We start from the raw sequence: 113,000 nt of genomic DNA, 5'->3' as shown, positions 1-113,000 counted from the left end.
TGGATTAACGGATTTATCGGCGTACTCATTTTCAGTGGGTCGTTGCCCGCCACTCGGGCGGCCGTTGCTGGATTTGATCCCATCTTCGTGACCGGTGCGCGTGCCACGATTGCAGCTGCGCTGGCGCTTGCCCTGCTAGTAGCCTTCCGCGAAAAGCGCCCGATGAGGACGGATCTCGGCCCGCTATTCGTAACTGCCATGGGTGTCGTCGTTGGCTTTCCGCTTCTGACTGCACTGGCGCTACGCCATATCACATCGGCTCATTCCATTGTGTTTATCGGGCTTTTGCCGCTTGCAACCGCCATTTTTGGTGTATTGCGCGGCGGTGAGCGCATGCGTCCCATGTTCTGGCTGTTTTCCTGTGCGGGCAGCCTACTCGTTGCTGGATTTGCATTGACGCAGAATTTCGCGGCCTCGCTAACCGGCGATCTTTTGATGTTCGCGGCCATTGTCGTTTGCGGGCTTGGCTATGCAGAAGGTGCCCAGTTGTCGCGCAAATTAGGGGGCTGGCAGGTGATATGCTGGGCGCTGGTCCTTTCTCTACCAGTCATGTTGCCTCTGACCCTCTATGTTTTCCCGTCGGATTTGAGCGTCATCAAGCAGCCCGCCTGGATTGGCCTCTTCTACGTCTCGCTTTTTTCAATGCTGATAGGTTTCATTTTCTGGTATCGCGGGCTGGCTCAAGGCGGAATTGGGGCTGTCGGTCAACTGCAGTTGCTGCAACCCTTCTTCGGTCTCGTTCTCGCTGCGGCACTGCTGCACGAATCCGTCAGCTGGCCGATGATTGCCGTCACCATTGCAGTGATACTATGCGTGGCGGGCGCTAAACGGTTCGCCAGATAGCTGGTCCTTTTGCGCCGCACAATAAAATCGTTTGCTTTTTGGCGTAAGAAGGCCCATATGCCGGTCAGGCGCTTGGACCGGGCAATCCGGTCTTCCGATTGAGGACTTCGTGGCGTCTGAGACCCATCCGCATGATGCGGTGGGCACGGCTGCGCAAGTCGCATGAACCCAAGCCATTGGCGTAGGGTTCCTCGCGTCTCGTCGTTTATCCCAAAATTATTGCACGCAGGTTGCGCCCTGTGATGCGTTGTGTGGCCCGCGGTTTTCCGCGCCGGCCAATGAAAGAAGATTGAATTGGAAACTATTGAAACAAACGGCTTTGCCGCCATGGGTCTGAATGCCGTCCTGCTCAAGGCAGTCGAGGCAGCTGGAATGGCTACCCCCAAGCCCATCCAGGCACAGGCTATCCCGGCGCAGCTCGCCGGTCAGGATATTCTTGGCATCGCCCAAACAGGCTCCGGCAAGACAGCGGCTTTTGCACTGCCGATCCTGCAGAAAATTATAACCATTGGTGATAAGCGCAAGGGCAAGACCGCCCGTGCGCTCATCCTCGCTCCAACCCGCGAACTTGCCGTACAGATCGAAGAAACGTTCCGTACACTGGCAAAAGGCGCGCACATTTCGACTGCGCTTGTTCTTGGTGGTGTCTCACGCATTGCCCAGATCAACAAGATGCAGGGCGGCGTCGATGTCTTGATCGCAACACCAGGACGTTTGACCGATCTTGTGCGTGACAACCGCGTCGATCTCTCGGAGACGCGCTGGCTCGTGCTCGATGAAGCTGACCGCATGCTCGACATGGGCTTCATCAACGATGTGAAGCGCATTGCCAAGGGCACTCATCGTGATCGCCAGACGGCTCTGTTCTCGGCGACAATGCCGCAGGAAGTTGCCACATTGGCTGCAAGCCTTTTGCGCAATCCCGTTCGTGTGGAAGTTGCGCCGCAGGGTACAACGGCTGCCGAGATCAAGCAGGTTGTTCACATGATACCGACCAAGCAGAAGAAGCAGGTTCTATCTGCCATGCTTAAGGATGCGGACTTGTCGTCGGTTATCGTCTTTACCCGAACCAAGCATGGAGCTGACGCGGTTACGCGCGTTCTGGAGAAAGACGGCTATAATGTTGCGGCCATTCACGGCAACAAGTCGCAAAATGCGCGCCAGCGCGCGTTGAATGGCTTCAAGGATGGTTCCGTACGTATTCTGGTCGCAACCGATATCGCTGCGCGCGGCATCGATGTCGTTGGCATCAGCCACGTGATCAATTTCGATCTGCCGGACGAGCCAGAGAGCTATGTCCATCGGATCGGCCGTACGGGCCGTAATGGCGCATCCGGTAAGGCGATCACGCTTTATGATCCGGCGGAAGAGGCTTCCAAGTTCAAGGCTGTCGAACGCGTTACGCGCATGCGTCTGCCAATGGCGGATTCGCCGATCGACCTTTCGAGCCTTCCTGCTCGTGCTGCCAATAGCGACCAGCGCCCGCCGCGTCGCGAAGGCGGTAACGGTGCGCCTGGCAAGAAGCCGCATCGCGGCCAGTCTGCTGGCAAGCCGCGTGAACCACGCGGTGAAAAGGTATGGAGCAATGATGCAGGTGCCCCCGCACAGAAGCGTCCATTCCGCCGCAACAAAAAAGGCTTCGGCGCAAGGGCTGCTTAACAGCTTCTGTTGACGTATTATCGGGCCGCTGGCACATCGTGTTGGCGGCCTTTTCATATGTGTCTTTGAAAAAAATATCCGCATATCGTCTGGTTTGAAAAATTCTATGCTTGAACGGTTTGATCGGGACAAATAGGTTCAAGCCACGCAGAATGAAGGACTTGGCCTATGTATGATTCAGTGATCGACACCATCGGAAACACACCGCTCATTCGTCTCAAGAAGGCTTCCGATCTCACTGGCTGCGAAATTTACGGCAAGGCTGAATTCCTCAATCCGGGCCAATCCGTCAAGGATCGCGCAGCGCTCTACATAATCCGCGACGCCGAGGAACGCGGGCTCCTGAGGCGAGGTGGTGTGATCGTCGAAGGTACCGCAGGTAACACGGGTATCGGGCTTACAATGGTTGCCAAGACACTTGGCTACCGCACCGTCATCGTTATTCCCGAAACGCAGAGCCAGGAAAAGAAAGATGCCCTCCGTCTCCTCGGTGCCGAGTTGGTCGAAGTGCCCGCTGTTCCCTACAGGAACCCGAACAATTATGTAAAAGTCTCCGGCCGTCTTGCGGAGCAGATGGCAAAAACCGAGCCGAACGGTGCCATCTGGGCCAACCAGTTTGACAATGTCGCCAATCGTCAGGCGCATGTGGAAACGACGGCACAGGAGATATGGCGCGATACGAATGGCAAAGTGGATGGGTTTATCTGCGCGGTGGGTTCAGGCGGCACGCTCGCCGGGGTAGCGCAGGGACTGAAAGCAAGGGACGCGAGTATCAAGATCGGACTTGCCGATCCACTGGGCGCGGCGCTGTTTTCCTATTACACGACCGCCGAGTTCAAATCCGAGGGAAATTCCATTACCGAGGGCATTGGGCAGGGCCGTGTTACGGCCAATCTTGAAGGGTTTACGCCAGATTTTTCCTATCAGATCCCCGACTCTGAGGCTCTCGAAATTATCTTCGACCTCGTCGAGGAAGAAGGGCTGTGTTTGGGAGGATCGTCGGGGATCAATATTGCCGGCGCGATCCGCATGGCGCGGGATATGGGACCGGACAAGATTATCGTGACGGTGCTCTGCGACTATGGCAGTCGCTATCAGTCCAAAATGTTCAATCCGGAGTTCTTGCGTTCTAAGGACTTGCCAGTTCCGGCATGGATGGAAGCAAAGGTAGATATATCCGTTCCCTTCGAGAATGAATCCTGATGGCTTACGATACGGCTATTCTTTTTCGCGAAGATTCTTATCTTGAAGCAATCGAAGCGACAGTATTGGCAATAAACGAGCGGGGCGGCATCCTGACCGACCAGACCGTGTTTTATGCCACATCGGGCGGCCAACCCGGCGATACCGGTGTTTTCGTTCGCTCCGATGGCTCAACCATCGCCATCGCTGCAACTGTGACCGGTGAGAGCAAGGAAGAAATCATCCACGTACCGGCACCCGACCAGCCCATCCCGGCCATCGGTGAAAGGCTGACCCTGCGCCTCGATTGGGACAGGCGCTACAAGCTGATGCGAATGCATACGGCCTGCCATCTACTCAGCGTCGTTTGCCCGTTTCCGATCACAGGCGCGGCGGTCAGCGAAGACGATAGCCGCGTTGACTTCGATCTGCCGGACGCGGGTGTGACCAAGGAAAGCGTTACCGAGAAGATGATGGAACTGGTGAACGCCAATCATCCGATTTTCACCCGGTGGATTACGGACGATGAACTCGCTGCGAATCCCGGCCTGATCAAGTCCAAGAACGTAAGGCCGCCGACAGGGACGGGGCGTATCAGACTGGTTTGCATTGGCGAAAACGCTTCGGTCGATTCGCAGCCGTGCGGCGGCACGCATGTCGCGACGACCGGTGAAGTTGGCGCGATCCACATTGGAAAAATCGAAAAGAAAGGCAAGGAAAACAGGCGGTTCCGCATCCGCTTCGGTCCATTGCCAGAGGGAGTATGAACGTGGCAGACAAGAGCCCTTTTGTGGTTTCAGCCGATTGGCTGCAGGAAAGACTTGGCCAGCCCGGTCTCAGTATCCTCGATGCATCCTGGTATCTTCCCGCTCAAAACCGGGATGCCAAAGCTGAATATGACGCAGCCCATATTCCCGGTGCGATTTTCTTCGACCATGAAGAGATGTCGAATCCGGATTCATCGCTGCCGCACACCCTTCTCAATCCGGAAGCCTTCGCAGCCGCCATCAGCAGCATGGGAATCACCAACGATGATACGATCGTCGTTTATGATGGACCTGGAATGACTACATCGCCGCGCGTCTGGTGGATGTTGCGAACGTTTGGCGCAAAGAACGTCTCAATCCTGGACGGGGGATTCGATAGTTGGAAAAACGCCGGCAGGCCTGTCACTAACGAAGTGACCAAGATTGCCCCCTCGGCCTTTGTCCCGAACTTTGACGCAGGCAAAGTGGCAAGTTTCACGGATATGCGCGAGATCGTTGAAAGCAAGTCACGGCAGATCGCGGATGCGCGCTCGGCCGGGCGCTTCAAGGGTGTCGATCCGGAGCCACGTGCTGGACTGCGGTCCGGCCACATGCCCGGCGCACGAAGCGTTCCGGCATCTAGTCTTGCTGATAATGGTTATCTGAAGGATATCAATAGTTTGCGCCAGGTTTTCGATGATGCCGGTGTGGACTTGTCGCAGCCGGTCGTGACAAGTTGCGGGTCCGGAATAACAGCCGCCGTGATTACGCTCGCACTCGAATCGGTGGGTCACAAGGATAACGTTCTCTACGATGGTTCGTGGACCGAATGGGGTGGAGACAAAAACACTCCCGTCGCTACCGGCGAAGCATAAGCCCATGACGAAACCGCGAATTTTGAAGACACGTGTTACACATCTGGAGATGACGGAGCGGCCGACGCAGTCCGTACCGACGCCCGTCAGTTTTAAACTGGCGCTGATGCGCGCGACGAAGATTTCACTACCCTTCTATCGTTTTCTCTATGAACAGGTTGGTAAGCCTCATCATTGGTCTGTGCATCGTCGTCTCAATGACGAAGAGTTGGCGGCAATAATCCATCGCAGCAATGTCGATATACATGTCCTCTACGCCGATGGCTCACCGGCAGGCTTTTTTGAACTTGTTATCGATGAGGTGCAGGCGGTCACCGAAATCCTTTATTTCGGTCTGGTACCCGAGTTTCAGGGCAGGGGACTTGCCAAATTCTTCCTGAATGAAGCCATTTTGACCGCATGGATGAACAGCCCACAACGCGTAATCATTGAAACTAATACGCTGGATAGTCCACGCGCACTGCAAATGTATCAAAGAATGGGTTTTAAGCCCGTCAGTTTTGCAGAAGCAGAAATTGACGCTTGGGATTAGATTTGCTGTATAAGTATACTATTCAACCATAGTTCCCTAGCTTGGCACGAAATACCTCTCTATGAATCGCTTCACGAATCGGTCTGTAGAGGGTTGAAATGAAGCTGAAGAACATATCGTTGAGCATGATGGCGATTTCGTCGGGATTATAGTAGCTGGTTGCCAGACGGCGGACCCGAAAGCTACGAAAACTGGGTCTGGTGTAGAAACAATATCGATCAAATCGGGCCAGAAGTTCGGATATACTTTTTACAAAGTGAATCCTGATTGTTCCAGTGCCAAAGTTCCAACCTTGAAATTGATATCGAAGCCCTCACACGGAACTATTGCGATTTCCCAAGGATACGGCCGCTCGGCTTACGCAGCTGGCCATCCATTAAACAAGTGTAATTCACACAAGGATATTGATGGCATCTGTTATCTATACGGCTGCATCTGGTTTTGTTGGCACCGATACCGTCACAATTTCCGGTCAAGTCGCTGGTAATGACTCTTATAACTATGTGACCCTTCGCTTCAACGTTTCCAAATAATCGCTTGGATCCGAGTTTGAGTTACTTAACTAGAGATCTGGCCGTAATCGTTTTGCTTCATCTATCAGAGCAAGAATCGGGTGGTTTGCAGTCAAAATTCGGTGTCTCCTTGTTTTAACAAAGGAGGCACCCGAATGAGACCGATCCGATTTATTGCCATGACGACAACACTTGCCCGTCACTATCAAGCGGGTGGGGCTGACGCGAATGGTCAGATACCTGAAACCTATACGCCCGACGGCGATGGCGTTCCTTGCCGACACTGTTTGCAGAACGTAAAGGCGGGCGAGAAATACTTGGTGTTATCGCACCGTCCATTCCCGGCACCGCAACCATACGCTGAAACAGGCCCGATCTTCCTGCACGCGGAGGCGTGTGAGCGTCATGCGGAAACTGCAGAACTACCGGAGATGTTCAACGAGAACAGCGATTATATACTTCGCGGCTATTCCTGCCAGGACCGTATCGTTTACGGCACCGGAGGTGTGGTCAAGACGGAGGGCATTGCGGTCCGGGCCGAGGAATTGCTGACACGGGACGATATCGCCTATGTCCATATGCGGTCAGCAAGAAACAATTGCTTCCAGTGCCGTATTGAACTTGCATGAAAAGCTCGGATAGCGCTCGTGGGATTCAAGTTTTGACTGCATATGCCTTCAACCGATACCACTGCGTCATCCATCCCCCACCTCGCCGTCATCCTCGGGCTTGACCCGAGGACCCGCATTTCTTGAAGAAACAAGAATGTAGCGCTGTAATTTGAGCATTTCCAATGGGTCCTCGGGTCAAGCCCGAGGATGACGGCAAGGCAGGAGCGCTTCGGTCGGAAGCGCTCCTGCCAAGATTTTGATTTTATGCAGCAATATCAGGCAGCTATTGCCGATTTTGCCTCGACCATCTCGAGGCCCAGTGCCTCTGCAACAGCCTGGTTGGTGATGCGTCCCTTGTGGACGTTGAGCCCGTTGCGCAGATGCGGATTGTCAACGAGAGCCTTGACGCCGCGATCGGCCAGCTGCAGGCCGTACTGCAAAGTCGCATTGTTCAACGCATGAGCGGACGTTACCGGCACAGCGCCCGGCATGTTGGCGACGCAGTAATGGATGATACCGTCTACTTCATAAGTCGGTTCGGAATGCGTGGTCGCATGTGATGTCTCGAAGCAGCCGCCCTGGTCGATCGCAACGTCAACGATAACCGCACCCTTCTTCATGCCCGAGAGCATCTCGCGCGTGACTAGCTTTGGCGCGGCGGCACCCGGAATCAACACTGCGCCGACGACGATGTCAGCAGAAAACACCTCATCATCAAGGGCTTCGATGGTTGAGTAGCGTGTATGAATACGCCCGCGGAAGATGTCATCCAACTGGCGCAGGCGCGGAATGGAGCGATCAAGAATAGTAACGTCGGCGCCAAGGCCGGTCGCCATCATGGCAGCATTGATGCCAACGACGCCGCCACCGATAATGGTGACCTTACCGGGTAGGACGCCGGGGACGCCGCCAAGCAGAACGCCTCGGCCGCCATTGGCCTTCTGAAGTGCCGTCGCCCCAGCCTGTATGGCCAGGCGCCCGGCAACTTCGGACATCGGCGCAAGCAATGGCAGGCCGCCGCGGTCGTCGGTGACAGTTTCATAGGCAATCGCGGTGACACCGGATGCCAGCAAACCTTTGGTCTGCTCTGGATCCGGAGCGAGATGGAGATATGTATACAGTAGCTGGCCTTCACGAAGCTGCGCCCATTCGGAAGGCTGCGGCTCTTTCACTTTGACGATCATGTCCGCCTGCTGGAAGATTTCTTCGGCAGTCTTGACGACTTTTGCGCCTGCCGCCTGGTAGGCTCCATCGTCGGCGCCTATCCCTAAACCAGCTCCGGACTGGACGATGACCTCATGGCCGTGGGCAATGTATTCGCGTACGGCGCCCGGAGTGAGGCCGACGCGATATTCATGGTTTTTAATTTCCTTTGGGCAGCCGATGCGCATGACGTCTCCTGTTAGCTTTTTAGATGTTCCCTTTTGAGGCAAATATAACAGCACAAATCGCGTTGCATGTCCTTGCCAAGACAGCTCGACGCCACGCGATTTTTCGGATATCCTTGCGCAAAACGTCTGGATATAAGGGGAAAGTTCGAACAATGTCATTAGACAGGATTGATATCGCTATTCTCGACAGCTTGCAGAAAGATGGCCGCATGTCGAATGCGACGCTTGCCGAAAAGGTCGGACTATCGCAGTCCGCGTGCTCGCGGCGGCTGGATATATTGGAGAAATCGGGCGTCATCCGCGGTTATCACGCACGGCTCTCCAACAAGATGCTGGGTCACCCGGTTATCGTCATCGTCAACATTTCGCTGTCGGGACAGGCGGACAAACAGCTGCGCGAGTTCGAGACCGCAGTAAAACTGTGCCCCAATGTATTGGTGTGTTATTTGATGTCGGGCGAATATGACTATCTCTTGCGCATTGCTGCAAAAGATCTTGAGGACTACGAGCGGATACATAAATTCTGGTTGTCCGCCATGCCGCACGTTACGAAGATAAACTCATCCTTTGCTTTGCGCGAAGTGGCGGATCGCACCGGTCTGGGCGTTGAAACGGCGCTCGTAGAGACCGCGAGCTAGCGTTATTTCGCGTCGTCACAACCAAATTTCATCCCAGCGTTGAAAATTCTGCATCAGAATCGCAGTTTCTTGCATAGGAATCGCAACTTCCTGCATGAGTTCGGGACTTTTCCGCGTAAAGAATGTTCTGGATTTGGTTCTGGTCGTTCAAAACCATGCTCAAACCGGTTTCCCGCGACCTTCAGCCCGCTGCGAGCGCTTTTTTCACTTTCGGCGGCGCCTTGGCATGCCAGGCAAGTTTGATCCGATGGCCAAGTTCCGCATCGGAAACAGCCTCCAGGTGCATGAGGATATAGGGCCAGCCTTTGTAGTGGTCGGTCTCGAAATAGATATTCGGAACGCTCTCCATCAGCAGCGGTTTCTCCTCCAGCGGGCAATGGATTGCAAAGGTTTCCCAATCTTTCATACGCCCGATGAACGAGGTCTTCACCTTCAACGAGGGTGTGCCATGGGTTGTGCTGCGCACAAGCTCGGGCAGGTGCAGCGACTCGGCGATTGTCCAGATACGCTCAAATGATTCATCGAACGAATTGGTCATGATTTGTAAAACACCTGCCGCACGTCGATATATTCGGAACGAAACCCCGCTTCGCAGTAAAACAGGTAGAACTCCCAGAGCTTTTTGAAGCGGCCATCGAAGCCAAGATTGCGCAGCTGGTCCCACGAACCCCAGAAGCGCTCGCGCCATTCGGCCAGCGTGCGGGCATAATCCTGGGGGAAGATATTTTCGCAGTAGAGGTCGAGGCCGAACTCCTTGCCCAGGCTTTTCAGCCTCTCCGGTGTTGGCAGCATTCCGCCCGGGAAGACATAGCGCTGGATGAAATCCGGCCGTTTACGATAGCGATCGAAGCTCTTGTCATTAATGGTGATGATCTGCATGCCAGCACTGCCGCCCGGATTGAGGCAATCCTTGACCTTGCCGAAGAACACCGGCCAGTATTTCTCGCCAACCGCTTCGAACATCTCGATCGAGGCGACATGGTCATATTTGCCGGTCTCGTCGCGATAATCCTGAAATTTGATCTCGGCCATTCCGGAAAGCCCGGCCTTTTCGATGCGCTGCGTTGCATAGTCGAATTGCTCGCGGCTGATGGTCAGCCCGGTAACATGTGCGCCGATCTCACGTGCTGCATATTCGGCAAAGCCGCCCCAGCCGCAACCAATCTCCAGTACCCGCGACCCGGCGGTGATGCCGATATTGTTGGCGAGCGCCCGGTATTTGGCGGTCTGGGCGGCTTCGAGATCATTGACGCCTTCATCAAAGAGCGCCGAGGAATAAGTCATCGTCGGGTCTAGCCATTCCCGGTAGAAGGCATTGCCGAGATCGTAATGTGCCGAGATATTCTTGCGTGATCTACCCCTCGTATTGTCGTTCAGCCAATGGCGCAGGCGCTGTACGGCGTTGATAAACCAGTTGGAGCCGCCGGCAAGGTCCTCGCCCACCTCTTCGTTGACAACGAAGAGCTCGAGAAAAGTGGTCACATCGGGGCTGTCCCAATCACCGTCCATATAGGATTCAGCAACGCCGATGGTGCCGCCGGCAAAGGCTCTGCCCGGCAAGTTCCAGTTGTGAAGCACAACCGAAGCATCCGGACCTTGCTGACGCCCACCCACCTTGAAGACGTTTCTGTCGGGTGTGGTGATGGTCAAGGTGCCGCGCGGCAGGTGCGCTGCAGCGCGCAACGCCGCCTGTGCCTTGAGCGGCAGGCCCTTCAGCACCGCGCTGACATTGTCCGGTGTCAGAAATCTCGTCTGAGTCACCGCATCCCCGGGTATCGTCTCATTCAGCATCTGTTCAATCGTCCCGCACCCCTCGGGCCATTATTCACGGGAATGTCACAAATGTTCAAGTTGATTTTTGCAAGGCAGCGTTTTCGAACAACTGGAATAAATCACCTTGCGTTTGCAATTGATGATTGAACATGAGGCCACGCGATATGGTGAAACTGCACCCGATTTTTGATCTCCGTCATGCGTCGATACGGCACCGGTCATGAGCGTGGTACTGGAGAATCACATAAAACGTCTTAGACAATAGACTAAAGTATAATATCCAGAAACACGCAGAAGTTGTTATGTGTTTATTTGGTAACAGGAGCAAGATGATTTTCAGCAAAATTGGATTTACTTCGCATTTTGACCGGAACGCTTCTTGACCTGAAACATGCTTCAACTCATGTTAACCAAACGCCCCTCCCAATTAGTAGGGGTCATTTTTATGTGATCAATTAATCAAGGAATTTTTTAATGACACCTCGTTTCCCCATACGCATCGCATGCGCCGCTGTCCTTGCGGCCTCATTCGGTCTCACCGGTTCTGCATTTGCGGCGTCCAAGACCGGCACCCTCAACGTGAAGCTTACGATTGAAGATGGTTGCAGCGTTTTCACAAGCAGTGCCGCCGGCACTCTGGATTTCGGCACATGGACCACACTGAGCGACAATATTGACCAGTCGACGACCTTCAATGTGTCCTGCAGTGCGGCAAGCAAGACGTTCAACGTTGGTCTCGATGGCGGCCTTAACGGTACGATCACAGATCGCAATCTGGCATTGGCTTCCGACAAGACCAAGAAGATCAAGTACAACCTCTATACGGATAGCGTCTACTCCAACGTCTGGGGTAATGTTGTCGGGACCAATACCGTCGAGAAAACATCAACAACTGCCGGAACGAACGTACCTTTCACGGTCTATGGCCGTGTGCCAGTTCAGGCCAATCCGGCTGTGGGCGTCTACACGGACACCGTCAAGGTATCGATTACCGTAAACTAAACCACCCCGCACATCACAGGAGGACGCCATGCGATCCTTGTTATACGGCATGGGTCTTCTTGGCCTGTGCGCGTTGCAAACCAGTGTTGCCGGTGCGTCCTCCCTGCAGGTTTCACCCACCCGTCTGGAAAAGGTGCTGCCGGAAGCAGCCGGCGTCATCACGCTCAGGAATGGCGGCAACAAGCCTGTGAAGGTTCAGGTGCGGGTGTTCCGCTGGAGCCAGGTCATGGGCATCGAAAGGCTCGATCCGACAACCGACGTGGTTGCCAGCCCGCCGGTGGCGCAGGTTGGCGCCAACAATCAATACCTCCTGCGTGTCGTGCGTGTGAGCAAGAAGCCGGTCGCCATCGAGGAAAGCTACCGCGTTCTGGTCGACGAATTGCCGGACCCCCCGCAGATGAAGAATGGCAACGTCAATTTCACGGTGCGGTTTTCCTTACCCGTGTTCTTCAGAGCTGCCGAGACGCCGGCGGGCCAGGTGACCTGGAATATCCGGCGCGGCAATGGCGGCTATCTCTTGTCGGGAACCAATACCGGCGCGACGAAGCTGCGCGTGAAAGATGTTCAGCTCCTGCAGAACAGCAGGATCATTGCCATCAAGAAAGACGTTGCGGGCTATGTAACCGCCGGCGGCTCGGCACAGTTCGAGCTCGGCAATGCAAAGGGCCTGGCTGCCGGTCCCGCCATCCTGAAGCTCGAGACTGACAAAGGGCCGGTAGAAGCCAATGTCGATGTCAGCAATTAGCCGCGGCTCGTTAGCCCTGTGCCTTTCTGTCAGTCTCGTCGGGGCAGGGCAGGCGCAAGAGGTGCCCACCGATCCGCTTGTCACCGCAGCAACCGAAGCCCGCGGCGCGCAAGGGCTGCAGCTTGCCGTTTTCATCAATGACGCGAACACGGATTTTGTCGGGACGTTCGAACAATTGCCGGATGGCAGTCTGACGGCGAAGCCCGATGAGCTGGAAGAGGTCGGCATCAAGCCGCTCAAGGCAGCGATCAGGCGGGACGGGTCAATCCACCTCAACGATCTGCCTGGCATCGAATATCATGTCGTGCCGGAAACGCAGAGCATCTATGTTGTCGCCACAGATGCGGCGCGCGTGCCACGCAAGATCGATCTCGATGCGGAACGCAGCGAACGCGACCGGCCGAAGCCGACATCGAGCACGGGCGCGGTGCTCAATTATACGCTCTATTCAAGCTCAAACGATCTGACCGATGCGGATATCAAGCCGTTTCAGGGTATTTCCGGCGGCTTCGATGCCCGGTTTTTCAGCCCGCTGGGGACGGTCAATCAATCGTTTACGGCCAGTCTTTCCGACGGCGAACTGCAGGGCTTCAAGCGCCTCAACACGACGTGGAACTATTCCGACCCGGAACGGATGATCACCTATAATGCCGGCGATTTCGTTACCCGCAGCCTGCCATGGACCCGCTCGGTCTATCTCGGCGGTCTGCAGGTGGAACGTAACTTTGCCTTGCGCTCCGATCTGGTGACGCTGCCCATGCCGGTCGTCTCGGGCTCGGCGGCCGTGCCTTCAACCCTTGAAGTCTACTCGCAAAATGTAAAGACCTATACGTCCGACATTCCGGCGGGCCCGTTCGAACTCGCGAACCTTCCAGTCATCACTGGTTCCGGCGAGGCACAGGTCGTCATCCGCGATACGCTCGGCCGCGAGACGAGAACCACCTTGCCCTTCTATACAGCGAGCGAACAGCTCGCGAAGGGATTGATCGATTTCTCGGCGGAGGTCGGTTTTCCGCGCCGTAATTACGGCAGCGAATCCAATGACTATGCCAGCGATGTCTTCGGCACGGCGACCATGCGCTATGGCCTGGCCAACTGGCTGACGCTGGAGGGACACGCGGAAGGCGGCGCCGATCTCCTCAATGGCGGCATAGGCGCCACTTTTCCCCTCGGGCGCTGTGGCGCGACATCACTTGCCGCCGCCGGTAGCCAGCACGACGGGCAAACCGGCACGCTGCTCAATGGCTCGCTCGAATTGCGCTACGATGATTTTTCGCTTTATGGCCGCATGCAGCGCAGCTACGGCAACTATGACGACATCGCTTCGGTGAGTGCCGACAATGAGCGCATTCGCGAACAATATAGTTACTACTATCCAGGTTCGCGTACTTTCTCGGCTCGCATGCCGCGCGCGGTGGACCAGGTGAGCCTGAGCCTGCCGACGCTGTTCAGCCGCTCCAACATCAACCTGTCCTTTACCCAGATCGAAACGGAGGGCGGCGACAAAACCCGCACCGCCAGCACGTCCTATAGCACTTCGCTGTGGAAGAACGCTTCGTTCTACGCCTCTGCCTTCAAGGATCTCGACGACAGCGACAGTTTCGGCGTCTATGCCGGCCTTTCTGTATCCTTCGACAATGATATTTATGGTTCGACTGGTGTGGATCAGAACGGCAAGGACATTGCCGGCTTTGCCGAAGTTTCAAAGTCCGCGACCCGCGAGGAAGGAAGCTACGGCTGGAACGTGCGCACCAGCGAAGGCAAAACAGCAAACCGCTCGGCTGGCGGCAATTATCGCAGCAAGTATGCGCGCGTCGATGGCTGGGTCCAGCAATATGGCGATGCGGTGCGCGCCAGCGGCTCGTTCGACGGCGCCATCGCCGTTGCCGGCGGCGGTGTCTTCGCCACCAACCGCATCGATGATGCCTTCGCCGTCGTCGATGTCGGCGCGGCCAATGTCGAGGTCAGATCGCGCAACAATGTGGTTGGACATACCAACAGCAGCGGGCGGCTGATCGTGCCGGATCTCAATTCCTGGGACCCGAACCAGATCGATATCGACCCGCAAAACCTGCCAGTCGATGCCGTGGTGCGCGATACGCGCACAGTGGTGGTGCCAGCCAATAGTGGCGGTGTGGTCGTGGACTTCCACGTCAAGGAAGCCGCGGCCGCGGCGCTGGTCGGGCTGACCGATGCTGGCGGCAAGCCGCTTGACGCCGGGCTCCTCGGCCGGATCGATGGGTCGGATGCGACATTCGTCGTCGGTTACGATGGCGAAGCCTTCATCGAGGGACTGTCGCGCAACAACAACGTGACCGTCGAATTCGTCAATGGTCAGACCTGCCATACGGCGTTCGCCTATAGCGCGCAGCCCGGAACCCAGGTCGCAATCAGGAATGTGGTGTGTCAATGAAACGTTTTCTGCTGCCGTTGATGTGTTTGTTCGTTCTGTTTCTGGCGTCGGGAACGGCCTCGGCGGCCGATCAATTGAAATGCACGTTCGACAAGTCCGGCGTTCTAGAGTTCAGCATGGATCCTCTTCTCAGCAGGACCAGCGAGCAGAAAATGCAGATAGATGCCGATTGCAGCAGCTACGTATTTATAAGTGTCCTGGGCTTCTTTCAACAACCGGTTCGTGTTTGCATGTCGCTGGACGCCGGCACGACGGGCAGTTCAACGACTCGTTCCATGATCGGGCCCAATGGCAAGAAAATCGGTTATCAGCTGGCTGGAGGCCCCAACAAAGCCTCTCCCTACACGGTTGGCACCGAGGTTCCCAATGAGATGGTGTTGCCGTTCAATTTCGTCAGAATAAATGAATGGGTACCCTCCAGTTCATCCTTCCCCATATATGGTTCGATCCTGGACACGAAGGGCATCGAGGAGGGGGTCTATACGGATACCGTGCAGGCTAAATTCCGTTACATACCAGTCGGGGGATTCCTATTTCCCGGATGGTTTTTTCCTCCCGGCTGCAGTTTTACCGGGGGCGACACTGTAACCGCCACCATGCAGGTCCGCGTTCAAGTCAAGCCATTCTGTGCATTGGATGTCAGTCAGCATATCGACTTTGGAAATTGGCAAGACCTGGACCAGCCCCGCGATCAGCAGGGTGCCGTGACGGTGAATTGCGACGCAAGCACGAAATATGCTGTCAAACTCGGATGGGGCGGTCAGGGCGACGTTAACAAGACCCGGAACATGGCGAATGGCAATGAGAAGATCAGCCACAATCTCTACAGCGACGACAAACGACTCCAGCCTTGGGGCGACAACGCAACGACAGGTTTTTTGAAAGATCAGCAAGGCGAAGGCAAAAGAAAGGTAATTCCGATCTATGCGCGCGTCCCTAGGCAGGCGACCCCTTCGCCGGGAACCTACACGGATAATGTGGTCGTTACGCTCGAATACAATTGACAGAAAGGACGATGGGGGGCGACCCGCGCGTTCGAATCATCAACTGCAGCGATCAAAAAGCAAAAGGCCGGGAGCTACCCGACCTTCCTAAGCTTACCTCGACACCAGTGCCAGTACATCCGTGGTCAAAAATGGAAATAAGCTATTCGCTATGTGTAATCATTAGCCTGCCATTGCGACGAATTGATGACGCGTGGCAAGAAACCTTGGAAGCGCGTACGCCGTACAAATCGCGCTTGAGAACAAGGTGAATGATCAAGGTAAAGACAGGGTTAATGAATCAGGACAAATCTGATCCAACAGACCCTAGCCGGGCCGGGCCGGGCCAAGCAGCACATCGGAAGGTCCGCGCGTGCGGTCGCAGCGATAGCGCACCTCGTAGCGCGGATCTAGGATAAGGGTGACATCCTGCGCGGTGCAGTTGCGCTCGGTAGACCGCAAATACTGTTCGGCAGCATCGCGGTAGACCACAGGAGGTGTGGAACTCAGACCAAGACCTTTGACGAATCCTTCAGTTGCAGAAGCGCTGCCTGCCGGTCCGATCATCAATCGGCTTTGCGCGATATTGTCATAGATTGTGTATCTGTCGCCGTTGGCTGCTTTGTACTGCTGGGGTGAAATTCCCGCATAATTGTCCTTGGCGTATGAAATCGCGGCGCATCCTGCCAATCCGGCCAGTAACATCAAGGCAATCAGTCGACAAAAAATTCTCATGTCCATCTCCTCAATATTTCGGTCGATCCAGCGCTTGCCGGTTTCCCTGAAATCACTCCTGAACCAAATTCCCCAACAAATCCGAAAGAACGAAGGCTGCTGCTGCTGGAAGATCTTCGGCAATCAGCCCGAAACGCAGCCTGCGTGCCGCCGCGCCGTGAATGAAGACCGCCGCACAGGCCGCCTCGAATGCAGGCATGCCCTGCGCCATCAGGCCCGCGGCAAGACCTGCGAGAACATCGCCCGAACCTGCGGTGGCCAAAAGCGGAGTTCCATTGGTATTGATCGCGGCGCAACCATCGGGCGATGCGATAACAGTGTCGGCGCCCTTGTAGATGATGATCGCATGGGAACGGGAAGCGGCGGCGCGGGCCCGTTCGACCTTTGAAGGCACGTCTTTCTCGTCAATATCGGGAAACAGGCGCCTGAACTCACCGTCGTGCGGTGTCAGCACCAGACGGATTTCCGGTGCGCTGCGTGAGGCGTTGAAAAGGATGTCCGGATGATCCCGAAACGATGTGATCGCGTCGGCATCGAAAACCAGTTTCGCATCCTGGTTCCGCAACAGGGCGAGGGCAAAGTCGCGGGCTTTTTCGCCAATACCGAAACCCGGTCCGAGCACGAAGCTTGAGGCCTTCCGTGTTTCGATAAAAGACCGCAGATCTTCCGGGTGGTCACAGCGGCTGAGCATGATCGAGGTGAGATGGGTGGCGTTGACGCCTAGCGCTTCCGCCGGCGACAGAAGTGTCACGGCGCCCGCACCGCTTCTTGCTGCCGCCAACGCCGATAGCCGCGCGGCGCCTGTTGCGGTTGCCCCGCCGGAAAACACTGCGACGTGACCGCGCTTGTACTTGTGGGTGTCGGCTTCCGGCGCCGGAAGCAGGGCGCGCCAAAGATCCGGCGTGTTCTCAAAACAGCGTGGTTGGATATCGCGAAGAACGTCCTTGCTTATGCCGATATCCGAGACGATCAACGCGCCGCACAGATGACGCCCCGGATATAGCAGGTGGCCAGGTTTCTTGCGAAAAAACGTGATTGTGCTTGTCGCCTTGAAGACCGTACCGAGCGGCTGGCCTGTTGAGCCGTCAAGCCCCGAAGGCACATCGACAGCAACCCGCTTTACCGAGGCTTCGTTGGCACGCCCGATCGCGCCCGCCGCTTCGCCTGTGATCTCTTTGTTCAATCCTGCGCCAAACAGCGCATCGACAACGAGGCTGCCGTAGTTCGGCCGGAATCCTCCGATCGGCCGCGGCTGGAGCGGACAGTCCTGAAGCGCTCGCGCCGCGTCGGTCTGCGGCTTGGGTGCGCCGGATGACCAGACATCTACCGTCGCACCGCTCTCAGCGAGCAGCCGTGCAACGACATAGCCGTCACCGCCATTGTTTCCGGGTCCGCACAGGACATGAAATCCGGTCGCGTCGCCATATTTCGCGAGAAGGTGGCGGGCAATGGCAGCCCCGGCATTCAGCATCAGGCCGTAGCCATCATAAGGACCGGCCGCGATCGTCCGCCTGTCCGCCTCACCCATCTCTTCGGGCGTCAAAATTTCGTGGGTCATTCAGGATCAGGACCTATTGATATGATCGAAAAGGAATTTCTGCGATCAAAGTAGAGGTTTCGCAACTCCCACGTAAGCCTTCAACGCAGCAATGCATCCAAAGTTCATTTCGTGCGTTCCTGTCGCGTCACTTTTTGGAGGTAAAGTCATGGCTGTAACAGGCATCAAGGAACATATGGAAGTCATCGGAGCGGATGGTGTCCATGTTGGGACAGTGGATCACGTCGATGGGGCGCGCATCAAACTGACGAAAAAAGATAGCGGGGAGGGCTCGCACAAGGGCCATCATCATTACATTTCAACATCTCTGGTGGCGGAAGTGGAAGGCAACAAGGTTCGGCTGTCGGCCAATTCTGATGTGGCAGTGATGTTTGAAGAAGAGAAATCTGAAAAATAATCTGTATCGCCCGAATAGATCCCTTCAGGCCTGTCAGACAGCACCCAACCGCACCAGCACCGCACGCGGAATGCCGTAGTGACGGATAGCGTCGTCGTGATTGCGCAGGCCGCATAGTTCGCGCTGGATGAAATAGGCGTGGACGGCGCGTGCCGCGGCATTGAGCTCGGGAAGTCGCCCGGACTCCGGTGCTGCGTGAAGCTTTTCCAATGTCTGTTCGACCTTTTCTCCAGCACGGCCAAGCGCGGCGGCCATTTCCGCCATGATTTCCATATCAAGGGCGTTTGGCGGGCTGTCCCGGTCGAACCTGGCGGCGATGCTTTGCGGCGGTCTGAATGACATGGCGAACTATCAATTTTTGGCTACGGGATGGTGCCGATTCGAGCATAAAGCCCTTGTGCGCGCAAGAAGCAGCGGAACATTAGCGGACGCGCGGGATTAACCTTCGATATAGGAGGTACAATATGGGCGATCCAGCACCAATTCCGAAGCCAGGACCAGACACGAACCGGCCAACCGATCCTGGCCCCGCGCCACGGCCCGAAGAACTGCCGCCAGAACCTGGTCCGCCAAGCGAAATTCCGGTGGAGGAACCGCCACCTGACCGCTTGCCCGACGAAATGCCCGTCCCGAACCCCGACGAGGTGAGGGAGCCGCCAAAGCATGTTTGATAGAAACAGTTTGGGCGCCGTGGATTTTCGCGGCGCCCACCTGTCTTCTCAACTAGCGTTGCTGATTACCCATGTATCCGCCAGGTCTGCTGACTGGAGGGACGTATATATCGGGCTGGCTTGGGGGCCGACTGTCATTTCGCGACGGCCTTGCAGGACGCGGTGTATCGGGACGGTCCGCGCGGGCTTGCTGCCTGCGGCGCCAATCGTCACGGCTACCTGAATTGTCCCGCCAATCATTGCGGCGGCGGTAGTCATCGCGGTTTCCATCATAACGGCGGTTACTGTAGTAACGGGACCTGTTGTTGTAATAGCGAGGTCCGTTATAATATCCGTCGTCATAAATGGTGGTTCCGTAATAGCCGCCATATCCGCTGTACCCGCCATAGTAAGGTCCGGTGGTTTCGACGCATCCGGAGGCCGACAGGCCCGACAGGCCGACTACGGCGGCGATTATGAGTGATTTCATTGACATCATGAGTCCTCCCGACTGGTGCTCAGTCGCTGTGATTGTTCAACAAATGCACGACGAAAAGGTTCCAGCGTGTTCATTGGTGAAAATGCGATCGGTGTGGGGCGCCTGTCCTGTGGTCTTACCCGCAAATCCATTGTTTTGCCAAGCTCCATCCAAAGCCGTGATAAAGATATGCGTCGGTGCGATACGTCCCGAATGTTGTTGGACTTGACAGGCTTTGCGTTTTCAGAAGTGATTCGCTACCATGCCTTTTCCGTAGGAGTGAGTGCCATGCGTATTGCATCCCCGCGATCTGCCGAAGACGATGAACAGCGCGAAGCAGAATGGCGCGAGGCGATGCGCGATCAGTTCCTTGACAAGGTTTCATCGAACGAGATGTATGCCATCGCACAGGAGGCGCTTGCTGCCGGATGGGGATTGCAGGAGGTTCAGCGCGCGATTGATGCTTTGGTCGAGGACAAGGCTCGCGAGGCCGGTGCGGGCTCCTGTTGAGGAGCTCGCCTGTTCATTATCATCGCCCTTGAGGCGTATCGTCCCGATCAGATTACAAGTCCGGAGTTTTTACGACCCTTACCTTGCCGAAGGCGGTGTGCTTTTTAATGGAATAAGCACCCTTCGAGCGTTTCAGCACGTCGGATAACCTTTCCGGTTCATGCTTGGTCTTGGGCATGTGTTGTTTACTCGCATCCATAAGATGGCCGGGCGCAGTTGGCATTCTCCGGACAAAGTGTTGCGATGATGCTCCCATGGTGGTCACTCCTTCCCAAACTTGCAATACTATACAACGCTGGTGGCCAAAGGAAAGTTGCCCGTTTTCTTTATGAAAGGCGCCGCCTGGCCCTATGCGACTTCTTCACTCTTCCTGCCGGCGGCAATCGCGTTGGTTCATCGACATAGTTGCCAGCTTCTTTTGCCGCTTCGATGAAAGCGATGCGTGCGGCTCCGGGGGAGAGCTTGCGTTCAAGACAGGCCAGAAGAGCTTCCCTCGCGACGGAAAGCTTCGCTCCCTGCTCGATTGGCCAGTCATTCAGGATGCACTCGGCAGCGCGCAGTGCGGAGGTGATCACGCGCATCCTGCCAGGCTGGCTTGTCATGATCCTCACGGCGTTGAACAGTCGATCATCCATCGGACCCGAACGGAGAACCAAGGGACTCGGTTCCGTAGGCCTTGGTAGTCACTTGGTACTAATCAGGACGATTCCGCCCTCGCTTGTGCAATAATTTTTTCATCGCCCGACTGATCCGTCTCAGGGAATTTCGCAAGCGCCTTCGGTGCTTCATTCTCAAATAGCTCTGAAGGTTTTTGCCATTCGCCATATCGCGCCCTGTGTCAGCCGGCATACCGCCCTGTGCTCACGCAACCAAGGGCAGAGTACCAGCCAAACAATGCCGAACGCAAATCCGCAACCAGAGGCGCATTGGGGAAAACATTGGGAAAGCAGGCTTGGAATGTAAAAAACCTAGCGCTTTTCAAGGCACTAGGTTTGATACATAGCCCACGTGCGCCGTATGGTGCCGGGCTTTCACCGGCCGTTCCTATCCGTGGTTGGTAGTTGAGCGGCCTGCATCAACTGACACGTTAATGCATATGACCGGAACTAACGCCATTGGAACCCGTCCAATCCGGATGATAGGGCTGATATTGAGTGCCGCCGCCGCTGTCGATGCATCCAGAAAGCATAGGGCTTGATAGTGCTATCGCGGCCACCAAAAACAGAGATTTTATAGACATAGCATTTCCTCACGATTTTACGGCGCCCGCGCTGGCGTAGGTTCAATTTGACGGCCGTACACAGATCGTCGTGAACCGAATGTGATGACTACGGGTCTCTGCTCTCGACAAAAAAAAGCCGGACTAAAAAGCCCGGCCCAATTGTGAAGGTTAAAAACCTCCAGAGGGGAACAGCCAACGCGGATAAATGGGAGGAGAACCGCGTCGACTGGATCGGATGTAGGATTAGACGTAGCGCCTTACAATGTACGCATTGACGCAGGCCAAATCGTAGGCGCGAATGACTAGCTATCTGCGTTGTTGGGTCCGAGGGGCTCCACTCGCACTTGTCGTTGAGCGGCCTGCCGTGAGCATATTGCGGCTACCCTTCGGTATAACACCGTACCGCTGGGCCATCTGCTTCATGTCACCGTCGATTGCTACAAATCTGGGGCCGCAATTAGGGAAACGTCTGGCGAGCGCTGAGTTGAAGCGTTCGTGTTGGCAACACCTTGATTGTAGTTGGCCCATGCCGCCGCATGTCGAACATCCCTGTTTTGCGTGGCTTGCATCGTAAGCGGCAAGCTTAGGCCGTTCAGGCTGCGTGGTTCAACGGCTTATTGCGTCGATCTCGCAAGGACGGTTATGCCACTGGTATTATGTGGGCCCCACAATGCTTCGGATATACCCTTCAACGCCGCATCGGCGGCGCGCCCCTCCGCGGTGGTCGGATAGAACAGACCACCACCGTATTTGCTCGGATTTGTTGTTTGCCTGCGACCAGAAACGTTATCGGTTTCAATATATGAGTTCACGGCAAGCGCCTGACTCTTTCCGGCTTCAGCGAAACTATTTAGCCCCATGTACGAGGCGGTCATCTTATGCAAACCGTTTTCCGTCCTCACGGGCGAGTTGCTGACAAGCGCAAGAACCGGGTAGCCCCGCCTTTGCCCTTCGTTAACAGCCCTGTATGTCATTTCCTTCTTGAATTGTTCAGAGGATACCGCCGAACTGCCCATAACCGTAAAGGCGGGGCCGTTTGTGTTCGACAGCGCAAACCTTGAATTGGTTCCCTGTGTCGTCTGGCAAGCTGTCAACACGATAAGGAAAAGCAAAGCGATTGCGGACTTCATGATTGTCTCCCGGTTAGGAAGCATTGAGACCAGCAACTGTAAATGTCTGATTAATTTGTGAGTCTAACTGAGGCCCTTCAGGCAATACCATTCCACCCCATAGCGCCTTTCAAAACCGAATGATCCCAGACGAATAACTAGCTGCCGATCGACAACGATTTAACCTGCCATGTTCCATCGACAGGTTGATATTCGACCATTCCGCTCCATGGCGTTCGTATCATAGCACCGAAGCCGTTCTGACTGTCCACCACGGCTTTGATCCGATAGAGACAATCACCCAACGGCTGTGTCTTGGATTCAAGCACTGGATAGGAGGCACTCGATGGTGAGGCCAAGCGCTTGGTTACTTCGCCCTGTGCCATTGCGAACGCCATAGCGGAGTAGTCTTTGGCGCAAGCTACCTTTCTAGCCTCGGCGGCCTGTGTTACCGCTTTGGCTGCATTTGATCGCGCAGTCTCGACGAGCTGGCTAGGCGTTTTGTCCGCTCGCTCAAACAAGGCTACTACGATTACTGTCACGGCGAGAATGTAAAACACGCCACAAATCTTTCTCAAGACCGTCCAATTGGTCTTCTTATCATCCGGCGCTGACCGCTTGTGATGGCGTGCCTCATCGCTGATCCGAACTTCACTTGGAATGGCTGGCAACGGACTCGACAATGCATCCGTCCGGACTCGTTTGCCGAATGATGTTCCTGGTCCAGCCATTACATTGCTCCGCTTTTTAAGAAGTATAATTGTCGTCCCTGAATCTTCAGCTACGCGAGCCATTACAAATTTAATGATTCTGGTTGACTGTGCCGAGGAGGTTAATTCCGTTCCAGGTCATAGCGCTTGTCAAATCCGAACGGTGCCCACGACTTGCAGCCTTCATGCATGCAGTGTGTTCAAAAAGGCCAGCCGGGGCTTCTCCATGTGGGAAGGGTAGGCGGGTTTCCTCGGGTGTTTCAGACATCGTTTCTTCTATTTTGATGAAGATTTTACCGTAGTTGCCCAGGGAATGTCCTCACTCGCGGGAAAAACGAAATCGTCAGTTTTTCGGATTCGAAGGTTTGACTCGGTGTGTTTAACATTGGCTTCAATACTGAGATGGTCGCTGTCTTCCTCGAAAAAGCAACAGCGTTCCCTTTTGACCTTGAAAAAACGATTGTCGACGCCAGTATTGCCGCACCTCTGTGATCAGTGGGGATGGATTTGGGTTTGTACAATGTTGCCCCAAACGTTGCCCAGAAGGGCCTTGAAAAGCAAAAGGCTCAGCGATTTCTCGCTAAGCCTTTGATTTAACTGGCTCCCCGGGCCGGATTCGAACCAGCGACCGATCGGTTAACAGCCGATTGCTCTACCACTGAGCTACCGGGGAATAGCTGCTTATTTCATCAGCGAAGTGGCCTATAGCAAAAGGGTTTCGCTTTTGCAAAGGACCATTTCGCTTTTTTTCGACTTATGTGCATAACAGAATGATGACATGGGGCGAAGGCGTTCCTACATCCGGCTCTGGATATGGTTCAATCGAAAGAGAAGATTTTTGTCTGAAGACCCGAAAGATAAGGAAAACCAAGCGAATTCCGCGCATCACGGCCACAGGAAGCGCCGGCATATGCGCATTTTTGGCCGCCATATACCCGTTCCACAATCGGTGGCGATGCGTCGCACGCTTGGCGGAGCTCTGGTTGCCGGCGGTGCGCTCGGTTTCCTGCCTGTTCTCGGTTTCTGGATGGTCCCGCTCGGTCTGGTCGTCCTTTCACAGGATTCGGCGCTGGTACGGCGTAAACGCCGTCAGATCGAAGTGAAGCTCGGCCGTCGTTGGAAAAGCGGCTGGTTCGCATCGGACAAGGACAAAGGCTGAACGCTTCTGTCCTTACCAGCGACATCGAGACAGTTACTATTGTTTGTGGCTTCTCATTTTACGTATTGCGGCACAAAACAAAAACGGCTATTCGGAATGCCGCAAGTGACGCTGTTCGGAATGAAATTTCGTCACTTCCATAAGTAGTTAATTTCATTAGCTATTTTGATGTTGAGGCCTCGTGGCGGAGTGGTTACGCAGAGGACTGCAAATCCTTGCACCCCGGTTCGATTCCGGGCGAGGCCTCCATTCACAGATCTTACCATACAAGTAGCTGATTTTATTGCTAAATTTTAGGTGCGGCAGCGTCCGCTTCGCGTCAACAGCCATCATTGAATCATCTACGATTTGGGGCGGCTTTGACTTTGGCCTACATCGACAGGCCGGATGTTGTCCGGCCCGCGCTTTTCGGATGATTGTCAGAACTTCACCTTGAAACCCGTCGTTCCATTGACGCTGTAACTGTCGGCAAAGTTGCTCAGGCTGGTATTCAACGACACCTCGCCATAGAGCGCGTATTTATCATCGGCCCAGCTGTATGACCCGCCAGCGCCGACGCCGCCCCAGGTACGATCGCTCTCATTGGCGAAATTGACGCCGGCAAGGTCAACCTCGGAACCATCGAGGAATTCGTGATAGAGATTGGCAAGCCCGTAGACATTGCTGCGTGCCATCCTGCCCGAACTGTCCTGCCATGCATTCTGGTAGTCGGCGGAGACGCCGAGGCGTCCCTTCAGGCTGTCGCTCTTGTCGAGCGAAACGTCCGCGCCGAATGGATCGGTGAAGTCATCAAAATCGACATTGGAATAGGCCAGCTGTGCTTGCGGCGTGATCGACCAGTTCTCGTCGACGACGATCCGCTTGCCGGTTTCGAGGCTCAACGCATAGCCGAAACCGTCATTGCCGTCGGTCAGGCTACGGCCGAGCGTGTCCGAGGTAATATCGCTGTCATACCAGTTGAGTTGTGTCTGCCCGTCGACATAGAACCCGTTCTGACCAAGCCAGGTCAGCGTGCCGCCAAAACCGTAGCCGTCGGTGTCAATGGAACCCTTGCCGAACAGGGAGGAAACGTCGGTTGAAATCTCGCCATATTGGAACGTCACGCCGCCCATTAGGGTGCCAGACTGGTTTTCGTAGAGCTTGCCGTCAAAGCCAGACTGCAACCTCCACGTGTTGTAATCATATTCTGCCTGCGTGGTAGAGCGGTCAGGATCGACGCGCGAATGCGCGCCATCGATGCGCGCCCATATGGCCCCGGCATCAATGGTGGCCGTGCCGCCTTCGGAAGGCAAAGGTGCAGCCTCGGGCGTTCCCGGTCCATCGCCTTGGGCGATCACCGCGCACCCGCCACCACAGCCTGCTGCCCAGCGATCACATAGTCACCCAGCAGCGAAAAGACGCCGTTGGAAGCGCCACCGACGTCGACGATCTTGATGCCCTCGACCGTCTGTGCGCCGGTCCCACCAAGATTGGTCACCCGCACACTCGTCGCCCCCGCGGTGTCGCCGGTGACGACAAGCCGGTCAGTGGGCGAGGCATCGCCGCCGAGCTCGGACTCGATGACCAGCGTGCCACCATTGCCGGTGTAGTTGCCGTCGATCGTCAGTGTGCCGATCGAGTTGCCGGGCGCAATCGTACCGTCGCTCGTCGTTGTGCCGACCTGGCCAGTGCCTTGCAGGCGCCCGCCTGTCTGAACATTCACCGTCCCGCCAAGGATGCCGTTCACCGACAACGTGCCCGCCTTGATCGTGGTGCTGCCTGCGAAGGCGGAATTGTCGGCGGTCATGATCGTCGTGCCGGTGCCGATCTGGCTGATCGTGCCAGTGCCGAGAACGAGATTGTTGAAGCTGAATGTGTCGGAGCGGTTGAAGGCGAGGGTCCCGGCACTCGCGGTGGTGAGATTACCGATGACGCTGCCGCTGGTGCCGCCATTGCCGACCTGCAGGGTGCCGTCCTGAATATTCCAGTTAGTGACGGCCGTGCCCGTGCCGGTCAGCGCCCAGGTGCTGGCGCCGGTCTTCTCGTAGGTATCGAAGTTCTGGTACTGCGGGCCGATGGCAGAAACGTCGAAGATGTCGTTTGCCGCGCCACCGAGGCGGAAGATGTCTGCGGCCGATGTGGCATTGGCGAGCACATTGCCTTCGATCACTGAACCTGCCTGCAGCTCCAGGGTCAAGTCTACTGTAGCTGCGCCGGTAACCTGGATCGCGGTCGTTCCGCCGGCGCCAGCGCGTATTGTTCCGCTGTTCGTCAGTTGCAGGCCGCCGCTTGTTGAAAAAATGCCGATGGTGCGATCCCCGCCCTCTATGATGCCGGAATTGATGATCGTATGGCGTTTCCCTTGTGCACGGACACCCACGTTGCCGGCGTTGACGCCGGTAGCATCGTTGCCGCCCCGGATAGTACCCGTGTTGACCAAGGTACTCGCGGCTTGCAGAGGACTGGCGATCATGAAGACACCAACGCCGCCAACAACGCCTTGGCCGTCACCGCCCTGCATGAGACCGTTGTTGATCACGGTGGAGCCATCGGCGACCTGCGCGCCGCCGCCACCAGCAGCTCCGGCCCCAGAGCTGCCGCCGCGAATCGTACCGTTATTGACCAATGTTGCTTGCGCAGTAAGGTTGGCGCCGACGCCCGATTGACTTGACCCGCCGCCATCACCTCCTGTGATGGATGCGTTGTTAATGACAGATGCTTGGCTCTGAATATTGATACCACGCTCCCCAACGGTACCGGCGGCTCCCACGAACGTTCCAACAAGCGTCACGTCCGCGCCCAGCCCGTCGAAGCGCAATGGCCTACTGGTGAAACCCTGTGTGTCAATGGTCATGGGCTTGGTTGGGGTTGGTAGCGCTGACACCCCGATAGTGAACGCAGCAGTCATCCGGATCACAGCATTCGGATCGCCATCGCCATTTGCGGCAGTGATTGCTGCCCGCAGCTGCGCATCGTTGCTAACGAGATAGGTCGCAGCCGATGCCGGTGACGGCAGCAGGCACCCCATCGCCAGTGCGACCGAGCAGGCGCCCGCCAGCAGTTTTTTCTTGCTGGTAAATAGAATTCCAACGGCTTTGCCGCCCATGATCGCCCCCGAATGGTCTGCCCCAAAATAGCTCGAAAGTACTACGCGCGATTCGACCGCACCTGCAACCGACAGTTGTGATCACATCGTTGTGTGATTAGCTATTTCTTCTCTGGGTTGCTTCGCGGCAACACGAAATTGAATGCGCGCTCCCGTCAGAACTACTCGCAAAACATGACAAGCCAGCGACGGTGGTTATGAAGATTGGTAGATCTTACCAAATGCCGATGTCGGTTCATCGTTCGCTCGGTTGCCATGACATTCAGCCCATAGGTTTCTTGACGTGAGTTCAGAAGGTGTCATACTTTCGTCTATAGGCATCTTTCCTGGGGGTAATGCCATGCAATATGTAGGGGACAAGCTTACGAGCGCCGTTGCGCAGACTAGAGAACGTGAGAGGGGGCTGTCCTCATATCTCGCTTGCCGATGGTCTGCGTTCAAGACTGCTTCTGTATCGGTCTATTGCAGGCTGGTTGACGCTTTATACTGAGTTCGGCCTTCCTGGCGGACGACTGCACCTACAAAATTGCATCATCGTGTGGACCGCGATCCTTGAGAAGGTGGTGGATGTTCGTTTCTGTCGAGAAAAATTTTATCTTTGTCCATGTTGCAAAGACCGGTGGTCAAGCGTTGAAGCGGGCGCTGCGCCCCTATGCCGTGAAGAAGGCGTCCGGCCAATGGCGGCGACTTCTGTCGCACCTGCCTGTCGCGGAAGATGTCGACATTCAGTTCGGCCCGCATGCCTCGGTGCGCTGGGCAAAGCTGAAACTGCCACGCCCTTTCTTCGAAGGGGCCTTCAAATTCGGACTTGTGCGCAACCCTTATGATCTCGCTGTCTCGCGCTACGCTTTCGTGCGAGGGCAGGGCAATCACCATCGCCACAAAGACGCCCAGAAGCAGAGTTTTGCGGATTTCCTGCGCCAGGAGCGCCGCCGCGCGTTGTGGCGGCCCCGCGATCAAAGCTCGATGCTGTGCGATTTCGACGGCAAGCTGCTGGTGGACCAGGTCTACCGCTTCGAACAGATGGAGGAGGCATTCGCCGATATCATCACGCGGCTGGACCTGGACGAGTCGCCGGAACTCACCCGCAAGAATGCCAGCAAGCGCGGTGCCTATCAGGAGTATTACACGCCGGTCGAGCGAAAGCTCGTCGAGCAGATATGGAAGAGAGATCTCGAGAAATTCGAATATGAATTTTAGGGCCGTTGATATTCAGGCCAGGACGGCGGCCTGACCCGAGCAACGAGGAGAGGCTAGCTGGAACGCCGCTCGGAATATCGGCGATAGACGCCTTTGCCGGCCTTCTTGGCGATATAGAGCGCAGCATCGCCGCACCAGAGCAGGCTTTCCGGCGTATCGCCGTCACGCGGTGCGAGGGCAGCACCAATCGTGACGCTGATGGCCACGGGCTCGGGACCGCCGAGATCATAGGGTTGCGACACCGATCCGATAATACGGTCGGCAACGCTGGCTACCTCGTTGGACGTCGCCTGCAACAGGACAATGGCAAATTCATCACCCCCCATGCGATAGACAACATCATTCTTGCGCAGGCATGATTGCAGGCGATCTGCTACAAGCTTTAAAAGACTATCGCCTTCGGCGCGTCCGTATTGATCGTTGAATTTCTTGAAACCGTCGAGATCAATACAAAGAATAGCAAATTGCAGGCGGTCATCGAAGTCACTCTGGGCATAGGAACCACAAAGACTATCGAGATGGTCTTCAAGTGCAGCTCTGTCCGCCAGCCCGGTCAGCTCATCCTGGCTTATAGGGAAGTCATTGAATCCCTTGATCTCAATCATCTGCTTTGCATTCCTACCGTTCGCAGAACGACTCCCATCTGCAAGTATAGAATGACAGGTGCAGCCAATCTATTCAATCCCGGATTAACCCTAGGGTTAAAAGAACTATCACAGGGTGGTGCGCGGATGCCGCATCGGAAAATTATCGGAAGCGGCAGCCGCGTGCGGCGTTAGTCATTCATTGACGCTGATGGAAATTTTTGCCACATCCTCTGATAATTATCGCTTCTGGTCACGGATGGGTAACCATAAAGGCCGTAAGGTCCGTACCGATCGTCAGGAGCATGTCACGCGCTTGCAAGCGCTTTGCGTTGCGGGTGCCTTGAAGAGAGCTTGTAGACCATGACGCTGAATTTTGAAGACCTGCGGATCAAGATGGTCGACAATCAGTTGCGCACGACTGATGTGACCGACAAACCCTTGCTCCAGGCTTTTCTTGACGTGCCGCGCGAGAAGTTCGTGCCAAGTTTCCGCATGCCTCTCGCGTATATCGATGATGACGTCCTTGTTGCGGATGGCCGTTATCTGATGGAACCTTCGCCTTTCGCCAAGATGGCGCAGCTCGCCAACATTCAGCCGGAAGACGCCGTGCTCGATATCGGATGTGCCACCGGCTATTCCTCGGCGGTCCTGTCGCGGGTCGCGCGTTCGGTCGTGGCGGTCGAATGTGACGCCGAACTTGCGGGGCAGGCGGTCTCGAATCTCGCGAGCCTCGGGTTCGATAATGTCGTCGTGGTTAATGCGCCGCTCCAAGGCGGCCACGCTTCCGAAGCGCCCTATGATGTAGTTCTAATTGAGGGTAGCGTTGATCACGTTCCTGCGTCATTATTTGATCAGTTGAAGAACGGCGGAAGACTCGTAGTTGTTGAGGGGGCGGGAAACTCTGGAAAATCAATGATTTACGTGAAAAACGACGGAATCGTTTCGGGACGCCGTGCATTCAATTCTGCGGTCAAAGCGCTCCCCGGCTTCGAAAAAATAGCCGAGTTCGAGTTCTGAAACCCGCTGCATATGAGACAAAAGTGCAACGGTCGGCCACTTTGTTTGCATTTTAGGAAATGCCGCTGTGGCCAACCCGGGAATTGATAGTTATCTAAGGCATACTGTCGAACCGAATGGTTCGGTCGGAATATTGAGAGAATGAAGGGGTTTATAGTGTTCATAGCGGGCAAGCGATTATTAACCGCAGCGCTGTTGTCAGCCACGGTACTAACCTCTACGCCTTCAATGGCTGAGACAATATTCGGGGCAATGGAAAAGGCCTACGAGAGAAACTCCACCGTCAATGCGGACAGGGCCGGCGTACGCGTCACCGACGAAGGTGTTGCGGTTGCAAAATCGGCGTATCGTCCGACCATAAACGGGAACGCGTCTTTGACGTCGACCTGGCGCCGGCTTGATGGCGGTGTTCATGGACGCACTGACGAAGGGACGTTCGGCATCACCGTGAACCAGCTGCTGTTCGACGGGTTCACCACAAAGAACAATGTGGCTTCTGCAAAGACACAGGTGTTGGCCGCGCGTGAAAACCTGCGCAACAGCGAACAGAACACTCTGTTTCAAGCCGCACAGGCGTTCATGGACGTCTACCTCACCCGTCAGATCGTCATCCTGCGGCAGAAAAACCTTGAGTTCCTCGACGAACAGTTGCGCGCCGCACGGGCACGTTTCGATGTGGGCGAGGGAACGCGTACGGACGTTGCGCAAGCCGAGGCTTCCAAAGCCTCTGCCATCGCAACGCTAGCCGCTGCGAAATCCGACGAAAAGAATGCCGAAGCTGTCTATATTCAGATTGTCGGCGCGGAGCCTGGCCGCCTTAAGGCCGCGGCGATGGCCTCGAAATCACTGCCGCGATCAATGGATCAGGCATTCAGCATCGCCGCCAACAATCATCCGGCGATCCTGGCTACACAATATGCCGTCGATGCAGCTGGATATAACGTGAAGGCGCAGGAAGGTCAGCTCCTGCCTCAGGTCGGCCTCCAGGGATCGATTACGCGCGATGAAATCTTCGAGGGCGGACTGAGCACCAACACCACGGACTCGACATCGGCCTCAGCCGGGATCCAGATGACGATCCCGATCTATAGCGGCGGCAGGACATCGGCTCTGGTTCGCCAGTCCAAGGAAACGTTGGGACAGCGGCGCATCGAAGTTGATGTACAGCGCGACGCTGTCCGTCAGGCGATCGCCAACGGCTATTCGACAATGGAATCGGCGAAAGCGCAGATCGTTGCTCAGAGATCAGTGGTTGCGGCCGCGGAACTCGCCTTGAACGGCGTCATCGAAGAACGCAAGGTGGGCCAGCGCACGACACTCGACGTGTTGAATGCCCAAGCCGATGTGTTGACCGGACAGGTTAGCCTCGCGCAAGCTGAACGTGACAGTGTCGTGGCGAGCTACGCCGTTCTCCTGGCCGTTGGGCGCCTAAACCCGGGCCAAATCGGCTTGCAGGTCGCGGAATACCATCCTGAGGAGCATTACGACGCTGTGAAGGACAAGTGGATCGGCCTGCGCACGCCCGACGGCCGCTGATCTTCATTATCATTCGACCAGAAATACTATTTGCCGTCAGGAAGAGCATCGGGCGGTAAATAAGACGCAGTTCTGTTTCGCGGATGGCGAGACAATCCACGCGGAAGGTGGCGAGGCCGATGTCTATCCATCGGACGCCGTCGCCTGACAAAGTGGGTGTCCGCCAGCCGGAAACCCGAAGGGCCGGGTGAATTCGGGCCAAATCCATCGGGCTTCGGCTTCGTCCGATGGAAAAACATCGGCCTCACCAAACCCCTTGACCTTGAACCAAATTCCCTCCGGCAGAACGCGCCCTATTTATCGCCCGATGCTCTAGCGCCTGGCGGCAAATTGCTTTTCAGGACCCGTTTTCAGAAAAGTCTGTGGGTTAGCCCCAAACGAACCTCGCGGGGATTCTCAAACGCAATGCAAGCCTCTACACTGGATACAGATTCGTTGCAGCGCAATGAAACAAGATGTAGTGGGCAAAAGTATCATGGCACAATCATCCAGCGTCGCCCGGGAACCCTCCATGGAGGAGATTCTCGCATCGATCCGCCGCATCATCGAGGAGAGCGATACGGGGCGGCCAGATGAAGTCGTGCCTCAGCCGGTCAACTCCGATCAGCCGCCGCATGCTACTGCTGCCGAGCCCCAGCCTGCGGTGCACTTGAGCGAAGAAGCCGAGCTTCCACCGCGCGAAGGTATCGCCGTTCCGCCACCAGCAGCCCGGTCCTATGAGACGGCATTGGGACGCCCGGCATCGTCGCCGCAATCGAAGGTTGCCGAGCGGGAATCTGCACGGACAGCACCTGTGGCTCCGGCTGAACCGCGGACAAAACCAGTCGAAGATACCGTCACGCCCGCCGCGGCCATTCCGGAGGGTTTTCTAACGCCAGAAGCCACCCCGGAACCGACGCCAGAACAGGACTTCCTTGCTGAACCTGTCGAGGTTGCGAGCGAAATCGATTTCGCGGAACCAGACGAGGCGTCGCCGACGGCGCCTGCAATCGAATCATCAGCCGATAGCGGAGATGACGGATTTGCTCTGGATCTGCAGCGCACTCTTGAACCGATCCTGTCCGAGACCGCCGAGCGCCAGGTCAGCGCTGCATTTGATGATCTCTCATTCGCGGTCAGGAGCGAACAGCGGCGCTCATTCGACGAAATCGCGCAGGAACTCATGCGGCCTCTGCTGCAGGACTGGCTCGACAACAATTTACCGACGCTGGTCGAACGCCTCGTGCGCGAAGAGATCGAGCGCGTGGCGCGTGGCGGCAGGCGGTAGCTCGCTAGCGAAAATGTATGTTGTCGCTATTGACCCAGGATCACTTTAAGCACTTTAGGCGATACACGCTGGCTGTTGGTGGTCTCAACTTCAGAAGTCGTTATCCGGCCGCTGGCGATGCCATCAATGAGACGTTTGCAAAACACGGATGGGGCATCTTTTTCCGATATGCGCATCACAACTGCCATGTTTGCGCGCTTGTTCTGCGATTGGCGATTGAAGTCGCTGATGCATTGCGCCAGCAGCGTCCTTTTAGCGACAGGATCCGAGAGGTTCTTCTTGTAGTCCATGCTCCGCATACCGGACGAGGTACAAGCTGTGATGGCCAGCGATGCCGCGAACAGTAGAATTGAATTTAGCACTCTCATGAAAAACCTCTTGGGTGAATTTCGCCCAAGTAATCGTTGTGGTTGTGACAAAGCAATTGTCCCAAAGCTGAATCTCTCGCTTTCTGTGTGATTGGGTTAACGACACGTCAGCATTGACTTATCTCCGGCCATTGGGTTTACACCGTAGCCAATCCCCTTTCCGCAAATGACGGACACTTTCGCATGCTTGAGAAGACGTATGATGCCGCGGCCGTAGAGCCTGAAATCGCAAAACGCTGGGACGAGGCCGGCGCCTTCAAGGCCGGGGCCGGTTCCAAGCCAGGCGCCGAGGCATTTTCTATCGTCATACCGCCGCCGAATGTGACAGGTTCGCTGCATATGGGGCACGCGCTCAACAACACGATCCAGGATATAATGGTGCGTTTCGAGCGCATGCGCGGCAAGAACGTACTTTGGCAGCCGGGCATGGATCATGCCGGCATTGCCACGCAGATGGTCGTCGAGCGGCAGTTGATGGAGCGGCAACAGCCGGGCCGCCGGGAAATGGGCCGGGAAAAGTTCGTCGAACGGGTCTGGGAATGGAAGTCGGAGTCCGGCGGCATCATTGCCGGTCAGCTCAGGCGCCTTGGCGCATCGTGCGATTGGTCGCGTGAACGCTTTACCATGGATGAAGGCTTGTCGAAAGCCGTGCTCGAAGTTTTCGTCACGCTCTACAAGCAGGGCCTGATCTATAAGGACAAGCGACTGGTCAATTGGGATCCGAAGCTTCTCACTGCGATTTCCGACATAGAAGTCGAGTCGCGCGAAATCAAAGGCCATCTATGGCATTTCCGCTACCCACTCGAGAACGTGGCGTTCGACCCGGAAAACCCTCATACTTTTATCGTGGTCGCGACGACGCGTCCTGAAACCATGCTGGGCGATACAGGTGTCGCGGTTAATCCTGACGACGTTCGCTATCATGCTTTGGTCGGTAATAATGTGGTCCTGCCGCTGGTTGGGCGTCATATTCCGATCGTTGCAGACGACTATGCCGATCCGGAAGCGGGTTCCGGTGCGGTCAAGATAACGCCGGCGCATGATTTCAATGACTTCGAAGTCGGCAAGCGCAACGATTTGCGCCAGATCAATATCCTGCACACGGATGCCTCCATTTTCCTCAAGGAAAACAATGAGTTTTTCGAAGATCTTGAGAAATCGAGTCTTCTTGACCAGCTGGTTCATGCTCTTGATGGCAAAGACAGGTTCGCAGCGCGCAAGCTGATCGTCGCCATGATGGACGAGCGCGGCTACCTGGAAAAAGTCGAGGATCATACGCACGCTGTTCCTCACGGCGATCGCGGTGATGTGCCGATCGAACCCTATCTTACCGATCAGTGGTATGTGAATGCAGGCGAACTTGCCAAGCCGGCGATTGCCAGCGTGCGCGAAGGCCGTACCAACTTTGTGCCCAAAAACTGGGAAAAAACCTATTTCGAATGGATGGAAAACATCCAGCCCTGGGCCATTTCGCGCCAGCTCTGGTGGGGTCATCAAATTCCGGCCTGGTACGGACCCGATGGACAGGTGTTCGTGGAACGAACGGAAGAAGAAGCGCTGAGCGCTGCGGTCCAGCATTATCTGGCGCATGAAGGGCCGATGAAGGCCCATGTCCAGAACCTTCTGGAAAACCTCAAGCCCGGTGAAATTCTGACCCGTGACGAGGATGTGCTCGACACCTGGTTTTCTTCGGCACTCTGGCCTTTCTCGACGCTGGGCTGGCCGGACAAAACGCCCGAGCTTGCTACCTACTATCCGACAAGTGTTCTCGTCAGCGGCTTTGACATCATCTTCTTCTGGGTAGCCCGGATGATGATGATGGGCCTGCACTTCATGGGGGAGGAGCCGTTCCACACAGTCTATATGCACGCGCTGGTTCGCGACAAGAACGGCGCCAAGATGTCGAAGTCGAAAGGCAACGTCATCGACCCGCTGGAACTGATCGACGAGTATGGTGCGGATGCGCTGCGCTTCACGCTTGCCATTATGGCGGCGCAGGGGCGTGATGTTAAGCTCGACCCGAGCCGCATTGCCGGTTACCGCAACTTCGGCACCAAGCTGTGGAATTCGACACGCTTTGCTGAAATGAACGGCGTTGCCCGTGATCCTTCGTTCCGTCCGGAAAATGCCAAGCTCAACGTTAACCGCTGGATCCTGACCGAACTCACCAATGCGGTGCGCGATGTCACGGATGGTATTGCCAGCTACCGCTTCAACGAGGCGGCAAGTGCGGCGTATCGCTTTGTCTGGAACCAGTTCTGCGACTGGTACATCGAATTGTTGAAGCCGGTGTTCAACGGAGAGGATGCGGCAGCCAAGGCGGAGGCGCAGGCCTGCGCGGCCCATGTGCTCGACGAGATTTACAAGCTGCTGCATCCGTTCATGCCGTTTATGACCGAGGAGCTCTGGGCGCTTACAGCGGGCGAGGGCAAGAGCCGTGAGACGTTGCTGTGCCATGCAGGCTGGCCGGATCCGGATTTCGTCGACGCCGAGGCGGCAGCGGACATCAACTGGCTGATCGATCTGGTCACCGGAATACGTTCGGTGCGTGCGGAGATGAACGTCCCGGCATCGGCGGTTGCGCCGCTCGTCATCATCGGCGCCAATGACGTTACGAAGGAACGCTTGCAGCGCCACGATGCCTCGATCAAATGGCGCGCACGTGTCGAGACGATTACCCTGGCGGATGACGCGCCAAAGGGCTCTGCGCAATTCGTTATCGGCGAAGCGACGGCTTCGTTGCCGCTCGGTAGTTTGATCGACGTCAACGCGGAAATCGCGCGTCTGACCAAGGAATCCGGCAAGATCGCCGATGAAAGCGACAAGATCAGCAAAAAGCTCGGCAACGAGAAATTCGTCGCCAATGCCAAACCGGAAATCGTGGAAGCGGAACGCGAACGGTTGTTAGAACTTCAGGCTGCTGCCGAGAAGATCGAAACGGCCATCCGCAGGGTTCGCGAAGCAGGCTAGGTGCCTGGCGCGCCGTAGCGAATCCGGCGCGCGTCCAACGGGTTTTTACTGCGCCAGTGAAGGGTAACTTCCCCATTTCGGTCGGGTAAAAGCCCCAATTCCGTCATTTTTGGCCGCCGTTGCATTTGAGCAACAAGGGCGTTTTTCGGCCCAAAATCCATCGATTTGGCCGCTAATCATTTCGGATTAGCGTGAAATTCGCGAAATTTTCGTCTCGTGCTCGCGATTTTGCGGCAATTTCCGATTTTGGAGCGTCCGATACACAAAACCGGTGATTTTCTGGTGATTGCGTGCACGCCGCGATTTGTTAGGTATTACGTATTGGTAACAATTTTCCTGAACTGTGTGGGGATCAGGAAGTTTTTAAGGCTTCGGGGAGGGACTTAATGTCTAGGGCTATTTCAACGATTTTGGGTGGAGCGTTGCTTCTGACAAGCGTGGCTTCTGCAGCACAGGCCGGGGGGCTGGAGCGCAGCGGCTACAATTGGGATCTGCTTTTCGATCAGGAGCACTTTGCTACAGAAGCCGGCATTATCTATGTCATGCCGGATCGCAAGATCAAGAACGCCGTTGACACAAACCCGGCCGACGGATTGGGAGCGAACGGTATCGGTGGCGGCGCCACGTCGACACACGAGACCCCGAGCTATACGGTTCCGCGCTTCGGCGCAAAGGTTGGCCTCACGCCCGACGCGGATTGCCTTGCGTCCTACAGTCAGCCATGGGGCGTCCATACCAATCCCGGTGCGGACTGGGTCGGTGCCAACCAGAACATCGAGACCGACATCAGGAGCGACGATTACGGACTGACGTGTTCGTACAAGTTTGATGTTGGCAAGGGTCAGCTCCGTGCAATCGGTGGCGTATCCTACCAGGAAGTTTCAGGCTACAAGAACCGTCTGGTCGTGGGCCCGGCAGCCTTCGGACCGGCTGCTGCATTGTTCGATGGTCAGGGCAAGCTTGACCTTGATGCGGATGGCTGGGGCTGGCGCATTGGTGCTGCGTACGAAATTCCGGAAATCGCCTTCCGTGCAAGCCTTATCTACAATGCCGAGATCGACCTTGGCCAGATCAATGGTACCGTCGACCTGACGGGCCTTCCGCCACTGCCGACAAATCCTTTTGCCAACAAGATTACGGACGTTTACGGCACGGCTACGATGCCGCAATCGCTCGAATTCAAACTCCAGACGGGTATCGCACCTGACTGGCTGGCATTCGGCTCGGTCAAATGGGTAGACTGGAGCGTTCTGAACGTCGTCTCGTTCTGCCCGACTTCGACCAAGGGCATTGTGAGTTGCGGCCCGACATCGCCAGTTCTGCTGACGACGCTCGATCTTATGTTCCAGGATGGCTGGACGGTCGCTGCCGGTATCGGCCACAAATTCAACGACAAGTGGAGTGGATCGGCGCAGCTTAGCTGGGATCGCGGCACGTCGACCGGTCTGACCACCCAGACCGATACGTATCTGCTTTCCGGTGGCGTGTCTTACGCACCCAACAAGAATGTTGAGCTTCGTTTAGGCGGCGCGGTTGGCATGCTGGCAGCTGGTTCCTATGGCCCGACGGCTTGCCCAAAGACCGGCGGCTGCGGCAACGACGTGACCTATGATTTCGGTGATGATTTCGTCGGCGCATTGTCTCTCGCAGGCAAAATCAAGTTCTAGGCCAAATTGCGAAAATCGAAAAAGCCCGGCCAAGCGCCGGGCTTTTTCATACCCGCCTGCCTCGGGTGATCAAATTTTGTGACGATTCAGCAACACTGTGGCGCGATGATCGTCCAGTCTCTGGAGAGGACAGAATTTGCCCATTTTGCGCCACAAACCCGGAGCAACTCGAAAGGGCGGCAACCTTTGGTGGTTGATTACATCGAGTAACTGTACAGATGTTCCGCTTGGGGAAATGATGGACACGATACTTGTTTCAAGGGCAAAAACTTTGAGCCGTAAGTTGATACACGGCCCTTCCACGATTGTTGCGTCATCGCGCCAATCGTATGCTTTCGACACAAGTGTTTTCTTTTGTTCTGGCCCTACTATTGCCGGAAAGCGGTCAAATGTTCGCTGGAATGGTATGCGAGATTTGTCCCTCCCGTTGCTGGCTGACGCGATGACGCGCGCTGGCGGGATTTGGGCTCGAACCGTTCGTATGACGCGCGGTAACGCTGCGACACGCACGGTGAGGGCAAAGGAAGACTATAGTCATGCTCATCGCTGATCGTTTTTTTGGTCCAATTGTCGGGTTTGGCCTTTTGATGAGCGCTATGACCATGCCTTGTTTCGCCTTCGATACGCAAAATGAGGTGAAGGAAGACTCCAGCCCATTCGCACTCTTCAAGTTTGGTTTCTCTGCCTATAAGAACGGCCATAAGGACGAGGCAGTCAAAGCACTACGTTTTGCCGCTGAAAAGGGACATCAGGGCGCCAACTGGAAACTTGCGCGCATGTATGCGGAAGGCGACGGCGTCAAGGAAGATGACTACGAAGCCTACAAGATGTTCGAGCAGGTCGTCCATGAAGGCGCCGATCAGGGCACGGAGAACGAAAGCTACGTCGCCGATGCGCTGGTCGCGCTGGCAGGTTATGTCAAACGTGGCATCCCGAATTCGCCGATCAATTCCAACCCAAGTGCGGCGCGCGATCTTTATCTGCAGGCAGCATCGAATTTTGGCGATTCCGACGCGCAATTCGAACTCGGCAAGATGCTGATGAAAGGCGAAGGCGGACAAGCCAGCCCCAACCAGGCTGCACGCTGGTTCCGTCTTTCGGCGCAAAAAGGCAATGCGGGTGCACAGGCCATGCTTGGCAACCTGCTGTTTCAAGCAGGCAAGACCGTGCGCGGCCTCGCAATGATGACTGCGGCTCTTGAACACGCCAACAAGCAGGACAAAGCCTGGATCCGCGATGTACAGGAGCAGGCGTTTTCCATATCAGACGAGGCCGACCGGCGCACCGCAATGGTGCTGGCCGAGGACATCGTCAAGACCGGCGATTTCTGAGGCAATGCTGGATCGGGTCGATGGCGATATGCCGGCAAGACTTGTCAATTCACCGAAGGTCTAAGCCAAATCGTCATAAATTCGTTGCGTATCAGGTGATAAAAATCGCGACCGGCACATGATCCGACGGTTTTTCCCAGGCACGGACATGTTTTTCAATGCTGGCGGATTCGAGCATGTTCGCGGCTTCCGGCGATAGCATCAGGTGATCGATGCGAATGCCGTTGTTCTTCTGCCAGGCACCCGCCTGATAGTCCCAGAATGTATAGACGTCGCCCTTATCGGTAACGCTGCGAACCGCATCGGTGAAGCCCAGGTTTTCAAGCCGTCGGAAAGATTGGCGTGTCGCCGGCTGGAACAATGCATCATTGACCCAGGCTTCCGGGACCTTTGCGTCGATAGGCTCGGGGATGACATTGTAGTCGCCAGCCAGAATAAGTGGCTCTTCAAGGGCCAGCCGCTCTTCGGCCCAACGCTCCAGCCGCGCCATCCAGCCTATCTTGTATGGAAATTTCTCGGTGTTGATGGGATTGCCGTTCGGCAGATAGAGCGAAACGACACGCAGCGGGCCCTTTTCGGTGGAAAATACGGCTTCTACAAAGCGCGCATGATCATCGGCATCATCGCCAGGAAGACCGCGATTGACCTCGTCGGGGGACTGCTTCGATAAAATGGCGACGCCGTTGAAGCCTTTCTGGCCATTCGTTTCGACATGATAGCCCCGCGCTTCCAACTCGAAGCGCGGGAAACCTTCATCGACGGATTTGATTTCCTGCAGGCAGACAATGTCCGGATTGGACTCCTGCAGCCATGTCGTCAGCACCTCGATGCGGGCTTTGACGCCGTTTATGTTCCAGGTAACGATTTTCATGGATTTGCGCTCTGGTTGCAACGGCGGCAAGGTGATGTCAGACGGAGAAGCTTGTCCCGCAACCACAGGAAGAGGTCGCGTTTGGATTGCGGATCTGGAACGACTGGCCCATCAGATCGTCGACGAAATCAATCTCCGAACCGCCGATATAGGGCAGGGAAATCTGATCGATCAACACCTTGGCGCCGAGTTTCTCGATGACGATGTCATCGACGTCCTGTGCGTCAACCAGATCGTACTTGTAGGAAAAGCCCGAGCAACCGCCGCCCTCGACGGAAATGCGCAAGGCGGTCTTTTCCGGATCTGACTGCAGAATCGCCGAGATGCGCTTTGCAGCGGCATCGGAGACAGAAACACTTAGCACTTCGGTCATTCTTTACGGTTCCTTCGCGGATTGCTCCGCCGCGCTCAACAAAGCATTGACATTGTAATGTCACGCCTTGCCGTTCATCATACACCATAGCTAAGAATTGGCGACTGTGAAGTCAACGTTGTCAGCAGTCGGAAGATGGGAAGGCACATATTTCAATCATGTCCATGCAGGGTATCGGTTTCGGTTACAGGGAGAGGGCGCCATACGCCTGTGATCCCGAGAAAAGCCGTGGACGGCTTGTGCCCGAAAGCGAAAGCCCGACGCGCACGGTATTCCAGCGTGATCGCGATCGTATCATCCACTCAACAGCGTTTCGGCGGCTGAAGCACAAGACGCAGGTTTTCATCGCACACGAGGGCGATCATTATCGCACGCGGCTGACGCATACGATCGAAGTGGCGCAGATCGCCCGGGCGCTGGCACGATCTATGCGACTCGACGAGGATCTGGCTGAAGCAATCGCCCTGGTCCATGATTTCGGCCACACGCCGTTCGGCCATACCGGTGAAGACGCGCTCAACGATAAGATGCGCGACTTCGGCGGTTTCGATCACAACGCGCAGTCGCTACGTATCGTGACAAATCTCGAAAAGCGTTACGCCGAGTTTGACGGGCTGAACCTGACGTGGGAAACGCTGGAGGGACTGGTCAAACACAATGGTCCGTTGACGGATGCTCATGGCGCCGGGCTAAAGCACCCGGTGCCGACAGCAATCATTGAATACAACGCGCAGCACGATCTCGAACTTGCACGCTTTGCCTCGCTGGAGGCGCAATGTGCGGCAATTGCCGATGATATCGCCTATAACGCCCATGACATCGATGATGGGTTGCGCTCAGGTCTGCTTACGCTCGACGCGCTCGAAGCCGTGCCGATAATCGGCGATATTCTGCGCGCCGTCCGGCAGAAATATCCAACTCTCGATGATGTACGTACGTCGCATGAGATTGTCCGGAGGCAAATCACGATCATGGTCGAAGACGTGATACGTGCGGCGCAGGCCAATCTTGAAACGGTTAACCCGCAGACAGTCGACGACATTCACGGTGCCGGGCGAACGATCGTTGGATTTTCAGCGCCGCTGCGCGAGCAGGAAAAGATGCTCAAGGCGTTTCTCTACAAGAACCTCTATTTCCACGACAGCGTGGTGCGCGTGCGCAAATCCGCTGACCGGATTGTGAGAGACCTGTTTGACACTTACCTTGCCGATGAGCAATGCATGCCGGAAGGCTGGCGCGATGGCCGGACGAAGGGAGATTTGACCTCACGCGCTAGACTTGTGGCTGACTTTCTAGCGGGTATGACCGACACTTATGCTGTGCGCGAACACCGACGGTTGTTTGACCACACGCCCGATTTGGCTTAAGGGCAGGGCCAATTGCGGTAGAACGACCGCTCAATTTTACAAACCCCGAATGAGTATGACGTCATGAACATCTTCGCCGATTTCGACGCGCGGATTAAGAACGCCCTGCAAGCGCTTGATTTAAAAACCACAGATGGTGCTGCGGTGGATCTGTCGCGCGTGGGTGTCGAACCGCCGCGCGATCCCAGCCATGGCGATATCGCGACGAATGCGGCGATGGTGCTCTCCAAGGCGGTTGGCCAAAACCCGCGCGAACTTGCTGTCAGAATCGGAGATGCGCTGAAGAATGATCCCGACGTCGGCTCCGTCGATGTGGCGGGTCCTGGTTTCATCAATCTGCGGCTCAAGGACACCTATTGGCACCGGCAACTTGCCGTAATGTTGGGCGCTGGGCTCGATTATGGCCGGTCAAAGCTCGGTTACGGCCACCGGGTCAATGTCGAATACGTATCGGCCAATCCGACGGGCCCCATGCATGTCGGTCATTGCCGGGGTGCGGTGGTCGGCGACGCGCTGGCCAACCTGCTCAAGTTTGCGGGTTATAACGTTGCCAAGGAATATTACATCAATGATGCTGGCGCGCAGATCGATGTGCTGGCAAGCTCTGTGATGTTGCGGTATCGCGAGGCGCTCGGGGAGCAGATCGGCGATATTCCTGCAGGGCTCTATCCTGGCGACTATCTCGTGCCGGTGGGGCAGGCGCTGGCCGCAGACTACGGTACCAAGCTTTTGGAAATGCCGGAAGATGAGGCGATGGTCATCGTCAAGGACCGGACGATCGATGCGATGATGGCGATGATCCGCGACGATCTCGCCTCGCTCAACGTCCATCACGACGTGTTCTTCTCCGAGCGGACGCTGCACGCGAACAATGCCAAGCTGATCCGGTCTGCCATCAACGACCTGACGCTGAAGGGGCATGTGTACAAGGGCAAACTGCCGCCACCCAAGGGCCAATTGCCGGAAGACTGGGAAGACCGGGAGCAAACGCTGTTCCGGTCGACTGATGTTGGCGATGATATCGACCGGCCGCTGGTCAAGTCGGACGGCCAGTTCACCTATTTCGCGGCCGACGTTGCCTATTTCAAGGACAAGTACGACCGGCACTTCGACGAGATGATCTATGTGCTCGGCGCGGATCACGGTGGTTATGTCAAGCGGCTGGAATCTTTGGCGCGGGCTGTTTCCGGCGGAACGGCGAAGCTGACTGTGTTGATCTGCCAGCTCGTCAAGCTCTATCGCAACGGCGAGCCCGTGCGGATGTCGAAACGGTCAGGCGAGTTCGTCACCTTGCGCGATGTGGTGGAAGAAGTAGGCCGAGATCCGGTGCGGTTCATGATGCTGTACCGGAAGAACGACGCCCCGCTCGATTTCGACTTCGCCAAAGTCACCGAACATTCCAAGGACAATCCCGTCTTCTACGTTCAATATGCTTCGGCCAGATGCCATTCGGTTTTCCGGCAAGCAATAGAACAGCTTGGGATCGGTGAAGTCCAGTTGGCGGCGAGCGCGCAACACTTCGGTTTGCTGACGGATGAGAGCGAAATAGCGCTCATTCGCAAGCTTGCGGAATACCCGCGGCTGATCGAAACAGCGGCTTTGCATCAGGAGCCGCACAGGGTCGCTTTCTACCTCTACGACCTCGCGAGTTCGCTGCATACACAGTGGAATAAGGGAACCGAAAACCCGGACTTACGTTTTATTAAGGTTAACGATCCAGACTTGTCCCAAGCCAGGCTAGGGCTGGTGCAGGTTGTTTCGAAGGTCTTGACGTCCGGATTGTCAATAATAGGTGCGGACGCCCCGACCGAAATGCGTTAATATACGCTGAAAAGCGTAGCAATCCTGTCAACTTTTGCCCACATTGCGCTGGTAAGGCCAATGCGTGACGTTTTCGGACGTCCCACAGTTGAGAGTACAGGATTAACGCCATGGCGGACAACAATATTCAGCGTTCTCACCGGCAGGATGATTCGCGATCAGGTAATAACGACCCTCTGATGGAACTTTCCCGTATCATGGGAACGGTTGAAGAGGAAGGGTCGACTAACGGATCCAACGATGATTTTGCTATGGACCTCGAACGCGAGCTGATGGGGGGCTTTGATGAACCAGCCGCGCCTCAGTCCGCTGACAATGATGCCCACGACGATCACCTTGCCGCTCAGGATTTTCAGGAATCCATCGAGCGCGAGTTGGCTGCGGAACCACCTCACGCTCATGAAGCCGCTACCGAATCCATAGCCGCCTATGAAGAACCGGATTACGCCGATTACGAGCCGGACCCGGTTTACGTGGACAGCGAAGCGGGCGAGGGTGTTGGTGTTGCCATCTCCCATTACGAAGAGCGCCCCGTGCTCGCAGCGCCGTCACTCAGTCTCGAAGATGAGCTTGAAACCTTGCTTGCAGGATCGGCGCAGCCAACCGTGCAGCGTTCGGCAAATGCTTCCTGGGGTTATGGATCGCAGACGCAGGTTCCGGGGCGAACAGAAATTGCCCCGTCGATCAGCCGGACAACATCATACCAGCAGCCGTCCCATGTGTCGGAAACAGTCGTCCATGAGATTCCCGAGCCGGAGCCTGTAGCTTACGAAGCTGCCGAAGAAGAGCAGGTTCAGGATTCGGAGATTGAGGATTTCGATACCGACGAATTGATGGCGGCGCTCGATGATTTCGACGTAACGGCGGATCAAGATGAGGATAGCGAATCGGTTGCAGAAGCAGCCCCAGTTTTCCCGCTTTATCAAAACCTGGAACAATCCTCGACGCCGGTTCGTGAACAGATCGAAGTGCCTGTTGCCATGCCTGTTGCCAGCGCACCGCAATTGCCCGAGGTTCATGAGCTCAGCGATTATGCCGACGAGCTCGATCGCGCTGCGTCGGCAATTACTGCAGCACCCGATGTCGATACGGTGGCGGTTACAGAAAATCGCGTTGATTATACCGAGTCGCTCGATCTTCCGGCCGTGAACTATGAGGACGACGTTCCGCAGCACAATGGACTGAACGAGCTTGATAATGAATTTGCCGAGGTATTCGGTTCGATCGAAGCGGACGATTCGCGCGGCGCCTATGTCGCGGCAGAGGATCCTGCCCCACAGGAGCCCGAGAAAGACCGATATGCCGATATTTTCGCAGACGTATTCGGGAACGAGGCAGATCAGAACAAATACAATCCGGCAGGCTATGCAGTAGCAGCCGGCGCTGCCGCCATGGGCGCTGCGAGCTCACAACAAAGCCGGGCAACGCCTGCCTATGGTCCAGAAGAGGATCTGGATTTTGGCTATGATCCTCGCCAGGACAATGTCGATATAGCCGCAGCGCCCTATGGGCAAAAGGAAACACCTGCGCGTCGTCGCAGTAACCTGTTTGTTCCCGGCGTGGCAGCGGCTGTTGTTTTGCTCGCGGTCGCCGGCGCCGTTGCCTATAAATGGACCGGCGGTTCGAATGGCGAACCTGTCGTCATCATGGCAGACAAGACGCCGATCAAGGTCCAGCCAGAAACCGCCAGCACAGCCGTAGTGCCAAATCAGGACAAAGCGGTTTACGACAAGAGCGCGACGGCTGCTCCGGAAGCACCGAAGCAGGATCAGCTCGTAACAACGCGGGAGGATCCTATCGATCTTCCAGCCGATGAGGATGGAGGCGCATCCGTCACGGATATGCTCGCCGCCGATGCGCCCCCCACCGATGGTCCTGCCGCGGGCGACAAGGTGGAGGCGCGTGTTGATCCTGCCACCGCAGACGATACAGCCGATGCTGCACCGGCGGAACGCAACAGTGCGATTGCACCGCGCAAGGTGCAGACTATGATCGTCAAACCGGATGGCACGATGGTCGCCTCCATTCCAGAACCGGCTGATCCGGTGAGTGCCGGCCCTGCCGCTGCCCCGGCTGACCGCCCCGCTGCTCCGCTCGACGCAAATGCATCCGCAGCGCCGGCAACAACTGGCGACGACGAAATTGGCGCATTGATGCAGGACGCCCCGGCAGCTGTGCCAGCACAGACTGCTGTACCGGCACCCGAAGTACCAGCTGCAGCGGCAGCCGCGAAACCGGCGCCGGCTGCTGGTAAGTTGCCTCCGAAGCCGGTCGCGACCAAGAAGATCACTCCCGAAACGGTTGCTTCCGTTACGCCGAAGAATATTCCGGTGGTCGAATCGCGTCCTGCAGATCAACCGATCGATATTGTCGATCGCGTTCCGCCAAAGAATGCAGCGGGCCAGCAGGTCGCTTCCGCTGCTACGGCAGCGGGAAGCTATCTGATCCAGATTGCCTCGCAACCGAATGTCGAGGGCGCGCAGAAGACATATGCTTCGCTCTCCCAGAAATATGCGGGTGTGATCGGCGGCCGCGGTGTCGATATCAAGCAGGCCGAGATTGCCGGCAAGGGCACATTCTTCCGTGTGCGCATCCCGGCTGGCTCCAAGAGCGATGCAAACGCCCTGTGTGCGAAGTACAAGACTGCAGGCGGCAGCTGCTTCGTTACGCAGTAGTCCGTCCGGTATATTGGAAAAGGCGGCCACGGCCGCCTTTTCTTTTTTTGTGCTGAAGCAGTAGACTCCCACCATGAGCGAATCAAAAGCATGGATTGCCGGGACGACCGGTTTGAAACTGACCCCAGACGAAATCGCATTCTTTCGCGATGAGCGGCCGTGGGGTTTTATTCTATTTGCCCGCAACGTCAGCGAGCCGGCACAGATCGAAGACCTGTGTGCGCATTTGCGTGATCTGGTTGACCGTGACGACGCACTGGTGCTGATTGACCAGGAAGGCGGGCGCGTGCAACGGCTGCGACCGCCGCTCGTGCCGGATTATCCCTCAGGGTCGCAGCTCGGCGCGCTTTTCCGGGAAAATGAGGAACTTGGATTGCGCTCCGCCTGGCTCCTGTCACGCCTGCATGCGTTTGATCTCCTCAAGCTAGGCATCAATGTCGATTGCCTGCCAGTGCTCGATGTTCCCGTCGAAGGCGCCAATGACGTTATCGGCACCCGCGCCTATGGCAAGCATCCTGAGATCGTGACGGCCATGGGCCGAGCCGCTGCGGACGGCCTGCTTGCAGGCGGCATGCTGCCAGTGATCAAGCACATACCGGGGCACGGCCGCGCCTTCGCCGACACACATCACGAGTTGCCGACGGTCGCGACGCCGCTTGAGGAGCTTGCCGAACATGATTTCGCGCCGTTCCGGGCTTTGGCTGACCTGCCAATGGCGATGAGCGCGCATGTGATCTTTTCTGCCGTTGATCCAAAGAACCCGGCGACGACATCGGGCAAGGTGGTAGAGGAGATCATCCGGGACTATATAGGTTTCGACGGGCTGCTGATGAGCGACGATGTCTCCATGAATGCACTTTCTGGGGATTATTTCGACCGGACCAAAGCAATCTTTGCGGCGGGGCTTGATATCGTGCTTCATTGCCATGGCATCATGGATCAAATGAAAGCCGTTGCGGCTTGCACGCCGGAGCTCGAGGGCAAGGCGTTCGAGCGGGCGCAGCGCGCAATCGAATATCGAAAAGAACCGGACACCTCCAACGAGGAAGAACTCCGGGAAGAATTCCAGCGTACTTTCGAGGCGGTGGCATAGAAGCGAGAGAAATTTGGCGAGCGAGCAAAAGATAAATGGCAACGACACGGCACCCATGGAAGCGCTGTGGGAAAGTCAGGTCGATCGCGCTGCCAGCGAACCATCGCTTGTTATTGATATCAAGGGGTTCGAAGGTCCACTTGATCTCTTGCTGCATCTCGCGCGTAACCAGCGGGTCGATCTTGCTCGCATCTCTGTACTCGCCTTGGTTGAGCAATACCTGATCTTCATCCGGCAGGCGCAGGCATTAAGGCTTGAGCTTGCCGCCGATTATCTGGTCATGGCGGCGTGGCTTACCTACCTTAAATCCAAGCTTCTGATCCCCAAGGCGCCTGGCGACGAAGGCGAAAGCGGTGAGGAATTGGCGGCGACGCTGCAGTTTCGGCTGAAACGGCTGGAAGCAATGCGCGACGCGGCAACGAAGCTCATCAACCGTAACCGGCTCGGCCGCGATGTCTTTGCCCGCGGCATGCCCGAGGCTGTGATTGTCGATCAAACCAACGCCTATGCGGCGACGCTCTACGAGCTTTTGACCGCCTACGCTTCACAGCGGCAAAAGCGGGCCACTTCGCATGTACAGATCGCGCGGCGTACGGTCTGGTCGCTGAAGGATGCGCGCGAAATCCTGATGCGGCTTGTAGGTGAGATGAAGGACTGGACAGCGCTCGATCATTATCTGATGGAATTTATCTTTTCGCCGACGGAGCGGGCGACCGCCATGGCCAGCTCTTTTGCCGCCAGCCTGGAAATGGTTCGGGAAGGGCATCTGGAAATCCGCCAGACCGGCGCGTTCAACCCGATCTATCTGCGCAACAGGCTTGATAAGCAGACCGAGCCGCTGAAGGATGTGGCAAATGGCTGATAGCATTCATAACATCGACGATGACGAGGTCGAACTGCCGGCGAACAACTGGAATTCGTCGATTTCGGTTTCGGAAGCGCTGCGTATGGCCGAGGCCATATTGTTCGCATCGGCGGAGCCGGTAACGGAAAAGGCCCTGCGTGAGCGTCTGCCATCCGGTGTCGACGTGGCTGCGCTGCTTGGCGAACTACAGGAGATCTATTCAAAGCGCGGCATCAATCTGCGGCAGACCGGCGGCGCATGGGCATTCCGTACGGCTGCTGATCTCGCTTTCCTGATGAACCGTGAGGCCGTGCAGCAAAAGAAGCTGTCGCGTGCAGCACTCGAGGTCCTTGCGATCATCGCCTATCATCAACCAGTGACACGCGCCGAGCTTGAAGACATTCGTGGTGTCGAGACTTCGAAGGGCACACTCGATGTGCTGATGGAAACCGGGTGGATCAAGTTCCGCGGGCGCCGGCGCACCCCTGGCCGTCCCATTACCTACGGGACCACTGCTTCATTCCTAGACCATTTCGGCCTGCAGGAAGTACGCGATCTGCCGGGGATTGACGAATTGCGTGGTGCAGGTCTGCTTTCGACGCGCATGCCGACGAATTTTGCCGTCCCGATCCCGGTCAATGATCCGGATGAACTGACCGAGGATGAAGATCCACTGACGGACATTGATCTCGAGGAACTCGGTCTTTTGACACCCCGTATCGAACATGATTGAGACAAGCTTTCTGTTATAATCGGTTGCGAACATCAAAATTCGTGACGCAGAGTCCACTTCGGACTTGCGCTGCGTTTACATGAATGTGAAAGAGCAGAAGAGACTTGTGTTTGAAAAGCACGGGGAAAAGACATAGATCAGCCCAAACTGTTGGGCGAATGTGAGGATCAAATGGGTAGTTTTTCAATCTGGCACTGGCTTATCGTGCTTGCGGTCGTGCTTCTTCTTTTCGGTCGCGGCAAAATCCCGGAACTCATGGGTGACGTTGCCAAGGGTATCAAGAATTTCAAGAGCGGCATGAGTGACGACACTGCTGACACCGCCGACAATTCGAAAACGATTGATAATCAGACAAGCCAGCCGGTGAATTCAGTCAAGGAAAAGACTACAAAGTCTTGAATCCAAGGATAATCTTGTCCTGCGCGCGGCTACGTTTGCCGCGTCGTGGCTGGAGCATGATGAATGTTTGAAGTTGGTTGGTCGGAAATCCTGGTGATCGTGATCGTCATGATCGTGGTGGTCGGACCGAAGGATTTGCCGAAGATGCTGCGTGCCTTCGGCAAGGCAACCGCAAAGTTTCGGGCAACTGCCGGCGAGTTCCGCAAGCAGTTTGACGAGGCCTTGAAAGAGGCCGAGCTCGATGACGTGCGTGAAATCATCAATGATGCCAAGAGTCTCGATCCTCGAAACGACATTCGCAAGGTATTCGATCCTGTCCGGACCATCGGTGAGGAAATTCGCTCCAGCTTGAAAGATGCCACGGCAACGGCCAAGGACAATGTCGCTGTACCGGATCCAGCCGCGCCGGGGGCAACGCAGTTGCAACCGCAGGTGATGGAACCCTTGGCCGCTCCGGCCACGCCTGCCGCTGAAACAGCGATAAAGAAGCCCGCAAGGTCAAGACAGAAGCCGGTTGCGGCTGCCGCTGAAACCAAAGCCAAGCCGACAGCGCCAGCCAAGAAAGCCGCAGACGCTTCGCAGGCTGTGTCCAAGAAGAGCGTAGCGCCGGCCGTAGAAGTCGCAACGGCTGCACCGACCAAAACACCTGCCAAAAGAACAGCGAAGCCGAAGGCCAAGGCTGTCGATACGGGGACAAAGAGTTGAGCAGCGCTGACGACGAAATCGATAAAAGCTCGGCCCCCTTGATGGAGCACCTGATCGAGCTGCGCCGGCGCCTGATCTGGGCACTTCTGGCGTTCTTCCTGGCGTTCCTCGTATGCTTTCATTTCGGCAAGCAGTTGTTCAACCTTTTGGTCATCCCGTATCAGTGGGCGATCTTGTGGGCGGGGTTCGATCCCGCCAAGGCGCAACTCATCTATACGGCCCCGCAGGAATTCTTTTTCACGCAGGTGAAGGTCGCCATGTTTGGCGGTATCGTCATCGCATTCCCGGTCATCGCATCGCAAATCTACAAATTCGTAGCGCCCGGCCTATACCGCAATGAGCGCATGGCGTTCCTGCCATTCCTGATTGCATCGCCAATCCTTTTTCTCATGGGCGGCGCGCTGGTTTATTTCTTCTTCACGCCGATGGTCATGTGGTTCTTCCTGGCCATGCAGCAGACTGGCGGAGCGGGCGAAGTCCAAATCTCGCTTTTGCCGAAGGTTTCCGAATATCTCAGCCTCATCATGACGCTGATTTTCGCATTCGGGCTGGTGTTTCAGCTCCCGGTCGTGACGACCCTCCTGGCGCGCGTCGGCCTCGTTGGCTCCGAGGGACTGAGGTCGAAGCGCAAATACGCTATCATCATTGCGTTTATCGTGGCCGCCGTTATCACGCCGCCCGATCCGATCAGCCAGATCGGTCTTGCGCTCCCGACGATCCTTCTCTACGAGGTTTCGATCTGGATGGCGCGTCTGGTCGAGAAGAAGCGTGCGGCAGATGAGGCTGAAGCAAAATCAGAGTCCAGCGAAGTCTCGTCCTGACGGTGTCCAGTGAAAAAAGAGATTGCGTAGCCATTGTGCGTGGTTCGACAAGCTCACCATGAGGGATGTGGTTGATGGCAGGGAGACAAGAGCTGCAACGTTGGCGATTAGCCTTGCAATCATCTCTCTCCCTCATGGTGAGCTTGTCGAACCACGTACCATAGAAATGCAAATTCATTGTTCAACAGAACCCGGCACTTAACTCCAACACGGCTTTACTCCCATGCTCGATATCAAATGGATCCGAGAGAATCCGCAAGCGCTTGATGCAGCTCTGGCCAAACGAGGCAACGAGCCGGCATCGTCCCGTTTGATCGAGCTCGACGAAAAGCGCCGTCAGCACATCGCCAAATTGCAGGAAGCGCAGGAACGCCGCAACGCCGCCTCGAAAGAGATCGGCAAGGCAATGGGTGCCAAGGATCAGGCAACCGCCGACCGTCTGAAGGCCGAAGTTGCAGAGATCAAGCTGTTCCTGACGTCAGCCGAAGAGGAAGAGCGCCAGCTCGATCGAGCGCTGAGCGATGCATTGTCGGTGCTTCCGAACATACCGCTTGCTGACGTTCCGGTCGGCAAGGACGAGGCCAGCAATGTTGAAACGCGCCGCGTCGGAACCCTCAAGAATTTTTCCTTCGAGCCGAAAGAGCATTTCGAGATCGGCGAAAAGCTCGGCTACATGGACTTCGAGCGGGCGGCAAAGCTTTCCGGCAGCCGCTTCACGGTCCTGAAAAGTCAGCTGGCGCGGCTGGAGCGTGCGCTTGGCCAATTCATGCTCGATCTGCACACGACCGAACACGGCTATACCGAGGTCAGCCCGCCGCTGCTGGTCAATGACGAAGTGCTCTACGGCACGGGCCAACTACCGAAGTTCGCCGAAGATCTGTTCCGGACCACGGACGGCCGCTATCTGATCCCAACCGCGGAGGTGCCGCTGACCAATCTTGTGCGCGAGGAAATTCTCGATATTCGCGATCTGCCGATACGCATGACAGCGCTGACGGCGTGCTTCCGTTCGGAAGCAGGTTCGGCCGGTCGGGACACGCGTGGCATGTTGCGCCAGCACCAGTTCATGAAGGTTGAACTGGTATCGATCACCGACGCGGAGCATTCCATCGAGGAACATGAGCGGATGACGTCATGTGCCGAGGAAGTTTTGAAGCGGCTCGACCTGTCGTTCCGCACCATGACGCTGTGCACCGGCGACATGGGCTTTGGCGCGCAGAAAACCTATGACCTGGAAGTCTGGTTGCCGGGGCAGAAGGCGTATCGCGAGATCTCCAGCTGCTCGGTATGCGGTGATTTCCAGGCACGCCGCATGAATGCCCGCTACCGGCCGGAGGGCGAGAAGTCGACGCGTTTCGTGCATACGCTGAACGGTTCGGGTACTGCCGTCGGGCGCGCGCTGATTGCCGTTGTCGAAAATTATCAGAACGAGGATGGCAGCGTAACAATTCCTGAAGCCCTTGTGCCCTATATGGGTGAACTGAAGCGGATCGAAAAAGCAGCATAAGAGGGACTGGGGCAAATGCGCATTCTTCTGACCAACGATGATGGTATTCATGCGGAAGGTCTGAGCGTGCTTGAACGCATTGCGCGCCAGCTTTCGGACGATATCTGGGTGGTTGCACCGGAAACGGACCAGAGTGGTCTGGCGCATTCGCTGACGCTGTCCAACCCGTTGCGCCTGCGCAAAATCGATGACCGGCATTTTGCCGTGCGCGGCACACCGACCGATTGCGTCATCATGGGCGTCAAGCATCTGATGCCGGATGCACCGGATCTGATCCTTTCCGGTGTTAATTCTGGCTCGAACATGGCCGATGACGTCACCTATTCGGGGACTGTCGCCGGCGCCATCGAGGGCACTTTGCTCGGCATCAAGTCCATTGCCTTGTCGCAGGAATACAATCTCGATGGCGGCGCGCGCGTGCTGCCATGGGAGGTCGTGGAGGAGAGGGCGCCCGCGATCTTAAAAAAGGTGCTTGATGTCGAACTGCCAAAGACCGTTCTCATCAATATCAACTTCCCGAGCTGCAGCGCTGCGGAGATCGCCGGAACGCGGGTTACGGCGCAAGGCAAGCTTTCGCATGGCCTGACCATAGAAGAGCGCCATGATGGCCGCGGCTTGCCCTATTACTGGCTGCGCTATGGCCGCGGCAAGGATGTGCCGGCCGAAAACAGCGATGTGGCCGCACTCGCCAAGAACTTCATTTCAGTCACACCGCTACAGCTCGACCTGACGGCGCATGACACGCTCGCAACCCTTGCGAGTGCCATTGCATGAAGGTTGCGATGTCTGAACGTGAAGGATTTGCGGCTTTTGTGCTGCGCATGCGTGCCTTAGGCCTGTCGGATCAACGTCTGATCAGCGCCTTGGAGGCCACGCCGCGTACAGCTTTTGTCAACGGCAATCTCGGTAACCTTGCCTACGGTGCGGGAACGCTGCCGATCGAATGCGGTGAGTTCATCGAAGCGCTGGATTTGCAGGCACAGCTGATTAATTCCCTCGATCTTGAGCCTACGCACCGTGTGCTGGAAATCGGTACCGGTTCTGGCTTTACGGCGGCCGTGATGGCGCGGCTCGCCGGCCGTGTTTTGTCGCTGGAGCGCTATCGCACGCTGGTTGAACTGGCGCATCAGCGGCTCCAGGCGCTGAAAATCGAGAATACCTTCGTCAAGCATGCGGATGGCAGGCATGGCCTCGTGCATGACGGCCCGTTCGACCGCATCATCGTCTGGGGCGCTTTCGAAAGCATGCCGCGCCAGTTCGTCGATCTCCTGTCGTCAAACGGCGTGATGATCGCACCGATCGGACCGCTCGACGGCAGACAAGTGATGGCGCGGCTATCGAAAATTGGCAGCCGTTTTGAACGCCATGATTTGATGCCCGTGCGCCTATTGCCCCTGATGGAGGGTGTCGCCTCGGCACTCTGACCCTTTACGAGTTTGGTGAATTTTTTACAAATTTTATTCGCTCTTTAACGGTCGAGTAACATTAACGCGATCTAATGAGTCCAATATTCTTGTATTGAGTACGGGCGGGATATGCGATGCGTTTGAGTACACTAGACAAAGCGTCACGGCGGCTGGCTCTGAATGCCGCCATTCTCTCGATTGCCGGTATCGCGGCAGGCTGCAGCTCTGGCGTGCAGCGTTTCACCAGTGCCGATTTCAGTTCCGGCTATAGCGACAATCAACGATCAGTCATGCAAGCGTCCAACAACACGCCACAACCTTATACACCTCCCGTCGATTCAACGCAGACAGCTTCTGTCAGCCGCAGCGGCGGTGTTCAGCGCAGCAGCCTGCCGCCCGTCGGGGCTGCAAGCACTTCGGCGCTGCCGCCAGTTTCGTCGCAGCCGACGCGCCCTGCACTTGCACCTGTTGCCAGCGCGGCGCCACTGCGCCAGCAGCAGGTCGCTTCAGCGCAGCCAATGCAAGCCGCACCGTTGGAGTCGGCTTCGGGTACGCTGAAAACGCCGGATGGCCGTGAAGCAAAGATGCCTGTAAAGGCGGCTCCGGTGCATTCGAACAACGTCGCCGTCATACAGACACCGCAGGCGACCAAGCAGGTAGCCGCCGCGACCACCGTTGCAAAGCCAACCAGCCAGGGCTCCTATACAGTCCAGAGCGGTGACACGCTGCATGCGATCTCGCGCAAAACCGGGAGCAATGTCGAGGCGATCAAGCAGGCGAACAACATGAAGGATGGCACCGTCCGTGTTGGTCAGGCGCTCATCATTCCGCCGTCCAACTCCGCGCTTGCTCAGAATGTCGCCAACACCATGAAGCCGAAGGGTGGAACGGTCGATCAGGTCAAGACCGCTTCGACACCGCCTGCAGAACAGCCGAAGGCGGTCGCAAGTGCCGCGACGCAGGCTGCTGCAGCTCCGCAAGCCGACACTTCGGCCAAGCCTTACACACCGCCACAGGCCAGCGAGAAGGTCATCGAGAACGCGGATAAGGACAAGGATGTTGCCGCAGCGCCGTCGGCTACCGGCGTCTCGGGGATGCGCTGGCCGGTTCGCGGCCGGGTTGTCGCCAATTATGGCAAGGGCAGCGACGGCATCAACATCTCCGTGCCTGAGGGTACGCCGATCAAGGCGGCTGAAAACGGTGTGGTCATCTACTCCGGCGATGGCCTGAAGGAGTTTGGCAACACGGTGCTGGTGCGCCATGACAACGGCCTAGTGACGGTTTACGGCAATGCCAGCAAGCTGGATGTCCAGCGCGGCCAGAAGGTCAAGCGCGGCGATCAGCTTGGAGTATCAGGCATGACCGGCAACGCAACGACACCAATGCTTCACTTCGAGGTTCGCAAGAACTCGACGCCGGTTGACCCGACGAAATATCTCGAATCCTGATCGGACCAGACGAGCAGTTTGATAGCCCGCGCCGAAAGGTGCGGGCTTTTTAGTGTCTAGAGCTTCTTGCCGAGACGTCCGGCAAGATCCTGGATAAATTGCCAGGCGACACGGCCGGACCGTGCCCCGCGTGTCGTGGACCACTCCAGCGCCTGCGCATGCAATTCCGGTTGCTTCATCGGCAGGTGGAAATGCGCCGCATAGCCATCGATCATCGACAGATAGTCGTCCTGGCTGCATTTATGGAACCCAAGCCAAAGTCCGAAGCGGTCCGAAAGCGAGACTTTTTCTTCAACCGCCTCGGAGGGGTTGATAGCGGTGGAACGTTCGTTCTCGATCATGTCGCGCGGCAGAAGATGACGCCGGTTCGATGTGGCGTAAAAGATGACATTGTCCGGCCGGCCTTCGACCCCGCCTTCCAGTGCTGCCTTCAATGATTTGTATGATGTGTCGTCGTGATCGAAGGACAGGTCGTCGCAAAACAGGATGAACCGGTAATCCGTGTCCTTGATGGCCGCCATCAGGGCGGGAAGGCTGTCGATATCTTCGCGGTGGATTTCCACAAGTTTGAGGGGGTGGCCGCCGGTCGGTGCAGCAGCGTTGACAGAGGCATGCACCGCCTTGACCAGCGATGACTTGCCCATGCCGCGCGCGCCCCACAGCAGCACATTGTTCGCCTGCAAACCATCGGCAAAGCGTTTCGTATTGTCGAAGAGGATATCGCGAACGTTGTCGACGCCGCGGATCAAGGAAATGTCCACGCGGTTGACCTTGCTGACCGGGTCAAAGGTGAGCTTGTCCGGATTCCAAACGAAGCAATCCGCCACATCGAGGTCGACCGGTTGAGCTTTTGGCGGTGCCATGCGCTCCAGCACCGCAATCAGCCGGTCAAGTTTATCTGTCAACAATTCATCGGACATACTCATCGAGCCTTCATTTTCATGCATATATGCGACTATCATGTTGAAGATAATTCGAAAAGCAGGACACACAGTTTTGTACGGTTGCTTTTGACGCCCCAAACATTGTATTGCGCTGGCTCAAGTTCTTTCAAATCTGGTTTTCTCTGGAGGTTGTCTCAATGTTCGTAACTCCCGCATATGCACAGGCAACGGGTGTCGGCGGCGCGCCGGAAATGCTGATGAGCATCCTGCCGTTCATTCTGATCTTCGTGATCATGTACTTTTTGATCATTCGCCCACAGCGTACCGCTGCCAAGAAGCGCGAGGAGCAGCTGAAGAATATCCGCCGTGGCGATACAATTATTACGGGTGGCGGTTTCATCGCCAAGGTTACCAAAGTCTATGAAGATACCGGCGAGCTGGATGTCGAAATCGGCGAAGGCGTCAAGGCTCGTGTCCTGCGGGGCATGGTGGCCGACGTCCGGGTCAAGGGCGAGCCGGTTGCCGACAACAAGAAATAAGGCATAGTGACGGGGCGGCCGTTGAGCCGCCCTTCTGATTCTAGGCTCTAAGGTTTGCGACCGTATGCTTTATTTTAGCCGCTGGAAGACTGCACTCATCTGGGCCGTTGTGCTTGCGGGTGTTATCCTCGCGCTGCCAAATCTCTTCACACAGGATCAATTGGTGACCTTGCCGGACTGGCTGCCGAAGAAGCAGCTGGCGTTGGGTCTCGACCTCGAAGGTGGTTCGCGGCTACGCCTGCAGGTCGACAAGGACCATCTGCCGGACACCGACGCAACGATTGCAATCCTTACGCGCCGTCTCAGCGAGCTCGGCTACACCAATCCCAATGTCGAAGGCCAGCGGAATGGCCGTGTGCTCGTCGAAGTCCCCGGGCTTTACGACTCGCAATTGCTCAAGGACATCCTGAGCCTCACCGGCGAACTGCATTTCCAGATGGTCGACGATTCTGTACCCGTTCAGCAGGCGATCGACGGCACGCCGCCGGAAGGTGACGAGGTTGTGTATTCGTTCGACGATCCGCCCGTTGCCTATCTGGTCAAGAAAGAGCCGCTCGTCTCGAACAAGAATTTCGTCGATGCGCAGGCCGGGATCGATACGACCACCCAAGAGCCTGTGATCACCTTCAGACTGGACAGCATTGGCGCTGACCGGTTCTCGAAGGCTACCAAGGCGAATGTCGGCAAATCCTTCGCTATCGTTCTCGACAACCAGGTGCTTTCAGCTCCGGTCATCAGTGAGGAAATACCCGGGAATACAGGTCAGATTTCCGGCAATTTCGACCTTTCGGGTGCAAGTAACCTCGCGCTTGTGATGCGGGCAGGCGCGCTGCCGGCGAGTGTCACCGTGCTCGAAGAGAGAACGATCGGCACTGATCTCGGAGCGGCTGCTGTAGCCTCTGGCAAGATCGCTGCTCTTATCGGCGCAGTTCTCGTCATCGTTTTCATGCTTTTGACCTATGGCCTTCTCGGCGTCATCGCCAACATCGCCCTTGTCGTCAATGTGATCCTGATTCTGGCGGTGTTGACGCTCTTCGGCGCGCCGCTGACGCTGGCGGGCGTCGCCGGTATCGTGCTTACCATCGGCATGGCGGTCGATTCCAACGTGCTCATCTATGAACGCATTCGCGAGGACAGGCGCGCTGGCTTTTCCGTTATCCAGGCTATCGATTCGGGATTTTCACGGGCCCTTGCAACGATCGTCGATGCCAATGTCACCACGCTGATCGCGGCACTCGTGCTTTTCATTCTGGGCTCCGGGCCGGTGCACGGTTTCGCGCTGACCGTTACGATCGGCATCGTCACGACGCTGTTCACGACCTTCACGCTGACGCGCTGGCTGGTATCCGTGTGGGTTCAATGGGCGCGCCCCAAGGAAGTTCCGGGCGCACTCCTGAAGCTCGTTCCAAATAATACGAAAATCCCGTTCATGAAGCTGCGTTTTCTGACGCTTGGCTTTTCGGCGCTGTCGAGCATTGCGGCACTCGTGCTTTTCGCCATTGTCGGCATGAATTTCGGTATCGATTTCAAGGGCGGCACGATGGTCGAGATTCAATCGCACGAGGGTGCGATCGATCTCGATGATGTCTATAGCCGGTTGGAAGATCTGAATATTGGTGACATCAAGATCGAACCATTCAAATCGGATGATCGCGCCCTGATTACCGTGGGCAGCCAGGGTGAGGGCGAGGATGCCGAGCAGACTGTCGGTGTCAAAATCCGGGGTGAATTGCAGGACGACTTCGATTTCCGCCGCATTGACGTCATCGGCCCGTCCGTATCGAGTGAACTGTCACACGCCGGAATGCTCGCTGTCGGGCTCTCATTGGCGGTGATCTTCGTCTATGTGTGGTTGCGCTTCGAATGGCATTTCGCACTTGGCGCCATTCTCGCAACAATCCACGACGTACTGCTACTGCTCGGTATGTTCATCGTCTTCCAGATGGAGTTCAACCTCTGGAGTATCGCCGCTTTGCTCGCGATAGTCGGCTACTCACTCAACGATACGGTCGTCATCTACGACCGCGTGCGTGAAAATTTGCGACGATACGGCAATAGCATGTCGCTGTCGGCGCTTCTCGATGCATCGATCAACCAGACCCTGTCGCGCACGATTCTGACATCGCTTGCAACGTTTCTGGCGTTGATCGTTCTCTATCTCTATGGTGGAGATGACGTGAAATCATTCGCGCTGGTCCTCGGTGTCGGCATTATCGTCGCAACCTACTCGTCGATTTTCGTTGCCGGCCCCTTGCTGATGCTGTTTGGCCTCAAGGGCAGGGATGTCGCGAACAACGGACCGTCGGCGGTCTCCGGCCAGAGTGGAGCGTAATTAATTGGTCAAAGGCATTGAAATTCGGGATGCGCACTTTCCTGGGCGTGCACCCATCGATGCCTATGGCAATGGCGGCTTTCGCTTCGCGGATATGTCGCATCGCGGCTCCATACTCTGTCTCCCATCCGGCATTCATGGCTGGGAGCCAAAAACCCTGCCACTCCTGACGATAGCCGATTTCTCGCTTGTGCTTGAACAAGCTGACGATATCGAAATTTTGCTGGTGGGGATGGGGACCGACTTGCGGCGGCCGCCGCAAGAACTGCGCGACGAATTGCGCAAGCACCGTATATCGTCCGATCCGATGAGCACGGGTGCAGCAGTGCGGACCTACAATGTGTTGTTGGCAGAAGATCGGGCAGTGGCCGCTGCGTTGATTGCAGTGGATTGAAGCTCTGTCGATATTTCGCGTCAAGGCGGCCTGCAAACGACGCTTTCCTCCGCTCTGGTGCTCACGTACCAAAATGTACGCTGCGCTCCGGTGCTCGGAAACCACCGTTTTCGTCTCGCCCTGACGCGAATCTCGCCAGACCCAAATCGAGAGCGGCCTTATGAACGCCAATGAAACCCACTGCCTGCAATTGTTGCGAGCTGCCGATCCGGACCGCTACCTTTCCGTGCTGTATGCGCCGGAAGACAAGCGCGGGGCGTTGGCAGCGCTCTTTGCTTTCAACACCGAAATTGCCCGTATTCGTGATCTGATTCATGATCCGTTGCCGGGTGAAATCCGGTTGCAATGGTGGCGCGATCTCATCAATGGAACGGAGCTTGGTGAAGCGTCGGGGAATCCCGTCGCCGCGGCGCTTTTGGGTACGATCAAAACATATGATTTACCGCGCGCTGCCTTTGACAATTATTGTGAGGCACGGATATTCGACCTTTACAATGACCCGATGCCAAACCGCAACGATCTGGAGGGATATTGCGGCGAGACAGCTTCGGCGCTTATCCAACTCGCCTCCTTGATCCTGGATGCTGCCAAGGCACCTGAACACGCCAACGTAGCTGGCCATGCCGGTGTCGCGCAGGCGATCACAGGTCTGCTGCGCCTGTTGCCACTGCATCGCCGCCGGGGCCAGATATACATCCCGGCCGATATTCTGGCGGCCGTTGGCTGCAGTGGGACGGTGTTGCTGAACGGCTCCGATCAATCAGCGGTCAAGCGTGCGATTGATGCGATGATCGCGCTTGCCGGGGATCATTTCGCAAAATTCGAAACCGCCGCGAAGACGTTGCCGGTGACACTTCGCCCGGCCTATCTGCCAGCGGCGATTACTCCGGTATATCTGAAGAAGTTGAAAGCCAGCGGTGTGAATGCTGCCACGGAAATTGCCGACATCTCGCCGCTCCGCCGCCAATGGGCGATGTTCAGGGCGTCTAGTCGTTAGGACTATTCCGCGGCTTCTGCAATTGCCGGTAGGCCGAGCCATGTACGGCAGTCAGCCAGCGCACGCCCGCTCATGGCGCGCTTCTTGGCATTCGACTTCTCCTTGCCGCGGAGACGCTTGCCTTCAATCTTCGGCGCCTCCATTGGCGGAAACAGCCCGTAATTGACATTCATCGGCTGGAATGAGCGCTTGCCCGGTTCTTCATCGGTCACGAGATGCCCGCCGGTGATATGGCCGAGGAGCGCACCGAAAGCCGTCGTCAGGGGCGGCTGCGTGTAGGCTTGGCCAAGTCTTTCGGCCGCGGTGAACCGGCCCGCCAGCAGACCGATGGCGGCGGATTCGACATAGCCCTCGCACCCAGTGATCTGGCCGGCGAAACGTAGGCCCGATCGGGTTTTGAGCTGCAGCGTCGGATCGAGCAGAAGTGGCGAATTCAGATATGTGTTGCGGTGCAGCCCGCCAAGCCGTGCGAACTCAGCGTTCTCCAGCCCCGGGATCATTCTGAAGATGTCGGTCTGGGCGCCATATTTCAATTTGGTCTGAAATCCGACAATGTTGTAAAGCGTCCCGAGTGCATTGTCCTGACGCAGCTGAACCACCGCATAGGCTTTGACGGTCGGGTTGTGTGCATTGGTGAGGCCCATCGGCTTCATCGGGCCATGGCGCAGAGTTTCAGGTCCGCGCTCGGCCATCACCTCAATCGGCAGGCAGCCGTCGAAATAGGGCGTGCCTTCCCATTCCTTGAACTCGGTCTTGTCGCCTGTGACAAGCGCTTGAATGAAAGCCTCGTACTGCTCCTTGGTCATCGGGCAGTTGATGTAGTCCTTGCCATTGCCGCCCGGTCCAACCTTGTCATAGCGTGACTGGAACCAGCAGACATCCATATCGATGGAATCGAAATGCACGATTGGCGCAATAGCGTCGAAAAAGGCGAGGGCGTCGGCGCTGGTTTCCTTGCCGATGGCTTCGGCAAGCGATGGCGCTGTCAGCGGGCCTGTGGCAATGATGACCTTGTCCCAATCAGCAGGTGGCAGACCGGTGATTTCCTCGCGCTGGACGGTGATCAGGGGATGCGCTTCAATGCGGGCCGTGACAGCAGCAGCGAAGCCATCGCGATCGACAGCCAGCGCACTGCCGGCGGGCACCTGGTTCGCATCGGCACAAGCCATGATCAGCGAATTGGCGAGGCGCATCTCCGCATGCAATACACCGACCGCATTGGTTTCGGCGTCATCGGAGCGGAAAGAATTGGAACAGACAAGCTCGGCCAGATCCTGCGTCTTGTGCGCATCCGTGCCGCGGATCGGGCGCATCTCGTGCAGGATCACGGGAATACCCGCCTCGGCAAGCTGCCATGATGCTTCGGAACCGGCGAGACCGCCGCCAACGATATGAACTGGTTTGTGTGACATGCGCTTCCAATAGACTTTTTGGTGCCGCGCTTCAATGCAAAAGCCGCCGCAACTTGCTCGAGCGGCGGCTTTGATAATCGGGATGGATCAGGCGCTGGCCTAGTCGAGTTCCGCCACGTCGTTGCTGTCGAGCTTCAGTGCTGCGGCACGGATGAGGCTTTCCAGCTGTTCGAGGGAGGTGGCGCTGGCAATCGGTGCCGTGACGCCCTTGCGCTGGATGATCCACGCGATCGCAACTTCGGCCTGCTTGGCATTGTGCTTGGCCGATACCTTATCCAGCGCAGCGAGAATGCGGTAACCGCGCGGGTTGAGATACTGCTTGATGCCGTCGCCGCGCTGGCTTTTACCCAAGTCGGCTTCGCTGCGGTATTTGCCAGAAAGGAAACCCCTGGCGAGCCCGAAATACGTGATGACGCCGATATTCTCGGAGATGCAAAGGTCGCGCAACTTGCCTTCGAACTCGCTACGATCGTAGAGGTTGTAACCGGGCTGCAGCACATTGTAACGCGGCAGGTCTTTTGTTTCCGAGACATCGATCGCGGCCCGAAGCTGGTCCGCATCAAGATTGGAAGCGCCGATTGATTTGATCTTTCCCTCTCTTAGCAGCTTCTGGTAGGCGCCGAGTGTTTCCTCGTAAGGTGTATCGGGATCAGGCCAGTGCGACAGGTAAAGATCGATCGCGTCTATCTGCAGCCGCTTTAGTGATGCCTCGACTGCCTTGGCGATGTAAGCGGCAGACAGATCTTTCTTGCCTTGCCCCATGTCGGAGCCGACTTTGGTAATGATAACGACCTTGTCGCGCGCATTGCGGGATTTGACCCATTCCCCGATGATCGTTTCGGATTCGCCGCCTTCATGTCCGGGCACCCAGCGAGAATAGCCATCCGCCGTGTCGATCGCGTTGAAACCGGCATCGATAAAGCGGTCAAGCAGATCGAAGGAGTTTTTTTTGTCGGCAGTCCAGCCGAAAACGTTACCTCCCAAAACCAATGGCGCAATGGACAGGCCCTTGCGGCCAAGACGACGTTTTTCCATATTTTTTACTCCGGGAGATTAAAGCTAGTTACGCAAACTGTAGGCCCGTTTGGAGCATGTTTCCAGCGTTGTGGAAATCACTATGAGGCGAGGAACGGTGAACATCAAATTAAGCCTTACGGGTCTTTGACTTGTTCAACGCTATTGCGGCGCGGATGAGTGCCTTGAATGCATCTTCATCGATTTCTTCGGCCTCATGCAAATCGATAGCGCGTCTGGTGTTGCCTTCAAGGCTGGAGTTGAATAGTCCGGAAGGATCTTCGACCGAAGCGCCCTTGGCGAAAGTTAGCTTCACCACGCTCTTATAGGTCTCACCTGTACAGATTATTCCATCGTGGGACCAGACCGGAACGCCTCGCCACTTCCATTCCTCGACCACGTCAGGGTCGGCTTGCTTGATAAGTGCTCGGACATGGGAGAGTGTGTTGCCCCGCCAATCGCTCAGCTCCTTGATTCTCGCATCTATCAGCTGAGACGGAGAGTGCCCTCCTTCTCCGTCCTTCAAGTCGCTCTTCTTCATCGGTATCGCCTCCCTTTGGTGGTGTCATGCATGTAGCTAGCGACTTTCTGCTCACATTTTTTCGCCGGGCAGTTCGCTGGCCTGCTTCACCCAGCCGACGAACTGGGCCTCATCGAGCTGGCCTTCATAAATATCGAGATACCGCACTTCCTTGTGTTTGGACTCGCCGGGCGGGACAGGAGTGAGCGACGTGCCCCGAAAGAAGGTGACCTTGACGTACTTCGTGAAGCAATGAAGGCTGAGGAACCAGGTCTTCTCCTCCAATCCATAGAACGGCGAGTTCCATTTGACCGCCTTGTGCACGCCGGGGACGGTGCGCACGATAAGCGTGTCGAGGCGGCGCCCGACGTCGCTTTTCCAGCCCGGCATCGCCGCGATGTAGGCCTGCACCGGGGAATCGCCGTAGCCTTTTGCGATCTGAGGATTGCCGCCTGAGAGGAGGACCGGCTGCTTGGGTGCCGCGGGACTCTTGCGTTTGGCAAGCAAGGAAGAATTTTCGCTCTCTCTTGTTTTCATGTTGATTCCTCCGCTTTTGGTACGGCAACCATAAACAGCGAATCCTGTAGGTTTCAAGAACAGGTCCCGTTACAGTCGTCCCATGCGTACCATGATCCCGTGTTTAACCCTGTTTCTGTTCGCTGCGTTGTACGGGCATGCCGAGGCGCAAAGTTTCCGCGTCTGTAACGGTTATGGCTGTACCTTTCAAACGCCGGTGACATTGACGCCGGCAGATCGCTCACGGATTGCTTCCATCATGGCGGGAGGACGCGCTTCACCCGCGGCCGAACGCGCTGCGGTTCGCCGCGCGGTGCAAATATTTGAGCAGCGTAGCGTAGCTGTTATCGGGGTCGTCGATCGGCCAAAGATGGATTTCGGCAAGGGTCGCGAGAGAGGTCAGATGGATTGTGTCGATGAGTCGACCAATACGGACCATTTTCTCCGCTACCTGCAGGGCGCGGGATTACTGCACCATCATCGGGTTGCAAAGAGAGATTCGCGCGGAAGTTTCGTCGACGGCCGCTATCCGCATTTTACCGCCGTTCTCAGAGATGATTCTGGAACGTCGTGGGCCGTCGACTCCTGGTATGAACCGGGAGGCGGACCGCCTGATGTGATGCTTTTGTCGGAATGGCACCGCAGGGGGTACGGGGGCGTGCGATAGCCCAGAAACAACAACACCCACCGCGGGAGGAGGTGCGGTGGGTGTCGTTTTGTAAAGACCAGCCGGGAGGAGGAGTGCTGGCCTTCGATCGCGGGAACTTTGGGAGGAGGATAAAGCCCGGCGATATTCTTGTATTCGATTAGCGTACTGCAGACTTCTTGGCGACGAACGGGATGTCCGAACGGGCAATGCCCAGATCGCTGAGTTCGCGGGTCGACAGACGATTCAGCTCGGAAACCGTGTCACGATAACGGCGCCAGTTGCTGTAAGAGCGGATAAGGTTCATTTCATTTCACCACTTCGGTTTTTTGTTTGATTGATCACTCTTGATCGTTGAGTGGAAGATAGTGGATGACGTCCCGAAGTTGCAGAGCCAAGTTTGCAGGTCAGCTATGCAATTGCTGCATTGCAACATTAATTCCCGTTAATTGTTGCGGCGCACCAGAGGCGGTTTTGAGTTGAATTTGCGCCTCGCAGCGCAATTGCGTTTTTGCAGTCAGTCGCGTTACCTTCACCTGAGAAGACTCAAGGGAGCATCCGTGGCACTCACCATTGGATTGAGGAAACACATCGCGCGCTGGCAGCGGGACGGGGTGATCGACGAGATCATCGCCGAACGGCTTCGCAAAGACCTAGACGATCACCGCTCCGGCTTTGGCCTTGGAGGTATCCTTGCGGTGCTCGGTGCGGTTCTTCTCGGTGCGGCGATTATTTCGCTCGTCGCGGCGAATTGGGAGGCGATGCCCCGGTTGTTTCGCGTTGGCCTGATCATATCGGTGCTTTGGCTCGGTTATGTTGGCGGCGCGTGGCGGGAAAGTCTCGGCGACCGGCGCTTCGGTCAGGCGCTGTACTTGATCGCCGCGATCACGTTTGGTGCCGGAATTGCATTGATTGGCCAAATGTACCATCTGTCGGGCGATGTATCGGATGCGGTGCTCCTCTGGGTCGCCGGCACGATGGTTGCGGCATTGTTCCTGCGCTCGCCGGTGCTTGTCTCGGCGGGCGTCGCCATTACAGGTCTTTATCTGTTCTCTTCGCTCGATCGGTCCACGGGCGAGCCTTTCAACTATGTCTGGTTGGTGCCGGTCCTGCTTTTCATCAGTGCAGGGCTAATCTGGTACACGAAGGGCAGGGCCGCACAGCATCTCATCGCCCTGTTGCTCATCACCTACGTGCTTGTCGTCCGAATCGACCTCAACGAGGTCATGGTCTTGTGGGTGGCGGGGCTGATCGGTGCCATATGCTTCATGATGGACGCCGTGCGCCCCGGTCTCCTGGACCGGATGACCGGCTGGACGGAGCCCCTGGGCGCCTATGGCTTCTTCATGGTGCTCGTGGCGCTGTTGTTCTTCCAGTTCGATATCGCCAGCAATGAATTTGCCGATGAAGCGATTCCCGGTCAGGTCCTGATCGGATTTGCGATCCTCGGTTGCTCGATCGCGGGTCTCGTGCTTTCGGGCCACCGTAATCTGGCGGTGCGGTGGATTGCCTATACGGTCTTCTCACTGGAAGTTCTCTATCTGGCTTTCGAGACCATCGGCACGATGATCGGGACCGCGAGCTTCTTCCTGAGCGCCGGTGTGCTGGTTCTGCTTCTCGCCGCCTTTGTCATCCGCATGGAGCGACGTCTTCAGAAAAGGAATCCAAAAAGGCAGACAACGGCATGACAATTAGAGCGAGATTCGACCATATTGAACCGTTCTGCCGGAGGGAATTCTGGACAAGGTCAAGGGGTTTGGCGAGGCCGATGCCTTTCCATCGGACGAAGCCGAAGCCCGATGGATTTGGCCCGAATTCACCCGGCCCTTCGGGTTTCCGACTGGCGGACACCCACTTTGTCAGGCGGCGTCGTCCGATGGAAACGCATCGGCCTCGCCACCTTCCGCGTGGATTGTCTCGCCATCCGGGAAACAGAACAGGTTCAATATGATCGGATCTCGCTCTAAGATCAATCGCATCCTCTGGCTTGGTGCTGCAGTGGCGCTTATGCAGTCCGGCGTGCTCTACGCCATGGTCCAGCAGCACGTTTCGATTCTGCGGGATGGCATCGACATCACATTGCAAAGCGAACCCGTCGATCCGCACGATTTTTTGCGCGGCGACTATGTCACACTTCGCTATACCATCTCCAATATCGAGGCCGGCAAGATCAACGGAACGATTCCCGCAACTGATGGACCTGCCGATGTCTATGTAACTGTGAAAGAGGGTGACGGTGGCGTGTGGACCTTCGCTGGCGCCTCATGGCAGAAGCGCGAAGATGTACCGTCTGGCGAAGTACAGCTACGTGGCCGCACATCCAGTTTTGCCAATGCGGCGGCTTATAGCCCGCTGCGCGTCACCTATGGCATCGAGCGCTACTATGTGCCGGAAGGTCAGGGACGGGCGATCGAAGCTCAGCAACAGGAACGAAAGATCGAGGCGGTAGTTGCCGTCTCAAGCGCGGGAGACGCGCAGATCCGCGCATTGAAGGACAATGGCACGGTGCTTTACGAAGAGCCGATTTACTGAGTTCGGCAACTGGACGTTGCCACGAATATATTCTGCCGGAAGCCGAGCTTTTTCCTTTGACGCGTGAAGAGAGGGTGATATAGGGACCGGCGCTTGAGGCTTATGCTTCATCTGCGGATATGGCGAAATTGGTAGACGCACCAGATTTAGGTTCTGGCGGGAGACCGTGGGGGTTCGAGTCCCTCTATCCGCACCACAGCTTTCAATGTGCCGTTGTTTTTGCTATATTTTTTGTTGCGACCGTCGAGTTCGATCCACCCTAGATTTCAGAGAAGATTCAAGCGCGGCAAGTCTGATTCTAACCAAACACATTCAAACGGCACTAGTAGACACACGCTCACTCGACGAAGCGTGAGGGATCTAAAGACCATCGCCGTTAGTCAGTGCCTCGAAGCAGAGTCCTTGGCTGCCGCGAGTGAGCAGTGCTCATGCTCCGCACCACGTCAGCGCATAACTTCGAGCAGATATTGGCACTGCCCTCTGAACGAAACTCCACATTTGCACGTGGTCGGGCCAGCATGGAACGGGGGGTGGGTGAAGTGATCGTTTCATCCCTGCAAGAACCAACTTGTGAGCCGCAGCAAAGCGTTCTAGCGTCGAAGGCAGATGACGTTTTTCGAGCTGATCACCGATCCGATCATTCAGGCGGGGACCCTAGCGGCAGTCGGGGCTTTCGTCTCGCGGGTGGCGCTGCGCAACAATCCGCGATTGCACCTTATTTTTCAGGTAACGTTCTTTATCGTCCTGACCACCCTGCTGCTTTATCACGGCATCGTTCCCTACGAGGCGGGACCAGCTACAGCCTCGGCTGTCCAGCAAGTTTTCATCGGGATTGCAAAGGTGATCTGGTGGATCAACGCCGCCTGGGCCCTTGTCGGTTTTGCGCGCGTGTTCTTGATCTTTGAAAGGCGTCCGCGGGAAGGGAGGCTTATCCAGGATCTGGTCGTCGGCATTATCTATCTTGGAGCGGTTCTCTCGGTCGTTGCCAACGTCTTCAGCCTGCCGGTGGGCACACTGATCGCGACATCCGGTGTGCTTGCCATTATTCTTGGCCTGGCACTGCAAAGCACCCTGAGCGATGTCTTTTCCGGCATCGCCCTCAATCTCGGTAGGCCCTATGTTATTGGAGATCTGATCGTTCTCAGCGACGGCACCGAGGGCAGGGTAGTTGAAACCAATTGGCGGGCAACGCACCTGCTGAACGCCAAAAACGACCTCGTCATTGTCCCCAATAGCGACTTGGCCAAGGCAAGGCTTATCAACGTAAGCAACCCCGATCGCAGCCACGGCGTCAGCCTTACCGTGCGCTTCGCGGCAACGACGGCGCCGGGGGCCGTCGTGGATATTATGCGCGCTGTCCTTTTGAGTTCAACGACGATATTGAACGTGCCGGAACCGAGCATCCAGATAAAATCGCTGGACGGCTCAGCAGTCGAGCTGGAGCTGTCGTTCCGGGTTGCGGATATCGCTCTGGCCGGGATTGCCCAGAACGAAATATTCGATCTGATCTATCGCCACAGCCTGGCGGCTGGCATGCCCTTGGCAACACCCATCGTTCAACCAGCATCTGGCGCAAAGACGGAACCTGCCACGAGCAGCCGCTCCAGCCAAATGCGACTCCTCGACGCCCTCCCGCTTTTCAAAACGCTCACCGACGACGAAAAGGAAGTTCTTGCTAAATCCATGTCGCGTCGAACCTTCCGTAAATCGGATGTGATTGCTGAGCAGGGCAGTGAGATGAAGTCGCTGGTGATCGTTCGAAGCGGAGTTCTGGCAGTCACACGCGAAGAAGGCCACAGGCAGCTTCAACTCGCCAAACTGGCACCGGGCGATTATTTCGGCGAGGCCAGCCTTCTGGCTGGCGCGGGGGAGCCGGGCACGGTGCGTGCGCTCGCCTCTACAGTTGTTTATGAAATCGAGAAATCGACCTTGGCGCCACTGCTCCATGACAGGCCAAGTCTCGTCGATGAACTCAGCCTCATTTTGTGCAGACGAGCAGAGGCAGAAAAGCATTTGTTCGAGAACAGTACTGAGATTGCCGGCATCCATGCCATGCCCGGACTGGTTAAAAAGATCAGGCATTTATTTGAGATCTCTCATGTCGAGAGAACTCAGTAGTGCTACAATCCAAATTCGCAAAAAATTGCCTCTTATCGGCATTTTCAAACTAACGTTTATCGACGGTGATCGGTTCTGAACGAAACCGGCACTGACGTGGGCGCTCGAGTAACCAGATCGCGGAAGGGGATGTGACGTGGTGGATTCTGATCGGATCGACAACCTGATCGCAGCGGTGCCCCCCGCCTTGGCGCTTCGCGCCGGGCTGGACCTTGGCATCTTCACTCGGCTCGGTGGCAGCGCTATGACTGCTGACACGCTTGGGGCCGCACTCAAAATCGAGCCCGACCGTCTGTCGCGGCTCCTCTATGCGCTCGCCAGCATCGGTCTCCTCGAAGTCAAGGACGGTCAATTTCGCAACGGAGCCGAAGCCTTCGCCTTCCTCGACGCGTCCAAGCCGACCTATCGCGGCGGCGATCATGCGCTCCTGCGCGAGCTCTGGGGAGCCGACCTGCTGACTGCAGAGTCGCTGCGACAGAACCGGCCGGCTGCGCTGCACGACTTTTCCGAAGCGGGGCCTGAGGCCGCGGTGGCTTTCAGCCGCATGCTCGCACCGGGCGGGGTGATTTTCGGCCGACATCTGGCCCAAAAGATGGACCTCTCGGCGATCGGTTCGGTGATTGACATAGGCGGGGGCGCCGGGACCATTCTCGTCGGACTTCGCGAGGGGCGGCCGCAGATTGCGGCGATGCTGATGGAACTCCCGACGGTCGCAGCCGTCGCGCCAGCTATCCTGTCAGAATACGGTGCCGACGACGTGGTTGTCGAAGAGGGAGACATAACTGTCGCACCATCGATCGGTCGGCACGATCTGGCGATCCTGAAGGCTGTAGTCCAGGTCCTACCGCCGGACCAAGCGCGTAGTTCGATCCTGAACGCCGCGCGTTGCCTCACACCAGGGGCCGAGATCGCAATTGCGGGGTGGGGCGTCGTCGATGATGACCGCCTCGGCCCGCCTGAGGGTGTCTTCTTGAATCTCACATTCTTGAACCTCTATCGCCACGGCGAATCGTACACTGAAGGTCAGTATCGCGCGTGGATGACCGAGGCTGGATTCAGGGATATCTCCAGGTCGCGCCTGACGGACGGCTGTACGTTGTTTCGCGCGCGCCTCGCGGGCTGATCGTGGCTGAATGGTATAGGCATTGACGCGCGGACCTGAAGGCCAAAATTCATGGCAGGGAAAGGAATACCTCAAGACTACTATCCACTCGTGGCCCACGTCGTCTCGGTGCTCGAACGTTTCTGTACCGCGGCGCCGACAATGCATGATGGAGCAATCAATCGCATAGTGGCTCGTTTAGAACCGCACTTTCACCAAACGCCCGCGGCAGCCGTGTGTAGGATTTAGGTATTCATACGCAGCACTGCATGTGGCTATTCGAACAGCTCACGATTGTCAGATTCGATCTGTGGTAGATCATTCAGAATGCCGTTCAGATGCGCTCTCATGGCGTCGGCTGCAGCATCTGCGTTTCGGGCGTCGATGGCGGTTACGATCTTCTCGTGCTGCTCGATAAGGTTGTTCATAGAGGCCGGGTTGCGAAGCTGCAGATTGCAAACCCGATCCATATGCGCCTTGATGTCTGAAATCGCGTTCCAGGCGAGACCGCAGCCGGCGCCTTCTGCTATCGCGATATGAAACTGCTCGTCCTCCCGGCGAAAAGCATTGTGATCGTGGTCGGCCATTGCCATTCGCTGGCGCTCGAGGATGCTGTCGATCTTTCGCCGCGTCCACGTATCGAAGCTTTCGCTGGCCCGCCGGACAACAGCAACCTCGATCGCCTCCCGCACGAAGCGGGCCTCCATCATCTGGCGCGCCGAGATGCGAACCACGACGGTTCCGCGATTGGGGCGGATTTCGACAAGCTTGGATTTCCCAAGGGCGATCAACGCCTCGCGGACCGGCTGGCGGGAAACGCCGAGACGAGACGCGATCTCCTGTTCGGACAGGCGTGAACCGGGCGCGAGATCGAGACGGATGATCGCCTCGCGCAAATCCCGTTCGACCTGCGCGGCGGTCGTTTCCCCTGTCTCGATCTTCAGTGTCTCAAGATTCATGCTTTTCGCTACCGTCATCTCGTTGACATTTGTTTTTAGCCACCATACAGTACCATACAACTTAATGGCAGCGCAAGCTTGGCACTCGATATGCCAGGATGGAGGAGCCGGGCTATAAAACCCGGTTGGTTGATGACGATACAGTCTAATTTCATAAGCCCCAACTCTAGTGATCCGCGTTTGCAGAGTAAATCCCGCTACCGGATGCTTGTCGATGGCAAGTCGGTCGATGCAGCGTCGGGCAAGACAATAGATCGGGTAAGCCCGGGCCATGCCGGCATTGTGGTCGGGACTTGGCCGGATGCGTCTGCCGACGATGTTCGCGCGGCGATTGCGGCCGCCCGCCGGGCCTTCGACACGGGGCCATGGCCCCGCATGTCGGGTGCCGAACGGTCGCGCCTGATGTTCAAGACGGCGGAGCTCATTCTCGCCCATGTGGAAGAGATCGCCCTCATCGAAAGCCTCGAGGTTGGCAAGCCGATTGCCCAAGCACGCGGCGAAATCACCTTCTGCGCCGATCTCTGGTCCTATGCAGCCGGTCAGGCGCGGGCGCTGGAAGGCCAGACCCACAACAATATCGGCGACAACCGTCTCGGTCTGGTGCTGAGAGAGCCTGTCGGCGTCGTCGGTATCATCACGCCCTGGAACTTCCCCTTCATCATCGCCTCCGAGCGGGTGCCATGGGCGATTGGTGGCGGTTGCACGGTGGTGCTGAAGCCGTCCGAATTCACTTCCGGCACCTCTATCCGCATGGCGGAACTGGCCCGCGAGGCCGGCATTCCCGACGGCGTCTTCAACGTCGTCACTGGCTACGGCGATCCCGCCGGCCAGATCCTGGCGGAAGATCCCGGTACCGACATGGTCGCCTTCACCGGGTCGGTGAGGGTCGGCACGAAGCTTGGCGAGATCGCTGCCCGCAGCGTCAAACGCGTCGGCCTGGAGCTGGGCGGCAAGGGGCCGCAAATCGTTTTCGCGGATGCCGACCTGGAGGCAGCGGCCGACGGCATCGCTTACGGCGTCTACCACAATGCCGGCCAGTGCTGCATTTCCGGAAGCAGGCTTCTGGTGCAGGAGGACATCCGCGATGCGCTCCTCGACCGTCTCCTCGATATTTCCCGCAAGGTGACTTTTGGTGATCCTTTGAACGAGCGAACGAAAATCGGCGCCATGATCTCGGAAGCACATGCCGCCAAAGTGCATTCTTACGTCGAGGCAGGACAGGCCGAGGGCGCTGAGCTGCTGCTCGGCGGCGCACGGGTCGGAGAGGGCGCTGGACTCTACTATGCCCCCACGGTTTTTTCCGGGGTCACCGCCGACATGTCGATCGCCCGCGAAGAAATCTTCGGTCCGGTTCTGTCGACGCTGACGTTCAAGACGGCCGATGAGGCGGTCGCCTTGGCGAATGCATCGGAGTTCGGCCTGTCGGCCAGCGTCTGGTCCACCAATCTGGAAAATGCGCTTCAGAGCATTCGGCGCATCCGGGCCGGGCGCTGCTGGATTAACAGCGTCATCGATGGCGCGCCCGAGTTGCCCATCGGCGGCTACAAGAAGAGTGGACTTGGTCGCGAGCTCGGCCGCTACGGTTTTGATGAGTATTCGCAGTTCAAGGGCATTCACGTGACCTTGGGCCGGCCGGATCCTTGGTTCGCGTGAGGTAGCTCACACACACTGAGGGGGAGAAGGAAAATCTCGGCTGGCGCGATCTTTGGTCGGAGCCCGCCAGCCGAGACATGGGGTCTTTCGACCCCGATTGCACATCCAAAGGGAGGACACGCAAATGAAATTGACCAGACTGAAAACCGCAATGCTTGCGGCATGCGCAACTATGGCTTTCACATCCGCCGCCTTGGCGGCCGACGTCAAGGCAACGATGATTATCTACCTTGATCCGAGTGTCCAGTTCTTTAACCCCGTCGTAAAAGGCGCACAAGATGCCGCGGCACAGTTTGGCGTCGATCTCGACGTGCAATATGCCAACAACGATCCAGTCCGTCAGAACGACCTGATCGAGAGCGCCACGGTTAGCGGCGTCGACGGCATCGCCGTTGCAATCTCCAGCTCGGATGCTTTCGATGCCAGCATCTGCGCCGCCGTCAAGGCGGGCATCATCGTCATCGGTTTCAACAATGACGACCTTGATGGCGCCAAGGGCAATTGCCGGCAAGCCTATGTCGGCATGGATGAATTCGCCTCTGGCTATGAGCTCGGCAATCGCATGATCGAGCAGTTCGGCCTGAAGGATGGCGACGTCGTCTTCAATCCACGCGAAATTCCCGAAGCCAGCTTCGCGGTTGCGCGTGGTGGCGGCATCGAGAAGGCGATGAAGGAAAAGGGCATCAAGGTGGAGACTGTTCGTTCCGGGCTTGACCCGGCCGAGGCACAGAACATCATCGCCCAGTTCCTGATCGCCAACCCGACAGTCAAGGCACTGTTTGGCACCGGGTCTGTTACCTCCACGGTCGGCGCAGGCGCCATCAAGGATGCTGGCGTCAAAATCCCCTTCGGCGGTTTTGATCTCGCGGTCGAAATCGTCAATGCCGTCGAATCAGGCGCCATGTTCGCGACGATGGACCAGCAGCCTTACCTGCAAGGCTACTATCCAATTGCCCAGATAGCGCTGGCAAAAAAATACGGTCTGACCCCGACCGATGTCGATACTGGCCAAGGTGCCTTCCTGGACAAATCGCGCATCAGCTCGGTCAAGCCGCTGATCGGCAGCTTCCGATAGCACGTAGCGCTTGAAGACCTTCCGGTGACAGCCGGAAGGTCCCTCAATCCCCGGAACAGAGTAACGACAGTGACCTATGCCATGACCGACAGTGCCGTGCCGAAATCGCGCACGAAAAAACAATCGCTGCTGAAGCAAATTATGACCATGCCGGCCGGAGCCATTCTTTTGGTCTTCGCGACCCTCCAAATTGTCTGCATCGCCGGTGCGCTCGCCTATCCCGACGACTTCCGTTACCTGTCGCCGCAGAATCTGACGATTCTGATGAAGGCCATTCCGGTGTTGGGGTGCCTTGCGCTGGGCGCTGGCATCCTGATGATTGCTGGTGAGTTCGATCTATCTATCGGCTCAGTCTACACCTTGACGGCGGTCCTGATGGCGAGCCTCGTCGATGGCGGCATGAGTGCTTTCATTGCAGCGCCGCTCGGCATTCTGTTGGGGGTGATGATCGGACTTCTCAACGGCACGATCACGCTGCGCTTCGGCCTGCCGTCCTTCATCGTCACGCTCGGCGGCCTCTTGTTCTGGCGCGGCGCCGTACTGCTTTACAACGGCGCCGTCCAGGTGCGTTTCGATCCGGAACCCGCTTTTTCGAGCCTCTTTGCCGGGACGCTCCTCGGCATCAATGCCGCGTTTATCTGGATCGTCCTGTTCGTTGTCGGCTTCTATTTGCTGCTGCACCGTCACAAGTTCGGCAACCATGTGTTCGCCACTGGTGGCAATCCTGCCGCGGCAACGGCCATCGGCATCAACACTGACCGCGTCAAGCTGATTGCCTTTGCCATTGCCGGCGGCATGGCGGCGGTTGCCGGCATCATCGCCACGGCGCGTGTCGGAAGCGTCCAGCCAGGGCAGGGCGCCGGGCTGGAGCTTCAGGCGATTGCCGCCTGCGTCATCGGCGGGCTTTCGCTTCGCGGTGGCCGCGGCTCTATCATTGGTATCTTCCTCGGGGTCATGCTGATCCACACGATCACCGATGTGCTTCTGCTGCTCAGAGCCCCGGGCTTCTATCTCGACATGTTCATCGCAACGCTGATCGTCGTCGCTGCCGCCTTCAATCACCTCATCGAACGCCGGGGGGCCGCATAATGTCGGCACCCAATCTTCTCGAACTGCACAATATCTCCAAAAGTTTTGGCGCGCTGACGGCGCTGCGGGACCTGAGCTTCCACATCGGCACAAGCGAAGTCGTTGGTCTGCTGGGTGACAACGGTGCCGGCAAATCGACGACGGTCAATCTCATTTCGGGAATCTACAAACCGACCTCCGGCTACTTGAGCGTCGATGGTCAAAAGACACTGTTCACCTGCAGGTTGGATTCCGCCGATGCCGGCATCGAAACCATCTACCAGAATACCGCGCTGGTGGATTCGCTCTCGATCACCCGCAATATCTTCATGGGGCGCGAGCGCACCGATGCCTTCGGCTTTCTGAAACAAGCCGAGATGCGTGACATCGCCATGGAGGTGCTGGAGAGGGCCGTCCACATTTCCGGTATAGATTCTCCAGACAAGCTTGTGGGAGATCTATCCGGCGGACAAAAGCAGGCTGTTGCCATCGCGCGCGCGGTATTTTTCAAACGGCGAGTTCTGCTTCTCGATGAACCGACCTCGGCACTGTCCGTGCGCGAAACGGAAGCCCTGCTGGCGCAGGTGCTGAAGCTGAAAGCCGAGGGAGTGTCGAGCGTGCTGGTGACGCACAATCTCTATCACGCCTACCAGGTCTGCGACCGGTTTGTGATCATGAGCCATGGGACTAAGGTGTTCGATGTGAACAAGGCAGACACCAGCATCAGCCAACTCACCGAATATGTCGTCCTTACCTAACCCTTTCCATCAAACGCCAAGAGGCAAATGCTGTGACAATTTCCGTAAACGTGCGCCAGGTCGTCGGTCCAGAAGACGCCGCCAAGCGCGACACGCAAGGCCTGCGCAAGGACTTCCTGATTGAGGGGCTTTTTTCGAAAGGCCAGATCAATCTCACCTACAGCCATCTCGACCGGATGATCGTGGGTGGCATCGTCCCGGCGGAGCAAGACCTCGTGATCGACCAGGTCAAGGAAACCGGGACCAGCCAGTTCCTTGAACGTCGCGAGGCCGCCATTCTCAACATCGGTGGCAAGGGCACGATCATTGTCGGCGACGTCGACTATCCGCTCGGCTTTCAGGATGCGCTCTATGTCGGCATGGGGCAGGGTACGTTGTCGTTCCGCAGCCACGACCCGGCAAATCCCGCCGAATTCTATCTCCTGAGTGCGCCGGCACACCGCGCCTGCCCGACCGTGCCGATCACGCTCGACATGGCCAAGAAGGTGCGCGCGGGCTCGACTGAGGAGGCCAATGCCCGTACGATCAACCAATATGTGCATCCGGATGTCTGCGAAAGCTGCCAGCTTCTAGTCGGTCTGACGATATTCGAGCCCGGTTCCGTCTGGAACACCATGCCGGCGCATGTGCATGACCGGCGCATGGAGGTCTATCTTTACTTCGGCATGGAGGAGGCGACTCGTGTCTTCCATTTCATGGGTGAACCCCACGAAACACGGCATCTTGTGCTGAAGAACCATGATGCGGTGCTGTCGCCGGGGTGGTCCATCCATTCCGGTGCCGGCACCGGGCGATATTCGTTCATCTGGGCGATGGCCGGCGATAACATGAGCTTCACCGATATGGACAAGGTCCCGATGGAAAGTCTGAGATGAATCCGTTCGATCTTTACGGCAGATGCGCCATCGTCACCGGCGCCAATACGGGCATCGGCCAGGCGATTGCCGTCGGTCTCGCAAGTGCCGGTGCTGACATCATTGGCGTCGGGCGTTCGCCGATGGAAGAAACCGCAGCCCTCGTGACAGCAGGCGGCCAGTCGTTTCATCCTCTTCTGGCCGATCTCTCCAGGATGGACGAGGTGCGCGCTGTCGTCGAGCGAGCAGCAGCCATTCGCAATCGCCCCGATATTCTTGTCAATAATGCCGGGATCATCCGCCGGGCCGATACGATCGATTTCACCGAGGAGGACTGGGATGCCGTCATGGACACCAATCTGAAATCGGCGTTCTTTCTCTGCCAGTCTTTCGCCAGGATGGCGATGGCGGAGAAGAGGCCTGCCAAGATCATCAACATCGCCTCGCTCCTGTCGTTCCAGGGCGGGATTCGTGTTGCATCCTACACCGCGGCAAAGAGCGGCCTTGCAGGCCTGACGCGGCTGATGGCAAACGAGTGGGCAGCCCATGGTATCAACGTCAACGCCATTGCCCCCGGCTATGTCGAGACCAACAACACCGCGGCGCTGCGGGCGGATGCCGAACGCAATGCCGATATCCTGAAACGCATTCCGGCCGGACGCTGGGCGCGAGCGGATGATATGGCTGGAGCGGCCGTCTTCCTTGCATCCCCCGCGTCGGACTATGTGCACGGCACGGTCCTTCCCGTCGACGGCGGATGGCTGGCGCGATAATGGGAGTACAGATGTCTAACTATCACACATTGCCTGACGGCTTGGCCTGGACGGAAACCTCGCCCGGCAATCGCCGCGCCGTTCTTTCGCATCGCCCGGAAATTATGCTCGTCGCCTTCAGCTTCGACAAAGGCGCGATCGGCGCGCTCCATTCCCATCCGCATACCCAGGTGAGTTATGTGGCGAAGGGTGCCTTCGAGGTGACCGTCGATGGCGTGACCACGACGCTGCCCACCGGCAGCAGCTTCATCGTCGCCCCTAATCTCGTTCACGGCGTCGTTGCGCTTCAGGACGGTTTGCTAATTGACACGTTCACGCCGAGACGGGACGATTTTCTGTAAGGCGTCCGAAACCGCTTCACTTAGTGGGGCGGCGGGCACGGTCGGGTACGGATGTTAGTGGGCATGGTTCACCTGGGATCAGTTTCCTTGATGCGATCGGGCTTCTCCCGTCAAATATCGCAACCGGGGTTGTGTCAGGCACCAAATGCAATGTAGTTTGCCGCCTTGGTACAGTCTTGCTTTTCATGGGGAGCATTCAGAACAGATTTATGCCTGACTTTGGTCACTAGGCAAATTAAATAGAGGATTCTCACGATGTCCAACGCGGTTTCAGATTCATCCAATACTTCCAAAAATCTCTCCAAGAGCCGGATTTTACTGTTTGTCATTCCAATGATGGTGCTCGCGGCATGCGCTTCTTCCGAGAAGAAGTGGGTCCATAGCGAAGAACCTGTCACACCCGCGAACAAGGATATGGCGGAATGCAAATATCAGGCTGCCGGTTCAACCGCCGCCCTAGCCACTGACAGTTCTGCGAGGGCTAAGGAACAGGCCAATCTTGTCAATGCATGCATGCAGGCAAAGGGCTATAAGCAATAGCACGCTAGGCTTTTGTGACAGTTGCTGGCCGATACCGGGCTTCATTCTCGCCTTGTTATCCGGCAAAGGACGTGTCGAGGCCTCCGACCCCGACATTCATTGAGAAAAAATTGGTCTAGTGGCCACCCAACACCAAGGTCTGGACGGGCAGCATCAGAGCCTGCATTCGAAGGATCATGGCATGCACGATCGCGACTGTGTCGACCATGTGGAGGAACATCCATCTCCCCGTGCCAATATCCTTCGCTGCAAGCGCGTCGTGGTTGTTGGTGTACGCGTTTGCGATACAGCTGCTGCCTGGCGGAATTCCCGCCAGTTGCCCCGGATAAAGTGCCTCCAGGAAGACCGTGAGCGTGCCCGGCCGCGCAAGTTGCTGAACATCGATCAGCTGGTCCGTCGGCCGAAGCTGTCCCGCCGCAATCACATCCTGAACGTCGGTCACCACCATTGGGATGATCGTAAAGGGCTTCCCGATACATGTTGCTTCGGCAATCATGCCTTTTTTCATCACCTGCGCCTCGATCTGACCAAAACCGGCAATCAGCGCCACGCGTCCAGCCTCTTGGGGAACGAGGATCCCGGCGGGGCGAATCATCGTGTTTACAATGTCGCCGGGCCGCAATGTAAACTGTTGGACCGTTCCGGCCACACCGGCCCGAACCACGGTTTTATCCAGTTCGACCTGTGCCTGCTTAAGGGCCGCTTCTGCACTCGCCTTCTGGGCGGGCAACAGCGTTGAAAGTTTTGTCTCTATTGTCCGCTTGTTGGCGATAGCGGCGTCGAGCGCTCCCTTTCGGGTGTCGGCGGTGATTTGCAATCGCTCCACCTCCCGAACCGAAACGTCCGCCCTGCGCCGTAAAAGCTCTTGCCTGGTTGCGAGTTCATCCAGAGCCTGCTGGTATGAACCCTGCGCCTGCTGAATGAGCCCATCCGCACCCGCCAGTTCCGTTTGCGCCACCGCGGTCTGGGCAATGGCCTCATCGATTTGGCGCTGTGCCGTTTCGTGAGCGGCTTCCTGTTCGGAACTGTCGAGCCGGAATAGCGGCGCACCAGCTTCGACCTTTGTATTGATCCCGACAAACACTTCGGCGACACGGCCCGTCGTTTCGGGGAGAATGGTAACTGTCCGGAATACTGCGGTGACGCTCGTCGTCGAAGGATGAAAATAAAAAATGACTGTAATCAACGCAACAGTAAGTAAAAGGCACGCAGTTATGCCCCAGCGCAGCTCATACCACACCGTATAGAGAGTGATCTCCCGGCCGAGACGCCTTCCCTGGCCATAACGGCGGTAAAGGTAGTCCGGAAAGACTGTCAGCATTGAACAGAGAAGTAGCTCAAACATGACTCAGATACCCCCACCTGAGGTGTCAGATTTTGGCTCCGGTTCAGGCGGGGAGACTATTGCCTCATCCTCGCCGGTTCTAGCGCGCCCGGAGAGTTTCTCGAGCGACTGCGCAATTGAAACCATAGGCGAGGAGAAATCCGGAAAATCAATCAATGCCAGCAACAGGCCGGCGATCCAGAAGATATGGTTGTGGGTAAACAGGGAAATGAGCGCCAGGACGGCCACAATCTCCATTTGCACCTTTTTCCCCCGATGCGCCATTTGCTCCGGTAGGGCATGCAGCCGGAAATAGAAATTGCCGACGATGAGGATCATTGCCAACAGGAACACGACGACCCCGTTAAACAGCCAGTCGGTTTGACCGGGGGCGGTGATAAAAACCGGCAGATGTTCGATCGCTGCCGGGTGTATTGCGTCGGCCATTTGTTCCGTTCCCTTCAGTGCTTCATGGCCGCGGTCGACCATTCATCCCACGCGGCCAATGCTGTCCGCGCAAGCGCAGCATGCATGTTCACGAATTTCGAAGAAAGTACGTAACAGTAACTAAGCGGGGAACAGCTGTTTGCGGCGCGAGGCTCGAAAGGCCTCGCGCCTTTTTTGCTACTGGGCGGCGGGGGCTTCTTCCACTGCCATTTTACGTTTGCGACCGAAAGACCGGAGTGCGACGTAGAACACCGGTGTCAAGAACAGGCCGAAGAACGTAACACCGAGCATGCCCGAAAACACCGCCGTACCGAGCGACTGGCGCATTTCGGCACCTGGTCCCTGTGCGATCATCAGCGGGACAACGCCGAAGATGAAGGCGAAGGCGGTCATCAGGATCGGACGCAGGCGCAGACGGCTGGCCTCGATGGCCGCTTCGACCGGCGTGGCACCTTCCTCCTGGTGTTGTCGGGCGAATTCGACGATGAGAATCGCGTTCTTCGCCGCCAGACCAATCAGGACGACAAGCCCGATCTGCGTCAGGATATTGTTGTCCATACCTCGCAGATGCACGCCGATGAGTGCTGCCAGCACGGCCAATGGAACGATCAGGATGATCGCCAGCGGCAGGACCCAACTTTCATATTGGGCAGCCAGCGCAAGAAAGACGAAGACAACGGAAAGACCAAAAATCAGTATCGCCGTATTCCCGGTGCTTCTCTCCTGCAATGCAAGCTCGGTCCAGTTGAAGGTTGTGCCGGGCGGCAAGGTTTTCGCCGCAAGCTCTTCCATCTTGTCGAGCCCTGTACCGGTAGAAACTCCGGGGGCAGAATTGCCTTGGAGAGGTACCGACACGTACATATTATACCGCTGCACGAGCGATGGACCGGTTGTATCCCTGATTTCGACAAGTGTACCCAGCGGGACCAGCGCGCCAGTCGCCGAGCGAACCTTCAGCGCGAGAATGTCCGCGCGATCCACGCGGAATTGTTGATCGGCCTGCGCGCGCACTTGATAAACACGGCCGTAAGCGTTGAAATCGTTCACATAAGACGTGCCGAGATTGATCGATAGCGCCTCAAAGATGTTCGGAATGGGCACGTTCAATGCCCGAGCCTTGTCGCGATCGATCTCAAGGAAGTATTGCGGGCTTGAGGCGGAGAACGTCGTATAGACGCCGGTAAGGCCAGGTGTCTGGTTGGCTTCTCCCATCATCTGTTGTGCCAGGCCCAGAACGCGGCGCATGTCGGAACTGTCGCGATCGAGGAGCTGCATCTTGAAACCACCGGCGTTGCCGACACCGCGAATGGATGGCGGCGGCACCGCGATGATGAAGGCTTCCTGAATGCTCTGCAGACTTCCATAGATCTGGCCAATGATCGAAGTCGCCGACTGCCCATTCTTGATCCGCTCGTCAAACGGCTGGAACGGCGCGAAAACAACGCCGGCATTCGAAGCATTGGTGAAGGTCGCGCCACTGAAGCCGGCGAAGGCGACCGAGTTCCTGACGCCGGGGATGCCACGGATGATCTTCGAGGCCTCTTGGACCACCGCGTCGGTGCGGGCGAGGGAAGCGCCGTCCGGTAGCTGGATAACGACGATGGCATAGCCCTGATCCATCTGGGGAATAAAGCCGCGCGGTACCAGATTCGACATGTACCATGTGGCTCCAAGCAGTCCGACGAACACGAGAAGTGAGGCGAGGAGGCCGATCGTCGATCCCACAAGGTGCCTTACGATCCAGGAATAGCCCGATGCCATTCTATCGAAGCCTCTGTTGAAGCCGTTGGCGAGACTTCGCCCGAAGCGCGCGAGCGGATTGTTGGAAACCGCGTGATCGTGTGGACGCAGGACAATTGCTGCCAGGGCGGGCGAAAGCGTGAGCGAGTTGAGAGCCGAAATCGCTGTCGCCGCAGAAATCGTCACGGCAAATTGCAGGTAGAACTGGCCGGAAATGCCGGGAATGAAAGCCGTTGGTACGAACACCGCGATCAGCACCAGTGAGATGGCGATAACAGCGGTGCCCACTTCATCCATGGTGGTATGCGACGCCTGCTTTGGCGTCATGCCAGATGCCAGGTTTCGTTCCACGTTTTCGACGACGACAATCGCATCATCGACGACGATACCGATGGCGAGGACGAGACCGAACAAGGTCAGCATATTCAGCGAAAAGCCGAATGCCAAAAGAATGGCGAACGTGCCAATCAACGAGACCGGGATGGCAACGATAGGAATGATTGCGGTACGCCACGATTGCAGGAAGACGAGCACGACAAGCGCAACGAGAATCACTGCTTCGAATATCGTCGTGTAAACATCATTGATCGACTCGGCGATGAATTCCGTCGGATCATAGACGATGTCGTATTTGAGCCCTGGAGGGAAATCCTTGGCAAGCTCCTGCATTGTGGATTTGATGGTCGCCGCAGCTGCAAGCGCATTGGTGCCGGGCCGGCTGAAAATACCGAGCGCAACGGCGGGACTGCCATCGAGATAGCTGTTGGTCACATAGTCTTTCGCACCAAGTTCGATGCGGGCAACATCCTGTAACTGGACCAAGCGGCCGTCTGCGCCGGTCTTGACGATTACATAGCGAAATTGTCTTGCATCTTCGAACCGGCCCTGCATCGTGACAGTATACTGAAAGGCGTTCGTACCGGACGTTGGCGGGCCACCGATTTCACCGCCATTGACCTGTACGTTCTGGTCACGCAAGGCCTGCACCACATCGCCCGATGTCATGCTATAGGCGGCCAGCTTCTGCGGATCGAGCCAGACGCGCATCGAATATTGGCGCTCACCGAAAATGGTGATATCGCCGACGCCGTCGAGCCGTAGCAGTACGTCGCGGATGCGGGTATTGGCATAGTTCGACGCGTAGAGCTGATCATAGCGGTTATCCGGCGAAAGCACGTGCACGACCATCATCAGGTCAGGCGAGCTTTTCGTCGTGGTTATGCCGTTGCGCTGGACGTCTTCCGGCAGCTGCGGCACAGCGATCGCGACACGGTTCTGCACAAGGACCTGTGCCTTGTCGAGATCGGTACCGAGTTTGAAGGTGATGGTCAGCGACATCGAGCCGTCGGCTGTCGAATAGGATGACATGTAAAGCATGTCCTCGACGCCGTTGATCTGCTGCTCGATCGGCGTCGCCACCGTATTCGCGATGGTTTCCGCATCGGCGCCCGGATAGGACGTTCGCACCACGATGGTCGGCGGAGCGATTTCTGGATATTGGGCGACGGGGAGCTGAGTATAGGCAATGCTGCCGACAAGCAGCAGCACGATCGAAAGGACAGATGCAAAGATCGGCCGATCGATGAAGAAATGCGCAAATCTCATTGACTGGCCTCCGCCGTCTTCGCCTCTGGCGGAAGCTGGACGAGTTCGGGTTTAACCTTGCCGCCGGGGCGAACGCGCATCAACCCATTGATGACGATTGTCTCATCACCTGTCAGCCCCTCGCGAATGACGCGGTAGCCATAAAGCTTGGGACCTGGGCGAACCGGCTTGCTCGTGACAGTGCCGTCCTCAGCGACGACAAAGACAACGCGTTCATTCTGGTCCGAGCCGACAGCTTCGTCAGGAACCAAAATCCCCTTATAGGTGTTCGAAGCGGCCACTTCGACGCGGCCGAAAAGCCCCGGCTGCAGAATGAATTTGGGATTGGCGAAGCGAGCGCGAACCCGCATTGTGCCTGTCGCGTCATCGAGCCGATTTTCAGCAAAGTCGAGTTTGCCCTTGACCGGAGGTTCGTTGGAGTCAGTGAGTTTGACGGTGACGTCGAGGCCGCCGCCGCCCTCCTGCAAGTTGCTTCCGCGTTCGCGCGCCGTCCGCGCATAGTTGAGCAGGTTGCGCTCATCGACGTCGAAGTAGAAATCGATGGGATCAAGCGAGACGATGGTGGTCAGGATCGTGTCGTTGGCATTGACCAGATTGCCCACTGAAATCAGCCGGCGATCGATGCGGCCATCCTGCGGGGCAGTGATCTGGGTATATGTAAGATTGAGTTGAGCACCGTCTACCGCTGCCTCAGCGCCAGCCACACTGGCTTGGCCCGCCAGGAAAGCCCGCCGCTGGTCATCGAGCGTCGATACTGACAGCGTGCCGCTGCCGGTGAGCGACTCCGTCCGCTTGTACTGTGCCTCAGCGTAGGTCAGCGTTGTCTTGGCAACTTCGAGCGATGATTTTGCCTGTGCCAGCGCGGTGACATAAGGCCGCTGGTCAATCGTGAAGAGCGGATCGCCTTTCTTTACCAATGCGCCATCGGTGAAGTGAACTGTATCGAGATATCCATCGATACGCGAACGGACGGCAACCTGATCGACGGCTTCAAATCGTCCGATAAACTCGTCGCTATCGACCACGTCGCGCACGACAGGCTTTGCAACCGTTACAGTCGGGGGAGGAGGTGGAGCCGCGGCTTCTTGGGCGAGGGCTGCCGATGCCGACAACGTAGCGGCGGTAAAACCAAATTTTAAGGCTGTAAACAACGCGCGTGACAAGGGATAGGCCTCCATGGCAATGAGACTTCCAGTGTGTGGTACGGGGAAAAATGCCAATCTGCTCAATCGATTGAATGGCTCGAAGACAGGTTTCCGCGGACGATCAATCTAATATTGCAAGTCAGTTCACAGAGCTTCGAATACGACGACTTTCGGACAAGGCGTGGTCATAATCGATCTGTTTCAAAACCCCGTGAGGGCAGATTTGCACAGTTCGATTTCGTTGTCACCCTGCAATCGCAGGTGGCAATTCACTGGTGACAAGCAATTTCATCCCCCGCAATGCTCCACCATTGATTTTTATACGTAAGGCAAGTAAAGGGAGCGACCAGTCGGTAAGGGTACTGTTTCTTCCGTAACTTTGTGCCGGATTGTGTGGTACAATCGAAGCTATAAAACGAAGTTGAGTTAGAAATAAACCAATAAAATCAATGCGGATGGTAGAGCATGGCTCACTCCATCTGAACCAGAAGCCACGACGGCATGAGTTTTTCTCCCGCAATTTGGCGAAAGAGCCGGTGACGGCGGGACGAATGTTAAAAAGTGAAGGTTTGGACATGCAGGTTACTGAAACGCTCAATGAAGGGCTGAAGCGCGAGATCAAGGTCGTTGTTCCGGCCAAGGATCTGGAAGCAAAGCTTTCCGAACGCCTACAAGGCGCCAGCGCAAAAGCGCGCATCAATGGTTTCCGTCCAGGCAAAGTGCCGATGGCGCACCTGCGCAAGATGTACGGCAAGTCATTCATGGCTGAAGTCGTCAACGAGATTTTGAGCGATTCTTCACGCACGATCCTTGCCGAGCGCAATGAAAAGTCGGCTACCCAGCCTGAGGTCGTCATGACCGAAGACGAGAAGGAAGCGGACAAGGTATTGAGCGGTCAGGCCGATTTCGAATTCTCGTTGAATTATGAAGTTCTGCCTGCCATCGAGATCAAGGACACCTCCAAGATCAACGTCACGCGCGAAGTCGTTGACGTTTCTGACGAGGAAGTCGAAGAGCAGGTCAAGCGCGTTGCGAGCTCTGCCCAGACCTTCGAGACGAAGAAGGGCAAAGCTGAAAGCGGCGACCGCATTACGATGGATTACCTCGGCAAGGTCGACGACGTTCCGTTTGATGGCGGTGCCGATAGCGATGCGACGCTGGTCCTCGGTTCCGGCCAGTTCATCCCGGGCTTCGAAGATCAGTTGATCGGCACCAAGGCCGGCGATGAAAAGCAGATCAAGGTCACGTTCCCGGCGGAATACCAGGCAGCCCATCTTGCAGGCAAGGATGCAACCTTCGACGTAACGGTCAAGGAAGTTGCCAAGCCGGGCGAACTCGAAATCAATGACGAGACTGCCAAGAAGCTCGGCATCGAGAGCGCCGATCGCCTGCGTCAGGTCATCCGCGAGCAGATCGAAAGCCAGTACGGCAAGTTCACTCGTCAAAAGGTGAAGCGCCAGATACTTGACGCGCTCGACAGCGAATATCAGTTCGAGTCGCCAGAACGTCTGGTCAATGCCGAGTTCAACAACATCTGGGCACAGATCGGCCACGACCTGCAGGAAGCCGGCAAGACCTTCGAAGACGAAGACACGACGGAAGAAGAGGCTCGCGACGAGTACCGCAAGCTGGCTGAACGCCGCGTTCGTCTCGGTCTCGTTCTTTCGGAAATCGGCAACAAGGCCGGTATCGAAGTGACCGAAGACGAGCTGCAGCGTGCCGTTTACGATCAGGTTCGCCAGTATCCCGGTCAGGAACAGCAGATCTATGAATTCTTCCGCAAGACTCCGGAAGCGGTCAACAATCTGCGCGCTCCGATCTTCGAGGAAAAGGTAGTCGACCACCTTTTGTCGAACATCAACGTCACCGACAAGAAGGTGACCAAGGAAGCGCTGATGGCCGATGACGAGGCTGACGCCAAGTCGGATGAAGCCAAGAAGCCTGCCAAGAAGGCGGCGCCGAAAAAGGCCGCGAAGAAGAAGACAGACGACGAGGCATAAGCCTCAACCAATGATCTGAAAAAGGCCGCTTCAAGCGGCCTTTTTTGTTGATGCGGCTACGCAGGCAGTTCAATAAGCCCGTGCCAGCAAAACAGCTGCGCGGACGATATCGGCATTGTCGGTGGCCATCTTGCCCGATGGCAGTAGTCTGCCGTCCTCAAGGCCAATGCGGCTGTCATAGCCGCGCGCCATCGTCTCTGTGAACATCGGCCATACACTGGCTTCGTCGCCATGCAACAGAATTGGAAGCGTAAAATCAGCTTGCTGGAGAACGGATATGATGCCGGTTGCGGCGGAGAGACCTTCTTCAGCGTCCTGTTCATTGATCTCGATCAACACGCGCAGGCATTTTGCAGCGTCGGGCAGCCCGACAAAGCGTTCCGCGTCGCTCACGGACCACAGGCCGGCTTCGATGCCCATGCCTTTACCCAGGACGAGCGAGATCATTTCCGCTGCGTCCTCTTCAATGAGGTTGATGGAAACGTAATCCGGCAGCACGGACCATTGCTCAATCGGTCTTTGCCGGGCCTTGCCTCCGGGCGGAATGCGCCAGTGGGTGGATAGTCCAACGGGAATACCGGGGACGCTGGTACGGATTGCCAGAATTGCCTGAGCTACATCATCGGGCTCAAGGCTCTCGGCACCATCCGCACCGCGTGGGTGTACATGAAGTTCCCGTGCGCCAGCAGCGACGCTTTGCGCCGCATCATGGGCGAGTTCTGCCGCGGTAAAAGGGACTGCAGCATGAAAGTCCCGGGTTCGTCCGCCGTTCAAACAGGCTTGCAGCATGATTTTGCACTCCGCTCAGATCTCGCCGGGATTATCATAGCGGAATTCGTACTGACCGCACATTTTTGATCGCGTTTCCGGTTGTCTCAGAAAAGTTTGAGGCCCTTCAGGCTGGCATGGCCGTTCTTGCCGATGATGATGTGATCATGCACGACAATACCCATCTGCGCTCCGATATTGGCGATTGTCCTCGTCATTTCGATATCGGCTTTTGAGGGGGTGGGGTCACCGGAAGGGTGGTTGTGCGCGAGGATGATGCCACTCGCAGCGAGTTGCAGCGCTCGCGCAATGACCTCGCGCGGATAGACTGGTGTATGGTCCACTGTCCCGACCTGTTGCACTTCATCGGCGATCAAAGCATTTTTCTTGTCCAGGAACAGGATACGAAATTGTTCGCGCGACTCATATGCCATCGCCGCGACGCAATAATCCATGACCTTGCCATGAGCTCAACACCGTCTTTTCGCGAATGTCGCTGCGGATCACGCGGTGGGTTAGCGCGGCGACGAGCTTGAGGTCGAAGGTCACGGCCGGACCGCACCCCTTCACTTCGCGCAAAAGATGTTCTGGAGCGCCAAGGACCTCTGCCAGTGATCCGAAGCGAGCCAGGAGGGCCTTGGCCAGAGGTTTCGTATCGCCTTGCTTGATCGATCGGTACAGCAATATTTCCAGCATTTCGTAGTCGGCAAATCCCGCATGCCCGACTTTTTGAAACCGCTGTCTTACCCGCTCGCGATGCCCATGATAATGCGGAAGTTCCCCTTCAGAATCGCTCTTCTGCTCCGCGTTGCGGACGACGCTATCCGCTGCAACGGGTGGTTGTTTGGGAGAGAGTTTTGCGGAGGGCTCGTTGAAGAAGAAAGTCTGTTCCGGCTTTTCTTCGCTCATTGAGCTACCATCCTATTCGAGTTTCAATCCCGGCGCGAACAGGCCGACAGGAGACAGGGTGAAAACCTCGCAGCCGTCCTTGGTGACACCGACCGCATGCTCATATTGCGCCGTAAGCGAACGATCGCGCGTAACAGCTGTCCAGCCATCGGCGAGCACTTTCACATGCGGACGGCCGAGATTGATCATCGGCTCGATGGTGAAGATCATGCCCTCGCGCAGTTCGACGCCTTCATTCGGCGTGCCGTAATGCAGGATGTTCGGGGCGTCGTGGAAAAGCCGGCCGACACCATGGCCGCAGAAATCCCGCACAACCGAGCAACGTTCTGATTCCGCATAGGTCTGGATGGCTGCGCCGATAGCGCCGGTACGCGCGCCAGGACGCACGGCGGCAATGCCGCGCATCAGGCTCTCATGCGTGACTTCCATCAGGCGCTCGGCCGCGCGCTTGATTTCGCCAACCGGGTACATGCGGCTGGAATCGCCATGCCAGCCATCAAGGATATAGGTCACGTCGATATTGACGATATCGCCTTCTCGCAGCGGCTTGTCGTCGGGGATACCGTGGCAAACCACGTGATTGATCGAGGTACAGCTAGACTTCGTATAACCGCGATAATTGAGTGTGGCAGGCAGAGCGCCGTGATCCGCACCGAATTCGAAGACAAAACGATCGATGGTGTTGGTTGTGACGCCCGGCGCAACGATGGACGCGAGTTCATCCAGGCAGCGTGCGGTCAACAGGCAAGCCTTGCGCATCGCCTCAAACCCTTCCGGGCCGTGCAGCCTGATCTGCCCGGTATTTTTCAAGGGCGCGCTCTGTGCGTCGAGATAGGTAACCATATTCTTTCCGGTTGGCGTCAATCGATAATTGGCATTGTGCTGATAGCAGCGATACCCGTGGGTGTGATGTGGCATTTTACTGCGTAAGCTTCAACCCCGCGCCGCATCGCCCGTTCGAAAGCCGCTGCATAAACAGGATCGAGATCGCCGCAGATTTTCAAACGTTCGCAGTCTCCGCGCTGGATGACATAAAGCATGATACCACGATGACCGTTTTCAACCATGTTGCCAAGCTCATCCAGATGTTTTGCGCCTCGTGCTGTTGGAGAATCGGGAAATTCTGCAAGTCCGGCAGACCTTGAAAAATGCACGTTCTTGACCTCGACATAGGCGTCAGGACGATTTGGGTCGCGCAAAAGTATATCGATGCGCGAATTCGTCCCGTATTTTTGCTCGCGCTTAAACTCCGCATAGCCGCTCAACGAGGGCAGGAGACCCGACAGGATCGCTTCTTCGGCAATGCGGTTTGGCAGGCCCGTATTGATGCCAACCATGATGCCTTGCGCTTCAACCAGCTGCAAAGTGTGAGGATACTTGCGTTTCAAGCCGTCTGAAATCGACAGCCACACCCTGATGCCCGGATCCGTCAGGCCAAGCATGGAGCCGGTATTGGGAACCGAGCTCGTGATCGGATTGCCGTCGTCCAGAATAATGTCAGCGAGAAAACGCTTGTAGCGTTGGACGAGCCGGCCGGTGACGAGAGGGGAAGCGAATATCATGGGGAGGATGTAACCGAGATGACGGACTGCGACAACATCCCGGTACCGCGTATAAAAAAACCTGCCTCTGAAAGGCAGGTTGAGTTTGCTCTGGGGTGGGAGAATCGGGCCAGCTTGGAGGTCTAACTGGACCCTGCTGCCGCAAATCAATGTGGCAGTACCGAGATAATAGGTCAGCTGCCGATTCGGGTCTCATAACTTTGTCTAACAGGCGGTGACAAAGCTTGAAAGAACCGGGCTGTTCTAATCAGCAAGAGTGTCACATGCTACGCAAAGGGACGAAACTCATCAGGAGGAGACATGATGAAACTCAAGTTTTTCCTACCGTTTGTTGCTCTCGCTGCACTTGGTTTAACAGCCTGTGACAACAAGCCATCTGAAGGCAATACCACGCCGCCCGCGACGACATCTGAACCGGCAGCACCTGCTCCGGCACCAGCTACACCCGCCCCGGATCCCGCAAAACCAGCGCCTGCCAACTAGGCTGCAGCAAGACAACACCAGACGGCCAGCTCACCCGGAGTTGGCCGTTTTCTGTTGCAGGCAAACATCCCAAGATGAGAGCTCTTGCAGGCAAGCAATTGAATTTTCGAGAGAAAACCTGGTACGCCCAAGGGGAATCGAACCCCTGTTTGCGCCGTGAAAGGGCGCCGTCCTAACCGCTAGACGATGGGCGCCGCTCGGTTAAGCGGCTTATAGTGAAACAGTTTTTGCGCCGCAAGCCCATAAAGCGTTCTTTTTTCGAAAAAGTGAAGTTTGTGCCGTCGATCAACCAGCATTGGTGCTGTACCACCCTGCGAGGGACAGCATTTTGTGCTGGCAACTCAGCCGGCCCTGCGTGAACAGCGCCAGTTCCAATCCCGTGTTGGTCCAATATCGACGTGAACTGATTCGGTGTGACAATAGGTACCGACACCGCCCCGTCCGGACATCGAGCGGGCAAAATTGGCCAATTCCCACTTGGAAACCCCGGGAATTTGTATGTCCGCGGCAGCGCAGGACATGTGCAGCGACGCCTTCGCGCCATTGACAAGCCGGTTGTAGGGCGGGCTGCGATAGCCCGACGTCACGATCACGGACTTCCCGTATCTGCGTTCGATCGCTTTCAGTATACCAACGAGCTGCGGCTTCAGGCAGGCAACCTGAACGTTTTCGCGCTGAACCTTGAGACCGTTCGGCGCGAGACGGGCGAGGCCCGCGGCCGAGGCAAGAATCACTGGAGCTGCTGCGGCTTCAACATCGTCATCGTCATAAAGACTGTCGCGCTGCATGATCTGGATGCCCGCGTTGGGCCGCACGCCAGGCAGCGAGGATGATACATACTGGGTCTGGCCGGTGAATGAGCTGGCAGCGGGGAGCGGCGATGTTGCGTGAGACGACGTATCGACTGCGCGCAGTTTGGGTTGCGATTTCGGTTCGATAACCGCGACCAGGCGCTTTCCGGCTGGCTTCGACAGATTATTGGAGAACAGCCGCATAAGCGCGCCATTGTTCTTTGCTGCCGTCGCCGGACGTGTGGTTTCAGTCGCGATGCCTTGCTCCGGGGAGGCAGGAGCGTCATCGGCTTTGGCGGCGGTCTTGTCTGCGTCAGCCGCCGGAACTTCGGCAGCTTGCTGCGGTGTTTTTTTCGGTTGAATGTTGCCTTCGCCACGCATCGGATTGCCAAACAGCGATGTCTTGACGGGCGCTGCAGCGGTTGCCGCGCTTGCAACCTGCGTCTCTTCTGTACTGGCAGGAGTGCTCGAACCAAAAAGTGATGTTTTGACGGGGGCTTGTGACTGTGTCGGAGTAGCTGTGGCCGCGGTTTGCTGTTCTGAGCCTTTCTGCGCTTCGGCAGCGGTCGTTACCGGCAACGCCTTACCATTCGCAGGTTTGGCGGTTTGATTTATGGCCTGAAGAGCATTCGGCTCAGTGCTTCCGGCCAGAGCCAGTGCTTCGGGGGTTATCGCTTGGGTGCCGCCGGACGGCATCGCGCTCTCAGTTGTGTGTGTTGTGGCATCGCTGGAGGGAGCCAGGGCAGCAGTTGCTCCGGGGCTTGAGACCGTCGAGGTACACGATGTAGCCGCCATGGCGGAAAGCACAATGACGCATGCAACCGTACTAGCCCGAAGGGCATAAACTGAAGCTGGCAGTAATTTCAACGATTCCCCCGTCTCGTCTTTTCCGGCCGTGTAGTGTTCAGTCCGGTCCGCTTTTATAAGAGCAGAAAGCTCGCGAAGTTCTATTGAAGTGCAAATAACACCGGCAGAGAGTCGCCAGAGTTAATGAACTTTTATCATCTGCACAAGGCTTCAAGTATAGGTAGAATGAGGCGAAAACGTGATTGGCCACTTTCTCGCCATTGTCGTTAGGGTTTTCCACGGTCACAAATCGAACGATTTAAACACGCACGCGGACATATGTTCCGGGCGCTTCGCCGAGAATCTCCATATGATTTTCGCCCGGTTTGCGTGCGGGAACGCGTGTGCCATCCTGCGCTTCGATCCATTTCTCCCAATGATTCCACCAGGAACCGGGATGTTCTTTCGCCTTTGCCAGCCATTCGTCGAATGCACCGACTGGCTTGCCGCCCGTCCAATATTGATACTTGTTCTTGGCAGGCGGATTGACGACGCCCGCTATATGACCTGAGCCCGACATGACATAGGTGATATCCCCGCCGAAATAACGGCAGCCCGTGAACACGGAAAGTGCGGGAGCGATATGATCTTCCTTGGCCGCGAGATTATAGATCGGGATTTTGACATCGGCGAGCGAGAGGCTCTCTCCAGCGAGCTTCATCATGCCGCGCACCAGATTGTTGTCGAGATAACAATTGCGCAGATAGTAGGAATGGTTTGCCGCGCTCATCCTTGTGGCATCGGCATTCCAGTAAAGCAGGTCGAACGGCACGGGATCACGGCCGCGCATATAGTTGTTGACGACATAGGGCCAAATCAGGTCGCCGGAGCGGAGCATGTTGAACGCCGTCGCCATGCGCGTTCCGTCCAGATAGCCTTCCGCCGACATCGCCTTTTCCAGCGCCCGGATTTGATCTTCGTCAACGAAGACCTTGAGATCGCCGGCATGGGTGAAATCCACCTGCGTCGTAAAGAGGGTGGCGCTCTTGATTCGCTCTTCACCTTCTTTGGCGAAGAGGGCGAGGGCAGCGCTCAAGAGTGTTCCGCCAACACAGTAACCGATGGCGTTTACGGCCTTTTCGCCCGTGGCTTTCTCGACCGTATCGAGCCCAAAACGCAGGCCTTCATTGATATAGGCTGTCCAGTCCTTCATGGCGTGGCGGTGGTCGGGATTGACCCATGAAATCACGAACACCGTGTGGCCGTGCTCCACCGCCCATTTGATGAAGGATTTCTCGGGGTTCAGGTCGAGAATGTAAAATTTGTTGATCCATGGCGGGCAAATCAGGAGAGGGCGCTTGAATACCTCTTTTGTGGCTGGCTCATACTGAATGATTTCCGCGACTTCACTGCGGGCGATAACCTTGCCCGGAGTGGTGGCAACATTGTCGCCGAGTGCAAACTTCGTAAGGTCGGACTGACGCAGGCGAAGGTCGCCGCCTCCGGCGACAATGTCTTCGGCCAGCATCTTCATGCCACGAACCAGATTTTCGCCGTTGCTGGCGACGGTTTCCTTGTAAAGCTCCGGATTGGTCAGGAGAAAGTTGCTCGGCGATGCCGCCGAGGTGATTTGCTTGACGTAAAATGCCGCCTTGTGCCGCGTATGATCGTCAAGTCCTTCGGCGTTTTCGACGAGATCCCCCGCCCAACGTGCGGTAACGAGATAGGCCTGCTTGAGAAAATCGAAAAAGGCGTTCTTGCCCCAGTCCTCATCGGCAAAACGCTTGTCACCCTTGTCGGGCGTGACAATGTCCTCCACCTCTTCGCCGCTCATGCGGCGAATGGAATTCGACCAGATCACCATATAACTGGAAAAAAGTTTGGTCTGCGCTTCAAGGGCCCGGGCCGGCTCGGAAAGCCAATATTCCGAAACTTTGGAAAGTGTCTTCACCACGTCCGTGACGGGGTCGGCGAGCGTGTCACGCTTCAGGCCTTTTTCGCGAGGTTCGACCCAGGCGGAAGCCGCTTTCCCGGCCTGCTCGATCATATGGGCGACATTGCGCGCAAAGGCTTCCGGATCCTTGACGACATAATTATCAAGGTTCGGGGCCTTGCCGCTCTTATCGCCTTGATTATCCATATAGTCGCTTTCTCCCGTCGATGCGCGATATTGACATCATATCATAAATCGGTGCTATCCCTCTAACGTGCAATTGTTACGGCAATGATGAAATCGTTTTTCGCAGTCAGGACACATAATGAACATTTCGGTCAAAAACATTATGCGCTTCTCTGTTGGCGCCATCCTCATTGCCGGCCTCGGTGCCTGCGCCAGTCCGCCCCCGGCGCCCATGTCCAATTCGCCTCTGACCGGGCCGGTAAATACCGGTGCCTATCCCCATTTCACACCTGATCCAAAAGGTGAGACCACGCAGTTCACGCCGCAGGAAAAGGATGCGCTGCGATCAAAGCTTTCGGTCGCCAAGGCTGGACAAGCTGGCCCGTCCTCGGATCCCGCTGTCGCCGCCCGCAGGCAGGCCGAAATGCAACTCCTGAAAAAACAGCAGGAAGCTGATCTGAAGGAGATCGAGGGGAAGTCGTCTTCCACACCTCAGTGATCTTGCGGCCCGCCAAAACTCGATCGAATCGCGGATAAGTTTGGCAGCCACCTTCTTGTCCGGATGGCAATGCTGCTGTGCGTGGTTCGACAAGCTCACCATGAGGACGGTAGAGAGTTGCAACGACAATCGCCGAGGTTGCAGAATTTCACTCCGCGTAACCAACCCACTTCCCTCATGGTGAGCTTATCGAACCACGCACAGCAGCATTGCCATCCGGCAAATCCACGCCCCCAAAACCTGAGCTATCCTTCCAGATACCCGCAATGATTGCTCGACCCCCGTGCCGTTTCGGTGTATAGCGCACGCCCATAACGAACCCTTTTAACCGGACCCAACCCAATGGAAGAATTTCATAAAGTTCGCCGCCTGCCACCTTACGTTTTTGAACAGGTCAATCGCCTGAAGGCAAGCGCGCGAGCGGCGGGTGCGGACATTATCGATCTCGGCATGGGCAATCCGGATCTGCCGACACCGCAGAGTATCGTCGACAAGCTGTGCGAGGCCGTCCAGGATCCGCGCACGCATCGTTATTCGTCATCAAAGGGCATCCCGGGTTTACGTCGCGCGCAGGCGGCCTATTACGACCGCCGGTTCGGCGTTAAGCTCAATCCCGACACGCAGGTCGTGGCGACGTTAGGCTCGAAGGAGGGCTTCGCCAATATGGCGCAGGCCATCACCGCTCCCGGCGATGTGGTGCTTTGCCCGGACCCGACCTATCCCATTCATGCTTTCGGCTTCATCATGTCGGGCGGCGTCGTTCGCTCGATCCCGGCACTCCCCGATGACCAATTCATTCCGGCATTGGAGCGCGGTGTCCGCCATTCCATTCCGAAACCCTTGGCGCTGATTCTCAACTATCCGTCCAATCCGACCGCGCATGTTGCGTCGCTGGATTTCTACAAGGATGTGGTGGCGTTTGCTCGCAAGAATGAGATCATCATTCTGTCGGATCTGGCCTATTCGGAAATCTATTTCGACGGTGCGCCCCCTCCCTCCATCTTGCAGGTTCCCGGTGCGATCGACGTCGCGGTTGAATTCACCTCCATGTCCAAGACTTTCTCGATGCCCGGATGGCGCATGGGATTTGCGGTCGGCAACGAGCGGCTGATTTCGGCGCTGACCCGCGTCAAATCCTATCTCGATTATGGCGCGTTCACGCCAATCCAGGTTGCTGCGGCCTCAGCGCTGAACGGGGATGGTTCGGATATTGCGGAGGTTCGCAATGTTTACAGGCATCGCCGTGACGTGCTGGTGGAGAGCTTTGGCCGTGCTGGCTGGGATATACCCGTACCAGCTGCGACCATGTTCGCCTGGGCACCTATCCCGGAAAAGTTCCGCAGCCTCGGTTCGCTGGAGTTTTCCAAGCTCCTGATCGAACATGCCGATGTTGCCGTCGCGCCTGGCATCGGCTTCGGTGAGCATGGCGATGATTATATTCGCGTCGCGCTTGTTGAGAATGAGCATCGCATTCGGCAGGCCGCCCGCAATCTCAAGCGGTTTCTTTCAACCGCGGAAGAGAAATTGCATAACGTGATTTCGTTGAATGCGCATCGCTGAGCGGCGCTTCCAGCACTGAAATTCGCGGCGCCTCTCGGCGCCGTCTCAATGAAAATTCAGGGAATTGAATAATGAGTGAAGCGCTGCGCGTGGGAATCGCCGGACTGGGTACTGTTGGTGCCTCGGTTTTGAAAATATTGCGTGACAAGGGTGAAATGCTCACTCGCCAGTGCGGCAAGGAAATCATCGTCACCGCCGTATCGGCGCGGGACGCCAAGCGCGACCGCGGCGTCGATTTCTCTTCCGCAACTTGGTTCGATGATCCGGTTGCGTTGGCCAAGTCCAACAATATCGACGTCTTTATTGAACTGATTGGCGGGGACGAAGGGCCAGCGCGTGCCTCGGTCGAAGCCGCATTGCGGTCCGGTCGTCACGTCGTCACCGCCAACAAGGCCCTTCTTGCCAAGCACGGCGTCTCGCTTGCGAAAATCGCGGAAGACAAGGGCGTTCTCCTGAATTTCGAAGCGGCGGTCGCTGGCGGTATTCCGGTGATCAAGGCGTTACGCGAATCCCTGACAGGCAATACGGTTTCGCGCGTTTACGGCATCATGAACGGCACCTGCAACTATATCCTGACGAGGATGTGGGACGAGGGAATTTCCTTCGAGGATTGCCTCGCCGATGCGCAACGCCTCGGCTATGCGGAAGCTGATCCGACCTTCGACATCGAAGGCAACGACACGGCACACAAGCTTGCGATCCTGACCAGTCTTGCTTTCGGTACGCAGATTGCGGCGGACGATATCTATCTCGAAGGTATCAGCAATATCTCGCTGGCCGATATCAAGGCGGCCGACGAACTCGGCTACCGCATCAAGCTTTTGGGTGTCGCGCTCAAGACCGAGAGTGGCATCGAGCAACGCGTGCACCCAACGATGGTGCCGGTCGAATCGGTCATCGCACAGGTGCACGGTGTCACCAATGCGGTCGCGATCGAGACCGATCTCCTGGGTGAATTGCTTCTATCCGGGCCTGGGGCGGGTGGTGCGGCAACGGCGTCCGCCGTCATTGGCGACCTCGCCGATATTGCAAAGAGCCGACCGGGCTTCCAGCATGGGCCCGTGTTCGGAACGCCGGCCAAAGCGCTCGCGCCGTACAAACGCGCCAAGATGCGTGCACATGAGGGCGGTTACTTTATCCGCCTGACCGTGCACGACCGGGCCGGTGTGTTCGCCGCCATTGCCAAACGCATGGCCGACAATGACATTTCGCTGGAATCGATCGTTCAGCGGCAGAGCGCCACCGACCAGCCGGAAGCTACGAAAACAGTTATTCTCGTGACGCACGAGACGACAGAGGCGGCGGTGAAAAAGGCGCTCGAAGGTATAGTCAAAGACGGGCATGCGACCGACAAACCGCAGATGATCCGTATCGAACGGGCGGGGTAAAGCTGGGAGAAACGCCTCCTATCGCGTTTAATCGATTAGCTTTTTCGGCAAGGCGGTTTTCTTGTCTTGAAGGTCTTGCCGCTGCGTTTCGACTTTGACAAAAGGTTTGCATAGCAATGCTATGGAAGGCCGAATTCATCCGGAATGCGGCATGTCCACACCAACGCAGGGATTACTATGCTGAAAACCAACGACCAGAATGAAGCGGGTCTCGACCGCATTTTGACGCTCGAACTCGTGCGCGTAACCGAGCGGGCTGCTGTCGCTGCAGCACGTCTGCGCGGACGTGGCGACGAGATGGCGGCGGATCAGGCGGCCGTTGATGCGATGCGCCAGGAACTCAATCGCCTGCCAATCGCAGGTACAGTGGTTATCGGCGAGGGCGAGCGTGACGAAGCGCCGATGCTCTACATTGGCGAGGAAGTCGGTACGCGCAATGGACCGGAAGTCGATATCGCGCTCGATCCACTGGAAGGCACGACAATCTGCGCCAAGAATCTGCCCAACTCGCTCGCCGTTATCGCCATTGCCGAAAAGGGCAATCTTCTCTACGCACCCGATGTCTACATGGAAAAGATCGCTGTCGGACCCGGCTATCCCGCCGGTATCATCAATCTCGACGCGCCTGCCATCGAGAACATCATGGCTGTGGCCAAGGCCAAGGGCGTGCCGATCAATGAAATCACAGCATGCATCATGGATCGGCCGCGTCATGCACGGCTGATTGAGGAAGTGCGCGCAACCGGCGCCGCCATCCGCCTGATCGGCGATGGCGACGTGGCCGGTGTCATCCACACGACCGATCCCGATGAAACCGGCATCGACATCTACATCGGAATCGGCGGTGCGCCGGAGGGCGTCCTTGCAGCTGCTGCCTTGCGTTGCATCGGTGGTCAGATGCAGGGGCGCCTGCAGTTGAATAGCGACGACAAGATCGCCCGCGCTGCCAAGATGGGCATCAGCGATCCCAAGAAGATCTACACGATGGAGGAGATGGCCAAGGGTGACGTGCTGTTTGCCGCCACGGGTGTTACCGACGGCAATATGTTATCCGGTGTGAAATTTGCGCGGGACTACATTCAGACCCACACCGTAGTCATGCGTTCCCATTCGCAGACAGTCCGCGAAATTAAGGCGAAGCATCAGGATATGGCGAAGTTCCAGTAGGAACATCGTTCCGACCGCCTCGACTGCCGGTTCGAAAGAGCCGGTAGTTTTATTTTAAGCCTGTTTACTGACAAATGTCTCTGTACCCTATTGGAACGACAGTATTTTTGCTATTTTGCTCTGAGAGGAATTCATTCGGGCGGGACAACCATGAATATCCAGCACAGAATAGTCGGTTGCGCGTTGTTGATGGCCGTGGGCTCGACACAGTTCTCGACACTCCATGCGCAGGAAGCCGATCCTGACCTTATTCAAGGTTATCGTTCTGGGGATATTCTGATCAGTCTACCCGACACATCCGGCCCGTTCACCGTAATCAGCCGTACCAGCGATCCGCAGAATTTCAGTGCGACAATCGAATATGGCGGGCTGGATGCGCGCGCCATCGTGTCGATTAATGGTGTAAGGGCCAGCAATGTGCCTGGTATCTATCCGGTCAGGGACGGACCAGACGATCCCGTCGTGCGCAGCCTTCTCGATCAGGCTTTTCAATATCATAGTACCCAACCCGGCCAGATTGCGCAGCGGACGAACGTTAGCTATGGCAACCGGGCCATGGCCTGTGTCAGTTCCGACGATCCGCAGAAGAAGGATGATTTTTTGGTCTGCGCTACGGGTGTTCTTGGCCGCTATCTGCTCATCCAACCAGTCATCAACTACAGGCTGAGTTCCAAGGAACTCGTCGACCGCCAGCTTACGGACTTCGCGTCGTCTGTGGCGTCCACCGTGAGTTCGCTCGCGCTGCCACCTGGGAACTGAGTAAGCACCAGCAAAAGCCGTTGGATAGGTCTTTCGAAGCATTGCATTCAATGCCGCCGAGTGATTAACCGGAGCGATGGTTCCTGAACGGCTTTTCCTCGGCGTTGAACAATCGGCAACCGGTCTGAAATGGATCGACCGGCTGGGGCAACGCGAAGCCAATATCGCGCTGGCGATGGCGCAAAACCACGGTTTTCCGGACTTGGTGACGCGGGTTTTGGCAGGCCGGGGCGTCGGGCTGGACGAGGCGGTTGCCTTCATGGAGCCGACGATCAAGAGCCTCATGCCTGATCCTGCTTCGCTGACCGACATGAACAAGGCCGCCGAGCGCATCGCCAGAGCGATCGCAGCCCGCGAGAAAATCGCCATTTTTGGTGATTATGACGTGGATGGCGCCTGTTCTTCGGCGATCCTGTCGCGTTTTCTAACCCATTATGGCATTGCCAACCGGATTTACATCCCGGACCGGATTTTTGAAGGGTACGGCCCTAATCCCGCCGCCATGCAGGAACTGGCGCAGCAGGCCTCGCTGATCGTCACCGTGGATTGCGGCACAAACAGCGCGGCGGCGATCACGGCGGCCAAGAACGCCGGTGCGGATGTGGTGGTGCTCGATCACCATCAGGTTGGTGGCGAACTGCCGGCCGCGGCCCATGCGGTGGTCAATCCCAATCGCGAGGATGATCTGTCAGGGCAGGGCCATCTTTGCGCTGCCGGGGTTGTCTTCCTGACACTGGTGCAGACGTCGCGGGTACTGCGCGAGCAGCACGTCAACCTGGGCGTTCTCGGCCCGGACCTTCTGTCACTGCTTGACCTCGTGGCACTCGCCACCGTGTGCGATGTGGTGCCGCTGAAGGAGCTCAATCGCGCTTTCGTCGTCAAAGGGATACTCGTTGCACGAGCTCAGCAGAATGCGGGCCTCTCGGCGCTGGCACGGGTGTCGCGCATCGGCGAGCCGCTAAACGCCTTTCATTTCGCATACTTAGTGGGTCCGCGCATAAATGCTGGCGGGAGGATCGGTGATGCCGGGCTGGGTGCAAGGCTGCTGACGCTCGACGATCCGAACGAAGCGATGCGTATTGCCGAGGAACTCGACCGCCTGAACCAGGAGCGCCAGGCGATGGAAACCATCATGCTGGAACAGGCAGAGGCCGAGGCGATGGTCGAGCTCTCCGCCGGGTCCGGACCGGCGGTTCTGGTCACAGCCAGCGATGATTGGCACCCTGGCATCGTCGGGCTGATCGCGGCACGGCTGAAAGAGCGGACGCGGCGACCGGCCTTCGCGATCGCCTTCAACGCCAATGGTACGGGGAGCGGTTCGGGCCGTTCGATCAACGGTTTCGACCTCGGAAAACTGGTGCGAAATGCCGTCGAACAAGGGCTTCTCGTCAAGGGCGGTGGTCATGCCATGGCAGCCGGAATCACTGTGGAACGTGGTAAAATGGCCGCTTTACGGGCGTTTTTCGAAGAAAGCGCCAGCGAAATGGTCGGCCAGCTGCGTGGCAACGCCTCGCTTGCCATCGATGGCGCGCTGAGTGCTGCCGGGGCGACCGTGCCGCTCTACGAGACCATGGAAAGGGCGGGTCCCTTTGGCTCCGGACACCCTCAACCGGTGCTGGTTCTGCCACATCACAGGCTGGTCGATGCGAGGACGGTCGGCACGAGCCATGTCAAGGCAACGCTGGAGGGCGCGGACGGCAAACGCATCAATGCGATAGCGTTTCGGGCGGTTGGAAGTGCGCTCGGTGACTTTCTTTTCAAGGAGTTAGGTCAGTCGCTGCATGTGGCGGGGAACCTTGCGCTCAATCACTGGAACGGCTCGACCACGACGCAATTTCGCATCCTCGACGCCGCAAGAGCCGTGTGAGATCCCGAAATTCTTGTGTGAGTTTCAATTATTCTTGCGCCAGAATCGACGATTCTTGCATAAGAATCGGCGAAACTTATCCTCATTTTTTGCAGATACCTGTTCCAATTTCTTGCGATCCATGTTCTAGTTTTGTTCTCAGCTGAGAACTTGTAACCATGCGTAAACCGACCCACACCGAAAAGCTTTATCTGGATTTCGACAGCTTCTTTGCCAGCGCCGAGCAACAGCTCAATCCGGCGCTGCAGGGACGCCCGGTTGCAGTGGTGCCACTGGACTCGCCTCATACGAGTGTCATCGCCGCCAGCCGCCAGGCGAAGCCGTTCGGCATCAAGACCGGGACGAGCGTTGCCGAGGCGAAGCAGAAATGTCCGGACATCGTCTTCATCGAGGCACGACCGGACATATACGTAAAGTTGCATAATCGCATCCTTGAGACGATCGAGCGCTGCGTGCCTATCGCCGCCGTCCGCTCCATCGACGAGGTCGCCTGCAACCTGTTGCAATCGGAGGCACGCGACGCGTCGGGTCTGGCAGCGCGGATCAAGCGCGCCTTGCATGATGAGATCGGCCCGATCCTCACCTGTTCGATCGGCATTTCTGTCAATGAGCTTCTGGCCAAGATCGCAGCGGAAATGGACAAGCCGGATGGCTTCGTGCTGCTCGATCACGCCGATCTGCCCGGCCGCCTGTTCGATCTGGAACTGCGCGACCTGCCGGGCATCTCCAAAGGCATGACGGCGCGCCTTGGCGAGGCTGGCGTCAGCGACATCAGGTGCCTGTGGGACCTCGCGCCGAAGCACGCCCGCGCCATCTGGAACAGCGTCGAAGGCGAGCGCTTCGTCGCCGCGCTGCATGGCTATGCGGTGGAAAAGCCGGAGACGATCAAGCGCATGTTCGGCCACGGCCGCAACCTGCCGCCGGACTGGCGCGCGCCGGAAAAGGTGCTGCAATGCGCAAGGCTGCTCAGCCTGAGCGCCGCCCGCCGCCTGCGCCGCTCGCATTACCGCGCCGGGGCGATGAGCTATACGGTCGGCGTCAGGCGCGACAGCCGCGTGAAGCTGGAGGGCCAGTTCCGCCCGGCGCGCGACGATCATACTTTCCTGAATTGTCTCAATGATTTGCACGCGAAAATGATTGCAGCAGGTGAGATGCGCAATATCAGCTCGGTCACGGTGGTGCTGCATGACCTTTCGGCCGAAGAGGAGGCCAGCCGCGACCTGTTCGATACCGGCGCGAGTGTGAGGCAACGTGGCCAGTGGGAACGCGTGTCGGACGTGCTCGACAAGATACGCGTGCGGCATGGGTCGAAGGCGCTCAACCTTGGCCCGAACAACGGCCCGGGCAATTATATCGGCTCCAAGATCGCATTCGGGCGGATACCGGAAGCGGAGGATTTTTGAGGGGCGTGGTGCTTATCTCCCCCCTTGTGGGGGAGAAAGGATTTTCCTGGATTTAACCTCTTTGCTAAATTCTTGGAAAATCCAAGAGAGGGGGTAGTTCAGTGAAGCAAATCCCCTCTCTGGCGATTTCTAGCACTTAGCAAGGGCTAAGATGCTGAAATCGCTTTCTCTCCCACAAGGGGAGAGATAACCATGCTAAAGCGGGTGCAAGGCCGACCTGCACACAAGAGGAGACAGATATGGGTATCGTGAAACTGGCTGCCGCCCTTGTGGCCTTATCCATGCTTGCCGGCTGCAATAGCACGAGTTCGCGCAACAGCTGGCAGACGCGGGTGGAAAACTATTTCATGAACCCGGCCCGGTCCTGTGCATCCGGCTATTATGATTGCACGCTTCGCAGCAGCAACAGGGCGCGCGACCAAAGCCACAGCATCCGGCACTGACATCATGCGCGATGCGGCGAGGGCTCAACCCGCCGGCGGCGGCAAGGCCGCGATCTGTTCCTGCAGCCGCAGGAACGGGCCGGGGCTGAGTTCCGCCGGCTGCATGTAGGGGTTGGAGAAGGCGTAGATGAGAAACAGGATAACGCCGGTATAGGCGCCGAACAGTGAGATCAGCACGACATTGCGGCGCGTCGGCGGATAGGAATAATAGGCCAGCGCGATGAAGATCATCCCGGAAATGGCGGCGAACCAGAATATGCCGCTGAGGGCATCGGCAACGGTACTCTCGCGCTTGGTGCGGCTTTCCGAGACAAGGTAAATCCGGTCGAGCATGTGATTGCGCAGGCTTTGCTGGCGCGGATTTGTGGGCACCAGATCGAGGATCGCGCGATAGGCTTCATCCCACTGTGTCCAGGCTTCCGGCGAAAGCCGGTTGGTCTCGCCGAGCCCGCGCCACTCCTTGTCGATGACGACGCGGATATAGTCCGAAAGCTCCTTCTGGATCTTCACCTTCTCGGTGTCGCCATAGCGCCCGGCATCGAAATAGATGTCGGCGATGGCATTAGCCTCGGTGGCGGTCTGCAGCCGGAGTTGCTGGTAGCTGAACATTTCCTGCGCAAAAACCAGCGCCAGGATAAGCCCATGCAAGGCGGAGACACGGAAGACGACCGAACTTGCCAGGTCCCTTTCATGGTTCTCGTGCTCATTGCCACTCATCCACCGCATGAGGAAATAGCAGGTGAGGGTCAGCGCAATCGTTCCGCCGACGAAAATGGACCCGATAAAAATCCCCAACACCATGCGTGTCTCCCGCCAGACGGTTTTGTTCGGGCTGGTCGCGCGCGTTGAAAGGCGCAAACGCAACGAACCGATACAACCGATGGTATCCCCAGGGAGCAATGTACGGGGTTTTGGCGGAAAGGCTACTGGGGGATCTCTATATGTTGAGTGGGACGGATGCGTCCGATATCACGCCAAGAACGAGTGCAATGTTTGAGCGAGTTCTTCCTCGTCGTGTGTCTCACACTCCCAAATGATCAAGACCCTCCAGCCGTCTTGAACTAGAGCGTCCATATTTTGGGAATCACGCTGTTGATTTCGTTGAAGTTTCGGGAGCCAATATTCTGGCCTTGATTTTGGTAAGGCAGAATCTTTGCAAGCTGGTTCAGGGTGCTGATGCCAAAAACAGCCATGTACGAAGATTATTGCACGTCTCCCGGGGAATACCAGATCAGGCGTTCCAGGAAGATCTTTTCGGTGCAGCTGGTAGCGGTACCCAAGGCGGTGAGCGAGTTGCCGCACGGCCATTTCTGGCTTCGTACCATGACTTCTAATGCGCGCCATATTGGCGCTGCGACGTTCTGGGGTTAGTTTGTCCACTTAATCTATGTGACGCGCTTTCCGTAAAAGGTCAATTTGATCCAAGGTTAAAGGCTTGAAGGATATAAATTGATCCCTGGTAACCGGTCCGAGTCCGAGTTGCTGAATCAAGCTCCGATCACGTTGTCCCCATAGTAAAGCGATACCCTTTGGAGCGAGAACATCACGTGCACCACCATTCCGGCGAATACGTTTCATGTAGTCGTGCTGTTGAGCTAGAGCCTGAACTTGGATACGCGAAATTGGACTCTGTTGTATCTTTTCGAATAGCGACGCAATACGTGCCGTTCCACCGCCTGCCGAAAGTATCGCCTGGCGATCGGCCACGGGAAGGATCTCCCAAAAATTTGGCGGGTAGGGGTGGCTGCGTAACAGCCACCAAATATTTGTCATTGCGGCAGCTGCGATCGACCGTTTCGAATCGCGGTTCGCTCCTCGATTTAGATACTGATCTTTTACAACAATGAGCCCAACGTCACAGAGAGCTTTTCTTTCACTGACGCGTATCAAAAGAGCTGGGTGGCCATAACTTTCGAGTGGAATCGTCCAATTGATGCCCATAGTGTTCTTGATGTCGACTTCATAGCCATCAACTGAGAGATCAAGAATATTGCCCTTACCCAACTTTAGATGATTTCGCAGGAGAATTTCGATTTTGGTACCGAGATAAGTCTTTTCGGTTTTTTCTGTCTCGTCGAGAGTGAAGCGGTTTGTCCGCGGCGCATCGATTACCTCGTCAATTGCCTGCCTAAAGAGGGCCGGGACTTCGACTGAAAATGCAGCCTGGTCACCTGCATGTCGCACGAGCGCTAAAGCGATCGGCGCAAGAAGCGCATAATCAGGATGTTCAACGGAAAGTGGAATCGAAACCATGTGCGCTATCTTTAGCGGACATGGTTATTGACTGGTTAAAATTTAGCTTGCTAGCGCCGGAATGTAAAAAATGGTGCGCCGCTGCATCGCCTCGCGCAAATTCGTCGCCACGGCTCGCGCCACGGGCGGGGGAAAAGCATTGCCAACTTGCCGGTACGCGGCCGTCTTTTTCCCGTGGAATTGCCAACCATCATCAAATCCCTGGATACGAGCAGCCATTCGTACAGTTAAACGTGGCATACCAACAAAATCGGATTCCGGAGCGGAGTCGGCAAGTGACTTTCCATTGACGCCCAAAGTTTCCCACGCGCGCCGGGCTCTTGTGGGCCCTAAATCCGGCCCGCCATGCTTTTTTGAACCGCCGACGAGAGTCGGCGCAATCTCATTGGCGCGTTTGGCCCAAGCGCGAGCGCCGCGCCATCCATTGATTGACATAAGATCGATAAGCGTCTCGCCAACAGTCGGTGGATCGTTAGGAGTCGGTGACGGCCATTCAAAACCATCTTTGATGTCATCCCTTAGCGCGACGATAACGACCCTCGGACGTAGTTGAGGAACGCCATAGTCAGATGCGTTTAAAAGCCGCCAATGTGCTTCATAACCGAGTTTTTTTAGCTCGTTACGAATAAATCCGCGATAATCCTCAAAAACCGCGCCCAAGAATCCCCTAACGTTCTCAATCATGATTGCTTTTGGTCTTGTTTCGTCAACGACGCGTATTGCAGACGGAAACAAATTGCGTTCGTCTTTTTCTCCAAGCTGTTTGCCGGCGATAGAAAATGGCGGACAAGGCAACCCGCCTGCTAGCAAATCGATACCTTTGTACGAGATTGCAGAAAATTGATTTAGATCACCTTCATGGATCGTCCATTTAGGCCGGTTTAATTGAAGCGTCACGCAGCAATCTCGATCAATTTCAACAACGCCTTCGTGTCCGAAGCCAGCCATCTCCAAGCCACTCGCTTGCCCACCTGCACCCGCGCAAAGTTCTAGAGAGGTCAGTTGAGTTTCCAAGAAGTCACCTCGATAGCAGGACAAAACAAGAACATGATTGAGATAGCATAGGCTAGAACTGCCGTCAAAAACGCCAAAGTTGAATCGTATGATAGTGTGTTTCGCGTAACGAGAGTGTAAACACTTGGGTGGGACTCTCACTATCCACAGATACTCCAGATCGCGCACGCGTCAACCACCCCGCCCAACTACTCCATTGCCTGCGCTCGGTTTCGCGCCGATCTCTCACGCTGGCGCGATCGTTTTCCGGGTGGTTGTGGCTAACCTTCCACTTGCCTTCAATCTCATCGTGGCCAGCGCAACTTAACAGTTACGTACTTGCCGTTTTCTCCTGACGCGGGTTCACTTGTTTCATGCATTTTCCGGGCGTCCCGTCTGTCATGCATTGCAGCGCCGTAGCTGCGCCGGGGAGGATGAGCGCTACAAGAAACGGTCATGGCTAATTTGGTAGCTGTCTGTGCCTCGGTCGGGGATTTGCATGAAAACGTTCAGGCGTGTCGCCGGAAATTTTGTGACCGATGTGCATGCCGTTGTTTCTAACCTTGGTTTTTCAATTCACAAAAGGACCTCCCATCATGTCGGACAAGCCTAAAGAAGGCCTCGATCGCCGCGACTTCATGATCGCATCCATTGCCACGGTCGGCGTGTCGGCTGCCTTCGCCGCCAGCGCTGGCGCTGCGAACGCCCAGGACACAGCAGCACCGGCTGCGCCGCAGGCAACCGTCTATACCGGTGATGTCGTGCAGGGGAAGAAAGTCGTCAGTACGCTCGACATCAACGACCTCGAGCCCGGCAAGAAGCATTTCCTGTATTTTCAGGGTGTGCAGATGCCCACGGGCCAGCAGCGGTATGCGTCTGTGATTGTCGCCAAGGGGGCAAAGCCGGGCAAGCGCGTCGTTCTGGTCAGCGGCGTGCATGGCGACGAGATGAGTTCAGTGCATACGGTCCACACCGTGATGAACCAGCTCGATCCGGCGGAGATGTCCGGCACTGTGATGGCGGTCACGGACGTGTCTGGCCCGGCCATCGAGGCCATGCAGCGCAGATGGCCCAATTCGGGCAGGGGTCCCGATCTCGTCGACATGAACCGGGTGTGGCCCGGAAACGAGAACGGTGCCACCGCGACCAGCCGGCACGCCGGGTTGCTGTTCAACCGGCTTTTCCGGCCCAACGCCGACGTCGCGATCGACTTCCACACCGGGACAACCGGTTTCGAGGTCTCCGCATTCAATATTGCCAGCATGGATGTGCCCGAGATCAAGGCGATCGTGGATCTTTATCCGGTCGGGCAGATTTTCGACAATCACACCTATCCCGGCGTCCTGCATAACGCGTTCATCGATGCGGGCATCCCGTCCTTTTGCCCGGAGGTGGGCGCTGCGCGTGTCCTCGACCTCGAAATGATCGCCCAGTTCGTGGAAGGCACGATGAACGTTCTCAAGCATCATGGCATCCTTGCCGGACCAATGGGACGCACCGGCAAGGACGCGGGTGTTTTTGTCGGCAACAGCGCATTTCCGATTCTGGCAACGGAGGGTGGGTTCGTCGAGCATCTGGTCAAGCTCAATGACAAGGTCGAAGCCGGACAAAAGGTAGCCATCCAGCGCAACAGCTTCGGCGAGGTGGTTGCGGAGTACACCAGCGGCGTGGCTGGAGAGGTGGCGGGCTTGCGCAGCGATGTATCGTGCGAGCCCGGCAACCCCTTGACATTTATCCTGTACCACAAGGCGGCGCCGGAGGGTGGCGAGACTTATCCCGAGTAGTCCACCGATCAAAAGGGGGGAATGCAGATGACAAGACTTATCAAGACGCTTGCGGCAGTCACGCTTTGGTTCTTTGCTAGCGGCATTGGCGGTGCGCCGCCAGTGCTCGAGGCAAATGCGCAGGCAGCCGAAGATACATCGATAACGCCGTTCACTATCCACGTGCCCGAGGAGGAGCTTACCCAGCTCAAACGCCGGATCCAGGAGACGCGCTGGCCTGACGCGGAGACGGTGACTGATCAATCCCAGGGCATACAGCTCGCCAAGCTCAAGCCGCTGGTCGAATATTGGGGCAGCGACTACGACTGGCGCAAGGTTGAAGCCAGGGTGAATGCCCTGCCGCAATTCACCACCAGGATCGACGGGATCGATATCTACTTCATCCACGTCCGTTCGAAGCATCCGAACGCCCTGCCTGTGATCATTACCCATGGCTGGCCGGGATCGGTGTTCGAGCAGCTCAAGATCATCGATCCGCTGACGAATCCGACCGCCCATGGCGGGCAGCCCGAGGATGCGTTCGATGTGATCATCCCGTCGATGCCCGGTTATGGCTTTTCGGGCAAGCCGACGGGCACCGGTTGGGGGCCCGACCGCACCGCCAAGGTCTGGGCAGAACTGATGAAGCGCCTCGGCTACACGCGCTATGTCGCCCAGGGCGGCGACTGGGGCTCCCCGGTCTCGAGCGCGATGGCGCGGCAGGTTCCGGAAGGTCTGCTCGGCATCCATATCAACTTGCCGGCGATCGTGCCGCCCGAGATTGCGGCAGTGCTTGCCGTCGGCGGGCCTGCGCCTGAGGGATTGACCGAGAAGGAACGCGAGACATTCGACGCGCTTGCCGCGGCTGGCAAAATGGGGAACAGGTCCTATGCGACGATGATGGGCACGCGGCCGCAGACGGTCGGCTATGCCATAACGGACTCGCCAGCCGGCCTCGCCGCATGGATGCTCGGCCATCCGGGCTTTTCCAGATGGACATACAGCAACGACGATCCGGAAAAATCTGTCGATGAAGTTCTGGACGACGTCACGCTGTACTGGCTGACGAACAGCGCGACATCTTCTGGGCGGCTATACTGGGAATATGGCGGTGGCCGCAGTCCGGCCCTATCGGCCGGCGAGATGACGTCCGAAATAGCGCTGCCGGTGGCGATCACGGTATTTCCTTTCGAAAACTATCGCGCCCCCGAGACATGGGCCCGGCGCGCCTATCGCAACCTGATCTACTTCCACGAGGTCGACAAGGGCGGTCACTTCGCCGCGTGGGAACAGCCGGAGCTTTTCAGCGCAGAGCTGCGGGCGGCGTTTAAATCGCTGCGTCAGTAGGACTTCGTGCCGCCAGCCCGGACCAACTCGGCCATGGCGCGCGCCTCCGTCGTGTGCTGATCGGCTTCGAGCCCGTCCGCGACGCCGGTACGGTCGTTTTCCGGGCGGTTCTGGCTAACCTTCCACTTGCCCTCGATTTCGGCGATTTCGATCTCCATGCCGACAATGCCTTTCAGCTGCGAGTCGATATAGGTTTCCGGGGCGTCATCCACCGCCCATGGCGCGGCGCGCGGCGCTTCGTTGCGGGCGGTGAGGGCGGAGACGTGGTTTCGCAACCAGTCGCGATCCTCGATGATCTTCGCCGTGCCGCGCACCTGTACGATGGCATAGTTCCATGTGGGCACGACCTTGCCGGTTTCCTGCTTGGTCGCATACCAGGAGGGCGTCACATAGGTCTGCGGGCCTTGAAAGACGATGAGCACCCGGCCGTCATTCGCGAGCTGGCGCCATTGCGGGTTGGCGCGGGCGACATGGGCGAAGAGCGTGCCCTTCGGCGAAGCCCCTGCATCGAGCAGGAAGGGAATGGCATTGGCGTTCGGGCCGTCTTCGCCGCTGTTGATCAACAGGCCAAGTGGATGCGCCTTGATGAGCGCGTGCTGGATTTCGAGCCTTTCCTCGCGGAAATGCGGCGGCTGGTACATGGGGATGCTCCTTGGCATTTTGCGCCGGAGTGTGCATCAGGACCGGGCTTTGCACAAGGCGGGGCGAGGCGCCTTGTGCGGGGTTCAGGCGGCCTGCCTGCCATAAGCAAGGATGAAGGCGATGAGCGCGCCGATATTGGCGAAGGTGCGGACATGGTTCCACGGCAGCCACTCGGCGAGATAGCGGGTCCACAGGGCGGTGCCTTCGGGGCTCGTTGGCGAGACGGCTGCGAGCGCGTCGTTGAGCGGGACGTTGAACGCCATGGTGACGACGATGACGCCGGCAAGGTAGAGCAGGCTGCCGATGAGCAGCCATGCCGACCCGGGTTCCGCCCAGCGCAGGACGCTGGCGATGCCGAGGCCAAGCAAAGCAGCGCCGTGCCGAAGAAGGCGAGGCCAAACGTGGCATTGAGGATCGTCACATTGATCGAATTCATGGCGGCAATGCCCTGTTCGGGCGGCAGTTTTGCCAGCGCCGTCATGATGAAACTGGAGAAGGCGAAGAACAAGCCGGCCATCAGGCCGCTGCCAAGCGCGGCAATGAGGGTGAGAAGCGGCATGAGGGCGATCATTGCGCGCCCTCCCAGATGCCGGTTGCGGCGGCTTCGCCGGCATACGCGGTGAAATCGCGGGGAGCGCGGCCGAGCGCCTCGCGGACACCGTCGGTCAGATATTCGTTGCGCCCGTCGAGCACCACGGTGAAGAGCTCGTTGACGAGCGCGGCGATATCGGCGGGCACCTGTTCCTGTTCGAGGCCTTGCATGAATTCCTCCGGGCTGATGGTGGCGTAATTTATAGGGCGCCCGGTGGCCTTGGCAATCTCGGCCGTGGCTTCGGCGAAGGTCAAGGCGCGCGGGCCGGTGACCTCATAGAGCTGGCCGATATGGCGGTCATCGGTGAGCGCGGCGGTGACGATATCGGCGATATCATCGGCATGGATGAAGGGTTCGCGCACCGTGCTGACCGGCAGCGCCATCTCGCCGGCGAGGATCGGCCCAAGCAGCATGCTTTCGCTGAAGTTCTGCATGAACCAGCTGGCGCGGACAATGGTCCAATCGGCACCGGAGGCTTGCAGCATCTGCTCGGCGCGCTGGGCTTCGGGCTCGCCGCGGCCGGAGAGGAGGACGAGACGCTTGACGCCCTTCCGGGTGGCGAGGCGGGCGAGATCGCCTATGGCTTCGGCAGCGCCTGGAGCGGCGAGATCGGGATAATAGGTGATATAGGCGGCCGAGACGCATTCGAGCGCGGGTGCCCAGGTTTCGGGATTTTCCCAATCGAAGGCGGGGCTGGCGCTGCGCGAGTCGATGCGCACGGGAACACCCTGCGCGGTCAGACGTTCGGCGACACGGCGGCCGGTTTTGCCGGTGCCGCCAATGATCAGAACGGGGAATTTCGAGGTGCGGAAGGTGGTCATTTTAATCTCCTCTTGGATCCCGTCTTGAAACTCTACTGCGGCGGTCATCTGACGCGATTTTCTGCGCTTCCGGTGCTCACGTACTTTACGTACGCTGTGCTCCGGTTCTCGAAAACCACGTCATATGTCTCGCCGCAGCGACTTTCTAAACGGGCTCTTAAACATGAGTAAGTCTCATATTTACAAATGTGATAAATCCTCATATTATAGGAGTCAAGCGAAATGTGAGGAATACTCATGAATGAGGTCGGACCAATCGAGGGCGTACGGCGCGAGCCGACACAAAAACGCAGCCGCGAGCGGGTGGAGCGCATATTGAGCTGCGCCTCGACGCTAATCGAGAAGAGCGGCAGCGATGCCATGCGCATGAGCGACGTGGCGGAGATGGCCGGGATTTCGATCGGTTCGCTCTACCAGTACTTTCCCGACAAGGGCGCGATCATCCGGACACTGGCGGAGCGCTACAATGTGCTTGGCCAGCAATGTATCGCGGAAGGGCTGCAGGATGTGCAGGGCAGGGAAGGCTTGCGGCGGGCGTTCGGCGAATTGATCGATGTCTATTACGCGATGTTCCTCGCCGAGCCGGTGATGCGCGACATCTGGTCGGGGACGCAGGCGGACAAGGCGCTGCGCGATATCAGTCTTGCCGACAGCCGTATCAATGGCGCGGTGCTCGCTGCGGCGCGGGCGCGGGTCGATCCCAAGGCGGACCGCGACGAACTGGAGGCATCGAGCTTTCTGATCATGCAGCTCGGCGAGGCGACGATGCGTCTTGCAATTTCGGTTGAGCGCAAGGAGGGTGACGCGCTGGTCGAGCATTTCAAGCGCATGGTGCTGCGCGAGATGATGGAGGGGTGAGATGTATGCACCCAATTCGAAACGATTTTATGTGGATTTATTCAATTCAATAAAAGCACCACTCTCCCAACTAACGCGTTGAAAATTAACTAGATTTCACATTTAATTTTTCCATTCAAGTGTATAAAACCAACATCGGTTGGTCGCTAATTTGTCGACATAGTTGCTCTGTAGAGTGCACTTGGAGGTTTTGGCCCTCACTGAATCGATTTCTTGGGGAAATAAACTCTCTGCTTCGAATAGAGTCCTTGTCAGGAAGATTTAGGACGGCGCAGTGGTCAATTATGAAACATGGCCGTTGATGCGGTTTTCAAGTATTTTGTAATGGCCCCATAAATATCCGGACAGGATCTCCCACTTAATAAGTGTGCGAGGTAATGTGCCCATTATGACCAGTCACAATTCTAAGATAGAA

At 56.9% G+C, this 113,000-nt stretch carries 105 protein-coding genes, 4 tRNA genes and 3 pseudogenes (1 of these 112 running past the window's edge); 68 read left to right on the top strand and 44 right to left on the bottom strand.

Annotation, left to right across the window (positions count from 1 at the left end; genetic code table 11):
- From FHS21_RS19395 to FHS21_RS19365, 7 genes are all read left to right on the top strand, one after another.
- Positions 1–843 carry the 3' portion of a DMT family transporter gene (locus FHS21_RS19395; RefSeq protein ID WP_112530230.1) on the top strand. It extends 21 nt beyond the left edge of the window, so 843 of the gene's 864 nt are visible here — the last part of the coding sequence; the start codon falls outside the window, past its left edge; the stop codon is at positions 841–843.
- Between the two features lie 327 nt (positions 844–1,170).
- Positions 1,171–2,502, top strand: coding sequence for a DEAD/DEAH box helicase (locus tag FHS21_RS19390; protein WP_112530420.1), 1,332 nt, complete (start codon positions 1,171–1,173; stop codon positions 2,500–2,502).
- Positions 2,503–2,670: 168 nt separating this feature from the next.
- Positions 2,671–3,705: a cysteine synthase A gene (locus FHS21_RS19385; protein WP_112530232.1), complete on the top strand. Its 1,035-nt coding sequence runs from the start codon at positions 2,671–2,673 to the stop codon at positions 3,703–3,705.
- Complete coding sequence (locus FHS21_RS19380; RefSeq protein WP_112530234.1) at positions 3,705–4,451, top strand: alanyl-tRNA editing protein; 747 nt, start codon at positions 3,705–3,707, stop codon at positions 4,449–4,451. The genes FHS21_RS19385 and FHS21_RS19380 overlap by 1 nt, the downstream gene beginning before the upstream one ends.
- A 2-nt stretch (positions 4,452–4,453) precedes the next feature.
- Positions 4,454–5,305, top strand: coding sequence for a 3-mercaptopyruvate sulfurtransferase (sseA, locus tag FHS21_RS19375; protein ID WP_112530236.1), 852 nt, complete (start codon positions 4,454–4,456; stop codon positions 5,303–5,305).
- A gap of 4 nt (positions 5,306–5,309) precedes the next feature.
- A complete protein-coding gene (locus FHS21_RS19370) occupies positions 5,310–5,837 on the top strand; it encodes a GNAT family N-acetyltransferase (protein ID WP_112530238.1) in 528 nt (175 codons plus the stop codon).
- A gap of 667 nt (positions 5,838–6,504) precedes the next feature.
- Positions 6,505–6,978: a DUF1203 domain-containing protein gene (locus FHS21_RS19365; RefSeq protein ID WP_183663702.1), complete on the top strand. Its 474-nt coding sequence runs from the start codon at positions 6,505–6,507 to the stop codon at positions 6,976–6,978.
- 257 nt (positions 6,979–7,235) lie between these two features.
- Here FHS21_RS19365 and ald read toward each other — a convergent pair whose 3' ends face one another.
- Positions 7,236–8,351: an alanine dehydrogenase gene (gene ald / locus FHS21_RS19360; RefSeq protein ID WP_112530242.1), complete on the bottom strand. Its 1,116-nt coding sequence runs from the start codon at positions 8,349–8,351 to the stop codon at positions 7,236–7,238.
- A 152-nt stretch (positions 8,352–8,503) separates the two neighbouring features.
- On the opposite strand from ald, the gene FHS21_RS19355 reads away from it, so the two are divergent.
- A complete protein-coding gene (locus FHS21_RS19355) occupies positions 8,504–8,989 on the top strand; it encodes an Lrp/AsnC family transcriptional regulator (RefSeq protein WP_112530244.1) in 486 nt (161 codons plus the stop codon).
- A 181-nt stretch (positions 8,990–9,170) separates the two neighbouring features.
- Here FHS21_RS19355 and FHS21_RS19350 read toward each other — a convergent pair whose 3' ends face one another.
- Positions 9,171–9,527 (bottom strand): hypothetical protein, encoded by a 357-nt coding sequence (locus FHS21_RS19350; RefSeq protein ID WP_183663700.1) that lies wholly within the window; start codon positions 9,525–9,527, stop codon positions 9,171–9,173.
- Entirely contained in the window at positions 9,524–10,780 is a 1,257-nt protein-coding gene (locus tag FHS21_RS19345; RefSeq protein ID WP_112530248.1) for an SAM-dependent methyltransferase, read from the bottom strand. The genes FHS21_RS19350 and FHS21_RS19345 overlap by 4 nt, the downstream gene beginning before the upstream one ends.
- Positions 10,781–11,236: 456 nt before the next feature.
- Here FHS21_RS19345 and FHS21_RS19340 point away from each other — a divergent pair, with 456 nt between their 5' ends.
- From FHS21_RS19340 to FHS21_RS19325, 4 genes are read left to right on the top strand one after another with little or no spacing between them, the layout of a single operon-like run.
- Complete coding sequence (locus FHS21_RS19340) at positions 11,237–11,764, top strand: Csu type fimbrial protein (RefSeq protein WP_112530250.1); 528 nt, start codon at positions 11,237–11,239, stop codon at positions 11,762–11,764.
- Between the two features lie 28 nt (positions 11,765–11,792).
- Complete coding sequence (locus FHS21_RS19335) at positions 11,793–12,509, top strand: fimbrial biogenesis chaperone (protein ID WP_183663698.1); 717 nt, start codon at positions 11,793–11,795, stop codon at positions 12,507–12,509.
- The gene (locus FHS21_RS19330; RefSeq protein WP_246411104.1) at positions 12,496–14,922 is read left to right on the top strand and encodes a fimbria/pilus outer membrane usher protein; all 2,427 of its coding nucleotides are present in this window, start codon (positions 12,496–12,498) and stop codon (positions 14,920–14,922) included. The genes FHS21_RS19335 and FHS21_RS19330 overlap by 14 nt, the downstream gene beginning before the upstream one ends.
- Positions 14,919–15,926, top strand: a complete 1,008-nt coding sequence (locus FHS21_RS19325) for a Csu type fimbrial protein (RefSeq protein WP_112551877.1) — start codon at positions 14,919–14,921, stop codon at positions 15,924–15,926. Before FHS21_RS19330 ends, FHS21_RS19325 begins: the two co-directional genes overlap by 4 nt.
- A gap of 306 nt (positions 15,927–16,232) precedes the next feature.
- On the opposite strand, the gene FHS21_RS19320 is transcribed toward FHS21_RS19325, so the two are convergent.
- Positions 16,233–16,640, bottom strand: coding sequence for a hypothetical protein (locus tag FHS21_RS19320; RefSeq protein ID WP_183663696.1), 408 nt, complete (start codon positions 16,638–16,640; stop codon positions 16,233–16,235).
- Between the two features lie 52 nt (positions 16,641–16,692).
- Positions 16,693–18,198: an NAD(P)H-hydrate dehydratase gene (locus FHS21_RS19315; protein WP_112530260.1), complete on the bottom strand. Its 1,506-nt coding sequence runs from the start codon at positions 18,196–18,198 to the stop codon at positions 16,693–16,695.
- Between the two features lie 148 nt (positions 18,199–18,346).
- Between FHS21_RS19315 and FHS21_RS19310 the strand changes: the two genes are divergently transcribed.
- Complete coding sequence (locus tag FHS21_RS19310) at positions 18,347–18,595, top strand: DUF2171 domain-containing protein (protein ID WP_112530262.1); 249 nt, start codon at positions 18,347–18,349, stop codon at positions 18,593–18,595.
- A gap of 33 nt (positions 18,596–18,628) precedes the next feature.
- On the opposite strand, the gene FHS21_RS19305 is transcribed toward FHS21_RS19310, so the two are convergent.
- Positions 18,629–18,937: a DUF6665 family protein gene (locus tag FHS21_RS19305; protein ID WP_112530264.1), complete on the bottom strand. Its 309-nt coding sequence runs from the start codon at positions 18,935–18,937 to the stop codon at positions 18,629–18,631.
- Positions 18,938–19,059: 122 nt separating this feature from the next.
- Here FHS21_RS19305 and FHS21_RS19300 point away from each other — a divergent pair, with 122 nt between their 5' ends.
- On the top strand, positions 19,060–19,266 hold the full coding sequence (locus FHS21_RS19300; RefSeq protein WP_112530266.1) for a hypothetical protein: 207 nt from the start codon (positions 19,060–19,062) through the stop codon (positions 19,264–19,266).
- Between the two features lie 52 nt (positions 19,267–19,318).
- On the opposite strand, the gene FHS21_RS19295 is transcribed toward FHS21_RS19300, so the two are convergent.
- Entirely contained in the window at positions 19,319–19,735 is a 417-nt protein-coding gene (locus FHS21_RS19295) for a hypothetical protein (protein ID WP_158482196.1), read from the bottom strand.
- A 276-nt stretch (positions 19,736–20,011) separates the two neighbouring features.
- Here FHS21_RS19295 and FHS21_RS19290 point away from each other — a divergent pair, with 276 nt between their 5' ends.
- Positions 20,012–20,233, top strand: a complete 222-nt coding sequence (locus tag FHS21_RS19290) for a hypothetical protein (RefSeq protein ID WP_158482195.1) — start codon at positions 20,012–20,014, stop codon at positions 20,231–20,233.
- Between the two features lie 326 nt (positions 20,234–20,559).
- Here the strand turns inward: FHS21_RS19290 and FHS21_RS19285 are convergent, their stop codons facing one another.
- The 4 genes from FHS21_RS19285 to FHS21_RS19270 form a co-directional block, all read right to left on the bottom strand.
- Complete coding sequence (locus FHS21_RS19285; RefSeq protein WP_158482194.1) at positions 20,560–20,889, bottom strand: DUF982 domain-containing protein; 330 nt, start codon at positions 20,887–20,889, stop codon at positions 20,560–20,562.
- 1,180 nt (positions 20,890–22,069) lie between these two features.
- Positions 22,070–22,585 carry a hypothetical protein gene (locus FHS21_RS19280; RefSeq protein ID WP_112530274.1) on the bottom strand — a complete coding sequence of 172 codons (516 nt, stop codon included), beginning with the start codon at positions 22,583–22,585 and terminating at the stop codon, positions 22,070–22,072.
- 137 nt (positions 22,586–22,722) lie between these two features.
- A complete protein-coding gene (locus FHS21_RS19275; protein ID WP_112530276.1) occupies positions 22,723–23,295 on the bottom strand; it encodes a hypothetical protein in 573 nt (190 codons plus the stop codon).
- 577 nt (positions 23,296–23,872) lie between these two features.
- Positions 23,873–23,947 (bottom strand) — tRNA-Asn (locus FHS21_RS19270).
- A 237-nt stretch (positions 23,948–24,184) separates the two neighbouring features.
- Here FHS21_RS19270 and FHS21_RS19265 point away from each other — a divergent pair.
- A complete protein-coding gene (locus FHS21_RS19265; protein ID WP_112530278.1) occupies positions 24,185–24,433 on the top strand; it encodes a hypothetical protein in 249 nt (82 codons plus the stop codon).
- A 175-nt stretch (positions 24,434–24,608) separates the two neighbouring features.
- Positions 24,609–24,682, top strand: a tRNA-Cys gene (locus tag FHS21_RS19260).
- Positions 24,683–24,852: 170 nt separating this feature from the next.
- On the opposite strand, the gene FHS21_RS19255 is transcribed toward FHS21_RS19260, so the two are convergent.
- The 3 genes and pseudogenes from FHS21_RS19255 to FHS21_RS31780 form a co-directional block, all read right to left on the bottom strand.
- Positions 24,853–25,770, bottom strand: coding sequence for an autotransporter family protein (locus tag FHS21_RS19255; protein WP_183663694.1), 918 nt, complete (start codon positions 25,768–25,770; stop codon positions 24,853–24,855).
- A 2-nt stretch (positions 25,771–25,772) separates the two neighbouring features.
- A pseudogene (locus FHS21_RS31785) lies at positions 25,773–26,240 on the bottom strand (autotransporter outer membrane beta-barrel domain-containing protein); the annotation flags it as partial.
- Between the two features lie 141 nt (positions 26,241–26,381).
- A pseudogene (locus tag FHS21_RS31780) lies at positions 26,382–26,885 on the bottom strand (autotransporter domain-containing protein); the annotation flags it as partial.
- A 1,200-nt stretch (positions 26,886–28,085) separates the two neighbouring features.
- Here FHS21_RS31780 and FHS21_RS19245 point away from each other — a divergent pair.
- A complete protein-coding gene (locus FHS21_RS19245; protein ID WP_112530284.1) occupies positions 28,086–28,718 on the top strand; it encodes a sulfotransferase family 2 domain-containing protein in 633 nt (210 codons plus the stop codon).
- Between the two features lie 53 nt (positions 28,719–28,771).
- On the opposite strand, the gene FHS21_RS19240 is transcribed toward FHS21_RS19245, so the two are convergent.
- Entirely contained in the window at positions 28,772–29,323 is a 552-nt protein-coding gene (locus FHS21_RS19240) for a GGDEF domain-containing protein (RefSeq protein ID WP_112530286.1), read from the bottom strand.
- Between the two features lie 342 nt (positions 29,324–29,665).
- Between FHS21_RS19240 and FHS21_RS19235 the strand changes: the two genes are divergently transcribed.
- The 3 genes from FHS21_RS19235 (at position 29,666) to FHS21_RS19225 (ending at position 33,125) form a co-directional block, all read left to right on the top strand.
- Complete coding sequence (locus FHS21_RS19235) at positions 29,666–30,322, top strand: protein-L-isoaspartate O-methyltransferase family protein (RefSeq protein ID WP_112530288.1); 657 nt, start codon at positions 29,666–29,668, stop codon at positions 30,320–30,322.
- Between the two features lie 141 nt (positions 30,323–30,463).
- Positions 30,464–31,858 (top strand): TolC family outer membrane protein, encoded by a 1,395-nt coding sequence (locus tag FHS21_RS19230; RefSeq protein ID WP_112530290.1) that lies wholly within the window; start codon positions 30,464–30,466, stop codon positions 31,856–31,858.
- Positions 31,859–32,333: 475 nt separating this feature from the next.
- On the top strand, positions 32,334–33,125 hold the full coding sequence (locus FHS21_RS19225; RefSeq protein ID WP_162701932.1) for a PopZ family protein: 792 nt from the start codon (positions 32,334–32,336) through the stop codon (positions 33,123–33,125).
- 26 nt (positions 33,126–33,151) lie between these two features.
- On the opposite strand, the gene FHS21_RS19220 is transcribed toward FHS21_RS19225, so the two are convergent.
- Positions 33,152–33,415, bottom strand: coding sequence for a hypothetical protein (locus FHS21_RS19220; protein ID WP_112530294.1), 264 nt, complete (start codon positions 33,413–33,415; stop codon positions 33,152–33,154).
- Between the two features lie 261 nt (positions 33,416–33,676).
- On the opposite strand from FHS21_RS19220, the gene FHS21_RS19215 reads away from it, so the two are divergent.
- From FHS21_RS19215 to FHS21_RS19205, 3 genes are all read left to right on the top strand, one after another.
- Positions 33,677–36,463 carry a valine--tRNA ligase gene (locus FHS21_RS19215; protein WP_112530296.1) on the top strand — a complete coding sequence of 929 codons (2,787 nt, stop codon included), beginning with the start codon at positions 33,677–33,679 and terminating at the stop codon, positions 36,461–36,463.
- A 386-nt stretch (positions 36,464–36,849) separates the two neighbouring features.
- Positions 36,850–38,130, top strand: coding sequence for an OmpP1/FadL family transporter (locus FHS21_RS19210; RefSeq protein WP_112530297.1), 1,281 nt, complete (start codon positions 36,850–36,852; stop codon positions 38,128–38,130).
- 536 nt (positions 38,131–38,666) lie between these two features.
- Positions 38,667–39,461 (top strand): tetratricopeptide repeat protein, encoded by a 795-nt coding sequence (locus FHS21_RS19205; protein WP_112530299.1) that lies wholly within the window; start codon positions 38,667–38,669, stop codon positions 39,459–39,461.
- A 91-nt stretch (positions 39,462–39,552) separates the two neighbouring features.
- Here FHS21_RS19205 and xth read toward each other — a convergent pair whose 3' ends face one another.
- Both xth and erpA read right to left on the bottom strand, forming a co-directional pair.
- Positions 39,553–40,332: an exodeoxyribonuclease III gene (gene xth, locus FHS21_RS19200; RefSeq protein WP_112530301.1), complete on the bottom strand. Its 780-nt coding sequence runs from the start codon at positions 40,330–40,332 to the stop codon at positions 39,553–39,555.
- Between the two features lie 37 nt (positions 40,333–40,369).
- Positions 40,370–40,705, bottom strand: a complete 336-nt coding sequence (erpA, locus tag FHS21_RS19195; protein WP_162701933.1) for an iron-sulfur cluster insertion protein ErpA — start codon at positions 40,703–40,705, stop codon at positions 40,370–40,372.
- A 158-nt stretch (positions 40,706–40,863) separates the two neighbouring features.
- On the opposite strand from erpA, the gene FHS21_RS19190 reads away from it, so the two are divergent.
- From FHS21_RS19190 to FHS21_RS19130, 13 genes are all read left to right on the top strand, one after another.
- Entirely contained in the window at positions 40,864–42,072 is a 1,209-nt protein-coding gene (locus FHS21_RS19190) for a deoxyguanosinetriphosphate triphosphohydrolase (protein ID WP_112530303.1), read from the top strand.
- Positions 42,073–42,135: 63 nt separating this feature from the next.
- Positions 42,136–43,893: an arginine--tRNA ligase gene (gene argS, locus FHS21_RS19185; protein WP_112530305.1), complete on the top strand. Its 1,758-nt coding sequence runs from the start codon at positions 42,136–42,138 to the stop codon at positions 43,891–43,893.
- A gap of 110 nt (positions 43,894–44,003) precedes the next feature.
- A complete protein-coding gene (locus tag FHS21_RS19180; RefSeq protein ID WP_112551537.1) occupies positions 44,004–46,568 on the top strand; it encodes an SPOR domain-containing protein in 2,565 nt (854 codons plus the stop codon).
- A gap of 73 nt (positions 46,569–46,641) precedes the next feature.
- A complete protein-coding gene (gene nagZ / locus FHS21_RS19175) occupies positions 46,642–47,661 on the top strand; it encodes a beta-N-acetylhexosaminidase (protein ID WP_112530309.1) in 1,020 nt (339 codons plus the stop codon).
- 55 nt (positions 47,662–47,716) lie between these two features.
- Positions 47,717–48,523, top strand: coding sequence for a segregation and condensation protein A (locus FHS21_RS19170; protein ID WP_112530424.1), 807 nt, complete (start codon positions 47,717–47,719; stop codon positions 48,521–48,523).
- Positions 48,516–49,238 carry an SMC-Scp complex subunit ScpB gene (gene scpB / locus FHS21_RS19165; RefSeq protein ID WP_112530311.1) on the top strand — a complete coding sequence of 241 codons (723 nt, stop codon included), beginning with the start codon at positions 48,516–48,518 and terminating at the stop codon, positions 49,236–49,238. The genes FHS21_RS19170 and scpB overlap by 8 nt, the downstream gene beginning before the upstream one ends.
- A gap of 171 nt (positions 49,239–49,409) precedes the next feature.
- Positions 49,410–49,637, top strand: coding sequence for a twin-arginine translocase TatA/TatE family subunit (locus FHS21_RS19160; RefSeq protein ID WP_112530313.1), 228 nt, complete (start codon positions 49,410–49,412; stop codon positions 49,635–49,637).
- A gap of 63 nt (positions 49,638–49,700) precedes the next feature.
- On the top strand, positions 49,701–50,342 hold the full coding sequence (tatB, locus tag FHS21_RS19155; RefSeq protein ID WP_112530315.1) for a Sec-independent protein translocase protein TatB: 642 nt from the start codon (positions 49,701–49,703) through the stop codon (positions 50,340–50,342).
- Positions 50,343–50,383: 41 nt separating this feature from the next.
- The gene (gene tatC / locus FHS21_RS19150; protein ID WP_376772157.1) at positions 50,384–51,163 is read left to right on the top strand and encodes a twin-arginine translocase subunit TatC; all 780 of its coding nucleotides are present in this window, start codon (positions 50,384–50,386) and stop codon (positions 51,161–51,163) included.
- Between the two features lie 223 nt (positions 51,164–51,386).
- Positions 51,387–52,670 (top strand): serine--tRNA ligase, encoded by a 1,284-nt coding sequence (gene serS, locus FHS21_RS19145; RefSeq protein ID WP_112530319.1) that lies wholly within the window; start codon positions 51,387–51,389, stop codon positions 52,668–52,670.
- 15 nt (positions 52,671–52,685) lie between these two features.
- Positions 52,686–53,444: a 5'/3'-nucleotidase SurE gene (surE, locus tag FHS21_RS19140; protein ID WP_112530321.1), complete on the top strand. Its 759-nt coding sequence runs from the start codon at positions 52,686–52,688 to the stop codon at positions 53,442–53,444.
- Positions 53,441–54,094: a protein-L-isoaspartate(D-aspartate) O-methyltransferase gene (locus FHS21_RS19135; protein ID WP_112530323.1), complete on the top strand. Its 654-nt coding sequence runs from the start codon at positions 53,441–53,443 to the stop codon at positions 54,092–54,094. The genes surE and FHS21_RS19135 overlap by 4 nt, the downstream gene beginning before the upstream one ends.
- A 116-nt stretch (positions 54,095–54,210) precedes the next feature.
- Positions 54,211–55,524, top strand: coding sequence for a peptidoglycan DD-metalloendopeptidase family protein (locus FHS21_RS19130; RefSeq protein ID WP_112530325.1), 1,314 nt, complete (start codon positions 54,211–54,213; stop codon positions 55,522–55,524).
- Positions 55,525–55,580: 56 nt separating this feature from the next.
- Here FHS21_RS19130 and FHS21_RS19125 read toward each other — a convergent pair whose 3' ends face one another.
- On the bottom strand, positions 55,581–56,444 hold the full coding sequence (locus FHS21_RS19125; RefSeq protein ID WP_112530426.1) for an ATP-binding protein: 864 nt from the start codon (positions 56,442–56,444) through the stop codon (positions 55,581–55,583).
- Between the two features lie 161 nt (positions 56,445–56,605).
- Between FHS21_RS19125 and yajC the strand changes: the two genes are divergently transcribed.
- From yajC to FHS21_RS19105, 4 genes are all read left to right on the top strand, one after another.
- A complete protein-coding gene (gene yajC, locus FHS21_RS19120) occupies positions 56,606–56,947 on the top strand; it encodes a preprotein translocase subunit YajC (RefSeq protein WP_112530327.1) in 342 nt (113 codons plus the stop codon).
- Between the two features lie 64 nt (positions 56,948–57,011).
- Positions 57,012–59,279 carry a protein translocase subunit SecD gene (gene secD / locus FHS21_RS19115; RefSeq protein WP_112530329.1) on the top strand — a complete coding sequence of 756 codons (2,268 nt, stop codon included), beginning with the start codon at positions 57,012–57,014 and terminating at the stop codon, positions 59,277–59,279.
- 4 nt (positions 59,280–59,283) lie between these two features.
- Complete coding sequence (locus FHS21_RS19110) at positions 59,284–59,673, top strand: Mth938-like domain-containing protein (RefSeq protein ID WP_112530331.1); 390 nt, start codon at positions 59,284–59,286, stop codon at positions 59,671–59,673.
- Positions 59,674–59,833: 160 nt separating this feature from the next.
- Positions 59,834–60,670, top strand: a complete 837-nt coding sequence (locus FHS21_RS19105; RefSeq protein WP_112530333.1) for a phytoene/squalene synthase family protein — start codon at positions 59,834–59,836, stop codon at positions 60,668–60,670.
- A gap of 2 nt (positions 60,671–60,672) precedes the next feature.
- Here FHS21_RS19105 and trmFO read toward each other — a convergent pair whose 3' ends face one another.
- The 4 genes from trmFO to FHS21_RS19085 form a co-directional block, all read right to left on the bottom strand.
- Complete coding sequence (gene trmFO, locus FHS21_RS19100; protein ID WP_112530335.1) at positions 60,673–62,082, bottom strand: methylenetetrahydrofolate--tRNA-(uracil(54)-C(5))-methyltransferase (FADH(2)-oxidizing) TrmFO; 1,410 nt, start codon at positions 62,080–62,082, stop codon at positions 60,673–60,675.
- Positions 62,083–62,181: 99 nt separating this feature from the next.
- Positions 62,182–63,117: an aldo/keto reductase gene (locus FHS21_RS19095; RefSeq protein ID WP_183663690.1), complete on the bottom strand. Its 936-nt coding sequence runs from the start codon at positions 63,115–63,117 to the stop codon at positions 62,182–62,184.
- Between the two features lie 109 nt (positions 63,118–63,226).
- On the bottom strand, positions 63,227–63,637 hold the full coding sequence (locus FHS21_RS19090) for a DUF1801 domain-containing protein (RefSeq protein ID WP_112530339.1): 411 nt from the start codon (positions 63,635–63,637) through the stop codon (positions 63,227–63,229).
- Positions 63,638–63,688: 51 nt separating this feature from the next.
- Positions 63,689–64,153: a DUF1801 domain-containing protein gene (locus FHS21_RS19085; RefSeq protein ID WP_112530341.1), complete on the bottom strand. Its 465-nt coding sequence runs from the start codon at positions 64,151–64,153 to the stop codon at positions 63,689–63,691.
- A gap of 82 nt (positions 64,154–64,235) precedes the next feature.
- On the opposite strand from FHS21_RS19085, the gene FHS21_RS19080 reads away from it, so the two are divergent.
- The gene (locus tag FHS21_RS19080; RefSeq protein WP_312879901.1) at positions 64,236–64,799 is read left to right on the top strand and encodes a hypothetical protein; all 564 of its coding nucleotides are present in this window, start codon (positions 64,236–64,238) and stop codon (positions 64,797–64,799) included.
- A gap of 139 nt (positions 64,800–64,938) precedes the next feature.
- Here the strand turns inward: FHS21_RS19080 and FHS21_RS19075 are convergent, their stop codons facing one another.
- Entirely contained in the window at positions 64,939–65,085 is a 147-nt protein-coding gene (locus tag FHS21_RS19075; RefSeq protein WP_100001090.1) for a DUF1127 domain-containing protein, read from the bottom strand.
- 253 nt (positions 65,086–65,338) lie between these two features.
- On the opposite strand from FHS21_RS19075, the gene FHS21_RS19070 reads away from it, so the two are divergent.
- From FHS21_RS19070 to FHS21_RS19050, 5 genes are all read left to right on the top strand, one after another.
- Positions 65,339–66,466, top strand: coding sequence for a DUF2157 domain-containing protein (locus tag FHS21_RS19070; protein WP_162701934.1), 1,128 nt, complete (start codon positions 65,339–65,341; stop codon positions 66,464–66,466).
- A 259-nt stretch (positions 66,467–66,725) separates the two neighbouring features.
- A complete protein-coding gene (locus tag FHS21_RS19065) occupies positions 66,726–67,310 on the top strand; it encodes a GDYXXLXY domain-containing protein (protein WP_112530345.1) in 585 nt (194 codons plus the stop codon).
- 113 nt (positions 67,311–67,423) lie between these two features.
- A tRNA-Leu gene (locus FHS21_RS19060) sits at positions 67,424–67,506 on the top strand.
- A 410-nt stretch (positions 67,507–67,916) separates the two neighbouring features.
- Entirely contained in the window at positions 67,917–69,428 is a 1,512-nt protein-coding gene (locus FHS21_RS19055; protein WP_112530347.1) for a mechanosensitive ion channel family protein, read from the top strand.
- Positions 69,429–69,564: 136 nt separating this feature from the next.
- Positions 69,565–70,551: a methyltransferase gene (locus FHS21_RS19050; protein ID WP_112530348.1), complete on the top strand. Its 987-nt coding sequence runs from the start codon at positions 69,565–69,567 to the stop codon at positions 70,549–70,551.
- A 254-nt stretch (positions 70,552–70,805) separates the two neighbouring features.
- Here FHS21_RS19050 and FHS21_RS19045 read toward each other — a convergent pair whose 3' ends face one another.
- Complete coding sequence (locus tag FHS21_RS19045) at positions 70,806–71,507, bottom strand: GntR family transcriptional regulator (RefSeq protein WP_162701938.1); 702 nt, start codon at positions 71,505–71,507, stop codon at positions 70,806–70,808.
- Positions 71,508–71,627: 120 nt separating this feature from the next.
- On the opposite strand from FHS21_RS19045, the gene FHS21_RS19040 reads away from it, so the two are divergent.
- From FHS21_RS19040 to FHS21_RS19005, 8 genes are all read left to right on the top strand, one after another.
- Positions 71,628–73,142: an aldehyde dehydrogenase family protein gene (locus tag FHS21_RS19040; RefSeq protein ID WP_112530430.1), complete on the top strand. Its 1,515-nt coding sequence runs from the start codon at positions 71,628–71,630 to the stop codon at positions 73,140–73,142.
- A gap of 124 nt (positions 73,143–73,266) precedes the next feature.
- Entirely contained in the window at positions 73,267–74,217 is a 951-nt protein-coding gene (locus FHS21_RS19035) for a sugar ABC transporter substrate-binding protein (RefSeq protein ID WP_112551606.1), read from the top strand.
- An 81-nt stretch (positions 74,218–74,298) separates the two neighbouring features.
- The gene (locus FHS21_RS19030; protein WP_210283574.1) at positions 74,299–75,306 is read left to right on the top strand and encodes an ABC transporter permease; all 1,008 of its coding nucleotides are present in this window, start codon (positions 74,299–74,301) and stop codon (positions 75,304–75,306) included.
- A complete protein-coding gene (locus FHS21_RS19025; protein WP_112530355.1) occupies positions 75,306–76,043 on the top strand; it encodes an ATP-binding cassette domain-containing protein in 738 nt (245 codons plus the stop codon). Before FHS21_RS19030 ends, FHS21_RS19025 begins: the two co-directional genes overlap by 1 nt.
- 38 nt (positions 76,044–76,081) lie before the next feature.
- A complete protein-coding gene (gene kduI, locus FHS21_RS19020) occupies positions 76,082–76,918 on the top strand; it encodes a 5-dehydro-4-deoxy-D-glucuronate isomerase (protein WP_446686529.1) in 837 nt (278 codons plus the stop codon).
- Positions 76,915–77,670, top strand: a complete 756-nt coding sequence (gene kduD / locus FHS21_RS19015; protein ID WP_112530359.1) for a 2-dehydro-3-deoxy-D-gluconate 5-dehydrogenase KduD — start codon at positions 76,915–76,917, stop codon at positions 77,668–77,670. Before kduI ends, kduD begins: the two co-directional genes overlap by 4 nt.
- A gap of 11 nt (positions 77,671–77,681) precedes the next feature.
- On the top strand, positions 77,682–78,011 hold the full coding sequence (locus tag FHS21_RS19010; protein WP_112530361.1) for a cupin domain-containing protein: 330 nt from the start codon (positions 77,682–77,684) through the stop codon (positions 78,009–78,011).
- Between the two features lie 255 nt (positions 78,012–78,266).
- Positions 78,267–78,551 (top strand): hypothetical protein, encoded by a 285-nt coding sequence (locus FHS21_RS19005; RefSeq protein WP_112530363.1) that lies wholly within the window; start codon positions 78,267–78,269, stop codon positions 78,549–78,551.
- 115 nt (positions 78,552–78,666) lie between these two features.
- Here FHS21_RS19005 and FHS21_RS19000 read toward each other — a convergent pair whose 3' ends face one another.
- The 5 genes from FHS21_RS19000 to FHS21_RS18980 all read right to left on the bottom strand — a co-directional run bounded on the left by FHS21_RS19000 (position 78,667) and on the right by FHS21_RS18980 (position 85,389).
- A complete protein-coding gene (locus tag FHS21_RS19000; RefSeq protein ID WP_112530365.1) occupies positions 78,667–79,896 on the bottom strand; it encodes an HlyD family secretion protein in 1,230 nt (409 codons plus the stop codon).
- A 3-nt stretch (positions 79,897–79,899) separates the two neighbouring features.
- The gene (locus FHS21_RS18995) at positions 79,900–80,322 is read right to left on the bottom strand and encodes a hypothetical protein (RefSeq protein ID WP_112530432.1); all 423 of its coding nucleotides are present in this window, start codon (positions 80,320–80,322) and stop codon (positions 79,900–79,902) included.
- A 177-nt stretch (positions 80,323–80,499) separates the two neighbouring features.
- Entirely contained in the window at positions 80,500–83,667 is a 3,168-nt protein-coding gene (locus FHS21_RS18990; protein ID WP_112551605.1) for an efflux RND transporter permease subunit, read from the bottom strand.
- A complete protein-coding gene (locus FHS21_RS18985) occupies positions 83,664–84,845 on the bottom strand; it encodes an efflux RND transporter periplasmic adaptor subunit (protein ID WP_112530369.1) in 1,182 nt (393 codons plus the stop codon). Before FHS21_RS18985 ends, FHS21_RS18990 begins: the two co-directional genes overlap by 4 nt.
- Before the next feature lie 211 nt (positions 84,846–85,056).
- Positions 85,057–85,389 carry a hypothetical protein gene (locus FHS21_RS18980; RefSeq protein WP_183663686.1) on the bottom strand — a complete coding sequence of 111 codons (333 nt, stop codon included), beginning with the start codon at positions 85,387–85,389 and terminating at the stop codon, positions 85,057–85,059.
- On the opposite strand from FHS21_RS18980, the gene tig reads away from it, so the two are divergent.
- On the top strand, positions 85,388–86,812 hold the full coding sequence (gene tig, locus FHS21_RS18975) for a trigger factor (protein WP_183663684.1): 1,425 nt from the start codon (positions 85,388–85,390) through the stop codon (positions 86,810–86,812). The two genes, FHS21_RS18980 and tig, sit on opposite strands and share 2 nt — an antisense overlap.
- A 69-nt stretch (positions 86,813–86,881) precedes the next feature.
- On the opposite strand, the gene FHS21_RS18970 is transcribed toward tig, so the two are convergent.
- The 4 genes and pseudogenes from FHS21_RS18970 to sfsA all read right to left on the bottom strand — a co-directional run bounded on the left by FHS21_RS18970 (position 86,882) and on the right by sfsA (position 90,051).
- Positions 86,882–87,601: a 3-keto-5-aminohexanoate cleavage protein gene (locus FHS21_RS18970; RefSeq protein ID WP_112530373.1), complete on the bottom strand. Its 720-nt coding sequence runs from the start codon at positions 87,599–87,601 to the stop codon at positions 86,882–86,884.
- An 86-nt stretch (positions 87,602–87,687) separates the two neighbouring features.
- Positions 87,688–88,489 (bottom strand): annotated as a pseudogene (radC, locus tag FHS21_RS18965) (RadC family protein).
- A 12-nt stretch (positions 88,490–88,501) separates the two neighbouring features.
- Positions 88,502–89,332: a type I methionyl aminopeptidase gene (gene map / locus FHS21_RS18960; protein ID WP_112530375.1), complete on the bottom strand. Its 831-nt coding sequence runs from the start codon at positions 89,330–89,332 to the stop codon at positions 88,502–88,504.
- Positions 89,333–89,349: 17 nt separating this feature from the next.
- A complete protein-coding gene (gene sfsA, locus FHS21_RS18955; RefSeq protein WP_112530377.1) occupies positions 89,350–90,051 on the bottom strand; it encodes a DNA/RNA nuclease SfsA in 702 nt (233 codons plus the stop codon).
- Positions 90,052–90,351: 300 nt separating this feature from the next.
- On the opposite strand from sfsA, the gene FHS21_RS18950 reads away from it, so the two are divergent.
- The gene (locus tag FHS21_RS18950; protein ID WP_183663682.1) at positions 90,352–90,534 is read left to right on the top strand and encodes a hypothetical protein; all 183 of its coding nucleotides are present in this window, start codon (positions 90,352–90,354) and stop codon (positions 90,532–90,534) included.
- Positions 90,535–90,653: 119 nt separating this feature from the next.
- On the opposite strand, the gene FHS21_RS18945 is transcribed toward FHS21_RS18950, so the two are convergent.
- From FHS21_RS18945 to phaC, 3 genes are all read right to left on the bottom strand, one after another.
- Positions 90,654–90,728: transfer RNA gene (locus FHS21_RS18945), tRNA-Glu, on the bottom strand.
- A 147-nt stretch (positions 90,729–90,875) separates the two neighbouring features.
- Positions 90,876–92,192 carry a D-Ala-D-Ala carboxypeptidase family metallohydrolase gene (locus tag FHS21_RS18940; RefSeq protein WP_246411103.1) on the bottom strand — a complete coding sequence of 439 codons (1,317 nt, stop codon included), beginning with the start codon at positions 92,190–92,192 and terminating at the stop codon, positions 90,876–90,878.
- A gap of 238 nt (positions 92,193–92,430) precedes the next feature.
- Positions 92,431–94,251: a class I poly(R)-hydroxyalkanoic acid synthase gene (gene phaC / locus FHS21_RS18935; protein ID WP_112530381.1), complete on the bottom strand. Its 1,821-nt coding sequence runs from the start codon at positions 94,249–94,251 to the stop codon at positions 92,431–92,433.
- Between the two features lie 118 nt (positions 94,252–94,369).
- On the opposite strand from phaC, the gene FHS21_RS18930 reads away from it, so the two are divergent.
- From FHS21_RS18930 to FHS21_RS18895, 8 genes are all read left to right on the top strand, one after another.
- Positions 94,370–94,729 carry a hypothetical protein gene (locus FHS21_RS18930; RefSeq protein WP_112530383.1) on the top strand — a complete coding sequence of 120 codons (360 nt, stop codon included), beginning with the start codon at positions 94,370–94,372 and terminating at the stop codon, positions 94,727–94,729.
- 342 nt (positions 94,730–95,071) lie between these two features.
- The gene (locus FHS21_RS18925; RefSeq protein ID WP_112530385.1) at positions 95,072–96,289 is read left to right on the top strand and encodes an LL-diaminopimelate aminotransferase; all 1,218 of its coding nucleotides are present in this window, start codon (positions 95,072–95,074) and stop codon (positions 96,287–96,289) included.
- 71 nt (positions 96,290–96,360) lie between these two features.
- Positions 96,361–97,677, top strand: coding sequence for a homoserine dehydrogenase (locus tag FHS21_RS18920; protein WP_112530387.1), 1,317 nt, complete (start codon positions 96,361–96,363; stop codon positions 97,675–97,677).
- A gap of 177 nt (positions 97,678–97,854) precedes the next feature.
- Entirely contained in the window at positions 97,855–98,844 is a 990-nt protein-coding gene (gene glpX / locus FHS21_RS18915; protein WP_112530389.1) for a class II fructose-bisphosphatase, read from the top strand.
- A 150-nt stretch (positions 98,845–98,994) separates the two neighbouring features.
- Positions 98,995–99,603, top strand: coding sequence for a hypothetical protein (locus tag FHS21_RS18910; RefSeq protein ID WP_112530391.1), 609 nt, complete (start codon positions 98,995–98,997; stop codon positions 99,601–99,603).
- A gap of 76 nt (positions 99,604–99,679) precedes the next feature.
- Entirely contained in the window at positions 99,680–101,470 is a 1,791-nt protein-coding gene (gene recJ, locus FHS21_RS18905) for a single-stranded-DNA-specific exonuclease RecJ (protein WP_112551603.1), read from the top strand.
- Between the two features lie 158 nt (positions 101,471–101,628).
- Positions 101,629–102,873, top strand: coding sequence for a Y-family DNA polymerase (locus FHS21_RS18900; protein WP_112530395.1), 1,245 nt, complete (start codon positions 101,629–101,631; stop codon positions 102,871–102,873).
- Positions 102,874–103,112: 239 nt separating this feature from the next.
- Positions 103,113–103,316, top strand: a complete 204-nt coding sequence (locus tag FHS21_RS18895; RefSeq protein WP_112530397.1) for a hypothetical protein — start codon at positions 103,113–103,115, stop codon at positions 103,314–103,316.
- Between the two features lie 24 nt (positions 103,317–103,340).
- Here the strand turns inward: FHS21_RS18895 and FHS21_RS18890 are convergent, their stop codons facing one another.
- The 4 genes from FHS21_RS18890 to FHS21_RS18875 form a co-directional block, all read right to left on the bottom strand.
- Positions 103,341–104,117, bottom strand: coding sequence for a bestrophin-like domain (locus FHS21_RS18890; RefSeq protein WP_112530399.1), 777 nt, complete (start codon positions 104,115–104,117; stop codon positions 103,341–103,343).
- A gap of 168 nt (positions 104,118–104,285) precedes the next feature.
- Positions 104,286–104,696 (bottom strand): very short patch repair endonuclease, encoded by a 411-nt coding sequence (locus tag FHS21_RS18885; RefSeq protein WP_112530401.1) that lies wholly within the window; start codon positions 104,694–104,696, stop codon positions 104,286–104,288.
- Positions 104,697–105,569, bottom strand: a complete 873-nt coding sequence (locus FHS21_RS18880) for a NaeI family type II restriction endonuclease (protein WP_112530403.1) — start codon at positions 105,567–105,569, stop codon at positions 104,697–104,699.
- Positions 105,570–105,611: 42 nt separating this feature from the next.
- A complete protein-coding gene (locus FHS21_RS18875; protein ID WP_246411102.1) occupies positions 105,612–106,583 on the bottom strand; it encodes a DNA cytosine methyltransferase in 972 nt (323 codons plus the stop codon).
- A gap of 575 nt (positions 106,584–107,158) precedes the next feature.
- Here FHS21_RS18875 and FHS21_RS18870 point away from each other — a divergent pair.
- Together FHS21_RS18870 and FHS21_RS18865 are read left to right on the top strand one after the other, a co-directional pair.
- Positions 107,159–108,346: a M14 family metallopeptidase gene (locus FHS21_RS18870; protein WP_112530438.1), complete on the top strand. Its 1,188-nt coding sequence runs from the start codon at positions 107,159–107,161 to the stop codon at positions 108,344–108,346.
- Between the two features lie 27 nt (positions 108,347–108,373).
- On the top strand, positions 108,374–109,672 hold the full coding sequence (locus FHS21_RS18865) for an epoxide hydrolase family protein (protein WP_246411101.1): 1,299 nt from the start codon (positions 108,374–108,376) through the stop codon (positions 109,670–109,672).
- Here FHS21_RS18865 and FHS21_RS18860 read toward each other — a convergent pair.
- From FHS21_RS18860 to FHS21_RS18850, 3 genes are all read right to left on the bottom strand, one after another.
- Positions 109,666–110,313, bottom strand: coding sequence for an FMN-binding negative transcriptional regulator (locus tag FHS21_RS18860; protein ID WP_112530406.1), 648 nt, complete (start codon positions 110,311–110,313; stop codon positions 109,666–109,668). The two genes, FHS21_RS18865 and FHS21_RS18860, sit on opposite strands and share 7 nt — an antisense overlap.
- 84 nt (positions 110,314–110,397) lie before the next feature.
- Positions 110,398–110,682 (bottom strand): anthrone oxygenase family protein, encoded by a 285-nt coding sequence (locus FHS21_RS31565; RefSeq protein ID WP_376772148.1) that lies wholly within the window; start codon positions 110,680–110,682, stop codon positions 110,398–110,400.
- Positions 110,683–110,881: 199 nt separating this feature from the next.
- Positions 110,882–111,727, bottom strand: a complete 846-nt coding sequence (locus FHS21_RS18850; protein ID WP_183663680.1) for an NmrA family NAD(P)-binding protein — start codon at positions 111,725–111,727, stop codon at positions 110,882–110,884.
- 237 nt (positions 111,728–111,964) lie between these two features.
- On the opposite strand from FHS21_RS18850, the gene FHS21_RS18845 reads away from it, so the two are divergent.
- Complete coding sequence (locus tag FHS21_RS18845) at positions 111,965–112,585, top strand: TetR/AcrR family transcriptional regulator (RefSeq protein ID WP_112530410.1); 621 nt, start codon at positions 111,965–111,967, stop codon at positions 112,583–112,585.
- Positions 112,586–113,000: the final 415 nt, after the last annotated feature.

The sequence above is a fragment of the Phyllobacterium trifolii genome (assembly GCF_014192095.1).
Taxonomy (GTDB): Bacteria; Pseudomonadota; Alphaproteobacteria; order Rhizobiales; family Rhizobiaceae; genus Phyllobacterium; species Phyllobacterium trifolii.
This window is presented reverse-complemented; position numbering and strand designations above follow the sequence as displayed.

What these genes read in the sequence shown, in the direction of transcription:
- FHS21_RS19390 (WP_112530420.1), top strand. Translation starts at nt 1,171, where the DNA reads ATGGGTCTGAATGCCGTCCTGCTCAAGGCAGTCGAGGCAGCTGGAATG.
- FHS21_RS19385 (WP_112530232.1), top strand. Translation starts at nt 2,671, where the DNA reads ATGTATGATTCAGTGATCGACACCATCGGAAACACACCGCTCATTCGT.
- FHS21_RS19380 (WP_112530234.1), top strand. Translation starts at nt 3,705, where the DNA reads ATGGCTTACGATACGGCTATTCTTTTTCGCGAAGATTCTTATCTTGAA.
- FHS21_RS19370 (WP_112530238.1), top strand. Translation starts at nt 5,310, where the DNA reads ATGACGAAACCGCGAATTTTGAAGACACGTGTTACACATCTGGAGATG.
- FHS21_RS19365 (WP_183663702.1), top strand. Translation starts at nt 6,505, where the DNA reads ATGAGACCGATCCGATTTATTGCCATGACGACAACACTTGCCCGTCAC.
- ald (WP_112530242.1), bottom strand. Translation starts at nt 8,351, where the DNA reads ATGCGCATCGGCTGCCCAAAGGAAATTAAAAACCATGAATATCGCGTC.
- FHS21_RS19355 (WP_112530244.1), top strand. Translation starts at nt 8,504, where the DNA reads ATGTCATTAGACAGGATTGATATCGCTATTCTCGACAGCTTGCAGAAA.
- FHS21_RS19350 (WP_183663700.1), bottom strand. Translation starts at nt 9,527, where the DNA reads ATGACCAATTCGTTCGATGAATCATTTGAGCGTATCTGGACAATCGCC.
- FHS21_RS19345 (WP_112530248.1), bottom strand. Translation starts at nt 10,780, where the DNA reads ATGCTGAATGAGACGATACCCGGGGATGCGGTGACTCAGACGAGATTT.
- FHS21_RS19340 (WP_112530250.1), top strand. Translation starts at nt 11,237, where the DNA reads ATGACACCTCGTTTCCCCATACGCATCGCATGCGCCGCTGTCCTTGCG.
- FHS21_RS19335 (WP_183663698.1), top strand. Translation starts at nt 11,793, where the DNA reads ATGCGATCCTTGTTATACGGCATGGGTCTTCTTGGCCTGTGCGCGTTG.
- FHS21_RS19330 (WP_246411104.1), top strand. Translation starts at nt 12,496, where the DNA reads ATGTCAGCAATTAGCCGCGGCTCGTTAGCCCTGTGCCTTTCTGTCAGT.
- FHS21_RS19325 (WP_112551877.1), top strand. Translation starts at nt 14,919, where the DNA reads ATGAAACGTTTTCTGCTGCCGTTGATGTGTTTGTTCGTTCTGTTTCTG.
- FHS21_RS19320 (WP_183663696.1), bottom strand. Translation starts at nt 16,640, where the DNA reads ATGAGAATTTTTTGTCGACTGATTGCCTTGATGTTACTGGCCGGATTG.
- FHS21_RS19315 (WP_112530260.1), bottom strand. Translation starts at nt 18,198, where the DNA reads ATGACCCACGAAATTTTGACGCCCGAAGAGATGGGTGAGGCGGACAGG.
- FHS21_RS19310 (WP_112530262.1), top strand. Translation starts at nt 18,347, where the DNA reads ATGGCTGTAACAGGCATCAAGGAACATATGGAAGTCATCGGAGCGGAT.
- FHS21_RS19305 (WP_112530264.1), bottom strand. Translation starts at nt 18,937, where the DNA reads ATGTCATTCAGACCGCCGCAAAGCATCGCCGCCAGGTTCGACCGGGAC.
- FHS21_RS19300 (WP_112530266.1), top strand. Translation starts at nt 19,060, where the DNA reads ATGGGCGATCCAGCACCAATTCCGAAGCCAGGACCAGACACGAACCGG.
- FHS21_RS19295 (WP_158482196.1), bottom strand. Translation starts at nt 19,735, where the DNA reads ATGAAATCACTCATAATCGCCGCCGTAGTCGGCCTGTCGGGCCTGTCG.
- FHS21_RS19290 (WP_158482195.1), top strand. Translation starts at nt 20,012, where the DNA reads ATGCGTATTGCATCCCCGCGATCTGCCGAAGACGATGAACAGCGCGAA.
- FHS21_RS19280 (WP_112530274.1), bottom strand. Translation starts at nt 22,585, where the DNA reads ATGAAGTCCGCAATCGCTTTGCTTTTCCTTATCGTGTTGACAGCTTGC.
- FHS21_RS19275 (WP_112530276.1), bottom strand. Translation starts at nt 23,295, where the DNA reads ATGGCTGGACCAGGAACATCATTCGGCAAACGAGTCCGGACGGATGCA.
- FHS21_RS19265 (WP_112530278.1), top strand. Translation starts at nt 24,185, where the DNA reads ATGCGCATTTTTGGCCGCCATATACCCGTTCCACAATCGGTGGCGATG.
- FHS21_RS19245 (WP_112530284.1), top strand. Translation starts at nt 28,086, where the DNA reads ATGTTCGTTTCTGTCGAGAAAAATTTTATCTTTGTCCATGTTGCAAAG.
- FHS21_RS19240 (WP_112530286.1), bottom strand. Translation starts at nt 29,323, where the DNA reads ATGATTGAGATCAAGGGATTCAATGACTTCCCTATAAGCCAGGATGAG.
- FHS21_RS19235 (WP_112530288.1), top strand. Translation starts at nt 29,666, where the DNA reads ATGACGCTGAATTTTGAAGACCTGCGGATCAAGATGGTCGACAATCAG.
- FHS21_RS19230 (WP_112530290.1), top strand. Translation starts at nt 30,464, where the DNA reads ATGAAGGGGTTTATAGTGTTCATAGCGGGCAAGCGATTATTAACCGCA.
- FHS21_RS19225 (WP_162701932.1), top strand. Translation starts at nt 32,334, where the DNA reads ATGGCACAATCATCCAGCGTCGCCCGGGAACCCTCCATGGAGGAGATT.
- FHS21_RS19220 (WP_112530294.1), bottom strand. Translation starts at nt 33,415, where the DNA reads ATGGACTACAAGAAGAACCTCTCGGATCCTGTCGCTAAAAGGACGCTG.
- FHS21_RS19215 (WP_112530296.1), top strand. Translation starts at nt 33,677, where the DNA reads ATGCTTGAGAAGACGTATGATGCCGCGGCCGTAGAGCCTGAAATCGCA.
- FHS21_RS19210 (WP_112530297.1), top strand. Translation starts at nt 36,850, where the DNA reads ATGTCTAGGGCTATTTCAACGATTTTGGGTGGAGCGTTGCTTCTGACA.
- FHS21_RS19205 (WP_112530299.1), top strand. Translation starts at nt 38,667, where the DNA reads ATGCTCATCGCTGATCGTTTTTTTGGTCCAATTGTCGGGTTTGGCCTT.
- xth (WP_112530301.1), bottom strand. Translation starts at nt 40,332, where the DNA reads ATGAAAATCGTTACCTGGAACATAAACGGCGTCAAAGCCCGCATCGAG.
- erpA (WP_162701933.1), bottom strand. Translation starts at nt 40,705, where the DNA reads ATGACCGAAGTGCTAAGTGTTTCTGTCTCCGATGCCGCTGCAAAGCGC.
- FHS21_RS19190 (WP_112530303.1), top strand. Translation starts at nt 40,864, where the DNA reads ATGTCCATGCAGGGTATCGGTTTCGGTTACAGGGAGAGGGCGCCATAC.
- argS (WP_112530305.1), top strand. Translation starts at nt 42,136, where the DNA reads ATGAACATCTTCGCCGATTTCGACGCGCGGATTAAGAACGCCCTGCAA.
- FHS21_RS19180 (WP_112551537.1), top strand. Translation starts at nt 44,004, where the DNA reads ATGGCGGACAACAATATTCAGCGTTCTCACCGGCAGGATGATTCGCGA.
- nagZ (WP_112530309.1), top strand. Translation starts at nt 46,642, where the DNA reads ATGAGCGAATCAAAAGCATGGATTGCCGGGACGACCGGTTTGAAACTG.
- FHS21_RS19170 (WP_112530424.1), top strand. Translation starts at nt 47,717, where the DNA reads ATGGAAGCGCTGTGGGAAAGTCAGGTCGATCGCGCTGCCAGCGAACCA.
- scpB (WP_112530311.1), top strand. Translation starts at nt 48,516, where the DNA reads ATGGCTGATAGCATTCATAACATCGACGATGACGAGGTCGAACTGCCG.
- FHS21_RS19160 (WP_112530313.1), top strand. Translation starts at nt 49,410, where the DNA reads ATGGGTAGTTTTTCAATCTGGCACTGGCTTATCGTGCTTGCGGTCGTG.
- tatB (WP_112530315.1), top strand. Translation starts at nt 49,701, where the DNA reads ATGTTTGAAGTTGGTTGGTCGGAAATCCTGGTGATCGTGATCGTCATG.
- tatC (WP_376772157.1), top strand. Translation starts at nt 50,384, where the DNA reads ATGGAGCACCTGATCGAGCTGCGCCGGCGCCTGATCTGGGCACTTCTG.
- serS (WP_112530319.1), top strand. Translation starts at nt 51,387, where the DNA reads ATGCTCGATATCAAATGGATCCGAGAGAATCCGCAAGCGCTTGATGCA.
- surE (WP_112530321.1), top strand. Translation starts at nt 52,686, where the DNA reads ATGCGCATTCTTCTGACCAACGATGATGGTATTCATGCGGAAGGTCTG.
- FHS21_RS19135 (WP_112530323.1), top strand. Translation starts at nt 53,441, where the DNA reads ATGAAGGTTGCGATGTCTGAACGTGAAGGATTTGCGGCTTTTGTGCTG.
- FHS21_RS19130 (WP_112530325.1), top strand. Translation starts at nt 54,211, where the DNA reads ATGCGTTTGAGTACACTAGACAAAGCGTCACGGCGGCTGGCTCTGAAT.
- FHS21_RS19125 (WP_112530426.1), bottom strand. Translation starts at nt 56,444, where the DNA reads ATGTCCGATGAATTGTTGACAGATAAACTTGACCGGCTGATTGCGGTG.
- yajC (WP_112530327.1), top strand. Translation starts at nt 56,606, where the DNA reads ATGTTCGTAACTCCCGCATATGCACAGGCAACGGGTGTCGGCGGCGCG.
- secD (WP_112530329.1), top strand. Translation starts at nt 57,012, where the DNA reads ATGCTTTATTTTAGCCGCTGGAAGACTGCACTCATCTGGGCCGTTGTG.
- FHS21_RS19105 (WP_112530333.1), top strand. Translation starts at nt 59,834, where the DNA reads ATGAACGCCAATGAAACCCACTGCCTGCAATTGTTGCGAGCTGCCGAT.
- trmFO (WP_112530335.1), bottom strand. Translation starts at nt 62,082, where the DNA reads ATGTCACACAAACCAGTTCATATCGTTGGCGGCGGTCTCGCCGGTTCC.
- FHS21_RS19095 (WP_183663690.1), bottom strand. Translation starts at nt 63,117, where the DNA reads ATGGAAAAACGTCGTCTTGGCCGCAAGGGCCTGTCCATTGCGCCATTG.
- FHS21_RS19090 (WP_112530339.1), bottom strand. Translation starts at nt 63,637, where the DNA reads ATGAAGAAGAGCGACTTGAAGGACGGAGAAGGAGGGCACTCTCCGTCT.
- FHS21_RS19085 (WP_112530341.1), bottom strand. Translation starts at nt 64,153, where the DNA reads ATGAAAACAAGAGAGAGCGAAAATTCTTCCTTGCTTGCCAAACGCAAG.
- FHS21_RS19080 (WP_312879901.1), top strand. Translation starts at nt 64,236, where the DNA reads ATGCGTACCATGATCCCGTGTTTAACCCTGTTTCTGTTCGCTGCGTTG.
- FHS21_RS19075 (WP_100001090.1), bottom strand. Translation starts at nt 65,085, where the DNA reads ATGAACCTTATCCGCTCTTACAGCAACTGGCGCCGTTATCGTGACACG.
- FHS21_RS19065 (WP_112530345.1), top strand. Translation starts at nt 66,726, where the DNA reads ATGATCGGATCTCGCTCTAAGATCAATCGCATCCTCTGGCTTGGTGCT.
- FHS21_RS19055 (WP_112530347.1), top strand. Translation starts at nt 67,917, where the DNA reads ATGACGTTTTTCGAGCTGATCACCGATCCGATCATTCAGGCGGGGACC.
- FHS21_RS19045 (WP_162701938.1), bottom strand. Translation starts at nt 71,507, where the DNA reads ATGACGGTAGCGAAAAGCATGAATCTTGAGACACTGAAGATCGAGACA.
- FHS21_RS19035 (WP_112551606.1), top strand. Translation starts at nt 73,267, where the DNA reads ATGAAATTGACCAGACTGAAAACCGCAATGCTTGCGGCATGCGCAACT.
- FHS21_RS19030 (WP_210283574.1), top strand. Translation starts at nt 74,299, where the DNA reads ATGACCGACAGTGCCGTGCCGAAATCGCGCACGAAAAAACAATCGCTG.
- FHS21_RS19025 (WP_112530355.1), top strand. Translation starts at nt 75,306, where the DNA reads ATGTCGGCACCCAATCTTCTCGAACTGCACAATATCTCCAAAAGTTTT.
- kduD (WP_112530359.1), top strand. Translation starts at nt 76,915, where the DNA reads ATGAATCCGTTCGATCTTTACGGCAGATGCGCCATCGTCACCGGCGCC.
- FHS21_RS19010 (WP_112530361.1), top strand. Translation starts at nt 77,682, where the DNA reads ATGTCTAACTATCACACATTGCCTGACGGCTTGGCCTGGACGGAAACC.
- FHS21_RS19005 (WP_112530363.1), top strand. Translation starts at nt 78,267, where the DNA reads ATGTCCAACGCGGTTTCAGATTCATCCAATACTTCCAAAAATCTCTCC.
- FHS21_RS19000 (WP_112530365.1), bottom strand. Translation starts at nt 79,896, where the DNA reads ATGTTTGAGCTACTTCTCTGTTCAATGCTGACAGTCTTTCCGGACTAC.
- FHS21_RS18995 (WP_112530432.1), bottom strand. Translation starts at nt 80,322, where the DNA reads ATGGCCGACGCAATACACCCGGCAGCGATCGAACATCTGCCGGTTTTT.
- FHS21_RS18990 (WP_112551605.1), bottom strand. Translation starts at nt 83,667, where the DNA reads ATGAGATTTGCGCATTTCTTCATCGATCGGCCGATCTTTGCATCTGTC.
- FHS21_RS18985 (WP_112530369.1), bottom strand. Translation starts at nt 84,845, where the DNA reads ATGGAGGCCTATCCCTTGTCACGCGCGTTGTTTACAGCCTTAAAATTT.
- tig (WP_183663684.1), top strand. Translation starts at nt 85,388, where the DNA reads ATGCAGGTTACTGAAACGCTCAATGAAGGGCTGAAGCGCGAGATCAAG.
- FHS21_RS18980 (WP_183663686.1), bottom strand. Translation starts at nt 85,389, where the DNA reads ATGTCCAAACCTTCACTTTTTAACATTCGTCCCGCCGTCACCGGCTCT.
- FHS21_RS18970 (WP_112530373.1), bottom strand. Translation starts at nt 87,601, where the DNA reads ATGCTGCAAGCCTGTTTGAACGGCGGACGAACCCGGGACTTTCATGCT.
- map (WP_112530375.1), bottom strand. Translation starts at nt 89,332, where the DNA reads ATGGTTACCTATCTCGACGCACAGAGCGCGCCCTTGAAAAATACCGGG.
- sfsA (WP_112530377.1), bottom strand. Translation starts at nt 90,051, where the DNA reads ATGATATTCGCTTCCCCTCTCGTCACCGGCCGGCTCGTCCAACGCTAC.
- FHS21_RS18950 (WP_183663682.1), top strand. Translation starts at nt 90,352, where the DNA reads ATGATGAAACTCAAGTTTTTCCTACCGTTTGTTGCTCTCGCTGCACTT.
- phaC (WP_112530381.1), bottom strand. Translation starts at nt 94,251, where the DNA reads ATGGATAATCAAGGCGATAAGAGCGGCAAGGCCCCGAACCTTGATAAT.
- FHS21_RS18930 (WP_112530383.1), top strand. Translation starts at nt 94,370, where the DNA reads ATGAACATTTCGGTCAAAAACATTATGCGCTTCTCTGTTGGCGCCATC.
- FHS21_RS18925 (WP_112530385.1), top strand. Translation starts at nt 95,072, where the DNA reads ATGGAAGAATTTCATAAAGTTCGCCGCCTGCCACCTTACGTTTTTGAA.
- FHS21_RS18920 (WP_112530387.1), top strand. Translation starts at nt 96,361, where the DNA reads ATGAGTGAAGCGCTGCGCGTGGGAATCGCCGGACTGGGTACTGTTGGT.
- glpX (WP_112530389.1), top strand. Translation starts at nt 97,855, where the DNA reads ATGCTGAAAACCAACGACCAGAATGAAGCGGGTCTCGACCGCATTTTG.
- FHS21_RS18910 (WP_112530391.1), top strand. Translation starts at nt 98,995, where the DNA reads ATGAATATCCAGCACAGAATAGTCGGTTGCGCGTTGTTGATGGCCGTG.
- recJ (WP_112551603.1), top strand. Translation starts at nt 99,680, where the DNA reads ATGGTTCCTGAACGGCTTTTCCTCGGCGTTGAACAATCGGCAACCGGT.
- FHS21_RS18900 (WP_112530395.1), top strand. Translation starts at nt 101,629, where the DNA reads ATGCGTAAACCGACCCACACCGAAAAGCTTTATCTGGATTTCGACAGC.
- FHS21_RS18895 (WP_112530397.1), top strand. Translation starts at nt 103,113, where the DNA reads ATGGGTATCGTGAAACTGGCTGCCGCCCTTGTGGCCTTATCCATGCTT.
- FHS21_RS18890 (WP_112530399.1), bottom strand. Translation starts at nt 104,117, where the DNA reads ATGGTGTTGGGGATTTTTATCGGGTCCATTTTCGTCGGCGGAACGATT.
- FHS21_RS18880 (WP_112530403.1), bottom strand. Translation starts at nt 105,569, where the DNA reads ATGGTTTCGATTCCACTTTCCGTTGAACATCCTGATTATGCGCTTCTT.
- FHS21_RS18870 (WP_112530438.1), top strand. Translation starts at nt 107,159, where the DNA reads ATGTCGGACAAGCCTAAAGAAGGCCTCGATCGCCGCGACTTCATGATC.
- FHS21_RS18865 (WP_246411101.1), top strand. Translation starts at nt 108,374, where the DNA reads ATGACAAGACTTATCAAGACGCTTGCGGCAGTCACGCTTTGGTTCTTT.
- FHS21_RS18860 (WP_112530406.1), bottom strand. Translation starts at nt 110,313, where the DNA reads ATGTACCAGCCGCCGCATTTCCGCGAGGAAAGGCTCGAAATCCAGCAC.
- FHS21_RS18850 (WP_183663680.1), bottom strand. Translation starts at nt 111,727, where the DNA reads ATGACCACCTTCCGCACCTCGAAATTCCCCGTTCTGATCATTGGCGGC.
- FHS21_RS18845 (WP_112530410.1), top strand. Translation starts at nt 111,965, where the DNA reads ATGAATGAGGTCGGACCAATCGAGGGCGTACGGCGCGAGCCGACACAA.